We start from the raw sequence: 115,343 nt of genomic DNA on the forward strand, positions 1-115,343 counted from the left end.
TGAGCCATTGATTTTACGTGAAGGTGATCGACCTGATCTCAACGCCAAACCTACTTACAAGGAAAGAGACGGCGGAGATCGTAAAGGGCGTGACCGTGGACCTCGTGATGATCGACGTGGCGGAAAAGGGCGCACTCGTAGCAGCAAGCCAGATGAAGGTAAACGACGTTACCGTCTGGATGTTGGTCATACGCATGGTGCCAAACCAGGAAATATCGTTGGGGCGATAGCCAATGAAGCCAACATCAGTAGCAAACATATTGGGGCAATCGAAATCTACGATAATTACAGTACAGTAGATTTGCCTGATGGTATGCCGCCGGAAACCTTCGGCGTGCTACAAAAAACTCGAGTGGCTGGACAACGGCTAGCCATTCGAGAATGGCGGGATGAACCGCCAAAACGTAAACCTAAGAAAGCAGACAAATCTTAATTCTAAACCCGCCATCACCATTGGCGGGTTTTTTAATTGTAGAAACTTTCAAAAAAATTAAGAACTAGAATGCATATAATTTAAGTTTTAATACTTTTATTTTATAAACAGCATGAAGCAAAATTAGTTTTTAGTTAGGGTAATATCGAGGTTAAATAGCCATGCGCTACTTCCCAATATTTATTGATACCAAAGAACTACACTGCCTTGTTGTAGGTGCTGGGGAAGTTGCTGCGCGTAAAATAGAGTTACTGTTGAAATCAGATGCGCGAATAACAGTGGTTGCCCCCTGGGCCTGCGATACGGTGCTCGGATTTGTACAGCAACAACAAATCACACTAATCAATCGTAAATTCCAAGACAGCGATCTGAACAATAAAGACATGGTATTTGTCGCCACCGACGATGGACACATCAATGCTGAGATCCATGCCCTGGCAACTCAACAAAAGATATTAGTGAATGTCGTAGACAATACGCCACTGTGCAAATTTATCACCCCTTCAATTATTGACCGCTCCCCCATTGTGATTGCTATGAGCAGCGGAGGGGTAGCGCCTGTTTTACTGCGCTATCTGCGACAAAAATTAGAATCTGTCATCCCAAAAAAGGTAGCACGTCTGGGTAAATTCTCTGAGAAATTCCGCGAAACGGTTAAACAACGATTATCCTCCGTTACTGCCAGGCGTTATTTCTGGGAGGACGTTTTAGATGGTCCGGTGGCAGAACAAATATACAATGACAATCCAGACCAAGCTGAAGCGATGTTCGAGACATTGTTGGACAGCCATGGCGAACAAAAAACTCAAGGAGAGGTGTACCTTGTCGGGGCAGGCCCTGGTGATCCTGACCTACTGACTTTCAAAGCGCTTCGCCTAATGCAAAAAGCAGACGTGGTGGTGTATGACCGCTTGGTCTCCAAAGACATCCTTGAGTTAGTGCGCAGAGATGCTGAAAAAATATACGTTGGCAAGGCAAAAAGTAAACATACTCTGCCGCAACATGAAATCAATGACTTATTGGCAAGAGAGGCATTGAAAGGCAATCGAGTAGTGCGCTTAAAAGGCGGTGATCCCTTTATTTTTGGGCGCGGCGGTGAAGAGATTGAAACATTGGTCAAACACAATGTTCGCTTTCAAGTTGTACCAGGTGTCACGGCTGCAGCGGGTGCTGCCAGCTACGCAGGTATTCCGTTGACGCATAGAGACCACGCCCAGTCCGTCGTTTTCGCTACGGGTCACCTAAAGGATGAGAGTATCGATTTGGATTGGCCTGCGCTGGTGCAAAACAACCAAACTATCGTGTTTTATATGGGGTTAACGGGTTTGCCCATTATTTGTAAAAAGCTGATTGAACACGGTATGCCTTCGGACATGCCAATCGCTATGGTCGAGTCGGCCACAATGGAACACCAACGTGTGGTAACAGGCACATTGTCAACGATTGAAAGCATTGCCAGCGCGGCGAATATTAAGCCACCTGCGTTGATCATTGTTGGCACGGTGGTATCGCTGCGAGACACCTTAAATTGGTACCAACAAGAGCACTCGCCTTCGGTGTAAGGAGTCCTTAGGCTGCCTGCATTAATAGGTTATGACGGCAAAATTTAACAAATTCGCCAATAATCGTTAATATAGTATTAACACAATAAGTGTTGCAGGTTTTTGGCGGACCCTTTGCGCTATCTTTACTTTACAACTTTATGGTTATTTGGCGTCATACTCACTACCAACGTATTGGCGCAGCAAACACGTTTTCAAAAAAATGACGCTGCTGATTTTATTGGGCTCAGATACGAATGGCTTGATCACCAAGAACAAACACGTGAGCTGACATTTTCGTTAAGTAAAGAAATTACCCAAAATCAGTACCGTAACCAAACCGACTATAAGCCAGAAATCGCTCAGCGCTATGTCTATGTTGAGCTGATGAGGCAAGTTCAACAAATTAACCCCATGGAAGCTAGAGTAAAACTTGTTCATCGTGGGGAGAGGATTGAAGTTAGTGTTACAAGCCGATCACGCGATATGATCTCAAAATGGCAAAACCTCATGGCAGAAAAGCAGGAATCCGCCTTTGACCAATATTTAGACGACAATCACTATGCTCGATTCACCAACCACGCCGGTCAAGAAGGGGTGTTACCCGACCATATACGCTACGTTCGCGAAAGCAGAGATATCGTATTACCCGTCGCACAAGCCATTTATGATGAGCTACAAGAAGGCAGTGACACCCGCGATTACATAAACCTGTTATTGAGTTGGCTCCAGAGCATTCCTTATGACACTTTGGAGAATCGCATTGGTACCAGTGGTTCGGGGTTCTTTTCACCGGTCGAAGTGCTAGTGAATAACAAAGGCGATTGTGATAGTAAAGCGACCTTAGCGGCAGCGCTAATGCGTGCCCTGCTGCCTAATCTAAGTATGGCTATTGTATATTTACCCAATCATGCACTATTAGCTGTCAATTTAGGCTACAGAAATGACGAGCAATGGCTTGATATTCGCGGTGCACCTCATGTGCTAATCGAACCTACAGGCCCTGCTAAAATGACCATCGGCAAAACATCAGATGAAACCGCCCGACACCTTGCCAATGGTTCTTATACTTATGTGTTGGTGCCTTAAGCTAAAGGTATTTGTATAGTTTTAATCTCCGGTTTCTTCTCTGCCCCATATTTTAAGCAGCCAACGGTTAAAAACGAGTTACCCATTGTTACCATAAAGTGATTTCCAGAAAGTGTGATTCTTAGCTATTTAGTCCTGCCAATGATAGCGAAGAATAATGTGGTATTTTTAGCGGAAAATTATTCACTACTATCCTGTAAATGTTTCACAAAAAGAGTTACTCAGAAAATTTCAAAATAATAAAAAACCAATTTATTTCAATAATTTCAATAACATACGAAATAAATTTAGCTTTGGCACATTTAAAGCATTGATACTCGTGAAAAAAATTAAACGGGAGAAGAATATGTTAAGTTGGGCATTGTTGTTTTTAATCATTGCAGTTATAGCAGCTGTTTTAGGTTTCGGCGGTATTGCCGGAGCAGCGACGGGAATAGCGAAAATTATATTTTTTGTTTTTCTAGTATTGTTAGTAGTTTCGCTTATCGCAAATGCAGTTCGCGGAAAATCACCGAAAGTTTAGGAGATAAACATGACTACCACTAAAAAACTTTGCACTACACTTATTGCTCTGGTCGCTATATTTGGACTTTCCGCTTGCGGAGACGATAAGGCTGAAGAAGTCGGTGAGAACATAGACGAAGTTGTTACCGATGCAGGTAACGCAATAGAAGATGCATGCGAAGAAGTAAAAGAGGGTGTTAAAGCTGAGGACAAAGACTGCTAACCCTTGAGCTTACCGATACCGAAAAGGCCGTATTAGGCCTTTTTTGGTTTATGACCTTCTAAACACTTTTTATTAAAAGTGATAGAACAATCGGAGACACATTATGAAATGGCAAATTATTGTACTTGTTTTGGTTGTATCCATGGGCGTGATCTTCGCGGCAACGGATTTAGGATCTGGTGGATTTTTAAGCTCGTTTTTAGGCGCTTTTGGGTTGATCACCATTTTCATCGTCGTTGCACTAGTAATGTATGCGAGCAAAGTAAGAAAGCGAAATGATGACTAACAAAGGAACATTTGAAGAAGTTGGCTTACTTTGCTTGGGTCGTAACGGACCCGCAGACGCAGCTTGGCAGTTGAACATTAGCTTAGACCTTAAACTTCGTCTACGTTGACCGATTCATTGTCAATCGACATTTGGATTATGATCGTTTGTTGTAGACTGCGAGCAAACCGAAGAAGATTCTGGCTGACGACTTTAGTGGCTAAACTTAAAAGCTTAATGACCTAAATTCAGTGTGATAGCCTTTTTCCTTTAGCCACTTAATGCTTTTGCTTATATGAGTCAAAAAACGCCAGTTCTACGTTGATTGGTACGATTTAGTGTATCATCCATTTCGAAACTGAATATTCGCTCCCAAAAACAGCAATGTGCTGCAACCCCCTTGTTACCAATTTTTCAACAACCTCAGTGCGCATTTTAATTTCGTCGGGTGGCTTAATCGGCCAGTTGGAAATGTCATCGATAATCGTCCATGGCTTATCACAAAACTGTTCGGTGTAAGCAAGGATAGACTTGCCGAACCGCTCGATGTAAAGCTGGTGATCCCACTTTCCATCGTAGCTAAGAAGCAAAGCGTCATTAGACTGCGTGATGTTGTAGCCTTTGTTATACATGCTGTTTTTCCGTTCATAGCAGATGAGCGAAGCGTGGCTCGTAAACTATCGTGCATAAAAAATATTTATATTAGCCTTCATTAGAATGGAATAATTTTTTGACTTGTTTTTGATTACGATATTCACACATTGGCAAACACGATTGCATAGATAAGCGTCGAAATTTATACCGCAAACATAATCAAACCTCCTCCAATGCTAATAAACATAATAAGTATCTAATCAGTGGGAAAAAATTACATACTGCCATGTAAATTGAGCAAAAAAAGGTGACTCCAGACCTCATAAAAATTTAATTTCCATAACAATATCAACAACATAAGCTTTGGCATTAAAATGGCAACGAGGTAAGTGACTTTTTAAAAGGAGATAATTATGAAACGTTCTATTTGTTCTTTATTTGTAATTGCAGCTTTGGGTAGTGTGTCGACTTCAGCTTTAGCAAACAATACATGGCAAGACTCTGCTAAAGACGCTTGGATAGACGGCAAAGCAGAAACAACGTTGTTATTAAATGGAAACTTGAACTCTTTCGACATCAATACAGATGTTAGTGATGGCACTATAACCTTAACAGGTAAAGTTGACAGCGAAGTCGACAAAGCCCTAGCTGAAGAGCTACTTGCTAGTCTGGATGGTGTTAAAGGTGTAGAAAATGAGCTGACTGTCGTGAACAACGATAAGAAGTCAGACAGCGAAATGATGCAATCGTTAACGGATACCAAGGTAGAAACCGTAGTGAAGACGAGATTGCTTCTAGAATCTGAAGTTCGTGGCACAGCCATAGAGGTTGAAGTAGACAAAGGGGTTGTGACGTTGAGCGGAAAAGTCGATTCAGATGCAGCAAAAGATTTGGCCATTGCAATCGCGAGAAACACTGACGATGTTGATAGTGTGGTCGACAAACTGACCATAGCCGAAAGCTAAAAGTCGACACATCAATGATTATAAAAAAAGCACCCTTTTCGGGTGCTTTTGCAGTTTAACTTTTAATCAATAATACAAAACGCGAAGCTGGGAACTATTATGTCCAAAATATCAGACTACAACCTTGACCAGAATCAGGCAGCCACTGAGATTATACATTTTAATTGGTTTGACCGATTTAACTCGAAAGACCAAGATACTAGCCAATTTGACTCTGCAAAAGCAGACTCTGCATTTAGCGAAGACGAACAGATCGCCAACAGCAATTTCAAAAATTAACCCTAGTCTGGCGATCGTCGCTACAAGATCTGTATCTGATAGTCAGACCATATTGCATAACAACAATGCGAAGCAATTTTGAACCTATTTGCGGTTTGATCAATTTCCAACACGAAATTGACGATCATTCAACAGGTATGGGTAGTTTAAGGCGCTACTCCTAGACGGTACATTGTCTAAAGAGTAAGGCGAACGCCGTGAGCTTGTCATCAGATTCAGAAATTAAATCTTATCATAGGGTAGGAAAGCATCTGAAACGACTGACCGTTAAACCACTTATATAGACCCCTTACTACTTTCAAAGTCCCCACTAATAAACAAGCATGAAGCAGGTTTCATACTAATGCTTCTCTGATAATAATAATCTTAACAGTTCACACTGATTGAAATCGGATGTTCCATACATTTAGACAATACAACGCCAGTGGGCACCATCTGGATTGCCTCAGTCCAGGAAAGGACGTCGCTTGACACATCGGTTTTGATATAGAAAAAATAAGAAGAGGGGAAGATTTAAGATTAATTCGGGGTAAAGATACAAGAAAACTTGGGTGACTCAATAGACAGCGTAAAACGCGTACATTGTTGACGAGGCACTCCAAGCTTTCCAACGTTTCAGTGGGTAATTAAAAGGTAAAGACTTCTAACCATCGGCGGCGTCTTGAACCGCTTCTCCAGCGCTTTCTATGTCCTCACCAGCACCCTCTAGAGTTGCACAGCCACCGAGTGCTGCAGATAACACCAGTAACAATAAGACTAATTTAGCGTGCTTAAAATGTGTTTTTAATTGCATAGCTTCTTCCTCTTTTTGATAGATTAATGGTCGACATAGACCGTACACTCTCTTGCTAACGCCATTTCCGTGCCAAAGCGTAACTAATTGAAATAATAAAACTTATTAGTTAGCTGATTTATTCTGATTGGGTAAGTTAGTAGTATTTGCTTAACGATGTGAAATATTTACTCGATTTTTTTCACATAGTAACGTCAAATTACTCCTGCCCATTGTCGTCCAATTCTCCATTATCATCACTATTATTTCCCTTCTTCCCTTCCTGACTAGTTTGATCAGACTCAGATGGTGATTTTTTACTTAACATGGTGTTGAGTTTCTCACCTCCCTTTGCGCCGAAGTCCAGGGTGCGTATTGGGAACGGTATCAAGATATCTGCGTTTTCGAGAGACTGCTTGATTTTTACCACAGCCTCATGCCTGGCTTGCATGAAACCGGTTTCGCCGGGATATTTAATCCAAAACCAGACAAGAAGATTAATGCTGCTATCGCCAAAGCTTTCAGCGAATACTGCGGTCTCGTCTTGCTTGATAACAAACTCACAGCGATTGATTTCTTCCACTATGACACTTGCTGCCTTTTCGGGATCATCTGCATAGGAGATGCCTACAGGCACTTCTATTCTTCTAACTCCAGTGCTACTGAAGTTAGTGAGAATGTTTCGAAACAAAATTTTATTAGGAACAATTTCAAGCTGACCAAAAAAGGTTTCTACAAGAGTATTACGAAGGTTTATTGTCTTGACGGTGCCAAATACACCATCAGCTTCTATTACATCTCCTATTTGAAACGGCTTCCTTATACCCATTGCGATTCCCGCAATCAGGTTTTCCGTCATATCTTGGAAAGCGAAACCAATAGCAAGACCTATAATCCCTGCACCAGCAAGCAGGGAGGTAACCGTTCCTTTGAGGCCCAGAAAATCCAAGGCCACAAAAATGCCTGCAAGCATCACGCATACTTTAAAAATTGATGCTAATAGATCGGCTATTTGTGTTGATTCTAGTGCCCGTCGCAAAACTTTCTTAATTGCCTTACCCGCGAATCGAGCGGCAAGTGAAAACGCGATGGTTATTAAAATAGCGACAACAAGGTTTGGTAGATGCTTAATACCTGTCTCTAACCAAGACTGGAGCTTTTCGTTAATCAAGCTCCAAAATTTTTCTAGTTCAATCAATTCCATCTCTATGTAAGCTCGTGGTTTTGGTTAAAAAAGCGAGGAGTGGAAAAGTCACACTCCTACAAAGTTTTACTTCTTCAGTTTGTCAAACTCCTTCTTGGCCTCGTCTTTCCCCATTCCGTATTTTTCCTGCATTAAGCCTTGAAATTTCTCAAGCTTTCCTTCGACTTGTTGAATATCATCGTCGGTCAATTTACCCCAATTTTCTTTGACAGAGCCAGTCATTTTTTTCCAGTTGCCTTCGATAATGTCTTTGTTCATTTGATCTTCCTTTTAGTTAATATTACTTTGCGATTTGTTGCCACAACCAAGAGGTATTGGCTCTATTTTAAGTAGCGCTTTGCATATGCTGACCACAATAATTGTGACCGAGCTTGGACCCCCGAAGAGATATCAGCAACAATTTTTAGAATGCTAGAGTCGGAGATAGTATCAGCAAATCGATTTATTGAGCGTGATACCTTGTTCTCGTGTTGGTTAAGTTTACTGAGCAACAATTGAGGAGATTCATGATGCAACCCTGATAGCAATGTGTAAGACCATTGTGCTAATGGGTGAACTTGAACAAATTCGAAATCCTCGATATCCGTACTTTCAAAAACAACGGGATGTGTTGCGATGCCTATGTCTGATTTCGAAATTTCCTGAAACAAGCTTTTGAGCTCAATGTCAATGCATGTAGCAGCCGCTTTCGTATAAAAAGCACGGCTTGCTTGACAGATTTCGCACACTTCCGAAATCGATGCTATCTCTATAGCCGAATTGTCTAACTCTTGTGGATGAGGACGGTCGTTACCGTTCATCACTCCTCCCATTGGCTGCTTTGTATTTCTACGACTTCTAAGATGTACTCAAGAGCTGTGCCAACAACGTATACATTTGATTGTTATAGATTTTAATCGTCATGCCGGAAAGAAGAGAGTATAAACATGTAACTATTACACGGTTTAATGTCAGCCTTTCCCAATGGAAAAGGCAAGGGGAAATCAATTAGTCAGTGTGAAAGGAAAATAGGAATTTTGGCCTCTTGCATCAACGCCCTAGTGACACTGCCTAACATAGTTTCTTTTACATTTGTGTGGTCATACGCACCTATCACGGCTAAATCGTGTTCTGCTTCACTAATTCGCTTCAAGAGGTGTGCGCTATAGTTGTCTTCTCTCAACTCAGTAGTAATGATTTCGTGCGAGACATCGTGACGGGTTAAATATTCGCTCAATTTTAACAATCCGCTGCGCCGTCTCTCTGAATCATTACTACTGCTAGAATCGCAATAAACCGTGACCTTTTTAGCCTCCTTCAAAAAAGGTAGTCCGTCACTGATTGCTCGAGCGACAGCGCGACCTGAATTCCAGACAATTACTGGATTGCAAAACGAGGGTAAAGTGCAAAATTCTGATGGGATGACGAAAATTGGACATCCCGACTCTGAAGCCACTGACGCGATTGTGCTATTCAATCGTTCAAGCAAACTGCCGAGGTTCAAAGTGCTACTTAAAATCATCAAATCGTGATATCGACAGTTAGCAATAAGTCTATGTCCATCGTCCCCGATGAAGGTTTCCCAACTAGGCAGGAAATCTGTGCTAAAGATTTTATCTAGCTTCCTTTGTACCGCTGCTTTTTCGCTCAAAACTTTTTTTTGCCTGGTGTTCAATACCAAGGCGTTTATATCTGTCACATTGTTAACATCTAGGTTTTGTGGAACAGATTGATTTTCTAAGGCGAAAGTTGTTGCTGAAAAATGAATTCCTGAAATCTTTGCATTAAACTTTTCAGACAGATGTTTCGCTAGTCGCAATCTGGTCTCGCAAGAAGCACTGTCATTGAGGTGAACCAAAATGCTTTTCATCAAGAAATTTTTTACTCCGCTCGATAAGTAAGGTTGTAAAATAAATTCACGTTAACTTCTATTGAGCACGATACATGCCAGTATTCGCATTTAACTCAATTAACCTTATTCCCAGAATAACTAGGCCCGCACCACTACCATTGCCTCCTGTAAATGCATTATTCCTTGAGCATTTAGAACAACTAAATAACATTACTATCGCCTTGATAGGGAAATAATTCCCTTCACGTCCCTATCAAAAAAATATCAAAACGACAGGAACTCCTATCTTTTTGATAAAGCTTTAAAAACTAAGCTATGTCGACATTTCTTATCTAGGATTAAGGTTTTGGGGTGAAGTGGGTGCTGATGGTTCGTTTGTATTAGTTTATTCAAGCGAAAATCGAGTGTGAACAGTATATTGAGCTAAACTTTCAATCCCATGACATTGCGATCACCTGATAGATAATACATAAACAATAAAAGTACACTTCAGCCAAGGTAAGTTTAAACGAACGTTTTTCCTGAAGAGATCAGTGCAGGCAAGTTTTTCCTACAAATTGTAAATTGTACTAGAAATTTCTATGCTCAGGCTGCTTTTAGGATGGCGCATTGTGGTCAGGAATGCCCCAGACTGCCACAAAGTAGGATGCCTGGACCAGGTGTTAACATACAACCTGCCTGCGCACAGATTTGAATGAGATGATTCATCCTCTAGGCCGTCGTTTTTAAAGAATACTTTTGTATTCGATAACGAATAGTTTCTCGTGTTGTCTTGAGTGCTCTGGCGGTCTCAGCAATATTGAAACCATTTTTTTCTAAGGCGGTTTGAATGATTTGTCCGTCCATTTCATCAAGAGCCATGCTACCGTCCAAGGGCAGAGTGACACGATTGGAACGGCTACTAATATCCTCGACAGACGCACTAGGAGAACACGCAGTAGACAACTGAAGCCATTCGATGGGAAATTCTTCATCTTTAGACATCAACACACAACGCTCGATAACATTTCTCAATTCTCGGACGTTTCCGGGCCAATCGTAGTCCAATAGCTCTTTCCACACCTTGTCACTTACAGTTTCCACATGACGCCCCGCAATTGCATTGAATTCAGCGATAATTCGTGGGACCAGATCAACTAAGTCTGACTTGCGAGATCGTAGTGGGGGTAAAGAAACACAAAAAACACTGAGTCGATGGTATAGATCTTCCCTAAATAATTTTTGTTTGTACGCCTTTTCCAAATCTTTGGCTGTCGCAGTAATAATTTGCACATCAATTTCAATTTCTCTCTGGCCACCAAGTCGACGGACTTTTTTATCTTCGATGGCTTTGAGTACTTTGGCTTGTAAATCGATATCCATGTCACCGATTTCATCTAGGAACAAAGTGCCATTGTCCGCTTGTTCAAATAAACCTCTATACCTTCCTTTCGCACCAGTAAAGGCTCCAGCTTCGTGCCCAAAAAGCTGGGACTCAAGTAGGTCTCTGGGCAGCGCAGCACAGTTTAGTTCTACCATAGGGCCGTCTTTTCTAGTGCCGGTATGGTGTAATATCCGTGCGACAAGTCCCTTTCCAGTACCCGTTTCGCCGGTGATTATCATTGTACTAATAGGTACTTCAGTCAGCTTTGCGAGCATCTCTTTGAGCTCAGTAACGGACTCACTTTGCCCAACAAATGCGTCAAGACGATTTTGATCAAATTGTTGTGAGGAGTATGCGTCGAGTCTTCTTGCGGTCAGAGATGAGCGCAATGCTCGTTTAATCGCAATGTCTATCTGTTTATTTTTGAATGGTTTTTCAACCGAGTGGTACGGAATGTCATCAAGTAACTCTGTTTCCAGCCGTTCTTCTTTATCCACTAAAAATACCCATTCAGAATGGGCCAACTCATCTATTGTCTCGTTGACAAACGAAAAAATCGCTTCTGCATTATTGTGCGCTGCCGCGCAAATAACATGGGGGTTAAAGTCGCTTTTTGCGATCATCTTCTTCGCACCCTCTAACGATGATGCGATATCTACTTGCCAGTGATTCTTTTTGAAACGACTCGCTATCTCGTCACACTCGACCAGGTCATTTTCAATTATTAGTAGCCTATTAGCCATAATGGTGCCTCGGAAAAAATTCATTAAAGACATGCCACATTGAAACTAATGACAGGGCAAAAAGCGCTTTGTGAAGTAGTTAAAGACCATACTACATTAAGTTTGATAATCACAACAAATTGCAATCCATTGGGGTGATTATGGAATAGTTTTTTTTAGTGTTTGAATGCATACAGCGTCGACAAATCTCTCGATGATTCCATTAAATGAAGATAAATTAGCGCTTCCAATCTGATTTTAAAGGTTTGGGTATTTCGCAGGAAACGCTCTTAGCAAAGCGAAAAAATGATTGGTAAGCAGATTTAGTGCCACAATATTTGTCGCGGTTTTACGTGATATCCGAGCCACTTTAGAATCAAATTGCGTGTAATCCACCTTTCACCATTGTTGATATAACCCAAACAACTCTCCCAATATGAATAAATCAAAAATTATCTTCAAAAATTGAAACCTTAGATTGAAATTCAGTCACTACAACATAAAAGGATAAAAATAGATTCTGACCTACAGCGCGCGGAAACCCTAGGTTTTCTGCATATCGGTGTGGAAAACCTGAGTTTACTACTGATGAGTTACAACATTAGGCGCAGTTCTTGCTCTCTATTGGTGATTACACTGTTCGACAAGATTCTTTGTCAGATGCTTCTTATTGGTTTTATTGCAATAAACTTTATTTGATTTGCTTACTTTAACCTGGAGTGCTTTATGCCTCACCCAAGCATTTTTACTTATCTACCTGAACACCTGGAACATGAAATTTTAAGCTTGAGTGAAACTGCTGAAGCCTTTCGCTTCATTGAAAGTAGCGCGCAAGACTGCTGGATGAAACAGCTTGCAAAATCTGGCTGCAACATTGCGATAATTTATATTAGCCAATTTAAACAAGATGAATTGGACACTTTTAATTCTCTGTCTTTTAACAAAACAACGATGTTCATTTTGCTCGATGACGGCGAGCCAAACGAATACCTTGATAGGCTAAAATTGACCTATCACTGCTATCATTTCCGCCCCCCAATTGACTACGATATGCTTCGGGAAGCAATTTTAGAACTCAGTACTAGTTTTTCTTTATACTCAAAGAAACACAAGGTTTCAGCACGATTGGGCATCAATCAATTTGGTCTTTTGCTCGGCTCATCGAACGTTATGAAGACGATGTACAGGACCATCCGTAAAGTTGCGGCCACAGAATCGAGTGTTTTGATTGACGGCGAGAGCGGAACAGGCAAAGAGTTGGTTGCAAACACGATCCACTTAGCCAGCGGTCGAACTGGACCAATGGTTTCAATAAACTGCGCGGCTTTATCTTCGGAGCTTGTCGAAAGTGAGTTGTTTGGTCATGCAAAAGGTGCATTCACTGGTGCCGTAAAATATCATGAAGGCGTTTTTGAACAAGCTCGCGAAGGCACACTGTTTCTTGATGAGATTGGGGAGATGCCCCTTACAACACAAGCCAAGCTGTTGAGAGTACTGGAGAGTGGTGAATTTCGTCCTGTTGGAAGTTCGACCTCAAAAAGCGCAGATGTCAGAATTATCACTGCTACCAATCGCTGTCTATTGTCCGCGATTAAAGAGAAGTTATTTAGAGAAGATTTGTATTTCAGACTTGCTCACTTCCCAATATCAGTGCCCCCACTGCGTCAGCGAGAAGACGATATATTGGATCTAGCCAAATATTTTTTGGCCTACAGAAACGCTAAAAACGCGACAAATAAGATTTTGTCGGTTGCTGCGCAAACCGTTCTTCAAAATTATGAATGGCCGGGTAACGTGAGGCAATTGAGACATGCGATAGAGCGAGCGTTCATCCTGTCAGATATCGTGATTAAACCTGAACATTTCAAGTTAGAGCAGCCTAAGTTTGATGATGAAGAAAGCAATTCAGTGCCAGAGCTGATGACGCTCGGTCACATAGAGAGACTAGCAATCGAACAATCAATGCGCTATCACAATGGCAATAAATTGGAAGTGGCTAAACAGCTGGGGATCAGTGTTAAAACACTGTACAACAAACTGGAAAAATACCAATCAACTAACGAGTTAACAGATGACAACCGGTTTGCCGGAAAAGCATGATTAAGTAATGGTACACGAAGCAATTTTACACGTTTAATCCGTCAACTAAATCTACCCCCCATGAGTATAGCTATCAAGAGGGCTTTCGGTAATAAGCGAGTTTGCTATACAAAGGAAAGTGGTCAGAGTCTATGGATGATAGTCTTTTTAGCTCGACCAAGGAAAAGTGTGAAGAATGAAAAATATGGTCTAAAGGCCATCGCATAAAAGGATACTTTGTGTGGAACGTGTTAAAAAATCCTCGCCCTAACCTAGGGTCCATCAACCCACTCGTTTCTAAAAATGCTTTAGTTGTTGGAGACCATGCTACATCGTTGAGATCGCCGGTAACAATTGTGGGTTCATTTTGTTCTTTTCGTTGCTGTATTTGTTTGGCAACAAGTAATAACTCTTTGTCACGAGCCTTGGCTTTTGTGTTCTCTGTCGGGCTAGGTGGCGCTGGGTGCAAAAAGTGGCACCTAATTTTAAGACTTTCGTTTATTTTCAAATAACAATGTACTGAAGGTACATTGCTTTCAATCAAATCCAATACCTGTGCATCAATCATCTCAAATTTGCTAAACACATGCATGCCATAGAGATTGTCCAGAGGTTTACTAACCCTGAATGGGTATTCGTTATGTATTGGCCTCAGTGCTTCTTCCCACCATGTATCGGTTTCGAGGGTTACTAACACATCAGGCTGATATTCTTCTACTCGCTCAATCAGTTTGTGAGCAGAGTGATTGGTCATTAAAACATTGCACGTCAGAACCGTAATTGTAGTATTGGTTTCCTGATCGGCTACCGTTTTAACCTGCTTTTTGCATAGAATCGTGTAGGGCAATATCCACCACATTTGATACAAGGTCGCGAGACTCGTTAAAATAGCTAGCAGAAACAACGTATAGCCATTTAACAGGCTGATGGTAAAAAGAAGATTAATTGCTAGTAGGCACCCTATCTGTACGCGAGGAAATTCCCAGACACGACATACCCAGTGATCACTAGGAAAAAGTGGGAGTATGGTAAGCAGGGCCAGCAACAATGTTGTAACTGTTAGAGTTAATTCAATCATTTTTTAAAGGAGCCAAACATTATTAGCAGTAAAAGTACAATGCACTAGCGTCCATCTCCTGTCATCATTTAAAATTTGTTGTGAAACCGCCATAACGCAATAACGCAATAACGCAATAACCACACCACTTGAACAATATGCTCGCAAATTTTCAACTAAAGAGCGAGCAACAATCAAGTCTAGTATTTTCAATGGCGACAGGCACTGAACTTGCAATCATCGGTTAGCAATGAGAAGTTTCTGAATAAAGTACATGAGGCCAAAAGCGATGACAAACACACAATTCGTAGACGATTTAACCTCTCTGATGGAACTTATCATGGCAAAGTTACCCGTCCTGGCAGTTGGATTAGCGCTATTTGCTCTGCTTTTTTGGCTTGCAAAGCCAATAGCAAGACTGGTTATCCGTCCATTGGAGCGAACCTCTACGAGCGTTTTGATTCAGCTGGTTCTGCGTCGCACCGTCACTTTATTATTGATTTTGATCGGATTTTATATTTTTTTACGTCTGGCGGGATTAACCCAATTTGCTGTAGCACTAATTAGCGGGACAGGTGTTCTGGGGCTGATTGTAGGTTTTGCGTTTAAAGACATTGCTGAAAACTTCTTGTCTAGTCTGCTATTAAGTATGCAAAGACCTTTTAAATTGGGTGACATAATTGAGGTGAGCGGTTTTCTGGGAGTAGTGAAGAAAATGACGTCCAGAGCAACAACTTTAGTCGACTTCAACGGAGACCATATTCAGATCCCCAACGCGACAATATACAAAAACGCTATACGTAATTTAACCGCAAACCCAAACATGAGGGGCTTTTTCAACCTTGGTATAGGTTATGACGCTGATGCCGATCATGCGCAAGCCTTGGCACTAAATATTGTTCGAGACTTAGATGCAGTGCTCTTTGAACCTGAGCCCCAAGTGTTGATTGAATCTTTAGGTGCATCCAGCCTAAATTTGAAGATATATTTTTGGGTTAATAATGAAAAAAATAGCAAATTAAAAGTCGCGTCTGTATTGATGAAAAGAATAGTGAATACCTTCATTGATGAAAACATTTCTATGCCAGATGATGCTAGAGAGCGGATTATTATTGACCAAAGCCAATCTGAACGCCCGCCAAAGAAAGAGGCGGTTTCAGATGTTGCAACGCACAAAAAAGGAAATAGAGACTTTAAAGAGGGTGAAGATGTCTCCAGCGACAACGATGAAATACGAAAACAAGCAGCGGAAGCCAGAGATCCCGAAGAAGGTGAAAATATTTTGTGACGAATTTAACTAAATAATGCCTGTTTGCTACGCAAATTTTTCACCTAAATATGAAAAAATTACAGTAATAACGACATTATAATTCACCCACGAATAGCTTGTGGTCACGTAGTTAAATTTGAAATGCATGAAAACAGCACAATGAGGGCATAAGTTATTTGAGTTTCGAGAATTCGTTTTCTGAGGTTTTAACATAGAAACTTGACACTCGACCAAAACTCAGTCGTTAAGAAAATCACAATCCAGCGATCGATAATTTAGGTTTTCTAAACCAACGATTTTAATATCGCCAAATTGACAGGTTTCATAATCGACCTGCTAATCCCTGATTTGTCTAGTGCAGTCTGATCCATTTCAGCGCCACTGATCAGAATAATTTCCATGTCAGGGAATTCTTCTTTGATATCCCGAGACAACAATAATCCATTTTGATCGGGGAGATGAAAATCCAGTAAAATTTTATGCCAATGAGAATCTTCTTTTAGTATTTCAATACACTGTTGAGCTGAAGCCGCGATCTTCACCTCTACCCCTAAAGATTCCATAAGTAGCTTGGTCACTTCAGCAGCATCGTTATCATCCTCGACAAGCAAAATCCGTCTTAATTGATTGGGAGACTCTGCCTTGCTGTTTATCTTGGCTGGGGTATTAAGCTGTGTGGCTAATTTCGCATACAGGATGTTTCTATCAATTGGCTTATCAATCACATCGCTAAAGCCAATATTCTTGAGTTCTTCCTTCACGCCCTTCATTGTAGCAGCGGTAATAGCGAAGATTGGGTTGCTAAAACCCAGATTACGCAATTCGACAATCGCTTTTCTACCGTCAAGTTTTGGCATGTGGATGTCCATCAAAATAACGTCGAAAGGCTGGTTTTCCATGTGCGCAAGTTTTTGTCGCTCTATAGCCTCCAAACCATTTTCTGCATACTCCACTTGCAGACCAAAACTAAGACAAAAGTGCCCAATAAGTGTTCTAATGTCTTCGATATCATCAACAACTAACGCCCGTCCAGTTAACGATGCGAGGCCATTCGAGTCTTTGCTATCCAATTGCTGATTTAGATCCAACATACTTCGTTGTTGTTTTTTCAGATCGCCGGGATCAACGTAAAATGAAAAGCGGCTTCCGCTGTTAAGTTTTGATTCAACGCAAACGTCGCCGCCCATTCGTTTAACCAGTTCCGAACAGATAGCTAGCCCCAAGCCAGCCCCTTCTTCTTTTCGGGATACAATGTCTTCAACCTGCTCAAAAGGTTTAAATATGTTATCCAGCATATCTGCTGGGATCCCCTGCCCTGTGTCAGTCACATCGAAACTCAGCATCTCTTTGCCGTTGACGAAATCGGTACTCACATTAATTGAAATTATGCCTTTGTCGGTAAATTTTACGGCATTGTAGACAAGGTTTATTAGTATCTGGCGCAATTTGGTTGCGTCAACAAATACCCACTCGGGGAGAGCCTCTGTACTTTCGACTTTGAGCTGCAGTCCTTTGTTGTCTGCATGCACATGCATTAGGCTAAAAATCTCTGCCACTAAACTATTCAATTTGACTTTGGTAATATTAAAATCAAGTTTCCCGACAGCGATTTTTGACAAATCTAGTACATTATTAAGCAGCCCCAGCAAGTGTTGACCATTATTTAGGATAACGTTCAGCTCAGTCTTTGCCAGAGCCCCTTTTTCACTACTTAGAAGAACTTCTGTGTAGCCCAAGATTGAAGTGAGAGGGGTGCGCAGTTCGTGACTCAGATGGGCAAGGAATCGATCTTTAGATCGGTTCCTGGTTTCGGCTTTAACTCTTTCAAATCGTTCATTCTCTATCTCTTTTCTCGCCAGCGCGTAGCGTATCGCTCGGTCAAATCTTGAAGTACTAATGTCAGATTTTACTATGTAATCAACCGCGCCAGCTGAAAGGGCTAGTTGGTCAAGTTGCTCATCGGATTGTCCAGTCAACATAATGATTGGGATAAGACTTCCTTGTTCAGAAGCTTTTTCCAATACGGTCAGGCCATTGTACGCGCCTAATTGATAATCGAGCAGGCATATGTCATGCACATTGTGCTTCAAGTGTTCAAGTGCTTCGGTGGGGGTTGTCACCCAATCCACTTTAAACTTGTATGAAGTAAGTTGATGAAGATAATCGCTAGTAAGGATGTAATCGTCTTCGTCATCTTCAACAAGCAATACTCTGGCGATTTTTTCAGACATATTATTCCCAAAAAGTGTCTTTGTCGTTAAGACTCAAAAGGCAATTCAACAAACTCCACCCAGTATTTCCCTAATGTTTTCATTAATTCCACCAATCCTTCAAAATTTACGGGCTTGGCAATGTATGAAGCAGCGCCAAGATTATAACCTTTGAGCATATCCTCTTCTTGTACCGAGGTTGTGAGTATCACAACAGGAATATTACGTAGTTCTGGGTCTGCTTTTATTTCCTCAAGGGCTTCTCTTCCATCTTTTCTCGGCATATTCAAATCGAGTAATATTAAACCCGGCCTCGGAGATAGACTTTTATCTTGATACTTGCCCTCTCTGCGAAGATACTCGAGTAATTCAACACCATCCTCTACACAATTCAACGTGTTTCTGACCCGACTTTCTTTCAATGCATCTTCGGTAAGTAATCGGTCATCCTCATCATCATCTGCCATAAGAATAGTGAAAGGTCTTGCGCTATTTCGAGTCATTTGTATTCGCTCCATTACCATGTAAAAGAATATTTTCAAAAGGCAGTTCAATCTTAAAAACTGTGCCGTTGCCCGGATTACTTACCGCAGATATACGTCCACCATGTCTTTCCACTATTCGTCTGCAAACTGCCAAGCCAATCCCGGTCCCCTTGTATTCAGTCCTGCTGTGGAGGCGTTGAAAAGGAATAAATATTTTGTCTGCAAATTCTTGTTCAAACCCTATGCCGTTGTCTTCGACGCTAATGACATGCCATTTTTCATTTTCGATTACTTGTTCCAAGTAAGCTAATTTTATAATTGGTAATACATCTGTTTTTCTGAATTTAATCGCATTGGAAATAAGATTCAGAAACAATTGGTGCATTTGACTCTCATCAGCCTTGATTTTAGGTAGTGCGCTGATCTCTAGCTTTGCCTCGCTCTCCTGTATGCTAATTTCAAGATCATCAATAATCTCAGCCAGCAGTTTATCAAGAGAGACCTCAAGAAATTCTTTTCCCCGAGTCGTAATCCGAGAGAACTCCAATAAATCGTTGATAAGATTAGACATACGTTCAGCAGCATTGCGCATTCGTTTCACATAATCGGCACCCGTATCATCAAGTGATTTTGAGTAGCTCGTTTCCAATCTATCGCCGAACGCGCGAATTTTACGTAAGGGCTCTTGCAAGTCATGGGATGCTACAAATGCGAAGTCTTCCAGCTCCCTATTACTTCGAGCCAATTCGTCAGAATAAAGAGTTAATTCTTTGGTCCGTAAGGTAACTTTGTCGGCAAGCTCATTGTTCTGTTTTTCAAGCTCAAGTCGGTAACTCAACTCATTTCGAGTATTCAAACGAGCCACTGTAAATAAGCCTATAAGCAACAAAATACTCGTCACACCGGAGATGGCGAAGGTCACTTTAGCTTCATTTTCTGCCTCTGAAAGAGCATCATATAGTGCCTGCCGATGCTGAACTTCCGCGGATTTTATCGTTGCAAATTCGGTTTGAATTTCTTTGTACAGATCCCGCCCGGTTCCTGACATGACTAATCTTAACGCTTGCTTCTCTTTATCAGCCTGAGCAAGCCCAACCGTTTGCTTTAGCTCACTCAACTTTTGGTCAACTAACAGCAGCAATTCATTGATCCTGATCGCTTGCTCCGGTAAATCAGACTGCAAGTTTTGCAATCTATCGCGTTGCTCAGTCACTCTTTGCAGTGCTCTTTCATAAGGAGTCAGATACTCTTCAATCTCCGTAAGTAAATAGCCACGCTGTCCAGACTCCGCTGATAACACGACAAGATGCAGATTATCTAAAGCGACTATGACCTCGCCTGTATTGTAGAGTCCTTTTTGAACCGCAGACAAATCACTGATGGTTTTGATGGCCAGAAATCCATTGCCTATAATTACCACACCCGCAATGCTGGCAATCAGATTCCAGCTAAATATGGCATCTCCAAATAGCTTTTTAATTTTCATAGGCTCTTATTCATCACTTGGGAATTTCAACTTGAGCTAACACATTGTGTGAACCATTCTGCGTTTTAACGCGATCTTCTACTTCTGGCTTTTTACAAAATCAGAAATGTGTTGGAGATCTCTGCTGCAATCCTGGCAAGCTGCTATGATCTTGTTCACAGCCTCAATTGCTTTTTCTTTTGGCATATCAGCTTCAAGTGCAAGTTTAACCATTTCTGCTTGCATTGATATCCTATTGAGCGGCCCACGGGCATCATGAATCAACTTATTTAAATCAGCCAAACTCTGCTGTGGTTGAGAAATGTCATTGCCCATAAGTGTCCTCATCAAGATATATTGTTAAACGGAAGCCGTTACTAAGAATCAAATACTTCACCGTAAGCATGCAAACGGTTATACAAAGTCTTGGTACTGATCCCTAACATCTCTGCTGCTAGTGTTTTGTTACCATCAACTTTCGCAAGCGTAATTTGGATAAGTTCCCGCTCGACATCATCAATGGTTTGACCCGCTGTTAAACTATTCGTTTTTTTAGAAACTGAAGAAAAAGGCGACAAAAATGTTTTTGGTAATTCAATCGTCGTTTGTGTCGGGTCACTCATGATTACAGCTCGATGAATAGCGTGCCTGAGCTCCCTTACATTGCCCGGCCAATCGTGTTGTTTCAGCTTTTCTAACTGCTCCGGTTGAAAAACAAATGCACTGGCGTTTTCGTTGTTTAGTTCTTCCAGAAATGCCTGCGCAAGAAGTGGTATATCGCTTCTCCGCTCACGCAATGCTGGTATATCAATAGGGAAAACAGCTAGCCTGAAATAGATATCTTCTCTGAGTACATTACCCTCTGCAAGTTCTTCTACACTACGATTGGTCGCTGATACGACACGACAGTTCACCGCAATCTCTCGAGTACCTCCGACGGGTACAACACGTTTACTTTCTAATACCCGCAACAGATTGGGTTGCATATCAAGCGGCATTTCAGTGACTTCATCTAAAAACAGCGTACCGTTACCCGCTTGCTCAAACACACCTTGTTTACGTGCAACAGCACCAGTAAATGCACCTTTTTCATGGCCAAATAACTCGCTGCCAATCAACTCTTTTGACAAAGCACCACAATTCGTTGCGACGATTGGTTCTTCTGAATTTGTTGCATGATGGATTGCACGTGCAACGACTTCTTTACCTACACCACTCTCCCCCATTAACATGACGTTAGCTGAGGTTTTCGCTACACGCTCAATCATTGTATATAGCTCTTGCATCTGTTCGGACTCACCTACTAAGCAACCAAAATAGCGTTTTGGTGAGGTCGCTGATACTTTTCTTGCAGATTTTGGCTTGCGATTAAGAGCGTTTTCTAAATCCTCACGCTGCAATGGTTTAACGATATAGTCTATTTTTGGCCCACAAAGACCTGCTAACATGCCCTTAACGGCCGGATGACCGGTTATCATTGTTACAAATGGAGTTAAGTCATTTTTGCTGATGTAATCAATCAAGTGCAAACCACTACCGTCTGGCAACATAAAATCTAGAAACACATGGTCAAATTTCTGTTGCTGCAACCATTCAGTCGCCTCTTTGAGATTGGCGGCTATGGATACCTGATGTCCAAGAAACTCAATGATTTGGCAGGCGACGTTTGTGAACTCTTCATCATCATCTACCAATAGAACCTCTAACATATCAACTCTCCATAAATTTTAATTGAATCTTGTGCTTATTCAGCGATGCTCAAACATAGGTTAGCATTATAAAGTAAGCGATTTAGTACTAACTATCTAGATTACCAAACATGACATTGTTTCAGCGATTTTCCAATCGGTTGAAATCGAGATAGCCAAAATCTCTTGGGTATTTCTGTCTAAAGTCGTTGTGCATGCTATCGGCAAATTGCCAAAAATCTTGGTGAGTTCGGCGCACACCGTAATCGTCCATAAGGTTCTCGTAATCTTTCGCAGATGAGAGGTTATTGATTGCGTTTGCAAACGCAGGGGCCTCTCGCGTTGATAGCTGCATAAAGGTATTTGGGTGAGAAGTCATGAATCCACTTGCCACCGTCACAGTGTCTTCGCCCGGTAATCTTCTATCGTCCTCGCCAAACAAATGCGAGATATTGGTGTGTGCGCTGTGTCGAAGCATGGTGTAAAAATGTGCTTTGCCGTTTTCTTCGTTAACGACTCTAATAATTGCAGATTCAGGTAAAAAACTTACATTGGCGCCTTGCATTGCATTGATCTGGTGAAAAGAAGAAAGAACTTCTTTGGAGGAGGAGCCATTTTCTAGGTTGTGGACTTGGCTCAACGCACTACCAAGATAACCTTCCATTGCTTGGAAAAGCTCTGAGAGGTGATCGTCAGTGTCGAATTCGATAGCCGTTTTGACTGTCGCTTCGTTCGCTTCGTACACATATTTCTCCACTTCACTAACAGAGCCTCGATACCATTTTTGTCTGACTTGCTCGCGGGTGGCTTCAGGTAAAAAAGATAAAAAATTAAACTCGCCTTCCATGCGCAAAAAATCCATGTACATTCTGCTATTGAGCTGATGACCGATATTGCCGAATACATCGTATCCCGCCACCAGCAAATAGTGTATTCGTTCGAAAAGAGGGTAAGTTAGAACCCATGCAGTTTGTGGTGAATTTCCCACTAACCCTTTGACGACAGATGCGGCGTCTTTGTGGCGAAAAACGGTCAACGCTGCATTAGTATTATTACCATCTCCGTCCCATAAAAGATCCAGTGTGATGGGTATTTTGTTGGCGATATTCTGCTCAATAAATTCTGATTTTGCCTTGAGATATTCTCGCTCCATCGATGCATAAGTCAGCCAAGAAGTTGGCAGTGCATTACTTTGTTTTTCAGCAGGCAATGCAATTTTTTGACGAGCTCTTTGCATAAACCCTTCATCGTTTTCTAAAAAATCCAACTCTGGCTCAGCAAACAATACCCAAAAATGGTCGTTGATCACATTGAGCGCCATTTGACCTCTACAAACTGGTCCCTTAATAAACTGCATAATGGTATTTTGTGATTCATCGAGCATATATTTGTATCGGGATTGAACAGGTATTTGAGCAAAGGTGACAAATGGATTGGATGCTTCCTTGGGCTCAAAAGAAGGCAGTGAGGTCACTTGATAATCAGCTTCAATAAATAGTTTCTTCCAACGTGCCATTCTGTCATCTGACAAGCCCATTGGCATATGAGACTTATGTACGATAGTTTCTTTTACCTGTTGTATTCGATAGTAGACTCTCTCAACATTGGGATCATCAAAAGGTCTGCGGGTAAAAATTCCTTGTATAGATTCGCCCGGAGGAGTCGACGAGCGCACCAATCTAAAATACTGTGTTGGTTTGTTTTGTGAAAAATGAAGATTAACCAAAAACAAATGTTCAAAGAGATACCGGCTCATTAGCTGTGCTTTTAAGCTATTTTGATTAAAAAACACCTCCCATTTTTCAATTTCGTTTTTGACATCAGCGTCGATAGCCACTTCATCTGTACCAACAGCGCCTTTTTCTATCCACTTAATAAGTATGTCATGCTCTTTGTTACTAATAGCAGGTAAACCATAGGGCATTCCCCACAGTGCATAGTCTTGTTTGTAAGACTCAAAATTATCGATAGTTTCGCATTGATGTTGACGGTTTAAGTCAAGATCAAACTCCTCAGTTAATAGCTTGTTCTGAGGCAGTGGATTTTGCTTTTTTAAAGTAAGCATTTGCGCAAATAAACTGCTTTCTAAGTTCTCACTTGCTGTACCTTGCTTCTCATTTAAGACTGGGAAAAAGCCTTTTTCACGCCAAGCTTCCGTAGAGTGTGCATCTTCGAACAACCGAGTTAAATTTGCTTCTAACAATCTCTCTCCATCATAGACTCTCTCTTCACTGGCGCCTCTAGAAAGTCCCTCGAAAGAACCTAACTTCAATTGGCAAGGTGCGTCGTAACAGGCGTGACAAACGACACATCGTGTTTCGATGATGGGCTTAATGGATGATTGATAATCAAGTTCACCTTGGTTGCTAGATGCAGATTGTTCAGTCACTACTGACGTCTCTGGCGTTGTATAGGTGAAATAAATCATTCCACCAACAGCAGTGACTAAAATAAAAATAACGATGCTTGAGACTCGATTGTTCATACTTGCTCTATTGCGTGAAGGGTTATTTGCGGATGTAATCTAACGTAGTTCATTCATTTCAGAATAATTTTCCATTCTTCGGCCTTTGAAACGTGTCTATTCTAATTATTCTTTATCCAATCCATCGACGATTATTGCCCCTAAAGAAGCAGGCATAGCAACGATGACAAGTCGTTTTAAACTTAGTAAAGGTTCTGCCAAAATTGGCAGCTTATCAATAGCAAACAATACGCAGGCAACAACTACCAACGTAATACAATAAGCCATAATGATTCGAACAATATAACTAGCAAGCCTGCGTTCAACGTCACCTTGAAACAAACTGTAATAGGTATATAACGTTAAAAATGCCAACGACAGGAAAAATAAGAACGTCAAATTAATCAATGGTATGGATTCGGCCATTCTCCATGCTTCTTGAGTAAAAGCAATAGGCATTGCCATGGCAAACGCACCAACCGCGATTTGGCATGCGTCTTCGTAGTTAAAATACAATTTCATTTAATTCATTGTTTCCATACTGACCCTACGCTCAGAATAAGTCTTTTAGTGTGTTTAACAAAGAAATGCTTTTCTAACTAGGGAAGACAATTTCGACCTGATTTCTGACACGCCGCATCAATAGATTGAACTCACCGGGACAACAAACGTCATCTTCAGTAAACCATCGGATGCAACTGCCCTATTCCACGCCAAGGTTCTAATGCTTATGCAATAGAACCTTAATTATGTGCAGTTAGCAGTCTTAGCTCGCCTCACAACTCTTTTTCAGCAAACTCCGCGAGTCGGCTTCGCACCACGCCATCTAAATTTAAGGTTGCGCTACCAGAGAAGTTTTTGAATTTCTCAACCAAATAAGTTAGCCCTGACGTTACGGCACTTAGATAGTTGCTGTCGATTTGTGCCAAGTTACCCCCGCAAATCAATTTAGTACCTTCACCACAGCGGGTGATGATGGTTTTGAGTTGAGAGGCCGTTAAATTTTGTGATTCATCAAGAATAACGATGGCGTTTTGAATGCTTCGGCCACGCATAAAGTTTACTGATTTAAACTGAATGTTAGCTTTTTCCATAATGTAATTCATCGAGCCTTTTACATTCTCGTCATTTTTATGCAGCACTTCTAGTGAGTCAGTGATCGCTGCTAACCATGGGGCCATCTTTTCTTCTTCGGTTCCTGGCAAGAAACCTATGGATTCGGCAATTTCTGGGGTACTGCGGGTGACAATGATTTTATCGTACATGTTTTTCTCGACCACCATCTCCAATGCTGCAGCAAGCGCTAAAAGCGTTTTACCGCTGCCTGCAGGGCCGGTGAGAATAACTAAATCAATATGCGGGTCGAGCAGAGAATGCAACGCCATGCCCTGACCAATGTTTTTTGGCGTAATTCCCCAAGCACTGCGTCCCATCAGTCTGTCATAGCCTAAATCCAGCACTTCAATGGTGTCATTGGTCATCGATTCAACTAAACCTGCGAAGCTACCCTCTTCATCAATCAAAAACTCATTAATATACGCCTCAGGAAGCACTTTTTTATCAATAGTGTGAATGGTGTCTCGCCCTTCGCTACGACTATCAACTGTCTTTACGTTTTGCCAAAACTCTCCGTCAAAGGTGTGGTATCCCTTGGATAAGTATTTGATGTCGCTAATCAATTGGTCAGTGCGATAATCTTCTACATGGGCCAGACCAGCACCTTTGGCTTTAAGCCGCATGTTGATATCTTTGGTAACTAAAACAACTTGTCGTGGATGTTTGATTTTTTGCAAGTGCAACGCTGCATTAATAATACGATTGTCATTTTCATTGCTAGTAAACACTTGTTGGTCAATGCTTAGTCCATGGTCGGCAAATATTGACAATGCACCTGAAGGCGCGGCAAAACCCGAGCCCATTCCGTTCATAGTAACACCTTCAATCATTTCTTCTGGTGTTGCTTCGTGCAATAAATCTTCCATTGCGCGTATCGATACTCGCGCATCGCGGGCGACATCTTTTTTGCTGTCTTTAATGTAATCAAGTTCTTCTAGAACCGTCATGGGGACCACGACATCATGTTCTTTGAAAGATAAAAAGGCTAGAGGTTCGTGAAGCAGGATATTGGTATCTAAAACATAAAGTTTGGTTGGCTCTGCTTTTTTTTTCGGCATCCGTTACTCCGTTGTGACTACCCATAGAAATCAGTCAATTTTGACTGGAGCTCAAGACTACCTTAAACCACTTTAATGGCAGTTTCACCTACTTTTCTCAGCCTTTTAATAACGTCTTTTTTTACAGTCTGTTAACTGCATATCCTTGAGAATCAGTTTATAATTAAGGATTACTTATTCATCGCGACTGTCAGATTTGGACATCACTTTCCATTGACAAAAAGCGCGCTTCTTGGACCATTTTATGTCACAACCTCACGACTTTGCCGTTGGGCAACGTTGGTTAAGCAACACAGAATCAGAACTAGGTTTAGGTACGATCATTACTGTTAATCAAAGGACAGTTGAAATTCTTTTTCCCGCGATCGGCGAAACCCGAACTTACGCTCCAGCTAGCGCACCGCTTACCCGAGTCACCTTTGACGTAGGTGAAACCGTTAGCTGCCATGCTGGGTGGAAAATGCTGGTTGAGCGCACAAGTCATCATCAAGGAATGCTAACTTATCACGGCAAGCGCGAAGATAATGGTGAATCTGTCGAGTTAAAAGAAACCTTTGTTGATCACCACTTTCAACTCAATCAACCTCAGCAAAGGCTACTTGCTGGCCAAGTTGATGAGCCCAAATGGTTTGAAATACGTGAAAAGTGCATCAATCACCAATATCAGCATGCAACCTCTGATTTATTAGGCTTTGTGGGCGCCCGAGTCGACATCATTCCGCATCAGTTGCATATAGCCTCAGAGGTGGGCAGACGCCATGCTCCACGGGTGTTACTTGCAGACGAAGTGGGGCTGGGGAAAACCATCGAAGCGGCGTTAATCATTCATCAACAACTCCTGACAAACCGCGCTCAACGTGTCTTGGTTGTTGTACCAAACAGCTTAGTTCACCAATGGTTGGTTGAGATGTTGCGTCGCGTAAATTTAGCTTTCTCAATTTTTGATGAAGAACGCTGTCAAGCTATGGCAGAAGAGGCCAGCAATCCGTTTGAAGCCGAACAATTAGTGCTTTGCAGCCTGGATTTTCTCACCCATAACAGCCGCTATTTTCAGCTTGCGTGCGAAGCTCCCTGGGATTTGCTGGTTGTCGATGAGGCTCATCATCTGACCTGGTCTCCTGGACAACCCTCTCAAGAGTATGAGGTAGTGGAGCAATTGGCTGAAGTGACCAAAGGCGTATTGTTGCTCACTGCGACGCCTGAACAATTAGGTCATGAAAGTCACTTTGCCCGTTTGAGGTTGCTTGATCCGGCGCGTTTTCATGATTACCACAGTTTTGTTGAAGAAGAGCAGGCTTATAGTGAGCTAGCTAAAGCTATTGCACCATTATTATCGGAGAATAAAAATAGTGAACTAGATGACGTGGCACTCAGTGCCATAGCGAATTTCGCTGGTGAAGAAACCGTTAAACATGTTGATTTTAAAAAACCAGAACAGCGGAACAGGCTGTTAAAAGAATTGTTAGATCGACATGGTACGGGCAGGTTATTGTTTAGAAACAGTCGTTCAGGTGTCAGTGGTTTCCCATCCCGAGAACTGTTGTCTTATCCACTGGCGATGCCCTCACAATATGAGCAAGCGCTAAAAAAGGAGCTTGACCCGTCTAAACTGCTTAGTCCTGATCGGATACCCGAGTGTGTTGATGACTGGTTCAACTTTGACCCAAGAGTCGACTGGTTTATATCCCACTTGCAAGCGCTTAAAGGCGAAAAGGTTCTGACCATATGCGCAAAGGCTTCAACTGCATTAATGTTGGCAGAGGCCATTCGGCGAAAAAGCGGTATCCGTGCAGGCGTGTTTCACGAGGGCTTGAGTATTGTCGAGCGAGATCGTATCGCCAATTATTTTGCGCAGTCTGAAGACGGCGCACAAGTGTTGATTTGCAGTGAAATTGGCAGTGAAGGACGAAATTTTCAGTTTGCTCATCACCTAGTGTTGTTCGATCTGCCCTGTGTACCCGATTTATTGGAACAGCGAATTGGTCGTCTGGACCGAATAGGTCAGAAACACGACGTGAAGATCCATGTGCCTTTTTTCATTCATTCAGCACGGCACACCATGCTCGATTGGTATCATGACGGCCTGAATGCATTTGAACTGACCTGTCCTGCCGGTACCAGCGTTTATGAAGAAGTAGAAGAAAGTTTACTTAACGCATTGCAAAACCCGCACGATGAGCCAGCAAAGCGCAGCTTAATTGACACGACGCATACGATTTATCAAACCTTAAAAAGCCGGTTAGAACAAGGGCGCGACAAATTACTTGAAATTAACTCTTCAGGCAAAGGTCAAATCGAACCATTGTTGACTGCTATCCAAGATGCAGAAGATTCTCCGGTGCTTGAACGATTCATGACACAACTGTTTGATACCATTGGCGTGTTGCAAGAAGAAAAAGATGATAATTGTTATTTGCTGCGCCAAACCGAATCCATGCATACCCAATTGCCTGGTCTTGAAGAAGACGGCATGACCATCACCTACGAAAGGCCAACGGCTACGGCCATGGAACATGTGCATTTCTTTAGCTGGGATCATCCAATGGTGCAACATGCCATGGATACAATCATTACCGATGTCCAGGGAAAAAGCGCAATAGGCATGCATCGAGATAAAAGCCTGCCTGCCGGATTCTATTGGTTGGAATGTCTATTTGTCTTATCTACGATGGCTGAAAAGCATCTCCAGGTCGAACGTTTCCTTCCGGCAACCCCAATCAAAGTCATCATTGATGCTAAAGGGCAGCAGGCGGATAAAGCCTTTTATCAATTGGAAAGCGTCAACAGCAAGATGTCTAATCAACTTGTCAGTGCGCTGCAATCACATATCGAAAAAGCCCTGGATTCAGCCACCACCTTAGCAGTAAGTGCCGCACACCAACTGCGCTTGGACTGCTCTGAAAAAATGACTCAATTGTTGACTGGTGAACTGCATCGTTTAGCAAGCTTAAAGCAGGTAAACCCTTCTATACGCCAAGATGAACTAGATTTTTTACGCAATCAAATTGCTGCTTTAGATGAGGCCATTGGCAATGCGGATGTTCATCTTGAAGCGGTAAGACTCATTGTGAACAATCATTAAGTAGGGAAACACATTGGCCATATTGAACTACGCTCCAGCATTAAACCCAAGCTTTGATATCCTCTACCAGGATGAAGACATGTTAGTTTTGAATAAACCCAGTGGTTTGTTGAGTGTACCGGGCAAAGCATTGGAACATAAAGACAGCTTGCAACTGCGTGTGCAACGGGTTTTTCCCACCGCAACCATCGTGCATCGACTGGATATGGCCACATCGGGAATAATGGTGATGGCCCTCAATATTGATAGCCACCGAGCGATATCCAAAGCTTTTGAATTGCGGCAAACCAGCAAAACTTACCTTGCCAGAGTCTATGGAAGAATGAAAACAAACTCTGGTGTTGTCGATCTACCACTTATTTGTGATTGGCCTAATCGGCCTAAACAAATGGTTGATCATCAACGGGGAAAACATGCTCTAACACATTACCGCTGTCTTGGTGCCGACGAGGATGAAAGCTTGGTTGAATTAAAGCCTGTTACAGGGCGCTCTCACCAGCTCAGAGTGCATATGCTCAGCCTTGGACATCCAATTTTAGGTGATCGCTTGTACGCACACAATAAAGCTCTTAACGCCGCGGATCGATTGCAATTGCACGCGCAATCTTTACATTTTCTGCACCCCACAACACAAAAGCCGCTAGCATTTGAATGTCCGGCACCATTTTCATTCAAGAGTACGGGCAATTAAACCGATAACCTTAGTTGTGAATAAACTAATCGCCATTTCCTTGCCAATTCTGTTATGCGTCCACGTGTTCTATTGTGACGTAGCATTGGCAATGCAGGATCCTGACACCCAACTCAGTGATATCCGTCAGCGAGAGTTCAATGATAGTTTTGATGTGTTATTAGCAGGTGAACAAGAAATTCCCATCGTTATACAAGAATCCAACACCCCCATCACTCGTGGTGTAGCCGTATTGATAAGTGAAGCTGGCCATAATCCCTTTAGCCATCATGGGCTGTTGCAACTTAGCACGTCACTCAATAGTGTGGGTTGGGTCACTATGATCATGCCCGCACCGGTTACGGGTTTTACTGTGGAATCGGAACCTCTGACTGATTCTCCTGCCGAGTCTAATGCTTCTCAGGACCTAGCGACCTCAGAAACAGACAATCAAGAGATGCATGCCCGAACAGGTCTTTCGAGGATCGCGCAAGATGCATTTGACACACATCAGCAGGATTTAATATTACGCATGCAAGCGATAACCAGCAGAACCAGTCAATATCCGGGATTCTTTTTAGTGATTGCACAAGGAACCTCTGCCGCTTGGTTAACTAAAATTTATGCTGAGAACTTACTCGGTTCGCCAGATGGCATGGTGGCGCTGAGCCCTCATTGGCCCGCACGAGAGTACAACAATCAACTTCCAATGTGGGTGTCACAAACTGAAATGCCTTATCTAGATATCTACACTCCATGGGATAATAAATGGGCGCAAGACACCGTTGCTCAGCGACACATCCAATCGGTCAAGGCACTAAAAATGATTTACCGACAACGAGAATTAATTGGCCAACAACTCGATCAACAACAATTTGCTCGACTTGGTAAAGAGATCTATGGCTGGCTAACCCATATGGGCTGGTAGCAAGACTTTAATTTCCTCAGTTTTCAAACGATTATTAATTTTGTCTTCTGCCAACGCTGCAAGGACGCAATTGGCGTCTATACTTTGATTACGTTTAAGTAATATGCAGCCTAGATTTGATAGTGGATATTCCGAATTTTATTGATTTAAAAGCCAAACAACTGGCGTATTTCGTTAGAGGCTTTTGGTCGTATAAAATCCCGTATTTAGAAGTGGATCTGTACTTTTGGGATACGCTTGAAGAGTGGTCGCAGATTAAAAAGCGCGAAGACGAACCCTACTCTCAAAAAGAACGAGTGTTTTGGCATATGTTGCATCAATTGCATTTTTGGCCTGAACAAAAACTCATGCAAGATCCTTATCTTCGTTCTGAATTGGAAACCTGTCTGAATTATCTTGAAGGGGCAGGACAATATCCTCTCGATTGCATCGGAATTCGTCCTTAAACTCAAAATATTTGCCCTTCATACAATTAGTCGTTGCACCCTTTTGCTATACATGATCCAATGGTTTTTTTTAGTTGTTGTATTGAGTTCTGGTGAAGCAAACCTTTAAATCAACCTTACTAACCTACAAAGATAAACGTTTGCTATTCGTTTTTTTATTTGGCATTGCAAGCGGTTTTCCTTGGGTGATGATCAGCTCAGGTTTGTCTGCCTGGTTACAGGAATCCGGTGTCAGCCGAACTTCAATTGGACTGCTGGGTTCAATTTACGTGGCCTACTCAATTAATTTTTTGTGGTCACCGCTACTAGACAGAGTTCGTCCCCCATTTTTGGGTCAGCGTCGCGGCTGGATAGTTATGGCACAGGCAATGATCATATTGTCCTGTATTGGAATGGCTATTGTTCCGGTGCAACAGCAATTATTTTTAGCGGGTCTGATTGGATTGTCTATCGCAATATTCTCAGCCACACAAGACATTGCCATTGATGCCTACCGAATCGATATCATCAAACCTCATGAAAAAGAAAAGCTAGCTGCGGCTTCGGCGATGGCTACCGCTGGGTGGTGGACTGGTTTTGGTGGTTTAGGCGCTATTCCGTTTTTTATCGCTGACATACCAGGTTGGCAATGGTCTGAAATTTATTTTGTATTGGCAGGCATAATGGCAGTCTTGATGATTGTGGTGGTGCTGAGCAAGGAACCCGTCACCAATCGAGCTGAAATGCAAGCGGCTGCCAGTGCAAGATATGCCAGTATGCTGTCGGGTGATCAGCCAATGACATTTATTCAAAAAATACTGAATTGGCTTTTGGTTACTGTTGTTGAACCATTCAGAGACTTCTTTAGTCGCAATACCTTCAAATTGGCTTTGTCTATTCTCCTGTTTATTTTTCTATTTAAGATTGGCGAAGCGTTTTTAGGCAGAATGAGTATTGTTTTCTACAAAGAGCTCGGATTCACCAATAGTGATATTGGTAGCTATTCAAAATTGTTGAATTGGTGGGTAACGATTGTTTTTGCTGTGATCGGTGGCATGGTAAATATTCGATATGGCATTTATCGCGGATTAATGACAGGCGGCATCGCTATGGCCGCCAGCAATTTGATGTTTGCTTTGATGGCAGAAGTAGGTCCAGATAAAACGCTTTTTGCCGCAACAATTTTTGTTGACGGGTTTACCGCAGCCTGGAGTTCTGTTGCCTTGGTCGCATTTATCTCTTTGTTGTGCAACCAAGCATTTTCTGCATCTCAGTACGCATTAATGGCTTCTTTGGGCGTATTAGGCCGCACAGCAATGGCATCTGGTAGTGGCTTTCTCGTAGATTGGATGGATGGAAATTGGTCTGTATTCTTTATACTGACCGCGGTGATGGTATTGCCTAGCTTAGTGTTTTTATGGTCGATTCGAGAGCATATTCACAGATTGGAGGCAAGGGCGTCAAACACGCTGGAATAGTCATTTTGAATCAATAACAAGTAACGCGGTTTCGGCCACCTTCTTTGGATTTGTAAAGCGCCTGGTCGGCTTTTTCTAGCCACACCATGTGATCTTTGTATTTTTTGTCGAAGTCGGCAATGCCAAGACTGACAGTGAACCTAATCTCGGTGCCTTCATAAACTGGCACCATCTTTTCACAAACAGTTCTAATACGTTCAGCAACCACCATGGCATTTTCTGCTGTGGTCTCGGGTAATAAAATCGCAAACTCTTCACCACCATAGCGGCCACAAACGTCTGTCTCTCGAACCGATTTTTTGACAATTTCTGCGAGGGTCTTGATGATGTAATCGCCTGCGGGATGGCCGTAGGTATCATTGACCTTTTTAAAGTGGTCGATGTCCAACATGATGACCGCTCCAGGTTGGCCATTTCTTATAATACGCTTGTGTTCCAGCGCAAAGGTTTCTTCCCAATACCTACGGTTAAATACGCCGGTTAATCCATCGACACGACTTATTTGCTGGAGCTGTTTATTAAGCGACTGTATACCTTTTTTATTTAAGGCTTCATCAGTCACATCGTAGACCACGATACAAATTTGCTCGACGTCGCCTTTAAGTGAAGCCAATGGAAACAAGGTGACGTTTTGATACATAAAGTCCGAAGCTGAGGTGATTGGTCGACTTGTATCGAATTTGAACAAGAAAGGACGTTGCTCCCAGATAATAAATGCTGGGCTTTTTAAATTAAAAACCGGTTCAGTTTTAACTAAAAACCATTCTTTGTCGATTTCTGGAAAATACTCGAAAATATTTTTGTTCTTAATTTTGCTTGGTAATATACCACTGTTGTTTTCCATGAATTGGTTCCAAACCAATACATTGAAATTCTTATCCAGCACCGCCAAACCAATTTCAATGGAACCTAGCAAATCAAACTGCCAGTGCATTGAATTTATGTCAGTAAATTCATCGCTCATGATTTATCCATCCACCTTAGTCAATTTTTCAAACATCAAATCGATAGATTTGTCGGGAAACAATAGCAATAAATCAAAGGCAATAGATTCACTCTTTATGGCATAACCTATTTCAATCGCTAATACACGATTCCAACGTGACAAATTGTCATTAAGTAACTCGTCCAACCCACAATGTTGTCCCAATACGATAGGATGATTATGGGTAAACTTCACATTTAGCTGATCAGACAGTGCCGTTAAACATGCACTAACCATGATGTTAGTGACGTCCATCAGCGCTTCAAGTTCAAGCTGAGCACTAAGTTTTGTTTGTTTATAATTGAGCAGCTTAACCATATTGGCGAAGTTGGAGTCATTAAAAATCAATAGTGCTTCACCACTGATCCCGGCACTGATAAACCCCTGAGAAATCGCTGAAACGCTTTCATTATGACTGATTTCTGCAATAGCCATATGCAATTCGGTGGTTTCAATAAGGTTCACATTAGGTATGGGTAAATCAATGAATTGATTAAGCATCTGCGCCAATTTTTCCCCAGCTTGCCCCATGGCAACATTTGCCATTTCTCGATAGGCATCTAGCTTTTCACTGAGAGGATCGGCTTTTGTGCTCTTTTGCTCTTGTTGCACGGCGGCAGATCGTTGAGTTGCCGCTTTGTCGCCGCTATACAGACCGAACTGGCTTAAAATAGTGCTGAGTTTATCGTTGTCGACAGGTTTTCGAATGAAATCAATAGCACCGAGTTTTAACATTCGGGTACGCGCTTCTGGTTGCACGTCGCCCGATACGACAATCACCAATGTCGGTAGATCTTCGTTTTTGATCACCTCCATCGTTTGATAGCCGTCCATAACCGGCATGTTCAAGTCGAGAAACATGACATCGGCTTTGCCTCGCTTTATTTGCTCAATTGCAAGCTGCCCATTTTCAGCGAAACTGATTTCCACATCCCAACCATCGGGAATCGATCTTGCCATTTGTTTTCTGGCAAATCCCGAATCGTCACAAATGAGCACTTTTGTTGGCATGTTCTAATCTCGTTTATCAGTCACTAAATCGCTACAGGCGCCTTTATATGCGGATGAGCCTGATAATTGACAAGTTCAAAGTCGTCAATGTTAAAATCAAATAGGTTTTTAATCTCTGGGTTTAACTTCATCTGAGGCAAGGGGAAAGGCTTTCTGCTTAACTGCAATTTAGTCTGTTCCAAATGATTTGTATACAAATGCGCATCACCAAAAGTATGCACAAAATCGCCTAGCTCTAGATCACAGACTTGAGCAATCATCATAGTTAATAAGGCATAACTGGCAATATTAAATGGAACACCAAGGAAAATGTCGCCGCTGCGCTGATAAAGCTGACAGGATAATTTATTGTCGATGACATAAAACTGAAACATGGTGTGGCAGGGAGGTAACGCTTGTCGGCCATTTTGGGCGTTTTCTTTAGGTGAGACAGAAGTATCTGGCAAGACAGTAGGGTTCCAGGCGCTCAATAGCAGTCTGCGGGAATCGGGATTATGTTTGATTTGCTCAAGCAAATCACTCAACTGATCGACCACTTCACCATTGGCCCCTTCCCAGCTGCGCCATTGTTTGCCATAAACCGGTCCAAGTTCACCGTCATCGGTCGCCCATTCGTCCCAAATACTCACACCATTGTCTTTTAAGTAAGCGATATTCGTCTCGCCTTTGATAAACCAAAGCAATTCGTGAATGATTGAGCGTAAGTGGCACTTTTTGGTGGTCACCAGTGGAAAGCCTTTAGCTAAATCAAAGCGCATCTGATAACCAAAAATGCTTAGGGTACCCGTTCCGGTTCTGTCTTCTTTTTTACAGCCATTTTCCAGTACATGGCGCATTAAATCTAAGTATTGCTGCATTTAGGCTTTTTTACCCTTTTTACCATTTGTCGGTTTTGGTTGATGAATTTGCTTGTGTCGCATTGCCCATACAATTAAGCCGATACCGCCAATAATCATCGGCAATGACAACATTTGTCCACGACTGAAGAGTCCAAGATAGAGATCTAAATGACCGTCCCATTGTCGGAAGAACTCCACAAAAAATCGGAAACTGCCATAACCTAACAAAAATGCACCGCTAATTGCACCTATCGGTCGAGGTTTTTTCGAGTATATCCATAAAATAAAGAACAGAACTACGCCTTCCAAGGCAAATTCATACAGCTGCGAAGGATGTCGAGGCTCTGGTCCGGCATTGGGAAATATAATCGCCCAAGGCACATCAGTGGGTCGCCCCCATAGTTCTGAGTTGATAAAATTACCGATTCTGCCAGCGCCCAAGCCTATGGGCACTAGTGGCGCGATAAAATCACCTACCACCAAAAATGGAACCTTAAGACGACGAGCGCTCAACCATAACGCAAACACTACGCCTAGCAAACCACCATGGAATGACATTCCCCCTTCATTAATTCGGAACAAATAAATGGGATCAGCTAAAAACTGCTCAAACTGGTAAAAGAAAACGTAACCGATACGGCCACCTAAAATGACACCCAAAAATCCCCAAAACAACATGTCACTAAGTTGATCTTTGCTCCAGCCGGTACGTGACAGGCGTTTGTTCGCCAACCACCAGGCGGCAACAAACCCAACCAGATACATCATCCCGTACCATTTGGGGCTAAGCACGCCCAAATTAAAAATAGCCGGGTCAATCTCCGGTAATGTGTAGTAATGATTAGACATAGTCGCTTTTATCCTAACAGCATGCGAAAACTGACTATCAATAGAAAGACAGCAAATATTTGTTTTAAACGTTGCGTATTTAATCGGTGGCTTATTTTAGCGCCTAGTCTTGCAGTAAATACAGAAGTAATCACAATTCCAATGGCTGCCGGTAAGTATACGTACCCAAATGCACCCGTTGGAAGATTTTCTAGCTGCCAACCAGCATGAATAAAACTCGCCGTGCCAAACAATGCGATAATCAATCCGCAAAATGCGGCGCAACCAATCGCCTGTTTAATATCAATCCTAAACCAAACCAAAGCCGGGACCATTAGTGCTCCGCCGCCTATTCCCATAAATGACGAAACAATGCCCGTTACAATACCGATGAGAAATAACACAGGCATAGAAATCGGATTGTCTGATTTTTTTGGCCTGATAAAGACCATTTGCGCTGCAATAGCCAATACCAGCACAGCAAAGACGGTTTTCAATTGATTCACATCGATGCTAGTCGCGATTTGAGGCCCGATTATAGCACCTACGGCGATCCCTAGTGCGCAATACAAAACAACGTCGAAATGAATATGGCCTAATTTGAAATGAGCTCGAGCCGAAGAATACCCGGTCAATATGATGGTCGACAATGAGGTGGCAATTGCCATGGGCATAGCCAATTCCAAAGGGATGGCAAGAGATGTTGTAAAAACATATAGCAATGCAGGAACAATGATCAACCCACCGCCGATCCCCAACATTCCTGCTAAAACACCAACGACCGCCCCGAGCAACAGGTAAACCACCAATAGGAAAGATAGCTCAAACAAATTAGCTACCTGCCCTTACCAGACCGCCAAGACCAATTGATTCCAGGTAGATATTGATATTTTCTTTAACCTGCGAAGGGTGGCTGCAATCAAGAATCGTCTCCAACAATTCTTCGACACGGTCTTTTGTGACGCTTCTTATCACCCATTTGACTTTGAGTAAGTTATGACTGTTCATGCTCAGTTTACTGTAACCCATTGCCATGAGCAAAATCGCCCCGCCGGGTTCACCCGCCATTTCACCGCATACAGTAATAGGGACTTTATGTTCATCGGCCTGATGCACAATCGCTTGCAGGGCGCGCAGCACAGCAGGGTGATAACTATCGTATAGTTCTGAAACTCGCGCATTGTTGCGATCCACCGCGAGTAAATACTGAGTTAAATCGTTGCTTCCAACCGAAAAGAAATCGACTTTTTTCGCGAGTTGGGGAATTTGGTATATCACTGCTGGAACTTCGAGCATCACGCCAACTTTGGGCATTTTAAGCACGTGGTCAGAATCTTCAATTTCCTCGGATATTTCGTGAAACGCTTGTCTGATAAGACGCTTACTTTCATCAACTTCCGACACTGAGGTGATCATAGGAAGCATTATTTGCAGATTTCCCAAGCCCACATTAGCCCGCAACATTGCACGGATCTGTACCAGGAATATTTCCGGATGATCCAAGGTCAATCGGATCCCTCGCCAACCCAAAAAAGGATTTTCTTCCGAGATTGGGAAATAAGGCAAAGGTTTGTCTCCGCCAACATCCAAAGTACGCATTGTGATGGGTTTATTTGGCGCGGTTTCGAGCATCTGTCGATACAATTTTGACTGTTCATGTTCAGACGGAAATCGTTCGCGCAACATAAACGGTACTTCGGTTCTGTACAATCCAACGCCTTCACCATGGGTGAAATGGCTATTTTCCATTTCAGCTGACAACCCTGCATTAATCATCAGTGAAATCGGATGTTTGTCTTTTGTCACACTGGGTAAATGGGCTTGTTCAAGGATCCGGTCGGATAGTTCTTGTTCTTCATTAACCAGAATTTGAAATTCTTTGCGCACAGATTGCGAAGGAGAAACGATGACCTCGCCAGAATAACCATCAACAAGAATTTCTTTGCCGTCTAGCAAAGACAAAGGAGCATCAGACAACCCCATGACTGCCGGCAAACCCATTGCCCTGGCCAAAATCGCGGCATGAGAATTATTCGAGCCTCGAACAGAAATAATTCCACGCAGTTTAGTCGTTGCGTATTCTGCCAACATGGATGCGGTGACTTCTTCGGCAACCAAAATCGCCGCTTTACCCGGATCCACAACTCGCATCGAAGGGCTTTGCGCACCTAAAATATTGGCCAAGATACGACTCGAGAGATCTTCAATATCAACAGCCCTTTCTTGCATGTAAGGGTCGCTCATATTTCGAAATTGCTGAATGTAGTTTTCGACCACGAACTTCAAACTACTGGCAGCATCCCATCCTTCTTTGATGCGTGCTTCCACTTCATGGCCAAGACTATTGGCGTCTAGTAGATGACTGTAAATTTGAAAGATGGCTTGAACATCTGAAGGTACCTGACCTTCAATTCGGTGAGACAGCTCGTCTACTTGAGAACGGGTGACACCAACTGCTTCGCGATAACGACTAATTTCCTCTGAAACGTTGCTGGAACGTCGTGCAACATGTCCCGCCAAAGTCACTTTATAATCAGGAATAAAACCAATGCCAATTCCCAGCCCAGGAGAACCCGGTACACCCGAAATTTTAGACTGCCATTTGCTTCGACTAGTCTCGTCATTAAACGACAGATATCCGCGGGTCTCAGCATGGACAATTTCAAGTGCCATCTGAGTGGATAGAGTCACTAAAAAAGCTTCCTCATCCTCACTAAACCGGCGCTTTTTCTTTTGTTGCAAAGTCAAAACGCCAAGCACTTTACGCTGATGAATAATAGGCGCACCAAGAAACGCGTGATACTTCTCTTCTTTAACTTCTGGGTATTGCTTAAAACGGGGATGAGACTGCGCATCAACGATGTTTAGAGGTTCTTCTCGCTGACCAATAAGTCCAATTAACCCCTCTGAAAAGCCGATGGAAACACTCCCCACAGCACTGGATTCAAGCCCGTGGGTAGCGCTTAGTAAAAAGTGTTGTTTTTCGTGATCAGCAAGATAAATAGAACAAGAATCCACCTTCAATGCACTGGTTAATCGTTTAGTCAGGTGCGCCAACGCCTCCTCCAAAACGGGGATTTTACTGACCTCCTGAACAATACCTTTAAGGGTTGTAAGCATGGACTATTGAGATTGCCTTTTACGCTTTCGATTACGTTGTGGCTGTGAATGTTTGTTGTAAGCTGGCATAGCAAATGACACAAACTCTTTCATCACTCTGCGGTAAACATCGCGTTTAAATGACACAACATTCCGAACCGGATACCAATAACTCACCCAGCGCCAATCGTCGAATTCCGGGTGACCAGAATTCAAAACATCGACGTCAGCCTCATTACATTCGAGTTGTAACAAAAACCATTTTTGCTTTTGACCGATACAGACAGGGTTGCTACCTTGACGGATGAGCCGTTTAGGTAACTTGTATCGCATCCAATTTTTGGTCACACCAATGACTTTAACTTGTTCTGGTTTTAATCCAACTTCCTCATGTAATTCTCTAAACATTGCCTGTTCAGCAGTTTCACCTTGATCTATTCCGCCTTGTGGAAACTGCCATGAATGTTGCCCATAGCGTTTTGCCCAAAATACCTGCCCCATCCTATTGCAAATCACTATACCGACATTCGCGCGGAAACCTTCGGCATCAATCACTTTGACTCCTGGGGGATTGATTTCTTTAATATTTTGCCATTCTTCCATAAACTAGGGGGCAATCAAAGCAATAATATTTTTAACGCAACAGCTTGTTTTCCTTTTGTTGCCAGAGAAAAGAACATGAACCCCACTAGCCCCTCACGCAGCCTAGCCTTGCTGCCCTTTTTATTTTGGGTATTGGCCCTAAGTTATTTGGCAATGATGCATTTAGAGCAATATCCATTGCATTACATCCACAAAGCTTCGCCTATACTGCTTTTGCTTTTTTTCGCCAGCAAACATGTGTTGTTTAATTATCAACTGGTTGGCTTGGCAATTGTTTTTTCGGTCTTTGGTGACATCTTGCTAGCGCTGCAGATAGAACAAGGGTTCGTTATGGGCTTAAGTGCCTTTCTCATCGCCCAATGCTGTTACGGCTTGGCATTCCAACGTTGGCGACATTGGCAAAAGCACAAAGCGTTTATGATTGCGGCATTGCTGTTATCAATCATTGTAGTAGCACTATTTGTTGTTCCTGCCTCTGACAACCTATATGTGCCAGTTGTCGTCTACATGCTGGCTATATGTTTTATGGCATGCAGCGCTATTCTGGTCAAAACAGATGATTATTTGATTTTAATCGGAGCGATATTTTTTGTGATTTCCGACGCTTTGATAGCCGTAAACAAGTTTGTTGTACCGCTGCCTTTTGAAGGGTATTGGGTGATGTCTACGTACTACTTGGCCCAATACCTAATTGTTTTAGGTTGTTTAAAAAGGATAAACGATGCCCAGCGTAGCTACTAGCGAGCCTGTCAATATTGAACAGCTTTTTCAACGAGCCTCGGCATTAGCAGGTCTGTCTTTGGGTGAATTAGCAAAAGCGGCTAAAATCAAAGTCCCGCAAAATTTCAAACGGGAAAAAGGCTGGACCGGACAGCTTCTGGAAACCTATCTTGGTGCAGTGGCAGGATCAAAACCAACTCAAGACTTTCCGGAGTTAGGTGTTGAATTGAAGACAATCCCCATTGATCCAACTGGTATGCCTTTGGAAACCACATACGTATGCTACGCACCACTGACGGGCATTGCCGGCATTACGTGGGAAACCAGCAATGTGCGCAACAAACTCAATTGCGTGTTGTGGGTGCCTGTGGAAGGAAGTCGAGACATTCCGCCTAAAGATAGACGAGTGGCATCACCTGTATTGTGGCAACCAGATCCAACTCAACTCGACCTGCTCAAACAAGACTGGGAAGAGCTAATGGATATCATAGCGCTAGGGGAAATAGAAAATGTCACTGCGCGCCATGGCCAAGTCTTGCAACTGCGCCCGAAAGCCGCTGATGGTAGCGCGCTAACCGAAGCCATAGGCAGCGACGGAATGATCGTTAAAACCCGACCTAGAGGTTTTTATTTGCGCAAAACCTTTACTGCGTCCATATTGCGCAATGCGTTTTGGGATGAGTAACAAAAAAGGAAGCGACTTACGCTTCCTTCATAAACTACCTGTTTGTAGGTTGTGACAATAGACTACTTTTGACGTCTAAATGCTGCCAAACCGCCTACTAAAAGCAATGCGAGCACGCCAGGTTCAGAAACTTGAGTCAAGGTTAGGTTACCTGTGTTATTGGCAATACCTGCTGAACCTTGTCCACCATTAACAGTGCGCGTGGTCTCAAGTCTCACCAAGTAATCGTCACCACTTCCGCCCATACCCATAACATTGAAACCGTTAAAGGCAATATTAACTAGGGCATCTCCTGCAGAAATCATAAAATCGCCAATTTCAATACCGTTTAGCATCACTGACATGTCCTGCGTATCGCCGCTAAGCACGTTTGAAACGATACTTAGATCTAATGTAAATTCATTGACTTCTGACAAACCGGTACCACTAAATAGCTGCTCGATAAAATCACCGTCATTCCAAAAATTGCTACCAATTTGATTAAAACGAGTAGAGGAATCAGTGGGAAAATCTGTTGTAAAGATAGCAGTAGCGCTCGCTTTTCCAACTAACGCAAAGGTAGATACTAAGAAACATAGTATCGTGATACGACTAAATACTTTCATTTGATGTACTCCATAAACCGAAAAGTGCTTTGTTTAAGCAATGTTTTGTTTTAGCTTTATTTTATTAGATGAAGTGATTTCAGCAAAAAGCATACCAGAGATTTAATCTATTGATTTTATTGCATTTATTTACTGTATTAGCTTTTCAAACCCAAACAATGTAAGAAATCTCGACAATTAAACGACCATACGAATATCGTTTAGCAGTGCGACTCGTCAATTCAAACCATGCTTATCCAAACGATACAAAAACGCTTTGTAACTGAGGTTTAAAAACTTGGCTGCCTTGGTACGGTTACCGTGATGACGCGCCAGCGCTTGATCAAGACAGTCTCTTTCAAACGCTTCCCAATCAAGTCCCTCATCAGGAAGTTGAAATGTGTCGGATTTAGCGATGGCGATGGATTCTGGCTGTTCCTCCAACTCTTTCTCATCGCCTAATAACACAAAGCGTTCAATTCGATTAGCCAACTCTCTGACATTGCCAGGCCATGTGTGATTCAACAAAGCTTTCATAGCCTCTCGACTGACTTTAGGTTGTTCAATCTTGTAGCGATGGCAGCTCTTGTGCAGAAAAAAGGAGATTAGTGGGCCTATGTCTTCCTGTCTTTCTCTTAACGCAGGCATTTCGATGGGGACGATGTTGAGACGATAAAATAAATCTTCTCGGAATGTTCCATCCGAAACCATTTGAGCGAGATTTCTGTGGGTGGCGGCAATGACCCGCACATCCAGCTCAATATCCTGGCTGCTTCCTAGTGGGGTTACGCTACCTTCTTGTAAAAAACGTAGCAGCTTGGCTTGCAAGGATAATGGTAATTCACCTATTTCATCCAGGAACAAGGTGCCATGGTGAGCACTTTCCAACTTGCCTATTTTGTCTTCATTCGCCCCCGTGTAGGCACCTTTTCGCGCACCAAACAATTCTGCTTCTGCCAGCGATTCTGGGATCGCACCGCAATTCACTGCAACAAATGCGTTGTTCTGGCGAGACGAGAGTTTATGCAACGCCCTTGCGGCGAGCTCTTTGCCCGTGCCGCTTTCACCGGTAACCAAAACCGTGGCGTCAGTATTGGAAACGCGCTTAATTCGTTCATACACTTTTTGCATACAAGGCGCGTTACCTACCAACTCGACTAATTGCTGTTGCTCACCCAAGGCCTCGTTGAGCTGCTTATTTTGTGACCTTAGGCGGGTTGCTTTAAGGATTTTTTCAACGCATAACAACAGCTCCTGACGCTGGAAGGGTTTGGCCAGGTAATCATCAGCCCCAGCATTCATGGCTTCAACTGCGTGATTAATCGTGCCGTAAGCAGTGGCAATAGCGAAGCCCAATTCAGGCTGATTTCGACGAACGTAGTTAAGCAGTTCGATACCACTTAATTCACCAAGTTTCCAATCACTGAAAACCGCGTCAAACTGGTTTACTTTTACTGCCAGCACAGCCTCTTCGACGCTAGCGGCTGTGATCACATCAAATCCTTCTGTACAAAGAATATCGTTGATAAGTTGTTGCTGGCGTAAATCGTCTTCCACTAACAATATTTTTTGACCACTGCTCATTAAATACTTCCTGACTCTGGTGAACCTAGTGTGAGTGTCGCGATGCAGCCTCCCTCAGGGGTATTTTGCAAGGTGACATCTCCTTGATAATGAGATTGGGCAATACGCTTGGTAATGTACAATCCCATTCCAGCACCTTCTGATTTGCTGCTCACATGTGGCTTAAAAAGATTTTCCTGGATTGTTTTGGACAGTCCTGGGCCTTGATCAATCACGCGCACGACAACGTTTTGGACTGATCTTTCAGCAAAAACACTGACTTGATCATTTGCGCCAGATGCATCGCATGCATTGACCAACAAGGTATGTAACATAGAACGTATTTCTATATCAGAACCAATGAGTTGAATATCCTGAGATGGTGTGTAAATAACAGGAGGCGACCCAGCCATACTTAATTCCATAATAATGTCTTGGATCACTGTGTTTAATCGAACTGACTGATTGCGATCCACGCCAGTTGCGGTGAGGCTCAAAAGCGCTTTGATAGTATTGTCGATATGATTGATTTTTTGTCTGGCTTGATGAGCCAAGTCAATACGCTGATGTTCTGTCAAATCAGGCTGACTAATTTGTTCGATTGCTAAACCAATGGTATTGATAGGATTTCGCAAGGTGTGCGCTAACCCACGGGATATATCGCCTAGTTCGGCAAGTTGATGTTGCTGCTGGAAACGTTTTTCCATTTGATTGAGTTTTTCCAACCGCGAACTCATATGATTAAAACGCTCAAGTGTCGCTTTAACTTCCTGAACACCAGACGCCTCGATTTGTTTGCCCAACTTCCCTCTTTCCAAATCTAAGAAGCCGCTGGATAAGTCGGCCAATGGACGACTTATATGATTTGCCAACCAGTAGGCAAACAGCAATCCCGCTGAGCAAATTCCAATAGTCAGCCAAATCAGATAATCCAAATATTGATCGACAGCAGAACCCTGCTCATTAAACTGAACAACTTGTTGATGAATTTCATCATCGTTATTAAACCCTACCGAAAACGCATAATTGTTGCTAAAGGTGCCAAATTCCATTTGATCTAGTCGACGTCTTAATTGCTGTCTAACCATTCCCGTGTGCGCCGCTGAAACTCGCTGGACAGTCACTGTTTGGCTTTGGTCACCGGTGACAAATTGATAACCATCACCTAAATCTACTACTTCAGCAGGCGTTTTCTTGATATTTATCACGACACTTGAGTTATTCTCCCAAACAATAGGTTCGTCGGGTTGCAACGGCAGCGTCTTAACTAATAAATCCACCGCCTGCTCAGACAGCGTGCGGCTCTTGCTCTCTACCTCAGACGCCATTTGCTCCTGAACATAAGAGATCATAAATAGCTGCAACCCCGCGAGAAGCACCACAAATAAAGCGATGAGAATAAACAAATAACGCTGCAATGACATGGAATAAATAGACTGATTCATAAATAATGGACTAACAAATTAATATCAAGAATTGAGCCATTCTGCTTAGTTTCTAAGCGCATGATTTTATTGGAAATATGATATTAAGCTTAGCGTACTTTTGGCATTTATTCCCCATATGGGGATATTTGATCCCCATATGCAGAAATTAAACTAGGAGATTCGTTGTCATTCACCCAAAAAAACAAGTAACCAACTGTAATATATAGATAATTTAATACTGGCATAAGGATTGTTTATCACTTTATTGAGTGAATGATTGTGGTGGCCTAAATCCACGCAATCCAATAAAACAATTTTTTGGAGAAATAATATGAACCTTTTAGTGAAAAATCTGATTGCAGGAATGGTCGTGGGCTCGCTGACCTTGGCAGGTGCGGTAATTGCTCAAGACAACGAAAAGGCGCTACACAAATTTGTCGAAGTTAAAGCTAAAAAAGATGAAAATGTGGTTATCAAAGTGGACAACGATGGCAATACTGAATCGGTAATCTTTACTGCTGATGAGTTAAGTAATGATGATCTTATTGATACAAAATTAGCTCACCTTGACGAAGACACGAAAGAAACGGTTCTACAAGCACTGAATAGTGTTAAACAGGTAGTCTCAGAAGGATTTGATGTTGACGATTTAGCATCAGGTATGGAGAGAAAAGTGGTTGTCATGCACAAAGGTGACGGCGCGCTTGTAAATGTCACCGGTGACGTTGACTATGATTTTGACGTCGTTCATGAAGACGGACACAAGTCTATTCGCAAGCATATTATTATTGGTGATGAAACCAAGGTACTCAAAGGTCACACAGACGCCATCGTTAAACTGATCGAGCGCGGTGAGTTTAGTTATGAAGAGCTAGATAAAATTCAGGTGGCTTTGGATGCAAAACGATAGTCTGCGTCCGACCAGCGTCTCATCTGGCGAAACGTTCGACTTCGCTCGAAGCGCTCTGTGATTTATTCCCCTATCAAGGCGAGAATTATACCAATCCACATAATGAACAGCGAAGAGAGGGGGATAAATAGCGGTGTTTACGGGCGTTGTTTATCCGGGATTGGAGTTATTTAGCCTCAGGTATTGTTAACCTGGGGCGAATTTGAATAACGATCACAAAGCGCTTTTTCAATTGCAAAAACATGTTCGTCTACTTCATTGTTCGCCCTGAGTGCATCAGCCAATTGAAACAGGTAGTCTTTATTCTCTCCACTTGGTCCCGACGAGTTGAGAATTTGTTTGGCGATATCTTCGATGCTTGCATGTCCAAGATAGGCAGCATTGTCCGGACTGGCGATATAAACCAACCCCTGAACGATACGATTACTGGATAAGTGAATATCAATAGAGTGCCGAAGATAGCCGTTTTTTTCACGATGATCCAAATGATCAAATACCTGGTGTTCCACCTTGAAGGCTTTACCAAAACATGTTGCTCCCTCAACTGGCGTTAGGGTTAATACTCGACCTGGCTTTTCAGGTGTACCACGGTGATCATGACTGCCCTGCCAAAAGCGTCGCTCAAAGCCATGAATATGGGCGTTCTCACAAGCAATGTGGTCAAAGTCCACTTTGTAAATCAAGGACCCATAACCGAATACCCAAGTATCATCAAAATCAGTCAGGTTTTGCCTTTGTTTATTTAATGCTTGGGTGTCAAAAACCACGCCTGTTGTTCTCCGCAATTTAATGTTAATTAAAAAGGCCGCAATACAATGCGGCCTGTTACTACATGGATAAACTGCTGGAGCTATTTTTTCTTAAACAACAAGGTCATGCGATCCGATTCACCTATAGCCGTCATCGCCGCACGTTTCGCTTCGTCTTCTCCCACACCGTTGTATGAAGGAGGCAAGCGCCAAACTATATCACTGTCGCTTGGCTTGTCCTTTGGGTTGGCATTAATTTCAGACGTTGCAACCAGTTCAAAACCCGCGTTTTCAAACGATGTAATCACTTCTGACTGTTTAAGATAACCTCTTTGCCCTTGTGTCGCGGTAGTAGATGCTTCAGGTAATCTATGCTGTACAACGCCTACCATGCCGCCTTTTTTGAGTAGTTTATGCATGACCTGTAGTGCTTGTGTCATGGTGCCCGCGTCTTCTTCGAAGCGATTCAAATTGTGAAGCGCTCGAATCGCTAGAACTCGATCGACCGTTCCTTCTAACTCTTCGGGCATGGTAGCAAACGTAAAACCTTTGGTCGCAATGCCATTGTCGGTAAATTCAGCCACCATGGATGGAAATTTGTCTGTTCTGGATACAAAATCATCGATGCGTTCCTGGCTAAAAAAGCCAAATCTCGGCCACATGTCGTCCGCATAATTTATCCCATAAAGCTTACCTTCTGAGCCAAGGTAGTTCGCCACAATATTGGAGTACCAGCCGCCGCCGGGTAGTGCTTCAGCCACTGTCATACCGGGCTCTACTCTAAAAAACGCTAATGTTTTAGCAGGGTTTCGATAGACGTCCCGTTCCTTAGCTTCGGCACTACGCGCATCTACGGCGGCTTTAATTTCTTGCACGTAAGAGCTTTTTTTCTCAGCTGTGGCACAACCAGATAGCGCAATAGCCGATGCGATAAGCGCGACTTTAAAAATAGATTTCTTCATCGTAGATCCCTGTAACTGTTATTAGGTTTAGCTCAATCAGATTAGGGTACCCTAAACCCAGTCCGAGTATTTTCGATTAAGCCTAAAAAACCAACCATTCATCGTCTTATAAGAATTTATGGGCATACTATGCCCACATTGTTTTCTATTTTGGTGTTCTTATTACCATGAGACGAATTTCGGTCATGTCTTCAATGGCAAAACGAATACCTTCTCGACCTAAACCCGACTCCTTGACACCACCGTAGGGCATATTGTCAACGCGCCAGCTTGGCACGTCACCAATCACAACGCCCCCTACATCCAACACATCCCAAGCTTTGTGTGCTTTGTAAAGGTCGCGAGTAAATACTCCTGCCTGCAAACCAAACTGGCTGTTGTTAACCTCTTCCAACGCTTGATCAAAATCTGCAAAGGGCGCGATTGTCGATACTGGCCCAAAGGCCTCTTCAGTATTTATATTGGCATCACTGGGTACATTCTCCAAAATAGTCGCCCGGAGCATTGCGCCATCACGTTTGCCACCGCACAGCACGTCAGCCCCTACTTGCCGAGCTTCGTCAATCCATTTATCCAGTCGGGTCGCTTCGGATTCGGAGATCATCGGCCCTATAAAGGTTTTTTCGTCAAGCGGGTCGCCGTGAACTAGGTTTGCAACTTTTTCAACGTAGCGCTGTTTAAAATCGTCATAAATAGATTGATGAATCAAAATGCGCTGAACACTGATACAGCTTTGTCCAGATTGATAATAGGCGCCGAACACAATTCGCTCAACGGCATCATCCAAGTCGGTGTCTTCGTCAACAATACAACCCGCGTTACCACCTAACTCAAGGATCACGGGCTTTTTGCCTGCACGAGCCTTGAGGTCCCAACCGACATCAGGCGACCCGGTAAAGCTCAACAACTTGAATCGGTCATCGGTTGTGAATAAATCCGCGCCATCACGAGAACAAGGTAAAATAGAAAATGCCCCTTCCGGTAAATCTGTTTCCGCAAGCACCTCGCCCATAATTAGAGCGCCAAGAGGTGTGCGGCTTGCTGGTTTTAATACAAAGGCACAACCTACTGCCAGCGCCGGTGCAACTTTGTGCGCTGCCAGATTAAGCGGGAAATTAAACGGTGAAATAAATGAACAAGGCCCAATAGGAACCTTTTTATACATGCCTTGATAACCATCAGCACGAGGGGTCACTTCGAGATTCATCACTTCCCCACTAATACGCACCGACTCTTCAGCAGCAATTCTGAACGTATCAATCAGTCGAGTCACTTCGCCTCTCGCATCCTTGATGGGTTTACCCGCCTCAATACACAACGCGTAGGCCAATTCTTCAAAGCGTTCTTCGAACCGTTTGACGCAATGATTCAACACGTTTTGCCTTTCGTAAGGCTTCATTGCATTAAGCGCTTCCTGGCTTTTTTCTGCCGCGGCAATCGCTTTGTCGATGACGTCGGCCTGAGCCATGGCCACTGTTGTTGCAGCGTCACCAGTGTATTTGTTGGTCACTACCAAATCTTGATTCGCGTAAACCGCTTTGTTGGCTAAGTAATATGGATAGGCTTTTTTTAACATGTTAGTCAGCTCCTACAATTTCTGGCTTAGTTCGCGGATCGTTTTGTTTAAGGTTTCGTCGTTTAACGAATAATCAACGGGAACGTCAATCAGGTGCACAGCCGGTTCATTTAAACATGCCTGTACTCTAGGCAACAATTCTTCTGCAGAGTGTATTCTCCAGCCTTTTGCACCGTAACTTTCTGCATATTTAACGAAATCTGGATTGCCATAATCCAGACCAAAATTCTCAAATTCCATGTTGGCTTGTTTCCACTTGATCATGCCGTATGCGTCGTCTCGCAAAATTATCACAACAATATGCAGATTCAGTCTTACAGAGGTTTCCATTTCCTGACTGTTCATCATAAAACCACCGTCTCCGCACACCGTTATCACCGCTTTTTCTGGATAAACGATTTTGGCTGCCATCGCCGATGGCAAGCCAGCGCCCATCGTGGCCAAGGCATTGTCGAGTAACAGGGTGTTGGGCAAGTACGCCGGATAGTTGCGCGCAAACCAAATCTTGTAGACACCGTTGTCTAAGGTAACAATGCCGTCTTTGGGCATCGCTTTGCGAATGTCTCGCACAAAACGTTCAGGAAGAATCGGAAATCTGTCGTCATTTTCTGATGCACTGCGATGGGCGATGTACGCGTCGTGCACATCACAATAAAAATCTAACTTCCAGTGGGATTGAGGTTTGATGTCTTGCTTCATGCGCCAAATACTGTTGGCAATATCTCCTACTACCTCAAGTTGCGGGAAGTAAACGGGATCAACCGCAGCGGAATCAAAATTCACATGAATCACTTGCTTACCATCGTCGCTCATGAAAAAGGGTGGTTTTTCCACGACATCATGGCCAACATTTATGATCAGATCGGCTCTGGAAATAACTCTATGCACAAAATCGCCGTCAGACAGCGCAGTGTTGCCCATAAATAAATCGCCACTTTCGTCCAAAACACCTTTACCCATTTGTGTGGTGATATAAGGAATACCGGTTTTCTCGACAAACTCTTTGAGCATTTTAGCTGTCAGTTTTCGGTTCGCACCTGCGCCAATCACCAACACTGGTGATGTGGCATTTTCGACCATGTCGATGGCTCGAGCGATGGATTTGTCTTCTGCAATGGGTCTGCGTACTGTACTGGCTTCAAGTAGCTTGGTGGTTGTTTGTTCCGCCGCAATATCTTCAGGAAGTTCGATGTGTACGGCACCTGGACGTTCTTCATGAGCCAAACGAAATGCTTCTCTTACCACTGAGGGTATTCTGTCGCCACTGACCACTTGTGCAGTGTATTTTGTGATAGGACGCATCATGTCTACGGCATCAATCACCTGGAAGCGCCCTTGTTTGCTGGTCTTAATTGGCTTCTGACCGGTTATCATCAACATTGGCATTGCTCCAAGCTGAGCATATGCTGCTGGGGTAACCAAGTTGGTTGCACCGGGCCCTAACGTTGATAAACAAACCCCCACTTTTCCGGTCAATCTACCGTAGGTAGCGGCCATAAACCCTGCGCCTTGTTCGTGTCGGGTTAAGATCAGCTTGATAGACGAGTTACGAAGTGATTCCAGTAAATCGAGGTTTTCCTCGCCGGGGATACCAAATACATATTCTACCCCTTCTGCTTCTAACGCTTTTACAAATAGATCTGATGCCTTCATGTCTTCCCCTAAACCGTTGTCTCGACCAGTGCGAAGTCTTTCTGCACTGATGACTGCTTGCGCATTAAATAACTGATGTATGACTAAAAAATGGGTCTGTTATTCTTCGTTAGTAAAGATAGACCAATTCGACACAAACGTGATGAATTGTAAGTAGTTAGCCACGATTACTTTTACAAAGAACAGTCTATCGACAAATAAAATTCAAATTAAGTGATTAAATTTGATTGATTTAATCGGTTATAAGAATTAGAAACTCATTTTTGTTCAATCTTTTCACGATAAAAACTTTGCCTGAGCGGCTTGATAGTACTGTCCAAACTTGCGACTTAACTTAGCCATTTGGGATTTGGGTAGCGTGTAACTTGAAAATAGATGAAATTGATTGGGAAAATACTCCACGCCAAATCGGATATCTCTAGCATGGTTTTTTGACACTAATTTTTCAAGTAGGTAAAACGCCATATCAATGCCCGCAGACACACCTGAAGCTGTCACGTACTTACCACTTTGCACAAAGCGTTTGCGCTGCGGTTTAACACCCAGTTCAGCGAGTTGTTTCAAGCAAGCCCAATGGGTACAGGCTCTATGTCCATTTAGGATTTGCGCTTTGGCTAAAATTAGCGACCCTGTGCATACCGACGTCGTCAGCAAAGTGCTACGGTCAAGTTCTTTAATCCAATCCAGAATCGCTTGATTTTCCATTACAGCTTTGTCGCCGGGTCCCCCTGGAATTAACAAAATATCCGTTGTTTTCACGCTGTCATATATAGGCAAACTGTGCAAATCAAAACTACTTAAGTCGTTGGTTATTGGTGAAGCTTGTGTAGCAACCCAAGTCACGTCAAAATTCGGGCTATTGGCAAGCACTTCGTTTGGCCCTACTGCGTCAAGCATTGTCATACCTGGGTATGCAAGAATTGTAACGGAGAGCTTAGTTTTGCCTTGCATAGATTATTCCTCCGCAAGTGAATATTGGATAAGTGTGCTGATTTGAGTCATGAAGATCTTGTCTGCATTTTCAGAACCAATGAGGTTCCTATTGATATTGTGTGAGAGGTAATAGCCGTAGCTTGTCAGGCTAAAGTGTTGTGGATCAACGTCTGCAGAAAATATTCCAGCATCTATGTTTTTTTGCACTAAAGAGGCAATAAACTTCAAGTTCCGTTTTTGCTGATCAACAATACACCGCCTTACCTTACAATCATCACGATCTTGAAACTCTGAAATGGCTTTAACAAATGGACAGGTCATTTTCGGCTGATTTTTGTATTTGAACACCCAATTCTTCCAGTTTTGAAAGTAGTTTAATAAATGTTGCAACGGATCAGATGACACAGACGGCATTATCACCTGCGATTTAAATACCTGCTCACAATGTCTCAAAATGGCGATTTGCATATCAGCTTTATTGGCAAAATGCGATATAACACCTGTACGCGACATCGACATACGGCTTGCGATTTTGCCGATAGATATTTGCGCAAAGCCATGCTGTGCAACAAACCCCATCGCTTCTTCTAGTATACGTAGCTTAGTGTTTGAGCCTTTATCCACGCACGCACCCAAAAATAAATAAGAACAATTGTACTATTTTAACCTGAATAAAAAATAGTACAATTGTTCTTTTAATGAAAGCTGATTTTATATTCGAAATAATGTACACAAAAGAAACAATATAATGCGGGGAAAAGAAAACACTTAGTTTGTGTTTCGAGTAGTCTATGAGCATAATCAAGGAGTTATTGAACAAAGCAAAAGAAGTTGTGTCCTTAAGCCCCGGCTTCATATCAAAACGAATGAAGCGAAACAGGCACAATTTAAAATCGGCCAATTGGCCACACAATCGGTTAGGTTTTTATTGATGATTTTCACTCGGTTTAACACAAATATGCGCCACTTTGCCCTGCTATTCGCTGCCGCCAACATAGTCGCTTGTCAGACTACGGGAACCGCGACACAACAACAAACGCTCGACACCATAACCCAATCTGAGCAAAGGATTATCGAACGACTTGCTCAATTGGATGCCCGAGGAGAACAGAACGATGGCAATATCCAATCTTTACGAGATGAATTAAGTGCTTTAAAGCAACAAGTCGCCAAAAGTCAGGTAATGCTGGCTGACTACCTTTCCAAGAAAGAAAATAATGCGCCTACCCAAGCAGAATCTGCCAATCAAACTGTGGTGAACAATAACGGTGATTTTGTATTGGGCGCGCTCGAACACATCACCATTGAAGCGGTCAATCTTAGCTTTGATGCCCGAATTGATACCGGCGCTGCGACGTCCTCGATCAATGCTGTTGATATCGAAGTCTTCGAGAGAAACGGTGACGATTGGGTACGATTTCATGTACTAGACGATTCGAAAAAAGCCACAGATGAAAATTGGATAGAAGCGCCCGTGGTGCGCTTTGTCAATATCCGTCAAGCATCCAGTGAAGAGCCTGAACGACGCGCAGTAGTGAAACTTTGGACGCGATTAGGGGAGATGCGTGACAACAGCGAATTTACGCTTGCTGATCGCTCACATATGACACACCCCGTATTGTTGGGCCGTGAGTTTATTCGCGACGTTGCTGTTGTCGATGTGAGTAAAGAGTTTGTGCAATCAGACCCAAAATAATAATGATTAGCAAAGGATTTTTATGACCTCGAAAGTGCCCTTTTACATTGCTGTGATCGCGCTGGTGATCATAGGTATCGCAATGAGTATCATTCGACATCAAACCTACAATGTGCCCTGGGTGCCAGGTGAAACGCGTCAAATATGGGACATTGAAGCACGGATTGAATTTACTGCTAGAGGAAAAGAAGTCAAAGCCTCTCTGGCGGCGCCAAGCACCCAATCTGGATATACGTTAATTAACGAGTCGGCATCTTCACCTGGCTATGGGATATCTTACAACAGTACCAGCTCAGGGCGGCGTATAGAGTGGACGATCAGGGAAGCCAGCGGCCCACAAACCATTTACTACCGCTCACAATTTTTGGTTGATGAAAATACCAAACGCGATGTGACACCTCCCTCGCAGCCCATGCCTGAACCGAAACTCCCTAGCCTTGAATTATCAGCTGGAAAAGCCTTAGTTGAACTGGCGCGACAACGTTCAGCAGATAACTCGTCATTTACCAGAGAATTAATCAAAGCATTAAATGAACCCGAGAGCCAAAATGCCTCATTGTTGTTGCACACTAATAATAAAACGAATGCTTTGTATGCGCTGTTATCGATTGCCGAAATTCCGAGTAGAATTGTCGGAGTCATTGAGCTTGAAGACGGTCGCAGGCGACAGAATGTGCAGCAAATGATAGAGGTTTGGACCGGGGAAGATTGGCAATTGTTTTCGATCTCTGCGACACAAGACGGCAAGCAGCATCCGCTATTGATCTGGGACCAATCAAACGTATCTTTGCTCGATTTAATGGGCGGTAGTAATAGCAGAGTGGCATTCTCAATGATTGCCAGAAATATTTCTCCTACCGAGGCCACTGAAAGCAAGGCGGAAGCCGACGGGCTGCTCAACTTTTCTATTCATAGCCTGCCGCTTGAAGAACAGGCGATGTTCAAAACCATCATGATGATCCCGATTGGCGCCTTGATTGTCGTATTTTTACGGATCATTGTCGGGCTGAAAACCTCAGGAACCTTCATGCCCGTGCTGATAGCCGTAGCATTCGTGCAAACTCAATTGGTCACTGGTATCGTTGGATTTTTGCTGATTGTTGGCGTTGGACTGATTATTCGCAGCTACTTATCACGCCTAAATTTGCTGCTGGTAGCAAGGATTTCTGCAGTCATTATCACCGTCATTTTGATCATTTCGATTTTTACTGTCGTCGCGTTTAAAGTGGGTCTTACCGAAGGGCTTTCTATCACTTTTTTCCCTATGATCATTTTGTCATGGACAATCGAACGCATGTCAATTCTATGGGAAGAAGAAGGCGGTAAAGAAGTCATGTTACAAGGTGGAGGTTCCTTGATCACTGCGATTCTTGTTTACATCGCCATGACCAACGAATATTTGCAGCACCTGACTTTCAATTTTGTTGGATTGCAACTCATTGTTTTAGCAGGGATTCTCGTGCTGGGTACTTACACAGGTTATCGCCTGACCGAGCTACGAAGATTTAAACCACTGGTAAAGGACTGATCAATGTTGTCGACCCTGATAGATTTGGCAAAAATCCCATCACGTCTGAAAAGTAAAGGTGTGTTGGGCATGAATCAGCGCAACCATGCTTTCATAGGTCGCTACAATGACAGGGCCAAATATCCGTTGGTTGATGACAAACTCAAAACTAAGATTATCGCCCAACGTCATGGCGCCACAACGCCAGAAATGATTGGTGTGATACGTAATCAAGCCGAAGTAAAGTTGATCCATGACATGGTCAAAGACTGGCCGGGTTTTGTTATCAAACCAGCACAGGGAAGCGGTGGTAAAGGGATTTTAGTGATTGTTGATCATGATCAGCAGCGCTATAAAAAACCCTCGGGTAACGAAACCAGCCGACAAGAAGTGGAAAGACATGTTAGCAACGTATTATCCGGGCTATTTTCGTTAGGTGGTAAAACAGACGTAGCGATCGTTGAAAACTTAATATTGTTTGACGATTGCTTTGACGGTTTTACCTACGAAGGGGTACCAGATGTGCGGATTATCGTTTTCAAAGGTTATCCGGTTATGGCAATGATGCGCTGTTCAACTGCCGCATCAGATGGCAAAGCGAATTTGCACCAAGGTGCCGTAGGGGTAGGCTTGGATATCGCCAGTGGTAAAGCTATCAGAGCCGTTCAGTTTGAAAAGCCACTTACCCACCACCCTGATACTAAGGTTGACTTATCAACATTGGTGGTTCCCGACTGGCGGCGCCTACTTGAATTAGCCTGTAGCGCATGGGAAATGACAGGGCTAGGCTATATGGGCACCGACATGGTGCTAGACAGAACCAAAGGCCCCATGGTTTTAGAATTAAATGCACGTCCGGGACTGTCGATTCAAATTGCCAATGGAACAGGATTGATCCCTAGATTACGACATATCGAAAACCTTGAGGTCCCCATCAAATACCCAACACCTGAGCAACGGGTTGAATATTGCGTGCAACAATTTAGCACTGAAACTAAATTCAACTACATGTAATACCAATCCACACAAGCAGTATGTTGTCTACGCGATCTCAGTTTGAATTGTTTTCTTCTGGGTCTTGTTTGCCCATGATTTGGATGTATTTAATAAACATATTGCTCAAATATTTTTCTGAATTAAACCCGAGTCTCTTAGCGACACTGGTGACCTTTTGGTCGGTACGCATCAGGACTTTTTTGGCATATTCCAAGCGATAATGATAAATAAATGCGCGAAAGTTGCGTTTGAGGATCTTTCGTGTTGCCAGTGCAAGTGCGGCAGGTTCTACATCAGCAGCGTCAGCAAGTATCCTTAATCTTAGCCCCTTTCGCTTGTAGGCTTTGTGTTCAATAATCGCTAACTCGGCTTGTTTCAAAGCATAACTAAGATAATCTTCTGAATAGCCTTTACCGCTGAACTGGTTGTCTGTAAAAGGTGTCGGGGAATATCGCTGTTTCTGCAATAACAGTAAGAGTACAAACAATAAACTTGCCGCATTTAACATATTGAGGAACGTCTGCCATTGTGTAAATGGAAGTAAATCAAACACCACAATACCTATCATCGCGATATTGATAAATGCGACAGACATCATTACCAAGCAGCCGTTTGCGGTAATTTTCATCTCAAACATATCAACATCGACAACCTGGTCCGACAAATAAAAATGATAATTGCTGAAATACTCTGCTGCGTGAACAGCATAACTGAGTATGACAAAGGCACTGAATAAATATGTAGCGTAATATGGCCAATGATTAAGTACGTCGCCCATTGGCGGCGAAAACAACATGAGCTCTTTGGCTTCCACAGGTAACAACATAAATGGGATCTGCCCAGCGATCATGAGGATTGCAGGTATAAAAAACAGAATATGATTTTTAGCTATATGTTCGCTAGTGATTTTACGCACACTTAGCACAATTGTGGCGGCGATAACTGCAGGAACAAATTGAAATGCGCCTGCGATAAAGTGAAATACTTGAGAATAACCCGCTAACTTTAGCCACTCATCAGTTAAAATGAAGGGCCATAGAACGATTCCTGTCAGTACAAAGTTACCGTGAGGCAAGCGTTCGTACCTGACCCAAACGAGCATTAAAGCCACAAACCAACCCACCAGCATTGCACTGATTGAAAGTTGATAAAGGCTCATATCGTTCATTGTTGGTTTACCAAAAGTTTTCGACGTTCGACGCAAACGCTCTGCTTTGTTCTATAACGGTCAAAAGGTTGTTTTTCTTAACTTCACTCCAGGATAGCAATTCAGATTTGTCCTCAACATCGGTGCCCTGAAGTTTATTCTGTAACACATTGAGGGTTTTCAGTTCTTTGATCCCGAGAAAGATATCCTTCCACGGCGCAGTAAACTCTTCCCTTCGTGAAGCGGAGAAGCATTGCCCTAACAACACGTTGTAATTCAACGCGGTTTTTAAACGGCGGTACATCGCCATATAATCTGATTCACTAAAAGATATTTCCGATAATTTATCAATTAGGTTATACCACTGATTTTCAAGCTTTTTTTCTGCAAAGGCGCGAATATCCTTTTGAAAACGGCCTTTCTCGTTTCGCCATGGTTTATCCGTTAACATTTTTGAAAGTTTAATTTGCAGTATGGTGTTATCTTTTTCAGTGATCAAAAATTGCGGGCGAGACAAATTAAGGGTGCCGTCCTTGAGGCCACGAAGATAATTAAACAATGCGTCATGCTGAGCCAATTTTTTGCTGAACATTCCACGCTTAGAACTCAGTGCCTTAATACTTTCTAGTTGCTCAACCCATGCCCACTTGCGTAAACGAATAGACAAAGCGTTCTTCACGTCTAGCAACTCATCAGCATGGATCACGTCAGAGAATAACCGAAGACATTCTGACAATAAGTTCATGCCAGTATACACATCAACCAAATCGCTGATCTTTTGTGTTCGCATGTAACGATATTCAGCTTCCTGCCAGTATTTCATGCTATATTCCAAGCCTTTAACAAAAGCATCTTCGCAGCTGTCACCTCGCGTCAAGTCTACAGCTTTAAGAGAACGACGCTTTGGTGCGACTTGATGTTTAGCCAGCAAATAACCTCTAGCGGCTTTACTCAAATTGCCCAATTGACTGGGACAAACCTTGGCGATTTTTTCCGCCAGCTCAAAGAGTATTTTGACATTTCCACGCTTCAGCTCCAATTCGATTTCGGAAATGGAATCTTTACTTTCAGCTGTGCTAATGGTGCCTTGATCAAATGCAATCTCAACGTCAGTGTCGTTTGCCAAGCGCATTAAGAAAGTTTTTCTTTTAAAATCCGTATGAAAAACCTGAATAACAGAATCTTGCAACTCCTCGATATCGACTTTTTCAGGCCAGATGCTCGAGTCAAACAATGCCAAGTTGGGCTCAAGTGAGTCAATGGCCACATTGTACTCCGGCCTTTGATGCAGCCCGGCAACACTTTTTCCTGAGGTTTTAACCGTTTGCTCAATCCCTCTTTCACTACTACGCACCCGCAGCCCCATTTTTTGTTTACTCAGCAGCCAATCGGGGGTGTCAAAGTACTGATTGAACAATGTGTATTCTGATATCTCAATATTTGCCGAAAACTGACTTAACACCGTTGTCAGTTCCGAATCATCTATGCCTTCGGGTAACAGCAATTTTAACTCTATCTCATGTTCCATTAATGTAAGTAATTTCAGCCAATTAAGTGATGAGAACACGATACTCTTAAGCGCCGCGCAAGGCAATCCATCAAACACTGACTTGCCTTTGCACATCTGAAGCCATACCATTCGTGTATATTTTTATTCCGAACAGATGAGTTATGGGCAAGCTACAAATACTAGGTTTTATTATTTTATGTTGTTTAACGGCAAACACGACCGCACAGCAAGAGCCCAACGATGCGACGGGCGACATTCGTTATATCTCTGATGACTTGCAAACCTTTATGCATTCTGGCCCAGGGAGAAACTATCGCATTTTAGGCTCTGTGGTGGCAGGTACTCGAGTTACCGTTTTACAAGAAGACCAGGAAAAAGGTTTCATCGAAATCATCGACAACAACCAACGTACCGGTTGGGTTGAGACCCAATACATAATGAATCAACCGAGTATTCGCGCAGTGCTTCCGGGGTTGCAACAAGACTTAAGTGAAGTAAAACAAGAGCTGGTAGAAGAGCAACAAAGCAATGAGTTGCTCAATCAACAAGTTATGGATTTGACGAATCGAAACGAGCGTTTGATCAAAGATTTTGAAGCAGTAAAAAAAGACAACGAACGTCTGCAGAGAACTTTGGATACGCAAGATCAAACTGCGCAGATGCAATGGTTAACCCGAGGCGGCATCATTGCGCTGGTCAGCATTATCTTGGGTGTCATTATCGCCTACCTTCCGAAAAAACGTCGTCGCAACGACCAGTGGATGTAATGCCCATTCGTTAAGACTAGAGACTCGCGCAGTAAGTGCAGTGGGGGAATGATTAGAGCGTGTTTACCTTCACTGCACCATAGCGTAAATAATTCCTAACACATTTGCTAGTTACCCTGATTAACTAAATCCTGTTTTTTGATTGGTTCCGATGGATTTTTATTGTCGGATTAGCGATCGACTATTACACTCGCGCTGCATTAATAAAGTTCCTGTGCTAACGGAGGATGTCCATGCTATTTGAAGGTAATTTGGTTTCTGTTTGTCCTATTCGACAAAAAATTCGCGATTTCTATCGTATCGACGAAAACCTTGCTGTCGACCACATTTTGCCCGAAGCAGAAGTGTCCGTTAGCGCGAGAAGCCGAGCATGGGAAAGAGCACGAAAAATGGTGTTGCGCATTCGCCGTGAACAAGAAGGTCATGGAGGAGTAGACGCGCTACTTAACGAATACTCTCTATCTTCTGCCGAAGGTGTCGTGTTGATGTGTTTGGCTGAAGCATTATTGCGCATCCCTGACAAGAAAACCCAAGACGCCCTGATCCGCGACAAATTATCCAAAGGCGTTTGGACATCTCATTTAGGCAACAGTGATTCGCTATTTGTTAACGCTTCATCCTGGGGCTTATTGCTCACCGGTAACATGGTGTCGTACACCGATCATCGCAAGCGCGACAGCATTGGTTTATTGAAAAAAACCCTAGGAAAAATGGGTGAGCCGGTTATCCGAAAGGCGATGAATATCGCCATGAAAGTCATGGGTAAACAGTTTGTCATGGGCGAAAACATTAACGATGCATTAAATCGTGCTGAGGAAAAAGAACAACAGGGCTACGTTTATTCCTATGACATGTTGGGTGAAGGCGCACGGACTGCCAATGATGCACAACGTTATTTTGATGCCTATGTGGACGCTATTCATGCGATTGGTAAAGCCGCCAATGGAAAAGGTCCAAAACGCAGCCCAGGAATTTCCGTCAAATTATCTGCTATTCATCCGCGATATGAGTTTCTCAATCGTGACGAAGTGCTCAATGACATTCCCGCCAAACTGATGGAGCTGTGTTTGCTGTGCAAGCAGTATGATATTGGCCTCACCGTTGACGCTGAGGAAGCCGATCGGTTGGATATCTCTTTGGATATCATCGAAATCGTATTCAGTGATGAGCGATTGGGTGACTGGACGGGGTTCGGCTTAGCTGTACAAGCCTATCAAAAACGTGCGCTGTATGTGGTGGATTGGTTGCGTGATTTAACCCTAAAAACCAACCGCAAAATGATGACGCGTTTGGTCAAAGGTGCTTATTGGGATACCGAGATTAAAAACGCGCAAAAAGATGGTATGGAACATTTCCCAGTGTTCACACGCAAGTCATCAACGGACGTTTCTTATCATGCCTGCGCAAATCGTTTACTAGCCTACCGTGATACAATTTATCCGCAATTTGCTACCCACAACGCCTACACCGCTTCGGTTATTCTGGAATTGGCAGGGTCAGACAAAGAAGGTTTCGAGTTCCAATGTCTGCACGGCATGGGAGACAGTTTATACGACCAAATAGTAACCGAAGAAAGAGTGCAGTGCCGTGTTTATGCGCCTGTTGGTGAACATGAAGACCTGTTGGCGTATTTGGTTAGAAGACTGTTAGAAAACGGTGCAAACTCTTCGTTTGTTAATGCCATTGTTGATGACTCCAAACCAGTAGAGGATCTGCTTGAGGATCCTGTTGAAAAAACCCAACGATTGCAATTCAAATATAACGCACAAATCACCAAGCCTATCGATCTTTATGGTGATGAAAGGCCCAACTCTAAGGGATTGGACTTAACTGATATTAACAAAATCTCACCGCTTAAAATGGCCTTAGACAGATGGCAACAGAGTAATATCATTGAAGAAAATGCGGCAACAAGCAGCCACCTAACCAGGAACCCTGCAAATTTAGAAGAGATTGTCGGTCAGCTCGAATTTGATCAGCCGCAGAACATGCTACAAAAACTTACACAGGCTGAAACTGCTTTTGAAAGCTGGTCTGCTCTTCCGGTTAAAGAGCGCGCAGATATACTTAGACGTTCTGCGGACAGTCTGGAGCGACACTCTGATGAGCTGATCGCACTATGTATCAAAGAAGCCGGAAAAATAGCCCAAGATGCAGTCGACGAAATCCGAGAAGCTGTCGATTTTTGTCGATATTACGCAGCCAAGGCAGAAGAACTTGTGCAAGACGAACGTCTTTCTCCCCGCGGCGTGGTGTTGTGTATTAGCCCTTGGAATTTCCCTCTGGCTATTTTCCTTGGTCAAGTTGTCGCCGCACTGGTAACAGGAAATACCGTATTAGCCAAACCTGCTGAACAAACCAGTCTAATTGCCCTTCGCGCCGTGCAATTGATGGAGAATGTCGGGCTCCCCAAACACGTATTGCAGACACTGATCAATGTTGGGTCCGTAGTTGGCGACACGCTACTTTCTGATGAAAGAATCAAAGCGATAATCTTTACTGGTTCAACTCAGACAGGCAGTTTAATTTCTCGAGAACTTGCTAAACGAGGCACTGAACAAGTGCCACTGATTGCAGAAACCGGTGGCCAAAATTGTATGATCGTTGACTCTACAGCACTTCCAGAGCAAGTGATTGACGATGTGATTGCTTCCGGGTTCCAAAGCGCAGGACAACGGTGTTCCGCGCTGAGAGTGTTATTTTTGCAAGAAGATATTGCCGATACCATCATTGAGATGCTAATCGGTGCTATGCAAGAACTACGTATTGGTGACCCTGCATTGTTGTCAACCGATATTGGCCCCGTTATCGACACTAAGGCATTAACAAATCTCAATGCACATGCTGAGCAAATGAAATCATCAGCTAAACTCTTGTATCAATGTCCATTGTCCAAGGAAACAGAAAACGGCCACTTTTTTGCACCGAGACTATATGAAATTGATGACATAAGTGTATTGCAACGGGAAGTGTTTGGTCCTTGTGTTCATGTAGTGCGATTCAAAGAGAAGCACGTACTTGAAGTGATGGAACAAATCAACTCAACAGGCTTTGGCCTGACAATGGGTATCCACACACGGATCGACGAGAAGGCTGAAGAGCTGGCTCGTTTGTCAAAAGCCGGTAATGTTTACATAAACCGTAATATGATTGGTGCCATTGTTGGTGTTCAACCTTTTGGTGGAAGAGGCTTGTCAGGCACTGGCCCAAAAGCTGGCGGCCCTCACTATCTGTCTCGCTTGATGCTCGAAAAAGCCACACCAAAATTCGAAGAGGTTGTCATTCAGGATAATTTTGTGGAGGCTTTGGATGACTCACAAGAATATGATGCTGAAGCTGAGAAAATCGTTAACTGCGCCATGCATGTTGAACAACAATGGCGCTTAACAAATCTCACCTCTAGAATTTCGTGGGTACGACAACTTTTGGCCAAAATCGCCACCGTAGACATGATAGACGAGCTCGCAGACAACTTGGATCAAACCCTTGCAGAATCGAGAAATCAGCTGATCAAAATTGAAAAAATGCTGAAAAAGCCTACCTATCTGCCGGGCCCTACAGGGGAGTCGAACATCCTGTTTCTGGAACCACGGGGGATTTTACTCTGCTATGCAGATGAACAAGTAACCTTTGAATATTGGACTTTGTCATTGGTAACTGCCTTGGCAACAGGCAATGTAGCAATAGCCGTAGTGTCCGATCTGTTTTTTGATGAAGCAGTGGCCTTTGCTGAAAAATGGCGTTCTTTAGGCGCGCCAGACTCAGTCTTACAAGTTGCCAAGCAATCACAGTTGGAAACTTTGCTTAAAAACAAACATTTAGCCGGTGTTGTGCTGGACAGTCAAAGTCAGAGCAAGGCTTATATGACTCAAAAACTTGCTCAACGAGAGGGAGCAATTTTGCCCGTCATTACCGCTGAATATGCCGATAATTTGATTCAACGTCTTTTAACTGAGAAGACTGTGAGCATCGATACAACCGCCTCTGGTGGCAACACTCAGTTGATGACACTTGAAGAAAGTGAAGAATAAAAATGGGGTTGAATTAGAAGTTATCAGACGACACTCTCAGTAATTTGGTCTACGCTTTTTAGTAGAATAAAAATAACAATGAGTGTGCTAGTTTGAGCTACAGGATTACGGTAAAAGACAATCTGCTTCACTTGCAGTACATAGGTTATGTAAATGGCTTGCAGGTCATGCAAGTCATTAACGACCCAGGTTTTTTACCAAATTTAAAAAAGGTCGACAGAGCCATTTTTGATTTTTCTAACACTGACGAAGTAGATTTGTCTTTTGAAGAAGTCAAAAGCTTTGGCACCTTAGGTATGGTCGAATCTAACTTTATAGATTCATTGCATATCATCATTATTTTGAGCTCAGAAGCGGGCAGAGCCCGAGCACAGCATTACGTTGATGCCACAGGAACCGGAAAATGGAAATTTGATTTGGTGCTCACCATGCAAGAAGCCATGCAATGCTTCGAAAAATAAATATCTGCTAGCATTGCAACTTTTAGTCTAAACAATAACTCTATATTGCAACACAAACGAGTTACTTTCTTCAGAACGCCATCGATAGTCAACACATTAGATTACAAGGAGTTACAAAATGATTGTGCTAGCAAAACTGCTAAAGGCGCTGCATTCTGATGCAGGCCCCTGGTCGTTAGCCTTTGGGATTATGTTGGGAATGATTTTTGGTCTTACCCCGCTTATCAAATTTCATAATCTGATAATTCTTTTTGTCGTGCTAGTCTTTCGAGTAAATTTGTCGACCTTTCTATTATCGTGGGGTGTTTTTTCTGTTATAGCGCTGATGCTGGATCCTTTAATGATGAACATCGGCGAAGCCATTTTGACAAGTCAGAGTTTACAGGGCTCGTTCACCGCATTTTACAACACAGGATTAGGTCGGATTAGTCAGTTTTACAATACATTAACGATGGGGAGTTTAGCAGTAAGTCTCGTCTTAGCGCCAGTTGTCTTGTTGCTAAGTAAAGTACTGGTCATTAAATATCGGATTCATATCATGGAATGGGTTGACCAATGGAACATCGTTCAGCTCATTAAAGGTAGTAAGGTGTATCAGATTTACCAAGGGATGGGAGAATAAAGAATGCAAAAGATAATACGCTGGCCTGGTTTAGTTGGATTTGTTGCAATTGTCGGTCTGATAGCGGCTGTTTTGATCCTTTTTCTCGATACCTGGATAAAGCTCGCTGCAACAAATGGCCTAGAGCAAGCCACGGGTGCTGAAGTCAATATTGCTTCGGTATCTCACACCTTCTCACCATTTGGTGTTACCTTTAATCAGGTGCAGCTAACTGATCCCAAAAAACCAACCCACAATCAGGCTCAAGCCAATATAATTACCGCGCAAATCGAGTTAGCACCTTTGTTCCTCAACAAAATAATCGTCGATCAACTAACCATTGATGGCGTGGCGTTTAGCCAGTTGAGAGAATCTGAAGGAAAGGTATATAGAAAACCCGGGCTAGAAAGCAAGTTAGAGCAAGCCCTTGATCCAAAAAACCTTCCCTCGGTGGATGAAATTATTGCTCGGACACCACTGAAAACTACCAAGGCCATCCAAGACGCACAATCAGCTTATGAACGCCATAGCGAATCCCTAAAAGCTCAATATGAGACGCTACCGAATAAGGCTAAACTTGAAGAATATAAAACGCGAATTAAAGCGCTAACCGAAACGGACTATAAAAACCCTGTTGAGCTAGCGGCCGCCAAAAAAGAGTTTGAGCAACTCCGCGAATCACTCAAAAAAGATAAGTTAGCCATTGAAACCTTTAAGCAGTCGGCGTCCGAGGCACGCGACGATTTATCACCCAAACTTGCTGCACTTCGCAGTGCCCCAGGACAAGATTATGATCAAATACAAGGCCTGATTGCAGGTGATCAGGCGGCAATAAAAGACGTCACGCGTATGGTGCTTGGCGATAAAGCCGCAGTATGGAGCGATTACCTGCTCAGTGCATACAAAATCGCAGCACCATTAATGACCGGCGACAAAAAATCAGAAGCAGCCAGGGAAGAAGGGCAATGGATCGCATTTTCAGATGACGTCTCTTTGCCTGACATCTGGATAAAAAATGCGGATATTTCTCTGCGTTGGCAACAAGAGGATATTGCATCCTCTTGGCAAGACATTACTCACCAGCATGAAAAAATCGGAAAACCGACCACATTCAAAATAGATTCATCGGCAAGCGCACTTTGGCAATCGTTAAAGGTAGATGGCAACTTTTCCATTTTAGATTCAGGGATTGAAGCGATACAAAGCTGGGATCTTAAAGGGGTTAAACTTAACGAATTAGCGTTGATCAACGAGCAAAAACTATCTACATCAATCACCTCTGCTTTGTTGGCGAGCAGTGGTCAATTGGGCATCAAACAAGGACAGATGGATGGTACTGGCGCAATCGATTTTAGCCAGTTGGTTATGCAAGCCAGTGGCACCAACAATTTTACAAAGATCGTTGCAGAAACGCTTAATAATTTGAATGCGCTGAAAATCAATACTCAGCTTGCCGGTAGTATTGAAGACCCAAAACTGTCATTTAGTTCAGATTTGGATAAACGCTTAGCACAATCGGTTGTCGCAAATTTAACTGGCGATCAACAAAGTAAACTCAAGTCACTAAAACAGAAGTTAGACTCTCAAGTGCAAAGTGTCTTGGGCGAAAAAAACGCTCAACTCAGTCAATGGATAAATTGGCAAGATCTTGCTGAAGGTGACTTAGGTAGCGTCGAAGACATGCTTAGCGCGCAATTTAATGATGTGCTTGATGACAAAAAAGATAAGTTAAAAGACAAGCTAAAAGATAAATTGAAAGACAAATTGTTTGGCAATTAATCTCACTGTCGTCCTTTGAGACTAGCGAATTCACCAAGTTGTCGGCATAATGCATGGCATGAGAGGTAAGCCCGGAGCAGAAATACTATGAAGTGGATCACGTTGATCTTGGTCAGCTTGTGTTTAATGCTGCAATATCGGCTATGGTTTGGCAAAAATAGTATTCCGGACTACGTAGAAATTAAACAGCAAGTTGCCGACCAAGCACAATCAAATGCCAACCTCAAACAAAGAAATAGTCTGCTCATAGCAGATATCGAAGATCTCGAAACGGGTGTGGAAGCTATGGAAGAACGCGCCCGCAATGAACTGGGTTTAATAAAAGAAGGTGAAACCTTCTACCGAATCCTACCATCTCAAGAGTAAATTAAACCATGTCGTTCTCTTCTTCCTTTAGTGCAGTCGTGCCCGCAGCCGGTGTTGGTAAAAGAATGCAAGCCGACCGTCCTAAACAATACCTGCTCATTCAAGGCAAAACTGTCTTGGAGCACACCTTGGAAAAGCTTATCAGCCATCCACACATTCAACATATTGTTGTGGCAGTGCACCCACAGGATCCTTATTTTGACGAACTGGAGTGCAGTCAAGCACCTTGGTTATCTCGCGTGGAAGGTGGTAAAGAGCGGGCAGATTCGGTGTTAAACGGACTCAATTATCTTGCGTCTACCTCTCCTGACTCTGATTGGGTGTTAGTCCACGACGCCGCTAGGCCCTGCATTGGTTATCAGGACTTGGATAAGCTGATCGCCTTGCACTCCTCTGGACAAGGTGGAATTCTTGCCGCCCCTGTTCGAGACACCATGAAACGTAGTACTCAAAACGACCCATCGGTTGTCTTGCAAACTGTCGACAGAGCGGGTTTATGGCATGCCTTAACGCCGCAGTTTTTCCCGTTAAAAGCCCTGCAAAAATCGCTACATGAAGCGCTCGCGGAAAATGTTGCTATCACTGATGAAGCCTCGGCAATGGAATGGGCTGGCCATAAAGTACAACTTGTTGAAGGTAGCGATAGAAACATCAAGATAACCCGTCCTGACGACTTATCGTTGGCCTCTTTTTATCTTTCACAGGAAATCTAAACTATGCGTATAGGTCATGGATACGATGTTCACAAATTTGGCGGAGACGGTCCGATTACACTATGCGGAGAGCAAATTGAATATGAACAAGGGTTGCTTGCTCATTCTGATGGTGATGTCGGTCTTCATGCACTTTGCGATGCCCTGTTAGGTGCGGTAGCACTGGGTGACATCGGCAAACACTTTCCCGATACTGACGCACAATACCAAGGTGCTAACAGCCGAGAATTGCTCAAGCACGTTTATGCTTTAGTACGTCAAAAGGGGTTTGTATTGAGCAACCTGGATCTCACAATCGTTGCGCAGGCACCCAAAATGGCGCCCCATATCGACGCCATGCGCAAGAACATAGCAGAAGATTTGTCGGTGGACATCAATCAAGTCAATGTCAAAGCAACGACCACTGAAAAACTCGGATTTGCTGGCAGAAAAGAAGGCATCGCTTGCCATGCCGTGGTGCTGATTGTTGCAGAAAATAATGTCTGAACTTCGCACCGACCAATGGCAGTTTTTATATGGTCAACCTTCTGTCTCAGGTTCAGTTAAAAGCCAGCCGTCGGATTTTATTGTTATCGAGGAGCTGGGTTACGAGCTCACGGGTGACGGCGAACACATTTACCTTTGGGTAGAAAAGACAGGACTCAACACTGCATTTGTTGCGGAGCAGATAGCTTCGTTTTGCCAATTGCCATTGCGAGCCATTAGCTATGCCGGACGTAAAGACAAACATGCCGTGACGCGACAATGGTTTGGTGTCCACCAGCCGGGTAAAAAGGAATTTGATTGGTCCCAAATGAAGCTTGATGGTTTAAAAATCCTCAACAATCAACGTCACAATAAAAAGTTAAAAATTGGCCACCTCAAAGGCAATCGTTTTGAGTTAACAGTGCGCGATTTGTCCGCTACTGAGGGGCTAGAAGAGCGTTTACAAGAAATCATTACCTCTGGTGTCCCCAATTATTATGGCTCACAACGATTTGGTGATACTCGCCACCACGTTATGGGCGGAAACTTAGCTTTGGCGCAAAATATGATTGCCGGTGAAGCGATTAGAAACCGTAATAAACGCTCGATGGCTATTTCTGCGCTACGTTCATGGTTGTTTAATCAATATGTGAGTCAAAGACTTGCATTAAAACATTACGAAGTGCCTTTGACTGGCGATATTTGCATGCTCGCTGGGAGCAACAGCTTCTTTCGCGCAGAGCAAATTGATGATGAAATTAGTCAAAGGTTATCAAAACAAGATATACATTTGTCAGCGCCATTATGGGGTAAAGGTGAACTTGCCAGCAGTGATGATGCTTTGCGTTTTGAATCTGAGCTAGGCATAGCATACTCTGACGTGTGCAATACACTTGAATCCGTTGGCTTGAGGCAGGAAAGACGCGCGATTTCATTATTTCCTAAGCAGTTGCAATGGCAGATTCAGTCCAATATCCTTAACCTTCAATTTAGTCTCCCTTCAGGTTGTTTTGCTACGTCAGTGCTACGTGAAGTGGTCTGTGAGAAGGATTGATCCATGCATATTTTATTGAGTAACGATGATGGCGTATTCGCTGAAGGCCTTGGTGCTTTGTACGCTCGACTCAGTGAAGTTTATGAGATCACAGTTGTCGCACCACAGAGCAATTGCAGCGCGCTAAGCAATGCGCTGTCAATTCGTAAACCACTACGCATAGAAAAAAAAGACAATGGCTTCTACGCCGTAGACGGTACTCCATCAGATTGTGTCCATTTAGCGATTAATCAATTCTTACAAACCGACCCAGCACTGGTGATATCCGGCATTAATCATGGACCCAATCTTGGTGACGATGTAATTTATTCAGGCACAGTCGCCGCGGCGACAGAAGGCCGATATATGGGACTACCAGCGATAGCTGTCTCTCTGGCTGGTGAAAAGTGTGTGAATTTTGATACCGCCGCTAGAGTGGTGGTTGAAATTGTGCAACATTTGCAGTCACATCCTTTACCTGCAGACCAGATCTTGAATATCAACGTGCCTGATGTGCCCTATGAACAGCTAAAGGGCATTGAGGCAACGCGTCAGGGCCGTAGACATCGTGCCGAAACCATGATTAAAGATACCGATTCTGATGGGAACCCAGTATATTTGTATGGCCCTGTCGGACAAGAACAAGATGCAGGCCCCGGCACCGATTTCTATGCGATTGCGAATAATCGTTGCTCGGTCACGCCGCTAAGCGTGGATATGACAGCGTATCGAAGCCTGGAAGAGATGCACTCCTGGTTAGACAAGAAAAAATAATAACGATAACGCCAAAGGTTTTAACATGAAGTACAAGGAACTCTATGACACGCTCAACTAGAAAAGGAGATGCGCTGGCGCAATTGCTGCATTCTGAGGGTATTGCCAACCAAAACGTGTTAAATGCAATAGCAGCAACACCTAGAGAGCTATTTTTACCCGATGCATTGCATCACAAAGCCTACCAAAACACTGCACTGCCAATTGGTCAGGGGCAAACCATTTCTCAGCCCTACATCGTAGCCCGAATGACCGAGCTACTGCTAGATTCGGCTGCGCCGAATAATAAAGTGCTGGAAATTGGTACGGGATCTGGCTATCAAACTGCGATTTTAGCGCAATTGTTTGAAAAGGTGTTTAGTGTCGAAAGAATTAAAGCACTGCAATTCCAAGCAAAAAGACGAATGAATCAATTAGACCTGCACAACGTTGCCATGAAACACGGTGATGGCTGGAAAGGCTGGGCCAACAAAGGCCCTTTTGATGGCATTATTGTCACTGCTGCGGCCGCGCATATGCCAACAGATTTATACCAACAGTTAAACGACGGTGGCATGTTGGTCATCCCTGTAGGTACTGAAGAGCAAAAGCTCCATTGCGTGGTCCGCGATGGTGAGGAATTTCATTCCAGTATCGTTGAGTCGGTACGTTTTGTGCCGTTAGTTGCTGGCGATATTATTTAATAAGGAAAAACATGGAACCTGTGGTAAGAGACACCAAAGGATACATTGGATTAGGCTTAAGAGGCATGTTGATGGGCGCCGCAGACGCGGTGCCTGGTGTATCTGGTGGCACTATTGCGTTCATGACCGGGATTTACGAAGAACTTATTTATTCGCTAAAACAATGTGGTCCATTGGCACTTAGTATCCTGTTCAAGCGAGGAATTGGCGCGGCCTGGCAACATATTAACGGCACCTTTTTACTTTGCGTGTTTGGTGGAATTATTGCGAGTATTATTTCCATTTCACATGTCATGGTTTTCTTACTGGACAATTACCCAGACTTATTGTGGTCATTTTTCTTTGGACTGATATTGGCGGCCGTATGGAGCGTGGTTCAACATATTCCAAAATGGCACGCGGGAGTGGTCGTCTCATTTGTTTTGGGTGCCGCCATCGCATTTTACATTACGACCATCACGCCAACTAGCATTGAATCAACACCGCTTATCGTGTTGCTGTCGGGCATGATTGCCATCACAGCGATGATATTACCTGGTATTTCGGGTAGCTTTATACTGTTGCTATTAGGTATGTACGCGCCAATGCTTAATGCTGTTAAGTCACTGCAATTTGGTACTTTGGCAATATTTGCTGGAGGCTGTGCATTAGGATTATTGCTGTTTTCTCGTGTTTTGAACTGGATGTTCGAAAAACATAAGATCCTAACCTTGGCGTTATTAGGTGGATTTATGTTGGGGTCCTTGAACAAAGTATGGCCCTGGAAACTGACACTGGAATCTATTGTTGACCGGCATGGCAAAGTCATTCCACTAGTGGAGCAAAATGTTTTGCCCAGTACCTTTGAAGCAGCTACCAATCAGTCTTCGCACCTAACCTTGTCAATCTCATTGATGCTTGTCGGGGTATTCATGGTTTTTCTGTTAGAAAAGCTCGGTAATAAAACCGGTAACTAACCCCGAATATGTTTTAAAGCGAGAATAGATTTGCACAAAAATACACTGATAAAATGCAAACTTCTCGCCGCATCAATCGTAGCCATACTATTGCTGGCTTCCTGCTCATCTAGGGATACACCTGCCCCTGTTATTGAATTGTATCAAGGCAAAGATTTTAGAGACTTTGAGCAGGATAGTTTTTCCGGTGACAAATATCTCGTTCAGAAGGGAGATACGCTGTTCTCGATTGCCTGGTATTCGGGTAATGATTATCGTGATTTAGCCCGTGCAAACAACATCTCGGCACCTTATCCTATATACCCTGGGCAAGAAATAGTGCTGAATTTTTCGCCACTTAGTGAAAAGCCTCGTGAAAAAGATACTCCTGGTCAGACCACAAAAACAAATGCAAATAGGACAGTTGACCGACCCGCAAAGCAGGCGTATGGTGAAAGTAACAAAGATGTTAACAAACGAAACAATCGTTCAAAAAGCGAAGCATTTCCAAGTAAAGTAGAACGTTGGTTGTGGCCCTCTAAAGGCCAATTAATATCAAAATTTTCACTCTCAGAACAAGGCAGTAAAGGAATTGAAATCAAAGGTAAGCGAGGCGATAACGTCCTAGCTGCTGCTGATGGCAAGGTTGTATACACTGGCAACGCGCTGAGAGGTTATGGTCAATTGATCATAATAAAGCACTCTGAATCGTATTTGAGTGCTTATGCACACAACGATAGTGTTCTTGTTAAAGAACAACAATGGATTAAAGCGGGGCAAAAAATCGCCTCGATGGGAAGTACAGGTACCGACCAGATAAAGCTTCGTTTTGAAGTTAGGTACAGGGGCAAGTCTGTTGACCCACTGAAGTACTTACCCAGCAGATAATAACAATAAACAATAATTATAAATCTGAGGAGAATTAGGCACGTAACAAATCCATGCAGGAGAAGCAGTTATGGGTGATACAAATACAGTTGTGGTTGATCTAGCGGATCCAGCCGTTAACGAAAAAAATATCGAAGCAGAGCTTTCTGAAATTGAAGCTGACGCTGAGGTAGATCCCATGGAAGAAATTCTGGCAGGTCAAGAAGAGCTGCATAAAAACCTTGATGCAACCCAACTTTATCTAGGGGAAATTGGTTTCTCCCCGCTCTTATCAGCCGAAGAAGAAGTTTATTTTGCTCGTCGAGCCCTCAAGGGTGACGAAGCATCCCGCAAACGCATGATCGTCAGTAATCTGCGCTTAGTTGTAAAAATCGCCAGACGTTATAACAACCGAGGATTAGCACTTCTAGATTTGATAGAAGAAGGTAATCTTGGTCTTATTCGAGCGGTTGAAAAATTTGATCCCGAACGCGGCTTCCGTTTTTCGACCTATGCCACCTGGTGGATAAGACAAACCATTGAACGCGCTATCATGAACCAGACTCGCACTATTCGATTGCCTATTCATGTTGTCAAAGAGCTCAACGTATATTTACGTGCATCCCGAGAGTTAGCGCAAAAACTCGATCACGAACCCACCGCTGAAGAAATTGCAGAGTCACTTGATCGTCCCGTCGAAGATGTAACCAAGATGCTGCGCCTAAATGAACGGATCACCTCAGTTGACACGCCTATTGGCAGTGAAAACGACAAGGCCTTGTTAGATATCATTGCAGACGAAAAAGGCCATGGCCCTGAGGAAGATCTGCAAGACAAAGACATCAAGTGCAGCATTGTTAAGTGGCTTGAAGAGCTCAACCCAAAACAACGAGAAGTGCTTGCAAGACGCTTTGGATTAATGGGTTACGAACCGTCTACCCTAGAAGATGTAGGTGCAGAGATTGGACTTACTCGCGAAAGAGTCAGACAAATTCAAGTAGAAGCACTACGACGCCTCAGAGACATGTTAGGCCATCAAGGATTGAATCTTGAAGCCCTGTTTAATAAAGCGCTCTAAAGTCAAAAATAGCAGACTTTCCGGCTTTAAATTAGCATATTGAAAGCGCCTCCAAATGGAGGCGCATTTTGTTGTTATGTTTCACAAAAAATTTAAACATAGGCTTTTGTGTAGAGTTTAATTTGTATTTGTAATTGCATCGTTCTGTCGAACTCACAACGTGGCATTGCCAGAGCTAAGGCGCTTGTTTGAAATTCTGAATTATGTAAAACAGTGAATTTGGATTGGTGATTTGGATTGGTCACCATTTAATCTGACATGTTCAATAACAGAGCGTAATCAATCCTGACAGTCTCTTGTGTACGTAAAGCGGCCGTTCAAAAATTCTATCCATATAAGTTTACAAACAAAAAAATAATTTAGACTAAAACAAATTAACATTATCGAAGCAAAGGTTTCTTAAGCTTTGGATCCATTGAACGAAAGTAATTCCCAAGCCCCTTCACAAGCTAACCTGATCATCTCTTCATTTTGGGATACTCTCGTCAATACATACCCTCCCTGAATAGCCGAAACTATTAAAGTAGCAATTTTTGATATATTTACTGAACTTGATATTTCATCCATTTCAATGGCTTTGTTAAGACACTTTTCGATCAATGCAAGCATTCTCTCGAAATATTTTTGTAGCGGTGCAATGAGCCGCTCATCAGTTAAAATGGAGTGCTCATTTGCGAGTCGTCCTAATTTACAACCTTTCAATGCTTGCCTGTCTTTTAACAGAAAGCTTTTGATTTCAAATAGAGATGCTTCAGGCTCACCAAGATAAGATTCAGCATCTAAAATTAAATCTTCAGAAATTTGTTCAAGAACACTTACACCTAGCTCAACCTTGCCGTCGAAATGATGGTACAAGCTGCCTTTACCCGCCCCACTTCGTTTTAGAACATCGTTAGGGCTAGTTGATTCATATCCTTTTTCCCAAAACAATTTGCTTGCAGCAGAGATAATCGCATCTCTCTTAGATTCATTTTTTTTCATAATTAGTTTGCAATTGTACCTACTGGTATGTATCTTTTTTGTTGTACCTACTAGTACGCATTTTGCTCAGAATGAACAAATTTGTAAATGACAAAATTTACTCTGACGTCTAGATGTGAAAATTGAACTCAGCAATTGAAATAATTGTGCAAACTATTTGATGAGAGAGAACTAGAATGAAACTGATTTATTCACCCACTTCACCTTATGCTAGAAAAACTCGCATCGTATCGCGGCTTCAATCTTTAGATAATCAAATTACAGAAGTTGCAATGTGCCCCTTCAATGATAAAGACACTTTGAGTAAGACCAACCCGCTGGGCAAGTTGCCAGCATTGGTTATCAGTGATAATCAGGTGCTTTACGACAGTAATGTTATTTGTGATTATTTGGATGAAATAGGCAGCCAACCCTCTCTGTGGCCCCACCATGAAATTCGTGGTACCGAAAGCAATCAGTTTTGGAAAGTCAGAACGTTAGTCGAAATGGCAAATGGAATCATGGATGCTGCTTTTGCATTAGTAATGGAAAAAAAGCGTTCAGACAATGAACAGTCTGCAAGTTGGATACAAAATTATACTAATGGGATAATGAGGGCGACTGTTGCGGCTAATACTGAAGTAGATTTCTTCGTCAATAAAACTCGAATGGATAACATAGCGTTAGGCTGCGCCTTAGGATATTTAGACTTTCGCCTTTCAGAGCTAGATTGGCGAAAAGATAATGAAAAACTCGCCGAGTGGTATATGGAATTTGCTTCCCAGCAAGTTATGTTAGTTACTGCTCCACCTCAAGCTTAGCCTTAAGAATGGCTGATAAAAGGAGAGCGATGATGCCCCAATCTTGGCTGTTTATCTTAATGCTGTTCGCTGGAGTGGGTATTCCAATAATGGCCGCATTAAATGCTGGACTTGGCGAACACATAAATAACCCGATTGCTGCTGTGACTCTATTGGCAACAGTTGCTTTGGTCAGTTCAATAACTATATTAGTTGTTGCTGGAAAACCGATAGATTGGAAGCAATTCATATCAGCTCCCCCATTATTTTTCGTTGCTGGCATTTTGTTTGTATTCTACATTGGAAGCATTACTCACAGCGCACCTAAAATAGGTTTAGGGAATGCCGTATTGATGGTCTTAATTGGTCAATTGGTGTGCTCGGTCATTATTGATCATTATGGTTTATTAGGTGTTCAGCAACTTTCCATAACACTGCGTAGATTGGCTGGATTAGGTTCCTTGGCGATTGGTTTTTGGCTGGTAGTCATCAAATGATTCCACATCTTTGTTTTCTTTTTTATTTAATGAGAACTAACGTATCAATTCTCTAAGGAATTAAATTGCGTTCATGTATAGCTTTCGACAGTTACTTAAATTGATGTCTAACGTCTCTTATTTGTCTAATGCCGCCTGTCAGCTTAAGTAGAAACCTTCTGCTAAAAGTGTCAGATTAGATTTGAGCCACTACAGTGAATTTACGAATAAACAACCAACCTCATTCCCTCAAGAAATTAAAAGAAAGGTCAGTATTGAATTAGTGAAGCATCATGTATTTTAATTTATCTATGCTTTTAAGATACCAAAAGCTCTCTAGGTTGTTTTTTAATGTTCGCCAATCTGCTTCTGCCAAGCCATTGCTGCGCGATACTTGTATAACGGTTTGGCCCACGTAATATCACTTCTTTATTTTTAGTCGCTCCTGAAAAATCGCTCCAGCCCATGTAAAGTTTAGTTAGGTTTCTTGTGGTTGCTACTATTTGCACATCCACTTCAAAATTATGGTCAATAATACACAGATCTACCTCATCATCCTTGAACACTAACCATGCATTTTGATTCTCTTTAGATTGCTCTGAAAGATAAATATGCACCACAAATGGGTTGGGTAATGCTGGATGTGGTTTTGCACTTCTGCGCAAGCTCCAAAAAAGATGGTCCGCATCGATGTTATCAAGTGAAGGTTCAATTTGCAGCCACTCTTGACTCCAATCAGCCATACCGAATACAACACTCCTTAGTGCCTCCCCAGCTTTGGTAAGTTGGTACTGTGGGTGACGACTTTTGCCTGTCAGTTGTTTAGTTATCAAACCTCTATCAGTCAACTCCTTAAGACGATCAGACAATAAGGTTCTAGACATTCTAGCGACCCCTTTACTGATATCGTTGAATGAGCGGGAGCCAAGCAATAACTCCCTAAAAATAAGAATTGTCCAACGGCTACATAAAAATTCTGCGGCCATAGCGAGTGGGCAAAACTGACCATAAATTGTTTTAGAACTCATGCGTTTTCTCTAAGCTGGCTGTAAATAATCCTAAACCTAGCATAAGCAAGAGCAACCATTTAGTACAGATTTTGTACTACATAAGCCTTAGTAAGTTGTGTTCAGGTAGTACAGAATGTGGACTATCAAGGACGATATGAAAGTGAAATACTCGAAGACGTAAACAAATACCCATAAGGATAAACGGTTATGAACGTGCTTACTAAATTTCTAAGAGTGCAATTTTGGATCTTTTCATCGGTCGTATTTTCGATTGGTCATCCAGCTCAAGCAGATGTCATTACAGACTGGAATATTACTGCTCGTAATATTGTTGTCGAATCAAAGTTATACGCGCCGCCGGCGAATCGCGTTATGGCGATAGTGCATACCGCTGTATATAAGTCAGTCAATTCAATTACCCAGGAATTCCCAAAAAAAAATTCCGCCCTGCAAGCAAACCAAGAAGCATCGGTGGAAGCGGCTGTTGCCGCTGCGAATTATACTAGTTTAATAAAACTACTTCCCGACCAACACCTGAAAATTAAAGAAGCCTATGTAACCGCACTGGAATTGATCCCAGATGGAGCGGCTAAAGAATCTGGGATTTCAATAGGTGTAATCGCAGCTGAAACAGTGTTGGCCGAACGTTCAAAGGATGGTAGTGAACTTGCTGAAGTTTACCGGCCACATTCAGCTGCAGGGAAATATGTACCTACTGTCATTCCAGCCGTTCCACAATGGCCCAACCGTCGACCTTGGTTATTAAGCAGTGCGTCACAATTTAGGCCAATTCCACCACCTACGTTAGACAGTCAAGAGTGGGCTAAAGACTTCAATGAAGTAAAGGAGATTGGCGAAGCTGAAAGTACAGTTAGAAACCAGCAACAAACTGAAATAGCCAAATTTTGGGAGGCAACATCGCCGGCCATTTATCATGGAATAGTGCATTCAGTGGCAAAACAAACAGGGCGAACGGCTACGCAAAACGCTCGACTTTTTGCCATCGTGACTCAAGCAATAGACGATGCCATGATTGCCGTATTTGAAGCCAAGTATTATTACGCGTTTTGGCGACCCATTACGGCGATTAGAAATGCCGACATTGATAACAACGACGCCACCGAGAGAGATGCAAGTTGGAAGTCTTATATTCCTACGCCTATGCACCCAGAATACCCGTGTGCACACTGCGTAGTAGCTGGCACTGTTGGCGCCATTCTAAAAGCAGAAGTGGGCGAAAACCCTATGCCATTACTGACCACTCGCAGCGATACCGCAAACAATGCGATGCGCAGTTGGCCTGACATTGAAAGTTTTGTACAAGAGGTATCTGAAGCCCGTATTTATGATGGCGTGCATTACCGCTCTTCAACTGTGGTGGGTAGTCTTATGGGGGAAAAGATAGGTGAACTTGCTGTCAGAAAACACCAAGGGAATTAGATTTGTAGGAGGAAGTAGCCTTTGATGAGGGCCGGAATTATTTAGAGTGAAAATAACTCCGACCTCTTTAAACCGGAACTCTTCAAACCGAATAGTTTGTTTAGCCCTATATTGTCTGAATATAACGATTTAATCGCTCAAAATGGCAAAGCCCACCCCAATCATCTTTTAGTCAAACTTTCAAAACAAAATAATTGTTTGCTCCGATATATTTATCCTCGATAAGCAACTTGTTTTGATTCGTTAATTGTGTGCCTATCTATGTTATTGTAGTTAATAGAAAAAGGAAAAAAGGAGTATTGTTTGTTTAAATTCAATTTGTGCATTCTCGCTTTGGTTTTGGCATTTCCTATTCATGCCGTAACAAATTCAAAAACTTTGGAAAAAGAGGTTTTAGAATCCTTCCGTAGTCTTACCGATGCATCGCAAGCGTTGGATGCAAGGAGCTACTTTCAGCACTTCGACCAGGATAAATTTGTCGGCTTAAACAGTGATGGCACAAACTGGAATTCAATTGATGATTTGGCTCCGCTCATCAATATCGCCTTTGATTCTATACAAGAAGTTATTTCACTCGAATTCCTAAATGTGAAAGTGTCCATAATTGATAGTTACACGGCAATACTGGTAAATGAGTTTTCACAATCAATGCTGTTAAAAAATGGCGAGACAATAAATGTCTCTGGTGGCGGAACACAAGTATGGTCAAAACGAAGCGGTAAATGGAAGTTAGTCAGTGTGTCCGCAAGCAATAAACCTTAAACATCTTTTTGCAGTGGTGGCATATAAAAACGGTCGAGGGTACCGACTTTTTGATATCTCTGGAAAGCAAACTTATTACTAATTGAGCCTCTCGATGCAAGAAATCGGTTTGCCTGCACTCGCAGCAGTCCCTTGACCTCGGTTACAACAAGGACTAACGAGCGGATAGCAGACCTAACTCCACACGCGTCGAACAATTGAATTAAAGGCTTCATAGCGAGCAGGAAGCTCTCTATTTTTCTTGCGCACCAGATATAGGTTTTCAACCACTGGCTGTCGAGGCGTCAAAACGTTTAAAAGCTCAGGGGTGTGAAAACTCTCAACTGCGCTTTTAGGTAAAACTGTGAATCCTATCCCGTGAGCTACAGGCTCTAAGATTTGACTGATTTGATTAATTGACCCTATGGTTGGGAATTTGTCTATATCTATTAGCTTGAATTCTTGTTCTTCACTTTGCCTAAAATATAATGATAGATAGTGTTCTGCATCGGGATGAGAAATCAGCCCTAAGGCTGAGAGCGTGTGCTTCCAGCCTTTATCCACATTCGTATTTCGAGGCGTTACTAGGCAAAGTTCTTCTTGCCCCAGTTCTTCAAAATCAAAGAAGCTTTCATTTGGTTCGTCTGTCACTATCCCTTGATCAACCTTTCCATTTTTAACATCTGTCAAAATTTGATGATTTGGCGCTGCTTCAATATTTAAATGAATTTTTGGATACTTGTTCTGGAGTTTCAACAACTTTGGATAAAGTAGTAACGCAACTGAGCCTGAACATGAGAGGGAACATTTACCTGACAATGGGTCATCAAAGTTCAGTTGCTCAAAGAGACGTTTTTCACTTTTAATAAAGTCTTTTGTGTAGTGATAAACTAAATGACCACGTTCAGTAATGACAAATGACTTCTTGTTTCTTTTGATTAAAATATGACCACAAGCATCTTCAAGTTTGTTTATATGCTGACTAACACCGGGTTGAGTCATAAACAACTTCTCTGCTGTTTGTGTAAAGTGCCCCGTATCAACGAGCGTAATGAAAGTTTTTAACCAAACCGGATTCAGCATAAGCGTAAATAATAATTTTATGTTATCAATTCAATAATATTTGATAATTTTAATTAATCAATAGATCTGCCTATAATTTACTCATCAATTAAATTTAAAGCTTTAAACGAAGCGAGGAGTAAATGATGAAGATGAATCATGTTGGTATTATGGTAGGGGACATGGACAAAGCCGTTGAGTTCTACACCAAAGCTTTAGGTCTTCGCGTTGTAATGAACAATACAAAAGTTTTAGAAGAGCGCGAATCTGCCATAGGACGCATGTGTATAGCCGTATTTGGAGAGGGCTTTAAAGGGTTCAATATTGCTCACCTTGTAACGACTGATGGTATTGGCGTAGAGCTATTTGAAATGAATGACCGCGAAGAGCGTCATAAAGTTGACTTCGCTCGTCTTGGTATCTTTCATTTCTGTTTACAGCTACCAAAAGAGCAGTTTGATACTGCAATTAAACGTGTTGAAGAGTTTGGTGGAAAAGTAAGAATGGATATTCACCGTTATCATCCAGAAGATGATCTAAAACAAGCGCAAATGGTGTATTTAGAAGACCCATTCGGGAACCTTTTTGAGTTTTATTCACACTCTTATGAGGATACTTACGCTTCAAACTATGAATAAACCAAAAGGGTAGAATAATCTTCGACTTATTTAAGACAGCCTATGAATTAAAGGTGAACGTGGACTTTTTATCGCTCTTTAATGTTAAGCAAAATAAGTAACTGGCTGGGTGTTATCTACCCAGCCCAGCATGACGCGCTAACTTGTCAGCGCCACACTATTATTTGGCTTCAACCGTCTCTGCGACCTTCTATAAAAAGGGGACTAAGACTTTTTCCGTTAATTTTCTGATGGCGATCCAGATATAAGCTTAAGCGGCTCTTTAAACGTCATTGTCCTGTACGGAAAGGGTATTTCTATGCCAGCATCATCCAAGGCTCGTTTCACCTTGCTGACAACTTCACCTCTTGACCGACGGTGATCTAAAGGCGTGGGTTTTGTCCACCAAGTCATCTCAATATCAATGCTGCTATCTCCAAATCCGGAAGGAAAAACTTCTACATTTTTGTTGATATCGACAGTTTCGCAAGATTTCAATGTTTTCTGAATAAGGGACACTGCTTCGTCTACGTCTTCGTCATAGGCGACACCAGTCATGACGGTAATTCGTCTCAAATCCAGATCCGTCAGGACCTTCACCGGGTTTTTGAACAAAAAGGCATTAGGCGTGGCGACGAGCTCTCCATTCGTTTTTCGAATTGTTGTCATTCTAACGGAGATATTCTCAACCTTTCCCATTATTGACTCACATTCAATAAAATCACCACTTTCAAACGGGTACTTCCAAAGAAGTAAAATACCAGCAAAAAAGTTTTCAAAAATTTCCTTGAATGCAAAGCCTATCGCCACGGAAACCAGTCCTAGTCCCCCAAGAGCCTTAGCTGGGGTCAAACCAGGGAACAAAATAAGTGCTGCGAGTAAAGTGCCAATTGTCCACACCACGATTTTTGTTAGCCTTACAAATAAATCAACCAGACTTTGACGAGTATGTCTCGAATGACTTACTTTTCTTACTGCTTTACTCAACAAAGTTGACGCGAACCATGTTAAAAAAAGCACCACCAGCGCAACACCAATATAAGGTAAGTGAGCGATAAAATTCTGAATTAATTCAATAACTGTTTGTTTGATCGTTTCTATAGGCGAGATTGAAGCGAAATCAGTAGTTGATTGAATGTTGCTTTCTGAGTCCGTTTGAATTAGGTCCCAAAGCGGAAATTTGAAAATAGAGAGAGCTTGCATAAACGTGCTTCCTAACTGCATATGACGTAGTAAATCAAAAGTAATGATTTAGAGCTGCAATTTTCTTGCCGCAAAAAATCCTCTTTAAATTCAATATATTAATTTTTTTTCGTATCAATTCGTGCAATTAAAATACGGACAAGTTGTAAAATATTCCTATACTTGTCGCTATTACCGAGCAATCGAATATAACACTCTCCTGATTTTAGTTGTAAGGCATGACATGAGTATTCCATTTATTAACGATAGCGATTTGCTTTCGAAAGAAAGCCTGCGAGATGCTCTTCGCTTAGGCCTTCAGTCGTCCATTGCAGCCGCTGCAACATACGCAATAATGCAAACCCTTTCGTTAAGTGAATTGTTTGTCGGTGTTTTATCTGCGGTATTAGTTATAGAGAAGAGCATGGGAGAATCTCTTGGCGCATCAGGTCAACGTTTTTTAGCAACAATTGCCGGATGTGTCATTGGGGGAGTCTGTCTGTATTTGGTCCCGGGCGGTTACAGTGTTGTTGCCGGACTAACAATCTCTATGTTTGTTATGAACTTTGTGGCTGGATTGAAACCTGCTTGGCGTTACGGTGTGGTCGCAACTGTAGCTATGTCTATTAATACCTCTGAGAATATCTGGGATGTTGCGACGCAACGGACAATTGCGATTGGGTTAGGTGTAGTAATTGGTTCTTTAGTAACTGTTGTCGTTTGGCCAGACAAGGCCTCCACTAGAGCGCAAAGACATGTCAATATAGTGCTGTCGCTGATCGCAGAGTACATTAATGAGTCTGTCTCTCATTCTGTAGATGAAAACGATAGTAACGACGACAGCACAACTGAGAAGCTTGAAGAGCTATCAAATGACTACACCACCCATATTTCTGCGGCAAGAACCTTAGCCTCCAACATGAAATTTGGAGATGATAAGTCATCTATTATCTGCAACATAGAAGCGGCCGAACGGATTGAAAATTGTGGCAGAGTCATGCGTTCTTTATCAGATACAACGAGTGATATGCACGGTGGCAGCGAGGCCGTGAAGGAGGCTTTATCAAACGTTAAGGAGAAACTGACTGATGTTTTGCACAAAGCATCGAAGCAAGAGAAAATTGATAAATACACGTTCGAAGACTTACAAACAAATCTAGATATAATCAGCGACAAGCTTGCCACCGATCACGAAGACGAAAAATATAGAATGCTCGTTGGCGCTTTTACATTTGCCGTGACGCAAGCTTTGAAAAGCTTACAAACGATAAACGATAAGTTGGACGAACAGTAATCACTCAATCAGTGCGTTAGCTGAACCCAGTTTAGAGTCTAGGCCGTTGATTAAGTATGCAAATTATCCCACCGAAGTTTACGCGTCTGTATCACTGCTTGAATCAACCAAATGAGATCCTATTCACCTCGCCATTGGTCAGCAACCGTGGCACCGCGTTCCCCCATAGGTTCACTAGGTCCTGTTGTAGAGTCTGTTCGTGTTTGCAGTTCACAGCACGCATTTAACTCTGCACCCAGCAAAACTGTGTAGGCTGTAATATAAAACCACATTAGAAGCGCGATAACGCCGCCAATAGAACCATATGTTTCGTTGTAGGAAGCAAACTTTTCTAGGTATAGTGAGAACCCAATTGACGCAGCAATCCAAAGCATCGCGGCAAGTAAAGCCCCTGGCATCACCCATCTAAAGTTGGGCGGTTCTCGATGAGGAGCATAGCGGTAAAGCAGCGCAAGACTGCCGATAAAAAAAAGAATTAGCACCGGCCAACGTATAAAACCGACCAGAGATTGTCTACCTGACGAACCAATAGTTGCGTCTAATGCTAAAGGCAGCAGTGTCATAATAGACATGAATAAACATATGATAATAACCACAGATAACGTAAGCGCTATGCGAGCAATTGTGGCACTGATAAAACCTCGACTTTTGTCTTCCTTATAAGTGACATTTGAAGCGGTAATTAGCGCTTTGGCTCCTTTGCTACCACTCCAAATTGAAAGTAGAAAACCAACTACCATACCAACACCTAATGTGCCTTGATTTTGACTTGCAATATCTGTAATCCGATCCAGCAACTCTTCTTGGCCACTCTGTGGCATAGACTGCAGAAGTGATTGTAATTGCATGGCAGCAGTTTCTGGGCTCACGATAAGCCCATATAATGAAACTAAGCTGGCAAGCAAAGGAAAAACAGCAAGCAAAAAATAAAACGCTACTCCGGCAGAAATTAGCGAGAGTTTTTCTCCTCCAATATTCTTATACGTTCGCAAAACAATTTGCTTCCAATCTGATATTGAAAAATCTGCAGGACTTTTTTTGTATTGAGAAGCTTTGCTCATACTGTAATCTCTATGGCGGTGGTTATTTGGAGTGAGGTCGCTCAATTAATGCTACCAAGAAAATGTCTGCACAGCTTGTAGACAAGCTAGGAATGTTGTCTGAATATCTGCAATCTAAAGAAAGCCCTACGCTACCTGCTTGTCGATAAGGAAACTTTATTAACTAGACTTTGGACTGGACGTATGTTCCAGCCCAAGTGCATTTACCGGGTGAACTATAGAACAGCTAACGCCGCATCATAATCGGGTTCATCGGCGGTTTCGGCAACTTGCTCCGTATAAACAACCTTGCCATTTTCGTCTATCACCACAACGCTCCGTGACAACAACCCTGTGAGCGGTCCCGTACTAAAAGAAACGCTATAGTCGTCGCCGAAGCTTGAACGAAAACTCGAACCGGTCTCGACGTTGTCAATCCCCTCAGCACCACAAAATCTTGCCGCGGCGAAAGGCAGATCGGCCGACACGCAAAGCACTTTGGTATTCTCAAGAGAGCTGGCCTTTTCGTTGAACTTTCTTACCGACGTTGCACATGTACCTGTGTCTACCGAAGGGAATATATTCAGCACTAATTTGCTCCCTGAGTAATCACTCAATGATGTCGTAGATAAGTCAACTTTAACCAGTGAAAAGTCTGGAGCAGTAGAGCCCACCGCTGGAAGTTCGCCAACGGTTTCGATTGGATTGCCTTGTAATGTGACTGTTGCCATGTTCCTCGCCTAAATTGATGAATGAATTAACTTAAAAATACAGTATAGTCATTAATGGCGACAAAAGATCAGCAAAACTGAAAGGGATCTCAGACCATACTGGTCTAAGAGTCTGTTGCTCTAATTATCTCTGCGCATTATTTGTATAAGGAACCAGCATGTCATCACATCTACGTTTGTTTATGTCAGCGGCGGTGTCGTTTGCGTTTTATTTTGCCTGGACATACTGGGCGAACAATATGGTATCGGATGATATGGATTTGGTGCTTCGTTCTGCCATAGTGCAAGGAACACTTAGCGCAACCATCACTTTACTGTTTACCTTCGCCTTGGAAAAAGTCGTCGCGCGATTTGGCCAGAATTGTTATTCCCTGGTGTTTGTTGTGCCGATACTCTGTTCGGTGCATTCTAAAACTCTACAAAACATTGCGATCTTTCGTACTTTCAATTCGGCGTTAGATCTTTCTGCACAAAAAGCAGGGGGGACTTTTGTTCCAGGAACAGTTTTCGCTCCCCTTCTACCGTTGCTCGTTCAAGCGTCAATTGCAATTATAGTGAATGTCATCAACCAGACACCCAACTTATGGTTAACCGTAGCACCTAGTATCTTTTTCACTGGAATTTATGGTTATGTGTATACCTTTACATTGTTAAAGCAAAGAGATGCAAATGCGTAATTTAGACAAATTTTGGCGAATCATTGGGGCTTATAACAATGAATCGTAATATTAATTGTTGCATTTTTATACAACCTGACGTAAGGTAGGCCAATGCAAACGATGAACCCCACAAAAATAGCCTTATTGGATCTGGCAGAAGATATATTGCAGACCAAGTCTTTTGCCAATGTTTCATTTCAAACATTAGCAAAGGGTGTGGGGATCAAAAAAGGTAGTGTTTATTACCATTTTGAAAGCAAAGAAGAGTTAGGTGAAGCGATTTTAGATAGAGCAATGGCACTTCTTAAACAAAGTCTCAAAGACATAGAAAGTGAACCTATTGCTAAGCAATTACACGTTTACACAAACTGGTTCGCTAAGCATATTGGTGCTGCCGAGAAACTCTGCCCAGGCGCCAGTTTTGCAGCAAGTTGGGATGCAGTTACGCCTTCAACGCGCAAAAAAGTGGAACAACTATACGAACTACACAAAATGTCTCTTTCAAAAATCATTCAACGTGGTCGAAATGAAGGGGCTTTTGCTGTGACAGACAAATCACCAGAAAGTTTATCAACACTGGTATTTGCGTTGTTACAAGGGGGCTTATTAGCCTCAAGAGTTTCACAAGACAAAGAAGAATTTGCTCAATGTAAAGCATTGGCGTTGCAGCTGGTCAAAACAGGTTAAAAAGTTAATATTTTTTAAGCACCCAGCCTACCTTACGTAAGGTTGCTAAAAGCAATAGGCTGATGAAAATCTAATTGGAGAAAACAATGAATATTGGTTTACAACTATTTCGTGCACAAAATCGGCTGTTGAGTATGATCAACCCAAGCGAGGCAATCGAACGAGCCAACGCACTCTTTTTTACTCCGAAGCGCCATGATCCAAAATCTTGGGAAGAACAGGCAGAATCAGCAGGGCAACGCGTCCGATTAAAAAATGGTGTTAGTGCCATTGTATGGGGGCAAGGCACACCGATATTGTTGATGCATGGCTGGGAAGGCAGAGCAACACAAATGGCCGGATTTATTGAACCTTTGACCCGGCAGGGATTTCAATTGATTGCGCTAGATGCTCCTGCACACGGTCGCTCTCTGGGAAACCAATCTCACCCCATGCGATTTGTTGAATCAATGCGTCTGGCCGAAGAAACTTATGGACCATTTTATGCGGTCATTGGACATTCAATGGGAGGAGGCTGCAGCATCTATTGTGCATTAGAGGGTATGCAGGTTGAGAAGGTCATTTCCATCGCTGGGCCAGCAAACTTTAAACGGGTATCTCGACGGTTCGCCAATTTTATTGGTATGTCACAAAGTGTCATTAAACGCTTTGTCGAGGGTGTTGAAAAAACCGTAGGTATCCCATTTGCTCAAATTGATCTGGTCGCTCGGGCGGCTGAATTAAAACAGCCACTGCTATTGGTGCATGATTCTGATGACAAAGAAATTCCGATTTCCGACGCTCAACAGCTCGCCCACGCGGTGGAAAATTCTACATTGGTTTGCATGCAAGGACTTGGACACCGGAAGATCATGCGTGATAGTGTCATGATCGATACCGTCGTTAATTTTATTGTTCATGACACAGATCGGTTTTTAATTGAGGCGATATAAAAGATGTATTGTTCGTCTTTTATGGTGAAAAACTAAACACACACGATCGGCCATATACGATTCGACTTGCGATCTAGGCACAAGGGAGTAATCTAGAGCGTGTTTACCTTTGCTGGATGATTTTGCAGCAAAGGTAAACACGCTCTAGATCTAAGCACAAAGTTTTTGGTGGATCATGGTGTTGACGGCAAAATGCGCTTAAGTATTAATAGTTTACTACTCATTTCTAGTTGCCTGTTAGGTATTTCAACTGCAACTCAATCTGAAGAGCGTCTAACAATCTATATCGAAGAGTTTCCACCCTATAACTACACCGAGGGTGAAAGCAAAGTAGGGATCAATACTGACATTGTCAGACTGATCTGTTTCGCAAGTAAAATTCAATGCACCTTTGTTTCTGCTCCATGGAATAGAGCTTTTCAAAACACACTTAATGGTGTCAATACCGGACTCATTTCCACTTCACGTAACGACGAGAGAGAAAACCAGTTCCAGTGGGTGGGTCCATTGGTTTTCGCAACGACTTATCTGTATAAATTAAGTTCTAGAGACGATATTCATGTCAGCTCACTTGAAGAAGCCTTAAAGTATTCGGTCGGCGTACCTAGGAACGATATTTACGAAAAAGTACTAATAGACAAAGGATTCAGAAAGGGACATAACTTATTAGGTTTTTCATATAAGGAAGATACCGATGATGTCTTTTTTAAAGGAAAGTTAGATCTAATTCTTGCCTCTGATATTACCCTTCCCTATCAATTGCATAAATCCAACCACCCATCTTGGTCGGTTGAAAAAGTATTGCAACTCCCTTTACCTGAGCTCAAAGGTAACTATCTTGCACTGAATAAAAATGTGGATCGTTCTATCGTTGCCACTCTCCAAAGTAAACTAGACGAATTACTTACGGAGAATCGAAAACAAAATATCATCAACAAATATATCGAGCAGATTAAATGACAGTCATGCTCGGCTGGTAAATTTCTGCTCGGCAGTATTTATCTTTATTTTTTCGCCAGTAGATATATATTCAGGAACTTGTACAACCAGCCCCGTCGACAAGGTTGCAGGTTTGGTTCTGGCACTGGCCGATGCACCTTTAATAGACGGGTCAGTTTCGGTAATGACCAGTTCTACCGATGGCGGTAATTCAATCCCCACAGGCTTCCCATCAACAATAAGCACTTGCAAGCCTTGGGTTTCTTCGTCGATAAACAACAGCTCTTCTGCAATGGATTCTTTGTCTAACGAATAGGGTGTGTAATCTTCATTGTCCATAAACACGTATTCAGTGCCATCAACGTAAGAAAACGTCACCTTACGTCGGTAAAATTCTGCCAGATTGATCACCTCATCTGCTTTGAAGCTTTCGTCAGCTTTTACACCTGTTGCGACTTCGTAGAGGCGCATTCGATAAAGACTTGCACCTGCTCGGCCGCTAGGAGTCAACTTGTTAATGTCCTTTACCAGATACACTTTTGAATTGTGTTCGATAGCTGCATTCTTTTTTATTTCACTGGCTTTAGGCATTGTTTGGCTCTTTGTTACAGATGATTTAGGAAAGCTAGCGTATCACGCTCGCCAATTCGAAAGAAAGTGTATTGTTGGCTAAGCAACACTTCAAATATCACGCGTTAAAAACATTCAGTTGTTGAGTTGCTGTGGTTTCAACGCGTAGCTCTACCAAGCCTATTTTTAACTAGTCTTTTCTAAGGTAATAAACTGATAATTATAACGATTTTTCTGATCAGCAACGTGAGACTCTGTAGCTAAAACATGCCACTGAGCCTCCGCCGTATAATCTGGAAAATAGGTGTCGCCTTCAACATTCAAATCAATTTCTGTTAGGTATAGTCGGTGACACAAAGGTAAAAAGAACTCGTAAATCGTTCCGCCACCAATGACCATTAACTCCCCAACATCCCCCGCTGCCTGAATTGCTTTCTCGCAATTCTCGACCACGATAGCATCGGCTAACTTTAATTGTGGGTCGCGACTAATCACAATATTTACCCGACCAGGAAGGGCTTTACCTATCGATTGATAGGTCTTTCTTCCCATTACAACCGGTTTGCCCAAAGTAATGCGCTTAAAGTGGGCCAAATCAGCGGGCAAATGCCAAGGCATGCTGTTGTCGGCACCAATAACACGGTTTTTCGCCATAGCGGCGATCATAGAGATTTGCATAGTATTCTTTTTTGTTTGTGCTTAATTAGCAGTGGCGCAGCAAAAATTACTCGCGGGTATAAACGACTTCTACATCATAGTCGTCATCATCGTCGTCTTCATCATCCCAATCGTCAACCTGATCGTTCTGAGTACTGCTATGATAAGTGTCCCATTTGAAATCTACTTCTTCTGTGGAATCACCCGCTTCATCCATTTCATTTGGTAATGTTTCAATAAAGTCCATTACCTCTCGGCAAAGCTCATCAGTATTTTGCTTTTGAAATGCCGAAATCTGGAAGTGTGGGCCCTGCCAATCAAGAGCTTCAAGGATACGTTGACAAACTTCTTCAGCTTCATCCTCAAGCAATAAATCCATTTTATTGAAAACTAACCAACGAGGCTTTTCTGCAAGTTTAGGGCTGTATTTTTCAAGCTCTGAAATAATCGCTTTTGCATTCTCAACAGGATCGGATTCGTCAACAGGTAATAAATCGATCATGTGCAAAAGAATACGACAGCGCTCCAAATGCTTGAGGAATTGAATCCCTAGCCCTGCGCCTTCGGCTGCACCTTCAATCAAGCCCGGAATATCGGCAATTACAAAGCTTCGCTGAGAATCCTGCCTAACAACGCCAAGATTAGGGACAAGCGTGGTAAAAGGATAATCTGCCACTTTAGGTTTTGCTGAGGAAACGCTGCGAATAAAGGTCGATTTACCGGCATTGGGAAGGCCCAACAAACCCACATCAGCAAGGAGCATCAGTTCCAGATGTAACCAGCGAATTTCACCTGGTGTACCATCAGACTTTTGTCGAGGCGCGCGATTGGTGCTGCTCTTAAAACGTGCATTGCCCAAGCCGTGGAATCCACCCTGCGCAACTTTTAATCGCTCACCATGCTTGGTTAGATCACCTAGCACTTCCCCGGTATCCTTGTCGGTAGCGCGCGTCCCAACTGGCACCTTCACGTCTAAATCTTCACCAGCTCGACCAGTTCTGTCACTACCTTGACCATTTTTACCACGTTCGGCTCGATGAAAACGCTCAAAGCGGTAGTCAATGAGGGTATTCAGATTTTCATCCGCTACCAGATAAACGCTACCGCCATCGCCGCCATCACCGCCATCAGGTCCACCCCTAGGTACGTATTTTTCGCGGCGAAAGCCAACTACGCCATTACCGCCGTCACCAGCTTCAACGCGTATTTCAGCTTCATCTACAAATTTCATTTTCTACCCCATCGCAACTCGACTGTAACAGTCGTGGAATCAGATTTGATTTTACTCTGACCCAGATAATTTCTCTAGCAATAAAAAACCCCGCAAGAGCGGGGTTTTTTGAATGCGTTCTAAGCTCTTATTACTCAGCAACGATGCTCACGTATTTGCGGTTTTTAGGACCTTTCACGTCAAATTGTACTTTTCCATCGGAAAGTGCAAAAAGAGTGTGGTCTTTACCAATACCCATGTTGTCTCCAGGGTGGAAACGCGTTCCACGCTGACGAACAATGATATTACCAGCTAATACAGACTCACCACCAAAACGCTTAACACCTAAACGTTTGCTTTCTGAGTCACGACCGTTACGAGTACTACCACCCGCCTTTTTATGTGCCATTAGTTCGTACTCCTATTAAGCGCTGATACCAGTGATTTTCACTTCTGTGAACCACTGACGGTGACCTTGCGTTTTACGAGAATGCTTACGACGACGGAACTTGACGATTTTAATTTTTTCGCCACGGCCATGAGTCACTACTTCTGCAGTTACTTTGCCGCCATCAACATAAGGCATACCGATTTTAACATCATCACCATTACTAACCATCAAGACGTTATCGAATTCAACTGCATCACCAGGTGCAACTTCGATTTTTTCTAGACGAACGGTTTGGCCTTCGGCCACACGGTGTTGTTTACCACCACTTTGGAAAACCGCGTACATATTTAACTCCGCTCTGCGCTCATTAGCGCTACAATTCAAAAACAGGGCGCGAATTGTACGTGAACTGACCTGTTCTAGCAACCCCAAAAAGCGATTTTTTCATGTTAAATTGCAAACTTAAAAAAGCGCCTTTATTTTATCGGGTGTTGATTGGCACCTACTCGTGTTTTATGTAGAATCTGCGGCATGATAATTACCCGTATACGAGTCTGTATCTTAACATGGAATTAGACCAAATCCGCCAGCTTGCTGAAAATGATATGCAAGCCGTGAACGCTTTGATTCAACAACAGGTTAATTCCGATGTCGCGCTAATCAACCAGCTTGGTTTTTATATTGTAAACAGTGGGGGCAAACGCATTCGCCCACTAATTACTGTATTAGCAGCTAGGGCTGTTGGCATTAATAGCCAAGAACACCATACGCTGGCAGCCATTATCGAATTTATTCACACGGCTACATTGTTGCATGATGATGTGGTTGATGAATCAACCATGAGACGTGGGCGGGAAACCGCTAATGCGGTTTTTGGAAATCAAGCCAGTGTTTTGGTTGGTGACTTTTTATATACGCGCTCGTTTCAGATGATGGTTAGCTTAAAGCGAATGCGGGTCATGGAAATTTTGTCCGATGCAACCAATGTTATCGCTGAAGGTGAAGTATTGCAGCTGATGAACTGCAACGACCCAGACACCTCTGAAGAAAGTTACATGGAAGTTATTTATAGTAAAACGGCCCGTTTATTTGAAGCCGCAACCTTGCTAGCCGCAGTATTAACTGACCAAACACCTGACATTGAATTGGCAATGCAAGACTATGGACGTTATTTAGGCACTGCATTCCAATTGGTGGATGATATAATGGATTATGCTGCTGACAGCGATGAAATGGGTAAGAATGTCGGCGATGATTTGGCCGAAGGGAAACCCACATTACCGCTATTGTATGCGATGTGGCATGGTAATGAGCAGCAACAAGTTTTAATAAAGGACGCCATTGAGCATAACAATGGCATGGACAATCTAGACGCTATTCTTGAAGCAATGATGCAAACCGGATCGCTGACTTATACCAAAAAGCAAGCACTGAAAGCCGCAGACCAAGCCATTGAGGCGCTTTCTCCATTGCCTGAATCTGAGTTCAAACAGGCATTGATAGGATTAGCACACATCTCTGTGGAGCGTGCAGCTTAAAATATTGTGGATCTCAGTCCACTATAAGTTCATGCAACTCCATGACAACCCAACCGTTAACAAATATATTCTCAGGGCGCGCAATGTCATAAATGATGTCCTGTTCGGCCATGGATTGCAGTTGTTGTCTGCTAAGCTGAAGCTTCTCAAGTCGATAAAAATTACGATGCATCGCTGCATCCAATTTTACATGTTTTGTAATCGACACTTTTTCCGAATGACCGATATTGCCAACTTTAAATGTTACTTGTTGCCCTTCAATCGACATTACCCGAATCGGCAAGTAACGAAACTGATGATCGGACTTAGGATCGATTTGATAGTAATCAACAAAATAAAAATCATTAACAGCCGGTTCACTAATCAAAGCCATGCGCTGATCATGTTGATAGTCGATATAAACGGTATAAATAAAAACAAAGGCTATGGTGAGAAGGAGCTCGTAGAAGTTTCTAAAAAAAACTTTTGCACTGGATAACCAGCCCGGCATATCTAGATTTGTAAAACCATGGGAATGAGTAAAACTTGCAACCATCTGACCTTTCCTTTTGTTAACAGTTACTAATAAGTCTAGCTCAATAGGGTCTAGTGGAAAAGGTCTCTTATCAATTCATATTTCGCAGTATTTTCAAGTCACTTTCACTGATATCTAACCTTAGACTCGAGTTTTCGGCATCTTTCATACCTGATAATACTGGCAGTTCACTCGATAATTTAGCTGGTGATGTGTCATTACTATCAGAATTTGCTGGCTTGGAATGGAAACCAAATGATTGTTCAAGCATAGAACCCCCTTAAAACCTCGTCAGGGTATCGGCCAGCAATGAATTTACTTGAACAAAATTCAAACGATTTTTAACAGAAGAACTATTGCGTTCATATATCTAACCCAAATCAGTCACGAAATAACCCCAATCTTAGATTTAGGTCAACTATGGATCACAACTTTATTTCGTCCGCTTCTTTTTGCTTTGTACAAAGCTCTATCTGCGGATCTAAATGCGGATTCAGTGTCTAAGCCATCGTTCAAATCGGCTACGCCCATACTGATTGTGACATCTTGTACATGAGGAAATGTTTCATGCTCAACGGCCCGGCGGACCCTTTCTGCTAAAATTGTGACGTCTTCGCCTAGCGCATCTTGGGTTAAGATCATGAATTCTTCGCCCCCCCATCGACCGATTACATCTGAGGGCCTGAGGTTCTTCTTGATACACTCAACCAAGGTTAACAGCACTTCATCGCCAGCTTGATGACCATAGGTATCGTTAATTTGTTTAAAATTATCAATATCTATTAATAACAGAGTGACCGCTTGTTGATTCGACTCATAGCTATCCATAAGTTGCTGAAGATGTCGCCTATTGGCAATTTTCAACATCGAATCGAAATTAACGGCTTTTTCGAGATCCCTGGCGATGACGGTCTGTTTTTTGGAATCTCGTTTTAATCTAACCACCGCAAACATACATACGATGTATAAACCATGCGAAAGACTCATGTTGACCATCAGTAAACGCAGCTCGTGGTTTTGAACCGGAAATAACCCAGAAAAGGTGAGCAGTAACATAGCGACCAAGATCAAATAGACCGATATCGCAGCTATGATGGCCAAGCGTTTACTTAGAAATAAGAATGCCAAAATGTAAATAATAGGGATCCATTGCAATGACGTCGCAATAGAGTAGAGGTTGCCGTCTTCTGCTGCACTGAGAAAACCTAGCACCGCTAACATTAATAAATAAATGGCGGCGTGAACAAATACTAATGTTTTGGCAAGGGTGTTTCGATTGAAAATGCGACTCAAAGCATATGAGATCAGGATCACAATAATTGTGAGTCCGTAGCCAAAGCTATCGAAATAACGAACTAAGCCTGCTTGGTATTCAATAATCCAAACGGCAAACACAACCAAGATCCCAACTCGAAGAACGTTGAGAAAAATGACATCCTTCTCAGGCTTGGGTTTTCCATTCGTCGCTTTATCTTGGTGGTTATTCAAAATAGAACAGGAATTAAACTACATTAATCTTATCGTTTCATTCTAGCCGTAAATACGAAAAACGCCGTAATAATTGTGTTTCAAAAAAAACCTGTTCGAATTTAATTATTTTAACCCTAATTCTCGCGACATATTCTCATTACGCTCTCGATGAACAATGATATTGTCCTCAATGCGAATGCCACCAAAAGATGCAAGGGCTTGGATCTCATTCCAATTAATATATTTAGATTGTGGCGAACTTCTTAATTCTTCAAGCAGACTTGGGATGAAGTAAAGGCCAGGTTCAATGGTAAAGACTTGCTTGGCTTCGACAGTTCGAGTCAAACGTAAAAACGGGTGTGCCTCAGGGGGAGGGTTTGGTGTACCTCGGTCGTCTGCAACATGCCCACCTACATCATGGACTTGTAAACCCAGGAAATGTCCTATCCCGTGGGGAAAGAAAGTTTTGGTGATCCCTTCTTTTACGATATCTTCAGCGTGTAAATTAACAATCCCAAACTCATTGAGTAATCGACCAATGTGCTGGTGTGCCGCCAAATGAATATCAGCATAAGGTACACCTGGTTTCAATTGATCAACCAAGCTAAGTGTTACCTGATCCATTGCGGCGATCATTTCAGCAAACTTGTTTTCGGTATGACAATAAGTGCGTGTGATATCTGCTGCATAGCCGTGAAAACTCGCCCCAGCATCGATTAAAAACGAGCGATGCTCCTCAGGCGTGGCGGTATCAGTCACCATATAGTGCAGTATGGCTGCGTTTTGGTTGAGTGCCACAATATTGGTATAAGGCACTTGATTGTCACCTTGGCGTACGGCTTTCAAATACGCCTGATTGATATCAAATTCACTTTGTTTGTTACGAAACGCCTCTGCTGCGGATTTATGACCGGCTACTGCCAAAGTGTTGGCTTCGCGCATGCAGGCCATTTCGTAGTCGGTTTTATAGGCTCGATAATAATGTAAAAAGTGTAGCGCCCTGTCTGGATTCACAAGTTCAAATCCAAGTGCTTTGGCAACTTCGACATACTCTCCAACGTAGGCAAAATTCGCCTTATCATAGGGTAGATGCTTTTCTACTGCATCGGCTTGGGTCAGCAACACGATATCAAATTGCTCTACCCAAAAGTCATTTGGCTCTGGCGGGACTTTGTGCCAAAAATCTTTAGGTCGATAAAAAATCAGTTTAGGTTTATCCACACCGTTAACTACTAGCCAGCAGTTGGGATTATCAATAACCGGCACCCAGGCTTTAAACTGAGGATTAACATGAAAAGGATAATGGTTGTCATCAAGAAACATTCTTTTACTCTGACCTGAGTGGATGACAAGCCCTTCAAGTCCGTCACGTAGAAGTGCTTCCTTAGTACGTTTTTGCATTTCCTGAATATGTTGTGGATATAATTTGGAAATTTGGGACATGATGTGTGGTTAACCTAAACAATGACCTTTGATTGGCCGCTACACTAACATAGAAGATAGGGGCTGGGTCAATATCCAGCTGCCCAGTTCAAACTACTTTTGAACCCGAAAATTTGTTGAAACTTGGCTCAATTCAGCTCTATAAGTTGCTCATTGCCACCCAATTGCATTTTTGCCAACTCTGTAAACAACGTACTGGGCTGGCCAAGCTGCTGTGCATAGATCTGACGATAGGCCAATACTGCCTTAACGTAATTTCTGGTTTCTTTGAAAGGGATCGTTTCGATCCATACATCCATTGGCATTGCGTTATCTTTGGGTATCCACTTTTGTACTCTGCGCCACCCAGCGTTGTATGAAGCTGTTGCCAAAACCGGGTTGTTATCCATTTTATCAAGCAAATAACGCAAATACTGTGTACCAAACTCTGCATTCGTGTCGGGATTGTACAACACGTTTGAGCGGATCCTTTTCTTTGCAAGATATCGTGCTGTACCAGGTAACAATTGCATTAAACCACGAGCGCCAGCACTACTGTTGGCATCCGTCATAAACGAACTTTCTCGGCGGGCGATAGCGAATGCCCATGCTGGATCCACTTGATTTGCTTCAGAATGGTTTTGCAATTCAGTTCGGTATGCCATAGGAAAGCGGCGCTTGATATCATCCAGGTATCCGGTAGTTGAAAATCCGTATATCGCCCTGTCATGCCATTGCCAACTATCGGCAAGCACCGCAGAAGCCAGCTTTTGCTCTTCAGTCAATTGTGATTGTAAATAGAACCACTCTCGTCTTGCTTGGGTAAATCGTTCGAGTTGAAGAAACTCATAAGCACGTTTTGCCGCTGGCATATTGGCAATTTGTGCAAGAGTTTGGGGATCAAACTCCAGCGGTCTATCAACAATGGTTGGCGATTTAGACAACTTGCCGCTTGCTAAAAAACCATAGTAGTGGCGTTGTTTAGAGAGCAAATCATAACCTGCCTGAGCATTGTCAACTGCATTCAACTGTTCAAAAGCTCTGGCCTGCCAATAACGAAAACTCAAATCTTGCGAGGCTTTTTTAGGTATCGCGTCAATTACATCTAACGCATGTTGCCAGTCGCCAGATTTTAAAACATGAGCTAGGTGCCAGCGGAATATTTGATCGTCTGCCTGTTGATGATTGGCCTTTTCGAGCCATTCTTCAGCTTTAGGATGCTCATCAATGGTAAGTGCAATGGCAAACTTGGATGCCATTTCTCGCTGTCGAAGCGGATTCACTTGATAACGCTTTAGTACGCCTTGCCAAGTTTTCAGTGCTAACTCTTCATCACGCCAAACAAGCCTGCCCAGGCCATACTGGAGAATATCCATTTCGTGTTCTGGGTATTTTTGTGGAAACCGCGACAAACGACTGACAAAGCTCGGAGAGCGCCTTACGCTCAGCCACAAATCAGCTAAGTATTGCTTAGATTTTGGCAGCAAGGTTTTGAGATAAGGAAGTAACGTCTGATTGCCACCGTTTCCCGCTAATTGCATGCGCGCGAGAACTTTATCTTCAGTGCGATAACCCGCTTTTTGCCATGCATCAAAGACTGGATCACATTCATTTGGTTGAGAACGGCCGACTACCCACAACTTACTTGCCTGCTCAAATACTTGTTGTTGATTACTCTCACCTTGTAATTGATAAGCCAGATACTGACAGGTTAATTCCACGTTAGCCGTAGGGGAAAAGTATTCAAGGTATAACTCAGGTAAATCTTTTTTCTTTAGGTATTCCAACCATTTGTGGCGCAATGGCCGATCCAAAGGTGTACCTTCGTACTTGGTTAGGAAATCATCGATTTTCTGTTGATTAGCCAGATACGGGTAGCGTTTCAGTGTGATTTGTTCGATGTAAGGCTCAAGAGCATAGCCATGCAATTGCTCCCTGAGTCTGCGGTATTCGGCAGAATTTGGCTTTGCGACCATGTTCTCCAATGCTTTATACACGTTGCGTTGGTGGGCCAATTCGTCACTGTTTCCATCAGGCATGACGGCCAATGTCGCAAAAGAGTGTGCAACGAAAGTAAAGGTGATAAATACCACTTTGGAGAATCTTAACAAGAGTAGATGCTTCCAGTAACAAAACACATTGGCCTTAGGCTTAAACCTAAAGTTATCCGGCTAAATTTGCAAGAGAATACGGCTTGATATTGCAGAATTTAGCCTTATGTAAATGGAACGTTGAAATTAGGTTGCGCTTTCAAATCTGTTCAACAATATTTGTACGAATGCATGAATAAACCTCGTGCACACAAAAACCCTACACTAAGCTGCGCATAACACGAAAAAATGATTTTTTGATCTGTTTTCGAATGCAGCGAAATCCTTACTAAGATGAAGGAGACAACAATGATTTTTGAAGGCAAAAGCCTTTGTGCAAAATTGCTAGACAACGGCATTGCAGAGTTGGTGTTTGACGCCCAAGGCTCTGTCAATAAGTTCGACCAGCAAACCGTTTCAGAATTAGATCAGGCTACCCAAGCATTGGCTAGCAACGATCAAGTCAAAGGCGTTTTCGTCCGTTCCGCGAAGTCAACCTTCATAGTAGGTGCAGACATCACAGAGTTTACCGGTTTGTTTGCCTTAGCTGAAGAAGAGGTATTAAGCTGGGTAGCAAAAACATCTCATGTATTTGACCGATTCGAAGACTTACCTTTTCCAACCGTTGCAGCAGTGAATGGTTTTGCTCTTGGCGGTGGTTGTGAAATGACCTTAGCCTGTGACATGCGTGTTGCAGACACGACCGCAAGTATTGGGTTGCCAGAAGTTAAATTGGGTTTGATGCCAGGTTTTGGTGGTACAGTTCGCTTACCTCGTTTGATTGGTTCTGATAATGCACTTGAGTGGATGACGACTGGCAGAGATCGCAAAGCTGCTAAGGCACTAGCTGAAGGTGCAGTAGACAGCGTGGTAGCACCAGAGAACTTAATCGAAGCTGCTATCAGTGTTTTAACTGATGCTATCGATGGCAAATTTGATTGGCAAAGCCGCCGAGCCCAGAAGAAAGCACCGCTTTCATTGAGCCCAAATGAAGCGATGATGAGCTTCTCCACCGCTAAGGCCATGGTCGCTGCGCAGGCAGGCAAGCATTATCCTGCACCTCATATGATGGTAGACACTGTATCAAAAGCTGCCGGAATGGATCGTGACGGTGCATTGGCATTAGAAAACCAAGGTTTTGTCACTTTAGCAAAATCTGATGCAGCTAAAGCACAAGTAGGCATCTTCCTTGCTGATCAACTAGTAAAAAGTAAAGGTAAAAAACAAACTAAAGTCGCAACCAAAGCCGTTAAACAAACAGCAGTGCTTGGCGCAGGTATCATGGGTGGCGGAATTGCTTACCAATCTGCGGTGAAAGGTACGCCAGTCATCATGAAAGATATCGCGCAACCTGCGTTGGATTTAGGGCTCAATGAAGCTGCCAAGATCCTGGGTAAAGGTATGAAGCGCGGCAAAGTTGACCCCGCTAAAATGGCTGCAACACTTAATAGTATCGTGCCTACTTTGGAATACTCGGCAATGAAAGATGCCGACTTGGTGATTGAAGCAGTAGTTGAAAATCCAAAAGTAAAAGGCATTGTATTGAAAGAAACGGAACAAACGGTTGCTGACGATGCCATTATTTGTTCCAACACTTCGACGATTTCCATCAATCAACTTGCGGAAAATCTAGACAAACCAGAGCGGTTCTGCGGAATGCACTTCTTCAACCCAGTGCATAAAATGCCGTTAGTAGAAATTATTCGTGGCGAAAAAACCACTGACGAAACAATTTCTGCAGTAGTCGCCGCTACGTTGAAAATGGGTAAGACCCCTATTGTTGTTAACGACTGCCCAGGCTTTTTGGTGAATCGCGTATTGTTCCCTTATTTTGCTGGATTCAGCAAATTGGTGCTTGATGGGGCAGATTTTGTTGCTGTCGACAAAGTCATGGAAAAAGTATTTGGCTGGCCTATGGGTCCGGCTTACTTGCTCGACGTTGTAGGTATGGACACGGCTGATCACGCTTCAGGTGTAATGGCTGATGGCATTCCAGAGCGCATGCAAAAAATCGATAATGACCCGGTGACTTGTCTGTATCGTGCGGAACGCTTAGGTCAGAAAAACGGCAAAGGCTTCTATAACTTTGGTTTAGACAAACGTGGACGCCCAACAAAAGTTGCTGCGGACGAAGCATACGCATTATTTAAACCACACTGCGCTGATTCGAAAGACTTTGATGCAGAGGAAATTATTGCCCGAGTTATGGTGCCTATGGCCAACGAAGCAATTCGTTGTCTTGAAGAAGGAATTGTAGGCAGTGCAGCTGAAGCTGACATGGCACTACTTTACGGATTAGGCTTCCCTCCATTTAGAGGCGGTATTTTCCGTTACATCGAAACCATGGGTTTAAGCAATTTTGTCGCACTGGCTGACAAATACGCGCACCTTGGACCGATTTACCAAATTTCAGACGGTGTTCGCGAAATGGCGGCATCAGGTAAATCTTACTTTGCACAAACCGCTTAATCGACCCAAGGAGAATAAACATGAAAGACGTAGTCGTTATTGATTGCATTCGTACCCCAATGGGTCGTTCAAAAGGCGGTGTATTCCGCAACGTCAGAGCTGAAACCCTTTCAGCACATTTGATGAGCAAGTTGCTTGAACGTAATCCAAACGTTGATCCCGCTGAAATCGAAGACATTATCTGGGGTTGTGTACAACAAACCAAAGAACAAGGTTTCAACGTTGCTCGCAACGCACAATTGCTAACCAGCATTCCGCGCACCACAGCAGCAGTAACCGTCAATCGCTTATGTGGCTCGTCCATGCAAGCGCTGCACGATGCGGCCAAAGGCATCATGCTCGGACAAGGTGATGTGTACATGATCGGTGGTGTTGAGCACATGGGCCATGTACCCATGAACTTCAACTTGGATTTCCACCCTGGCTTGGCCAAGTACACAGCCAAGGCATCAGGCAACATGGGCATGACAGCAGAATTGCTTGGTCGTCAAAACGGTATTACCCGTGAGATGCAAGACGCCTTTGGCGCACGCTCACATCAAAAAGCTCATCAAGCGCACCTTGACGGTCGTTGGAATAACGAAATCGTGCCTGTTGAAGGCCATGATGCTAAGGGTGTACTTAAGTTAATTGATGCTGACGAAGTGATCCGCCCTGATTCAACCGTTGAAACCATGGCCGCTTTGCGTCCGGTATTTGATCCGGTCAATGGCACCGTCACCGCGGGAACATCGTCTGCGATATCTGACGGTGCTGCTGCTATGTTATTAATGTCTGCAGAGCGTGCAAAAGCACTAGGCTTGACGCCGAGAGCGAAAATCCGCTCTATGGCCGTAGCAGGGTGTGACGCAGCAATTATGGGCTTTGGCCCAGTTCCGGCAACCAAAAAAGCCTTGCAGCGTGCGGGCATGACCATGGACGATATTGAATTGGCAGAGTTTAACGAAGCCTTTGCCGCGCAAGCATTGTCTTGTATCAAACAACTTGGCTGGATTGATAGCTATGAAGATAAAGTGAACTTAAACGGTGGTGCCATTGCCCTTGGACATCCATTAGGTTGTTCAGGTGCACGTATCTCTACGACCTTGCTTAATTTGATGGAAGCGAATGACAAGTCTATTGGCTTAGCCACCATGTGTATTGGTTTGGGTCAGGGGATCGCTACGGTATTTGAGCGCGTGTAGTTTCTCGCACTCATTCACAAAAGCATTTTAATAAGACGCGCAATAGCGCGTCTTTTTTTGTTTAATTGATTAAATTGTATTGTTGAGTTGCAGTATCGCTCTGCAGACCAAAATGACCTAATGTATAAGTATAGCTCGCTGACTCATTCCAAATGCGACTGCTGTGAACACCACCAACAGAGCAGACTCCTGTTGCACAGACCACTTGATCAATGTTGCTCTTTATTGAGTAGACTTTGTCTCCCAAAGGTTCGCCAAATAGACTATCCAGAAATGGACTTTGAATGGACAGCCCATAATACCCACAAGTCGAACTCCATACGTTAAATGGGTACGCACCACAAGTCCACAAACCACGAAAAGCACCAGCGATGCCTACAAAAGTATCGACACTAGAAGCGACACCCAATTTAGAAATTTGCTGTGCAGCCAAGGTTGCCCCCATTGAGTGACCGATGACGTCTATTTTACCCGTACATGAGTTGGCTAATGCGCTAACAATTGCCTGTCTGACAGGCGTTTCTTCGCTGCCATTGTGGTTGTTGCACGCCGCACAGGATTTCGATCCCCAATTAGGCCGGTAGATCTCAGAACTTGAATAGCCATTGCTCAGTAAAAGGTTATAAGTGTTATTCCAACTACTTGGTGATGCTGTATTCCCATGTACAAGTACAACGACATCTCGACAAACGTTTGCAAATGTATTGTACGACACAAGTACACACGCGATTAAACAGAGCATTGAACGTTTTTTCATTTTATTTTTCTCTCGATGATAGGTTCTGAATAGGTTTAGTAGACAACCAATGAAATCAACATAGAACTTTAGTGCTACGGGATTTAGGAACCCTGGGTAACGCAATGATTCAAACTCAACTACCCAAGAGAAAATATCTAGTAAACCAAACTTTATGTAAAACAGACTTGACATTGAATATTTTGTCGCTTAACCTTCACATTAAGTAAAGTATTATTTACTTTTTATCAAAGGAGATAGACAAATGAATGCAATGTCAACAAAACCTGAAAAACTGGCCCAGCGGATGAAACGTTCATCAAAACAATTGATGATTTGGACCTTTGGCTGGGTGTTCAGCCTCGCCATTGTTGCGTTTGGTCCAAAGTTTATATGGGACTTCGGCTCAACCTTTACCTTGATAGCCGTCACAGTCAACCTGATCATGGGATACAAAATGATCATCGCTAACAAAAATCACTTGGAAGATATGGATGAAATGCAGCGCAAAATACAGTTTAACGCTATGGCGATTTCTTTAGGTGTAAGCATGGTCTTTGGCGCCCTGTACGGACTGGTTGAGGCGGTCAAGCTATTTGAGCACGAACCGAACCCTTCAAACATCTTGTTTGTCATGGGTATCAGCTATGGTATCGCGATTTTCTTCGGATACCGGAGATATGCATGAAAAATCGTTTAAAAGTATTGCGCGCTGAACGGGACTGGACCCAAGCTGATCTAGCCGAAGCCCTAGACGTCAGTCGTCAAACCATCAACGCCATCGAAAAAGGTAAATTCGACCCTAGTTTACCCCTGGCCTTCAAAGCCGCACGGTTGTTTGCCATGCCCATTGAAGAGATATTTGATGATGAGTATGAAGAGGGGTGAATACTTAAGCGAGTAAAAGAGAGGCCTATGCCTCTTTTTTGGCTACGAAAGCCGTTGTATTTTGTTTTTCACTGTGTAATCTGGGCCTTCAGATAAATATATCAAGAATAAACAAATTTAATGAATTCAATTTACCGTTTCGTTGGAAACATCATAATCTTCGTTTTACTATTGTCGAATAGCCTCATCCAATCACTGCAAGCGAGCCAACTTCATCACGTAAAGACTCCTGGCTCTCAATATATAGAATCATTGTTTCAAGATAGCCGCGGTTTTTTTTGGATCGGCACGCAAGATGGAGTATTCAAATATGATGGTGTCAATTTCGAAGATTATTCGACAAATGAAAACCCTAACAAGCGCTTACCAGGAAAATGGATTTTTGACATTGCAGAAGACAAAATGGGAAATGTTTGGATTGCAACGAATGCAAGCTTGGGCAAATATGATTTCAAAACCGATAAATTCAAAATCTTTTCCAGTAATAAATTGTTCAAAGCTAAAGGAACTACTGGTTACCCAAAAACCCTATTCCTTGATAAAGAATTTACGTTTTGGGTTGGTACTACACATGGCCTATTTGAATACCTTCCAGATGAAGATGATTTTTCCTTAAAGGAGCATGATGGTTTTGAGACGACACCAGAGATTTTGTCGATTGAGGATGGAACCGAAGAAACTTTATGGGTAGGCACACGAAGAGATAAACTCGCTAAATACGATAAAAAGACTGGGCTGCTTCAAAATCACAGTATACGAGTTATTGGCAATTCAGAACCTCTATCGATCGGTACAAATAAACAAATTTTAGTAAAAAACGTCCTATTCTCGAGATTCGCAGGGCATATAGCTTATCAGCAAGAAGGCGAGAGCGAATTAACAGTGCTATTGGAAAGCAAAGATGCGCCTGATATGTATTACCTGGGTGACAATCGTTTATTGGTGGTTGCGAATGGGACAGAGTTTGAATACCAATTGTTTTTTTCTACCAGCGGAAATTTAGAGGATATCAAACTCATCAGGCAAAAAAACTTGAGGCTGATACGTTATGTATCAACACTGGCAAAAACTGCTGACAACACGCTTTGGTATGGTTCCAATGATGGTCTTTACAAGCGTAATTTGAGCTACGAGGGGTTGTTGACTGTCAATATAGATCATGACATTCGTGACTTCGAGGTTATAAATGCTATAGCTTATGCAAACGAATCGAGTATTTATGTTGCATCAAGGCACAAGCTTTACAAATACAGTATTGAAACAGATCAATTAACTGCCTTGGAGGGCTTGAATTGCTTTGAGAATGATACGCCTTTTCTCACCGCTTTGCTTTTTGAAAATCAAAATAGGCTATGGATTGGCACACAACAAGATGGTCTTTGTTTACATGACCCAATTAACAAATCATCAAGACTTTTCACAAAGCAAACGGGCCTTTTTTCTAATGCAGTGGCAAAACTAGTTTTAAACGAAAACAATCAATTACTTATAGGATCTATGTTTGCCGGAATAAGCGTTTATGATTCGCATAATGATTCTTTTCACTTAATTTCAGGTATTTCAGGTGACTCTCAAGTTCTTACCTCCAAATTCCCAGTAGGTATTGCTTTAGATTCAAGCGGCATCATGTGGGTTGCACACTATCAAAAAGGCGCAGACCGGGTTGACATAGAATCGATGCAAGTCACCAATTTCATTCACAGTGATGAAGATAAAGATTCACTCAGTGGAAACAAAACCTCCTTTACGAAAATAGATAGCCGCGGCAATCTTTGGATCGGAACGTTTGGCTCGGGGCTTAACTATTTGAATGAGGAGGAAAAACGCAACAAAAATTTTAAATTTAAACATATCAATACAAGTACAGGTTTGAGTAGCGATTCAATATATGACCTGCAAGAAGATCAAAGTGGAGTTATTTGGGTAAGCACGGCGAACGGGATATCGAAATTATCCCAAAATGGTGAGGTGCTCGATATATTTGGAAAAGAACATGGGTTGCAAGGGACAGAATTTCAGCATAATTCATCGTATATTGATCCGACGGGTAGACTCTATTTTGGCGGTGTTAATGGATTTAACGCGTTTTACCCTGAAGACCTCAAAAAGAACAACTACATCCCGCCGATTCAACTGACAAACTTCTTAAGACTCAATCAAACAACACCATTATCTGACGTTGAAAATGCAAATGGCGCCATCCAACTAAACCACAAAGACTATTTCTTCGCTTTTGAATATGCCGCCATGGATTTTACTGCACCTGAGAAAAACCAATACCGCTACAAGTTGGAAGGTTTTGACGAGAACTGGATTGAAGCGGGGAATGATAATCGTGCGACCTACACTAATGTACCTGCAGGCAATTACCAGTTTAGGGTGCAAGGCTCTAACAATGATGGGGTTTGGAATCGTGAGGGCTTAACGGTTCCCATGACTATTTTACCACCGTTATGGAAAACCTGGTGGGCGTATACAATTTATCTAATTTTATCCATTACACTTCTTGCCTGGATCTTAACCTTCCGTACCCGACAGTTGCAGAAAGTCAATGTAACATTAGAAAAGGCCGTTTATGAACGCACAACCGAGTTGCAACGACAAACCGAAGCATTAAACAAAAGCAATCAACAAATTCGTGGTTTGCTAGAACAACAAAAAACCCTCTTTGCCAATGTCTCCCATGAATTCCGTACGCCATTGACTCTGATCATTTCACCTTTACAAAAACTGGCTACAGAAATCAAAGATCCCAAATCTGGACGCATGATGGAGTTAATTTATCGCAATGCTAAACGACTGAATCGAATGGTCGATCAGATACTGGAACTGGCCAAGCTCGAGACCGATCAAGAAATCCAATACAAGTCTTATGATGCAAGAAAATCTCTGCAAGAAATTGTGGAATCCTTTAAACCTCTGGTCGACTTGCGCTCTCAAACCCTCACCCTCGATGTAAAAGGTGATGCATCAATGGAGCTGATCAAAGATTCGTTTGAAAAAATCTTGTCGAACCTTATTTCCAATGCCGTTAAATATTGTCCATTTGGCGCCAATATCGACATTACATGCAAAATTAAAAATCAGCAGGTTGAGATTAATGTCATCGACAATGGGCCTGGCATTAGTTCTGAATTGTTGCCCAGAATATTCGAGCGATTTGTGAGAGTGGAAAACGATGACAATATTGTCGGTTCGGGGCTAGGGTTAGCCTATGTGAAGGAATTGGTTGAAGCAAATAATGGCGGTATTGCCGTTGCCAGTGAAATAGGACATGGCACGCAGTTTACACTTAAACTCCCTGCAAGTTTGACCGCAGCCAATACGCTATCCGATGGCATCTCTACGCCTATTCTCTACCAATTTTCACCGTTAACCGATGCGAAATTTAATCCCACAGAAATTCCGGAAGACTCAACAGCAGAAAATACAATTCTCGTTGTAGAGGATAACCCAGAAATGCGCGAATTTATCGTTGAATGTCTTGCATCAGTAGGCCAGTGTTTAGTCGCTCCAGATGGTGCTAAAGGGCTGGAAATTGCCACTGAGATGTTGCCAGACTTAATTATTACCGATTTGATGATGCCAAAGCTCAACGGTCACGAACTGGTTGCAGCGATTCGTGAAAACGATATTACTGCACATATCCCGGTGGTGATGCTGACCGCCAAAGGTGATGATCAAAGCCGCATTCAAGGCTTGAAACTGAATGTGGATGATTACATGAGCAAGCCTTTTTCAACAGAAGAGCTACAAATTCGTGTTACCCGCTTGCTATCAATCCGTAAAATGATCCAACGAAGATTCGGGCGCAACGCTTTAGATGCCTTGGTCCTAGCAACGAACGAAGAAGGCAAGGACACGCAGAAAATCAATGTCGAATTTGATAATGAACGAGACAGGGTATTCTATGACAACTTTGTTCAAGTTGTTGAAGAGCATTATCAAGATGATGATTTTAGTCGGGCGTTGGCGGCACAAAAGTTGTTTGTTAGCGAACGGCAATTAAATCGCAAACTCTCGGCATTGATCGACTACAACTTCACCGATTATTTGCGCAAATATCGTTTAGAGAAAGCCAAAAAACTCTTATCAAAAGGTATTGCGGTTGGAGATGTGTCTTATCAGGTAGGGTTTTCTTCCCAATCTTATTTTAGCACCTGCTTCAAAGCAGAATTTGGCGTAACACCCAGTGCGTTTATTGAGCACTAAAAACTAAGCAATTCCGACATTGCTTTTCCAAGATTGGGGTTAAATATCTAGCTGCCCTTCAAAGCTAAACTCTGAAGGGCAATTAGACTATCATCCGTGATACAACTACATCCTTTTGCTATCTCAATCGAACAACGTGTCAGCGTAATCTACTCTTCCATTGAGCAAAGAATATTCGATTGATTTTGCAATTAGCTTCCTTTCAGCTTTTCGCTGGATACTCTCCAGTGGTTTTCCTTAATTCAAACAGCATTTCATACAACTTATAACTGAAATCTGTCTGTTTCCTCTAAAGTGCCTTTTCAATTCCCTGACCTCTGTCTTTTCCTTGAAGTCTCCGTATCCTTTGGCTGAGTTAAATGCGTCCTTGCCCATGCCACATCAAATCGGTTTTATGCATTGAACTTGAAAAAGTCTTCATATGCTTACCTTTGTTAAAACCGCTGTGTTCAGCTGGTGACAAGTATGTGAGAAAAGACCGAACAGTGGTTACTAAAAATGAGACGGTTTTTTTTAAAATTGAGACAACATGCTACAAAGGCCATTAAAACTGCGGGTAGCAGAGGCTGAGTTATTAAAATCGGGACATCGATTTATAAAAATGGGACATTAAATAACTTGGACTAAACAATCTACAACCTATTTCGCAAACAATTGCTCTAGATCTTTAAAAGCTTTGAATTCTAGCGCATTGCCACTGGGATCAAGGAAAAACAGAGTCGCCTGTTCGCCAGGTTGGCCGGCAAAACGCACATAGGGGTCGATGATAAAGTTGGTATGATTGGCCTGCAGCCTTTCTGACAAGGCCTGCCAATCTGACATACTCAATACCACACCAAAATGTGGCACAGGTACCGCTTTGTTGTCGACGTCATTGGGCTCTGGCTGATTGGGCATATTTGCCACCAAGTGCGTTACCAACTGATGGCCAAAAAAGTCCCAATCGATCCAGTGATCAGACTGGCGCCCTTTTTCACAACCCAGTAAGCCGCCATAAAAAGCTTCGGCCTCTTTTAAACAAGTAACCGGAATGGCTAGATGAAATGGACGAAGCGCACTGGAATTCATTATAGAAGCTTCTTCAGGATCGCCAATTTCATGGTGCTAAAGGGCGGATAACGAAGACTTACATCAAATTTGAAACTTCGTTTCATTACCGTTTTGAGATGGCTGAAGGTATCAAAGCCGAACTTTCCGTGATAGTTACCCATTCCACTGTTACCTACCCCGCCAAAGGGCAAATCTGGGTTGACCATAAACATAAACCCATCGTTAACACAGGTGTTTCCAGCGGACGTTTGGGTAAGAACCTTCTCTTCATAATTTGAATCATTGGTATACACATAAAGAGCAAGTGGTTTGGGTCGTTTATTCACAAAAGGAATCGCTTCTTTGATGGAATCCAAAGTGATGACGGGCAAAATCGGACCAAAAATTTCCTGCTGCATAAGCGGGCTTTGCAAATCTGGGTCTAAAACAATAGTCGGTGACAGGAAGCGACTCTCTTTATCTTTTTCTCCACCGACAATCACGTTTTGATCTTCAAGGTAACTCACTAACCGATCGAAATGTCGGCCATTAATAATTCGCCCATAATCCGGATTAGCCTGAATATTTTCACCATAGAATGTCTTAAGCTTGGCTTGAATGGCGGCAATCAATTCACTCGACATTGATTTTTCAACCAAGATGTAATCCGGAGCGACACAGGTTTGACCGGCATTCATCCATTTGCTCCACACTATCCTTGCGGCGGTTACGTCAATGTCCGCACTGTTCTCAACGATACAGGGGCTTTTTCCACCGAGTTCAAGGGTGACAGGAGTCAAATGCTCAGATGCGGCACGCATAACAATTTTGCCCACAACCTCGCCACCGGTATAAAAAATATGATCAAACTGCTGATTTAATAATTCTGTTGTTTCATCCACCGCACCTTCGACCACGGCAATTGCATTGCTGTCTAAATATTGCGGAACAATGTCAGCAATAAGTTTAGAAACTTCAGGTGCTAACTCAGAGGGTTTTAATACGGCACAATTTCCCGCAGCCACCGCGGCAATAAGAGGAGCAAAAACAAGTTGAAAGGGATAATTCCAGGCGCCAATGATCAAAGCTGTACCTAGAGGCTCGGGGAGCTGATAGCTTTTACCTGGTTGTGCTGCGACAGGTGTTGAAACCTTACGTGGCTTCATCCATTTTTTCAGGTACTTTAGTGTGTGTTTGGCATCGCCAATAATAAACCCAATTTCGGATGTCCAAGACTCTGATTTGCATTTTCCCAAATCGGCTTTTAACGCAGCAATGATCTTATCCTGCTGCTCCTCGGTCATTTGAATGATCTTTTTTAGCTGCTCAACCCGCCAACCATAGTCTTTGGTATAACCGGTTGAAAAAGAATCTCTTAAGTCATTAACAATGACGGCAATTGGTGATGCTGTTTGTGATTCGGAAACGGGTATACTGACAACGCTCATAAACACCTCTCAAACTGGTACTACCTGTATTATTACACAGGTTGGCTGTATCCAGCCACTTCTGTCTGTTTTGACAGATATGGGGGCAAAACGCGCAAAAAAAAGCCGCACAATGACGCGCGGCTTTCATTCATTTTTTGAGCTTATCAGGCATCAAATGGGTGACGCAGCACGATAGTTTCGTTGCGGTCTGGCCCAGTAGAAATAATATCAATAGGCACACCAGTAAGTTCTTCCAAACGCTTGATATAGTTTTTTGCCGCTTGAGGAAGTCCATCAAAGGTTGTTACACCAAATGTTGTGTCACTCCACCCTGGCATCGACTCATACACAGGCTCGACTAAATCGTAACCATCGGCCGCCATAGGTGGAACATCTTTCACTGTGCCGTCTTGGTGCTTATATCCGGTGCAAATGCGCAATTCTTTCAAACCGTCGAGCACGTCTAACTTCGTTAGGCAGAATCCGGTGATAGAGTTGATCTGAACGGCGCGCTTCATAGCAACGGCGTCAAACCAACCTGTGCGGCGTTTGCGGCCCGTTGTTGCACCAAACTCGTGTCCTTTAACACCCAAGTGTTGACCCACTTCACATTCCAACTCTGTCGGGAATGGACCTGAGCCAACGCGGGTCGTGTAAGCTTTTACAATACCCAATACATAATCTAAATTAAGTGGACCGAATCCTGCACCTGTTGCGACTCCACCAACGGTGGTATTAGACGAGGTGACATAAGGATAAGTACCATGATCAATATCCAAAAGTGTACCCTGAGCACCTTCAAACATTATTGCGTCACCGCGCTTACGGGCTTGATCCAGCTCGTCAGTCACATCAACTACCATGGCTTTAAGCATGTCTGCCACCGCAAGGGCTTCTTTCAACACCTTGTCAAAATCTACGGGCGCAGCTTTATAGTAATTAGTTAACACAAAATTGTGATATTCAAGAATTTCTTTCAGCTTGACGGCAAAGTCTTCAGCATTGAACAGGTCGCCCACACGCAAACCACGACGGGAAACTTTGTCTTCATACGCTGGACCAATACCACGTCCAGTCGTACCTATTGCCTTCGCGCCTCTCGCTTCTTCGCGTGCGACATCTAGTGCGATATGGTAAGGCAAAATTAGCGGGCAAGCTTCGCTGATAACCAGACGTTCTTTAACTGGCACACCACGCTCTTCGAGCATTTTCATTTCTTTGATAAGTGCTTCTGGACTCAATACCACACCGTTACCAATAACACAGGTAACGTTGTCGCGAAGAATGCCTGAAGGAATGAGATGAAGTACGGTTTTTTCGCCGTCAATTACCAGTGTATGACCTGCATTGTGGCCGCCTTGATAACGAACAACATAGGTTGCTTGGTCTGTGAGAAGGTCAACGACCTTACCTTTTCCCTCGTCACCCCATTGGGTTCCGAGTACTACTACATTTTTAGCCATGAAAGAAAACTGTCAGAAAATTAGGCGGGGATTCTATCAAAAATATGTTGTCTAGATCATCCGTTTTTTGAACGGATTTTACACTTTTGAAGATATTTGCGTTTTTTTGGAGAGACTCACCGTTTCGAAAACGTCGTTTTATAACATAAGGGTAATTATTCTGCGCTAGTTTTGCACAAAGTTAATTAACCCCAATTCTGGATAAGAAATGTCGATATAGCTTAGTTTTTAAAGCTTTATCAATGATATAGAAGCTATCGTCATTTTGATATTGGTTATTAATAGGTAAGTGCCGTGATTTATTCCCTTATCAAGGCGAGAATTATGTTGTCTAGTCGCTCTAAACGCATAATGAACAACGAAGATAGGGGGATAAATAGCGATGCTTACAGGCGTTGCTTATCCGGGATTGGGGTTAATTAACCAGAAATATTAACGATACTAGACCAATCGTCACCATCACACCGCCGATGGTGCGCAATTGCTCAGTGGGCTGCGATGAAATTTGCAGAATATAATTTTTCCATCGCTTCGGAAAAAGCATTGGCCCCAAACCTTCTATGACCAAAACGATAGCAAATGCAATCAGTAGTGCTCCACTCACCCTTCCATTCCTCTGCGCAAATAAGAAACAATGTTACGAATTAGCGACAGAGTATGACGGATCTCGAGGCAAAATAAATTCTTTATCTGCCTGTGAAAAAGAACAAAAACGCATTAAAACAGCGGTTAATATAATTCTCATGCTTAAACGTTTAATTATTAAGCGTTTTAAGAAAACTGACTTGCTTTAACTTCACCCAGAAACACCAGCTGGATTGAATTTGTAACCAACACCCCAAACCGTCTGAACAATACTGGGAGACGTAGCGTCGTGCTCAATTTTGGCGCGCAGCCGATTAATGTGTGAGTTTACTGTGTGTTCGTAGCCACTATGGTGATAGCCCCAAACAGATTCCAATAATTGACTGCGGCTAAATACCTGATTAGGGTGGCTGGCCAAATGCAGCAACAACTCGAATTCAGTTGCCGTTAAATCTAGCGTATTGTTCTCAAAAATAACGTTGTGATTTTTTTGATTGATCACTAAGGAACCAATGGTCAGCGGCTTTTCACTCTCTTCAGGTTTAGATTGAATGGCCTGCTTAAGTATTTCCACTTTACGCAGTTGTGATCGCACTCTAGCTTGGAGTTCTCGGACACTGAATGGTTTGGTCATGTAATCATCAGCTCCAAGCTCCAACCCGAGTACACGGTCTGTCTCAGAGTTTTTTGCCGTTAACATAATAATTGCCTGCTGGGGCTTTTTATCTCTCACTTGTCGGCAAATATCTAAGCCACTGACATGAGGAAGCATGACGTCCAAGATCATTAATGAGTAGTCATTTTCCAACGCCAACTGCATGGCTTGTTCACCGTCATCACAATGGGTGATGTCGATACCTAATTCAGACAAATTCACACGAATCAGCTGTGCAATGTCTAAATCATCTTCAACTACGAGTACTTTTTCTGTCATTTTCTTGCCTCAAAACCAAAATTGCCGGTTCAAAGTTTGCAGTCCCATATAAGGATTGTCTCTGAACCGGCCCATGTCAGTCTGCCCGTTACTCTGTGCGAGTAACGCTAATACTGATCACTGGGTTGTCAAACTTATGTTGAGAATCCAATATCGAAGTGGGTAAATTATCCGAAGACGTTACCACACCTGGATGCGCAGCCACAAAGTCCACATCATCCCTAGCCATAGCGAATCCTGTTCCACCATCAGCAGGCCCTGGTATGGTGCCAGCTGCTTCAGAATTTTGTTCGGTACCCGAATCATAAGCCCTAGCGCGGGTTGACCAGGTGTCTCCAACTTCTAGTTGACCGAGATCCCAAGCATTAAGACCGGTAAAGGCGTCATTTGTATTCACCAACATCGTTGCGACAGACAAACGAGCGTTTGTAACGTCCTGAATGGTCACACTAATCGTCTCGCTAGCACCTGGGCCTATTGGCGCCGCTCCAGAAGCGGACGCTTCAACAACAGACAAACCAAGAAGTGCTGAGTTGTCGCCGCCTTCTGCCATGGTTTCCAATTCAACCGATGCTGATTCACCAATCATCCACAAGTTACCTTGTTGATGAAGGATCACCGCAACGGGTGACAAAGGTTGAGCATTAGTTAGATTTGTAACCGTCACTTCATAACTCACATCCACTGGAGGTGGAGGTGGCGGCGGGGTTGGTGGAGTAGGAAGATCATTGTTGTCGCTGCCACAGGCAGTTAACAACAAAGTCAGAGCACTTATTGTTGCTAGGTGCAAAGGTTTTAAATTTGATTTAAGCATGCTAACAGTCTCCTAGTTTACGGTTACTGTTACTTTCGCCACAGGGTTCAACCAACGATGTACGCTGTTTACCATGTCACTTGTACCCGCCGCGGCATCTGCATCACCAATATTACCGCGGTGAATATGCACGGTCGCATTAGTTTCAGTAGTTGTCACACCTGAACCACCTGCCCCCAACACTGGATCTAATGGCGGAGGAACTGGCATGCTCGTACGCAACTCATCATTAGCTTCTGTACCAGCATCATAGGCATTAAGATAAATAGTATAAGTGCCTGCTTCGGTAGGGATAGTCCAATTATCGAGTCCCACAAATCCATCGTTTGAAGGCAGTATCATGCCGACAATCGATAACACCGTATTGGTATCATCATTTGTAAGCATCGCGGTTGTAGAAGCCGAAGGTGCAAGTAGCCCACCAGCGGGGTTAGCAACCGCGTTTGCGTTAATGGAAGTCCCTATGGTTATCAATCCATCCAACGCACCGCCCTCGGCCATTGCTTCAATTTCAGCTGAAGCGGCCTCACCCACACCAAATAAACTCGCATCAGGAACGTGCGCTGCAACGAGAAGAGGCGTGAAATAAATGCCTTGAGTAAGATTCTGAATTTCAATTGTCAGATCTGCAGCAGAAGCCTGGCCAGAAGCGGCAGCTAACACACTTGCCGAGACGATTTTAGATAGTTTTTTCATTTTGTTCCTCGCTTGGAATATTTGTTGTGACCTTCAGTTAAATCTGAAGAAGTTAGACAGCGAGGTTAAGTTTGCGAGGTAAATGTCTCAAAAGTATCACAGAAGATAGACGAATTTATCAATCTATTAAGATAACCCCAATCCCGGATAAGCACCGCTATTTATCCCCCTGTCTTCGTTGTTCATTATGCGTTTAGAGCGACTAGACAACATAATTCTCGCCTCTATAAGGGAATAAATCACGGCACTTACCTATTGAAAACCAATATATAAATGACAATAGCTTCTATGTCATTGATAAAGCTTTAAAAACTAAGCAGTTCCGACATTTCTTATCCAGAATTGGGGTTAAGATAAACAGGCACCAATATGGTGAATAGAATTGAACCATTTACCGATACAACATTTCTTTTCTAGTAGGAGCAAGAACTTTGAGTAATTTATTTTGAGATCTATGAGGTATGTCAGCGGCATCCATTGCACGAATAAGCAAATCAACCGTGCGATTAAAATCAGCCTCAGTAATATTCATTCCAGCATGAACGTGTTCCATTGTGTCACCCGAATAAACACATCCTCCTCCCGTCAGTGCACAAATTTGTTCACTCAATTTCTCAACAAATCTGTCTATATCAGAACCTTCGAAATAGGGCAGAATGGTCGGATCTGTTTCAA

The 115,343-nt window shown here is 42.8% G+C and carries 110 protein-coding genes (2 of these 110 running past the window's edge); 51 read left to right on the forward strand and 59 right to left on the reverse strand.

Features of this window, described 5'->3' with window-relative positions; translation table 11 throughout:
- From FM019_RS02730 to FM019_RS02755, 6 genes are all read left to right on the forward strand, one after another.
- Positions 1-433: the final stretch of a DEAD/DEAH box helicase gene (locus FM019_RS02730; RefSeq protein ID WP_143834375.1), read on the forward strand. It extends 1,298 nt beyond the left edge of the window; only the last 433 of its 1,731 coding nucleotides appear in the window; its start codon lies off the left edge, out of view; it ends in the stop codon at positions 431-433.
- Positions 434-594: 161 nt separating this feature from the next.
- The gene (gene cysG, locus FM019_RS02735; protein WP_143834376.1) at positions 595-1,995 is read left to right on the forward strand and encodes a siroheme synthase CysG; all 1,401 of its coding nucleotides are present in this window, start codon (positions 595-597) and stop codon (positions 1,993-1,995) included.
- A gap of 114 nt (positions 1,996-2,109) precedes the next feature.
- Complete coding sequence (locus tag FM019_RS02740; protein WP_143834377.1) at positions 2,110-3,063, forward strand: hypothetical protein; 954 nt, start codon at positions 2,110-2,112, stop codon at positions 3,061-3,063.
- Positions 3,064-3,409: 346 nt separating this feature from the next.
- The gene (locus tag FM019_RS02745) at positions 3,410-3,586 is read left to right on the forward strand and encodes a DUF1328 domain-containing protein (RefSeq protein WP_143834378.1); all 177 of its coding nucleotides are present in this window, start codon (positions 3,410-3,412) and stop codon (positions 3,584-3,586) included.
- A 9-nt stretch (positions 3,587-3,595) separates the two neighbouring features.
- Positions 3,596-3,790 carry a hypothetical protein gene (locus tag FM019_RS02750; RefSeq protein WP_143834379.1) on the forward strand — a complete coding sequence of 65 codons (195 nt, stop codon included), beginning with the start codon at positions 3,596-3,598 and terminating at the stop codon, positions 3,788-3,790.
- 103 nt (positions 3,791-3,893) lie between these two features.
- Positions 3,894-4,076 (forward strand): hypothetical protein, encoded by a 183-nt coding sequence (locus FM019_RS02755; protein ID WP_143834380.1) that lies wholly within the window; start codon positions 3,894-3,896, stop codon positions 4,074-4,076.
- A gap of 314 nt (positions 4,077-4,390) precedes the next feature.
- On the opposite strand, the gene FM019_RS02760 is transcribed toward FM019_RS02755, so the two are convergent.
- Positions 4,391-4,687 (reverse strand): hypothetical protein, encoded by a 297-nt coding sequence (locus tag FM019_RS02760; protein ID WP_143834381.1) that lies wholly within the window; start codon positions 4,685-4,687, stop codon positions 4,391-4,393.
- A 375-nt stretch (positions 4,688-5,062) separates the two neighbouring features.
- Here FM019_RS02760 and FM019_RS02765 point away from each other — a divergent pair, with 375 nt between their 5' ends.
- Both FM019_RS02765 and FM019_RS02770 read left to right on the forward strand, forming a co-directional pair.
- Positions 5,063-5,614 (forward strand): BON domain-containing protein, encoded by a 552-nt coding sequence (locus FM019_RS02765; RefSeq protein ID WP_143834382.1) that lies wholly within the window; start codon positions 5,063-5,065, stop codon positions 5,612-5,614.
- 99 nt (positions 5,615-5,713) lie between these two features.
- Positions 5,714-5,893, forward strand: a complete 180-nt coding sequence (locus FM019_RS02770) for a hypothetical protein (RefSeq protein WP_143834383.1) — start codon at positions 5,714-5,716, stop codon at positions 5,891-5,893.
- A gap of 643 nt (positions 5,894-6,536) precedes the next feature.
- On the opposite strand, the gene FM019_RS02775 is transcribed toward FM019_RS02770, so the two are convergent.
- From FM019_RS02775 to FM019_RS02800, 6 genes are all read right to left on the reverse strand, one after another.
- Positions 6,537-6,686, reverse strand: coding sequence for an entericidin A/B family lipoprotein (locus FM019_RS02775; RefSeq protein ID WP_143834384.1), 150 nt, complete (start codon positions 6,684-6,686; stop codon positions 6,537-6,539).
- Positions 6,687-6,885: 199 nt separating this feature from the next.
- Entirely contained in the window at positions 6,886-7,869 is a 984-nt protein-coding gene (locus FM019_RS02780) for a mechanosensitive ion channel family protein (RefSeq protein WP_143834385.1), read from the reverse strand.
- 66 nt (positions 7,870-7,935) lie between these two features.
- A complete protein-coding gene (locus FM019_RS02785; RefSeq protein WP_143834386.1) occupies positions 7,936-8,127 on the reverse strand; it encodes a CsbD family protein in 192 nt (63 codons plus the stop codon).
- Positions 8,128-8,189: 62 nt separating this feature from the next.
- Complete coding sequence (locus tag FM019_RS02790) at positions 8,190-8,669, reverse strand: hypothetical protein (RefSeq protein ID WP_143834387.1); 480 nt, start codon at positions 8,667-8,669, stop codon at positions 8,190-8,192.
- 191 nt (positions 8,670-8,860) lie between these two features.
- Positions 8,861-9,718, reverse strand: coding sequence for a universal stress protein (locus tag FM019_RS02795; RefSeq protein ID WP_260681535.1), 858 nt, complete (start codon positions 9,716-9,718; stop codon positions 8,861-8,863).
- Positions 9,719-10,411: 693 nt separating this feature from the next.
- A complete protein-coding gene (locus FM019_RS02800) occupies positions 10,412-11,806 on the reverse strand; it encodes a sigma-54 interaction domain-containing protein (protein ID WP_143834389.1) in 1,395 nt (464 codons plus the stop codon).
- Between the two features lie 705 nt (positions 11,807-12,511).
- Here FM019_RS02800 and FM019_RS02805 point away from each other — a divergent pair.
- A complete protein-coding gene (locus FM019_RS02805; RefSeq protein WP_143834390.1) occupies positions 12,512-13,885 on the forward strand; it encodes a sigma-54 interaction domain-containing protein in 1,374 nt (457 codons plus the stop codon).
- Positions 13,886-13,958: 73 nt separating this feature from the next.
- Here FM019_RS02805 and FM019_RS02810 read toward each other — a convergent pair whose 3' ends face one another.
- Complete coding sequence (locus tag FM019_RS02810; RefSeq protein ID WP_143834391.1) at positions 13,959-14,942, reverse strand: endonuclease/exonuclease/phosphatase family protein; 984 nt, start codon at positions 14,940-14,942, stop codon at positions 13,959-13,961.
- Between the two features lie 268 nt (positions 14,943-15,210).
- Between FM019_RS02810 and FM019_RS02815 the strand changes: the two genes are divergently transcribed.
- The gene (locus FM019_RS02815) at positions 15,211-16,209 is read left to right on the forward strand and encodes a mechanosensitive ion channel family protein (RefSeq protein WP_260681507.1); all 999 of its coding nucleotides are present in this window, start codon (positions 15,211-15,213) and stop codon (positions 16,207-16,209) included.
- Positions 16,210-16,475: 266 nt separating this feature from the next.
- Here FM019_RS02815 and FM019_RS02820 read toward each other — a convergent pair whose 3' ends face one another.
- The 8 genes from FM019_RS02820 to FM019_RS02855 all read right to left on the reverse strand — a co-directional run bounded on the left by FM019_RS02820 (position 16,476) and on the right by FM019_RS02855 (position 26,677).
- Positions 16,476-18,422: a response regulator gene (locus FM019_RS02820; protein WP_143834393.1), complete on the reverse strand. Its 1,947-nt coding sequence runs from the start codon at positions 18,420-18,422 to the stop codon at positions 16,476-16,478.
- 26 nt (positions 18,423-18,448) lie between these two features.
- Entirely contained in the window at positions 18,449-18,904 is a 456-nt protein-coding gene (locus FM019_RS02825; RefSeq protein WP_143834394.1) for a response regulator, read from the reverse strand.
- The gene (locus FM019_RS02830) at positions 18,891-20,372 is read right to left on the reverse strand and encodes a sensor histidine kinase (RefSeq protein ID WP_143834395.1); all 1,482 of its coding nucleotides are present in this window, start codon (positions 20,370-20,372) and stop codon (positions 18,891-18,893) included. The genes FM019_RS02825 and FM019_RS02830 overlap by 14 nt, the downstream gene beginning before the upstream one ends.
- Before the next feature lie 78 nt (positions 20,373-20,450).
- Positions 20,451-20,687 (reverse strand): histidine kinase, encoded by a 237-nt coding sequence (locus FM019_RS02835; RefSeq protein WP_143834396.1) that lies wholly within the window; start codon positions 20,685-20,687, stop codon positions 20,451-20,453.
- Positions 20,688-20,728: 41 nt separating this feature from the next.
- Entirely contained in the window at positions 20,729-22,060 is a 1,332-nt protein-coding gene (locus tag FM019_RS02840) for a sigma-54-dependent transcriptional regulator (protein WP_143834397.1), read from the reverse strand.
- Between the two features lie 121 nt (positions 22,061-22,181).
- A complete protein-coding gene (locus FM019_RS02845) occupies positions 22,182-24,524 on the reverse strand; it encodes a fatty acid cis/trans isomerase (protein ID WP_143834398.1) in 2,343 nt (780 codons plus the stop codon).
- Positions 24,525-24,629: 105 nt separating this feature from the next.
- Positions 24,630-25,025 carry a DUF2391 family protein gene (locus FM019_RS02850; protein WP_143834399.1) on the reverse strand — a complete coding sequence of 132 codons (396 nt, stop codon included), beginning with the start codon at positions 25,023-25,025 and terminating at the stop codon, positions 24,630-24,632.
- A gap of 254 nt (positions 25,026-25,279) precedes the next feature.
- Positions 25,280-26,677: a PhoH family protein gene (locus FM019_RS02855; RefSeq protein ID WP_143834400.1), complete on the reverse strand. Its 1,398-nt coding sequence runs from the start codon at positions 26,675-26,677 to the stop codon at positions 25,280-25,282.
- 244 nt (positions 26,678-26,921) lie between these two features.
- Here FM019_RS02855 and rapA point away from each other — a divergent pair, with 244 nt between their 5' ends.
- The 5 genes from rapA to FM019_RS02880 all read left to right on the forward strand — a co-directional run bounded on the left by rapA (position 26,922) and on the right by FM019_RS02880 (position 33,260).
- The gene (gene rapA, locus FM019_RS02860; RefSeq protein WP_143834401.1) at positions 26,922-29,759 is read left to right on the forward strand and encodes an RNA polymerase-associated protein RapA; all 2,838 of its coding nucleotides are present in this window, start codon (positions 26,922-26,924) and stop codon (positions 29,757-29,759) included.
- A 13-nt stretch (positions 29,760-29,772) separates the two neighbouring features.
- Positions 29,773-30,450: an RluA family pseudouridine synthase gene (locus tag FM019_RS02865; RefSeq protein ID WP_143834402.1), complete on the forward strand. Its 678-nt coding sequence runs from the start codon at positions 29,773-29,775 to the stop codon at positions 30,448-30,450.
- A 16-nt stretch (positions 30,451-30,466) separates the two neighbouring features.
- Positions 30,467-31,357, forward strand: coding sequence for a DUF3530 family protein (locus tag FM019_RS02870; protein WP_143834403.1), 891 nt, complete (start codon positions 30,467-30,469; stop codon positions 31,355-31,357).
- Positions 31,358-31,479: 122 nt separating this feature from the next.
- The gene (locus FM019_RS02875) at positions 31,480-31,803 is read left to right on the forward strand and encodes a hypothetical protein (protein ID WP_143834404.1); all 324 of its coding nucleotides are present in this window, start codon (positions 31,480-31,482) and stop codon (positions 31,801-31,803) included.
- 92 nt (positions 31,804-31,895) lie between these two features.
- A complete protein-coding gene (locus FM019_RS02880; protein ID WP_260681508.1) occupies positions 31,896-33,260 on the forward strand; it encodes an AmpG family muropeptide MFS transporter in 1,365 nt (454 codons plus the stop codon).
- Between the two features lie 10 nt (positions 33,261-33,270).
- Here FM019_RS02880 and FM019_RS02885 read toward each other — a convergent pair whose 3' ends face one another.
- Genes FM019_RS02885 through rppH form a run of 7 tightly spaced genes read right to left on the reverse strand, consistent with a single transcriptional unit; the run spans position 33,271 to position 40,577 of the window.
- Positions 33,271-34,224, reverse strand: coding sequence for a GGDEF domain-containing protein (locus FM019_RS02885; protein WP_143834405.1), 954 nt, complete (start codon positions 34,222-34,224; stop codon positions 33,271-33,273).
- A gap of 3 nt (positions 34,225-34,227) precedes the next feature.
- A complete protein-coding gene (locus tag FM019_RS02890; protein WP_143834406.1) occupies positions 34,228-35,256 on the reverse strand; it encodes a response regulator in 1,029 nt (342 codons plus the stop codon).
- A 23-nt stretch (positions 35,257-35,279) separates the two neighbouring features.
- Positions 35,280-36,113 (reverse strand): thymidylate synthase, encoded by an 834-nt coding sequence (locus tag FM019_RS02895; RefSeq protein WP_143834407.1) that lies wholly within the window; start codon positions 36,111-36,113, stop codon positions 35,280-35,282.
- Positions 36,114-36,944, reverse strand: a complete 831-nt coding sequence (lgt, locus tag FM019_RS02900; protein ID WP_143834408.1) for a prolipoprotein diacylglyceryl transferase — start codon at positions 36,942-36,944, stop codon at positions 36,114-36,116.
- Between the two features lie 8 nt (positions 36,945-36,952).
- The gene (locus FM019_RS02905) at positions 36,953-37,753 is read right to left on the reverse strand and encodes a sulfite exporter TauE/SafE family protein (RefSeq protein WP_143834409.1); all 801 of its coding nucleotides are present in this window, start codon (positions 37,751-37,753) and stop codon (positions 36,953-36,955) included.
- Between the two features lies 1 nt (position 37,754).
- Positions 37,755-40,043: a phosphoenolpyruvate--protein phosphotransferase gene (ptsP, locus tag FM019_RS02910; RefSeq protein WP_143834410.1), complete on the reverse strand. Its 2,289-nt coding sequence runs from the start codon at positions 40,041-40,043 to the stop codon at positions 37,755-37,757.
- A gap of 3 nt (positions 40,044-40,046) precedes the next feature.
- Complete coding sequence (gene rppH, locus FM019_RS02915; RefSeq protein WP_143834923.1) at positions 40,047-40,577, reverse strand: RNA pyrophosphohydrolase; 531 nt, start codon at positions 40,575-40,577, stop codon at positions 40,047-40,049.
- A gap of 123 nt (positions 40,578-40,700) precedes the next feature.
- Between rppH and FM019_RS02920 the strand changes: the two genes are divergently transcribed.
- A complete protein-coding gene (locus FM019_RS02920) occupies positions 40,701-41,366 on the forward strand; it encodes a lysoplasmalogenase (RefSeq protein WP_143834411.1) in 666 nt (221 codons plus the stop codon).
- Positions 41,347-42,030, forward strand: coding sequence for a DNA mismatch repair endonuclease MutH (gene mutH / locus FM019_RS02925; RefSeq protein WP_143834412.1), 684 nt, complete (start codon positions 41,347-41,349; stop codon positions 42,028-42,030). Before FM019_RS02920 ends, mutH begins: the two co-directional genes overlap by 20 nt.
- A 62-nt stretch (positions 42,031-42,092) precedes the next feature.
- On the opposite strand, the gene FM019_RS02930 is transcribed toward mutH, so the two are convergent.
- The 3 genes from FM019_RS02930 to FM019_RS02940 form a co-directional block, all read right to left on the reverse strand.
- Entirely contained in the window at positions 42,093-42,635 is a 543-nt protein-coding gene (locus FM019_RS02930; RefSeq protein WP_143834413.1) for a hypothetical protein, read from the reverse strand.
- A gap of 216 nt (positions 42,636-42,851) precedes the next feature.
- Positions 42,852-44,198, reverse strand: coding sequence for a sigma-54-dependent transcriptional regulator (locus tag FM019_RS02935; protein ID WP_143834414.1), 1,347 nt, complete (start codon positions 44,196-44,198; stop codon positions 42,852-42,854).
- The gene (locus FM019_RS02940) at positions 44,198-45,622 is read right to left on the reverse strand and encodes a sensor histidine kinase (RefSeq protein WP_143834415.1); all 1,425 of its coding nucleotides are present in this window, start codon (positions 45,620-45,622) and stop codon (positions 44,198-44,200) included. Before FM019_RS02940 ends, FM019_RS02935 begins: the two co-directional genes overlap by 1 nt.
- Before the next feature lie 313 nt (positions 45,623-45,935).
- Here FM019_RS02940 and FM019_RS02945 point away from each other — a divergent pair, with 313 nt between their 5' ends.
- Positions 45,936-46,514 (forward strand): hypothetical protein, encoded by a 579-nt coding sequence (locus FM019_RS02945; protein WP_143834416.1) that lies wholly within the window; start codon positions 45,936-45,938, stop codon positions 46,512-46,514.
- A gap of 176 nt (positions 46,515-46,690) precedes the next feature.
- On the opposite strand, the gene FM019_RS02950 is transcribed toward FM019_RS02945, so the two are convergent.
- From FM019_RS02950 to FM019_RS02975, 6 genes are all read right to left on the reverse strand, one after another.
- On the reverse strand, positions 46,691-47,281 hold the full coding sequence (locus FM019_RS02950; protein ID WP_143834417.1) for a gamma-glutamylcyclotransferase: 591 nt from the start codon (positions 47,279-47,281) through the stop codon (positions 46,691-46,693).
- A gap of 83 nt (positions 47,282-47,364) precedes the next feature.
- Positions 47,365-48,225 (reverse strand): class I SAM-dependent methyltransferase, encoded by an 861-nt coding sequence (locus FM019_RS02955; protein ID WP_143834418.1) that lies wholly within the window; start codon positions 48,223-48,225, stop codon positions 47,365-47,367.
- 145 nt (positions 48,226-48,370) lie between these two features.
- Positions 48,371-49,801, reverse strand: coding sequence for an aldehyde dehydrogenase family protein (locus tag FM019_RS02960; protein WP_143834419.1), 1,431 nt, complete (start codon positions 49,799-49,801; stop codon positions 48,371-48,373).
- Between the two features lie 12 nt (positions 49,802-49,813).
- Positions 49,814-51,454 (reverse strand): acetolactate synthase large subunit, encoded by a 1,641-nt coding sequence (locus FM019_RS02965; protein ID WP_143834420.1) that lies wholly within the window; start codon positions 51,452-51,454, stop codon positions 49,814-49,816.
- A 276-nt stretch (positions 51,455-51,730) separates the two neighbouring features.
- Positions 51,731-52,405, reverse strand: coding sequence for a DJ-1/PfpI family protein (locus FM019_RS02970; protein WP_143834421.1), 675 nt, complete (start codon positions 52,403-52,405; stop codon positions 51,731-51,733).
- Positions 52,406-52,408: 3 nt separating this feature from the next.
- Positions 52,409-53,011 carry a TetR/AcrR family transcriptional regulator gene (locus tag FM019_RS02975; protein ID WP_143834422.1) on the reverse strand — a complete coding sequence of 201 codons (603 nt, stop codon included), beginning with the start codon at positions 53,009-53,011 and terminating at the stop codon, positions 52,409-52,411.
- 151 nt (positions 53,012-53,162) lie between these two features.
- Between FM019_RS02975 and FM019_RS02980 the strand changes: the two genes are divergently transcribed.
- From FM019_RS02980 to FM019_RS02990, 3 genes are read left to right on the forward strand one after another with little or no spacing between them, the layout of a single operon-like run.
- The gene (locus FM019_RS02980) at positions 53,163-54,083 is read left to right on the forward strand and encodes an ATP-dependent zinc protease (protein ID WP_221934350.1); all 921 of its coding nucleotides are present in this window, start codon (positions 53,163-53,165) and stop codon (positions 54,081-54,083) included.
- 22 nt (positions 54,084-54,105) lie between these two features.
- Positions 54,106-55,611, forward strand: a complete 1,506-nt coding sequence (locus tag FM019_RS02985) for an inactive transglutaminase family protein (RefSeq protein WP_143834423.1) — start codon at positions 54,106-54,108, stop codon at positions 55,609-55,611.
- 3 nt (positions 55,612-55,614) lie between these two features.
- Positions 55,615-56,604 (forward strand): alpha-L-glutamate ligase-like protein, encoded by a 990-nt coding sequence (locus tag FM019_RS02990; protein ID WP_143834424.1) that lies wholly within the window; start codon positions 55,615-55,617, stop codon positions 56,602-56,604.
- A 37-nt stretch (positions 56,605-56,641) separates the two neighbouring features.
- Here FM019_RS02990 and FM019_RS02995 read toward each other — a convergent pair whose 3' ends face one another.
- Positions 56,642-57,754 (reverse strand): helix-turn-helix domain-containing protein, encoded by a 1,113-nt coding sequence (locus tag FM019_RS02995; protein ID WP_143834425.1) that lies wholly within the window; start codon positions 57,752-57,754, stop codon positions 56,642-56,644.
- A gap of 7 nt (positions 57,755-57,761) precedes the next feature.
- The gene (locus FM019_RS03000) at positions 57,762-59,339 is read right to left on the reverse strand and encodes an inorganic triphosphatase (RefSeq protein ID WP_221934351.1); all 1,578 of its coding nucleotides are present in this window, start codon (positions 59,337-59,339) and stop codon (positions 57,762-57,764) included.
- 65 nt (positions 59,340-59,404) lie between these two features.
- On the opposite strand from FM019_RS03000, the gene FM019_RS03005 reads away from it, so the two are divergent.
- The 14 genes from FM019_RS03005 to rpoS all read left to right on the forward strand — a co-directional run bounded on the left by FM019_RS03005 (position 59,405) and on the right by rpoS (position 73,796).
- Positions 59,405-60,010, forward strand: coding sequence for a TIGR04211 family SH3 domain-containing protein (locus tag FM019_RS03005; RefSeq protein WP_143834427.1), 606 nt, complete (start codon positions 59,405-59,407; stop codon positions 60,008-60,010).
- A gap of 233 nt (positions 60,011-60,243) precedes the next feature.
- The gene (gene putA / locus FM019_RS03010; protein WP_143834428.1) at positions 60,244-64,041 is read left to right on the forward strand and encodes a bifunctional proline dehydrogenase/L-glutamate gamma-semialdehyde dehydrogenase PutA; all 3,798 of its coding nucleotides are present in this window, start codon (positions 60,244-60,246) and stop codon (positions 64,039-64,041) included.
- A gap of 92 nt (positions 64,042-64,133) precedes the next feature.
- Entirely contained in the window at positions 64,134-64,502 is a 369-nt protein-coding gene (locus tag FM019_RS03015; protein WP_143834429.1) for a hypothetical protein, read from the forward strand.
- Between the two features lie 118 nt (positions 64,503-64,620).
- Positions 64,621-65,124, forward strand: coding sequence for a TIGR03546 family protein (locus FM019_RS03020; RefSeq protein ID WP_143834430.1), 504 nt, complete (start codon positions 64,621-64,623; stop codon positions 65,122-65,124).
- A gap of 3 nt (positions 65,125-65,127) precedes the next feature.
- A complete protein-coding gene (locus tag FM019_RS03025) occupies positions 65,128-66,882 on the forward strand; it encodes a TIGR03545 family protein (RefSeq protein ID WP_143834431.1) in 1,755 nt (584 codons plus the stop codon).
- Positions 66,883-66,969: 87 nt separating this feature from the next.
- Positions 66,970-67,248 (forward strand): cell division protein FtsB, encoded by a 279-nt coding sequence (gene ftsB, locus FM019_RS03030; protein WP_143834432.1) that lies wholly within the window; start codon positions 66,970-66,972, stop codon positions 67,246-67,248.
- A gap of 8 nt (positions 67,249-67,256) precedes the next feature.
- Positions 67,257-67,961, forward strand: a complete 705-nt coding sequence (gene ispD / locus FM019_RS03035) for a 2-C-methyl-D-erythritol 4-phosphate cytidylyltransferase (protein WP_143834433.1) — start codon at positions 67,257-67,259, stop codon at positions 67,959-67,961.
- 3 nt (positions 67,962-67,964) lie between these two features.
- Positions 67,965-68,447 carry a 2-C-methyl-D-erythritol 2,4-cyclodiphosphate synthase gene (ispF, locus tag FM019_RS03040; protein WP_143834434.1) on the forward strand — a complete coding sequence of 161 codons (483 nt, stop codon included), beginning with the start codon at positions 67,965-67,967 and terminating at the stop codon, positions 68,445-68,447.
- On the forward strand, positions 68,440-69,480 hold the full coding sequence (gene truD, locus FM019_RS03045; RefSeq protein ID WP_143834435.1) for a tRNA pseudouridine(13) synthase TruD: 1,041 nt from the start codon (positions 68,440-68,442) through the stop codon (positions 69,478-69,480). The genes ispF and truD overlap by 8 nt, the downstream gene beginning before the upstream one ends.
- A 3-nt stretch (positions 69,481-69,483) precedes the next feature.
- Positions 69,484-70,233 (forward strand): 5'/3'-nucleotidase SurE, encoded by a 750-nt coding sequence (gene surE / locus FM019_RS03050; protein ID WP_143834436.1) that lies wholly within the window; start codon positions 69,484-69,486, stop codon positions 70,231-70,233.
- A 44-nt stretch (positions 70,234-70,277) separates the two neighbouring features.
- Positions 70,278-70,916 carry a protein-L-isoaspartate(D-aspartate) O-methyltransferase gene (locus FM019_RS03055; RefSeq protein ID WP_143834437.1) on the forward strand — a complete coding sequence of 213 codons (639 nt, stop codon included), beginning with the start codon at positions 70,278-70,280 and terminating at the stop codon, positions 70,914-70,916.
- Positions 70,917-70,927: 11 nt separating this feature from the next.
- Positions 70,928-71,872 carry a DUF368 domain-containing protein gene (locus FM019_RS03060; protein WP_313901676.1) on the forward strand — a complete coding sequence of 315 codons (945 nt, stop codon included), beginning with the start codon at positions 70,928-70,930 and terminating at the stop codon, positions 71,870-71,872.
- Between the two features lie 30 nt (positions 71,873-71,902).
- The gene (locus FM019_RS03065) at positions 71,903-72,739 is read left to right on the forward strand and encodes a peptidoglycan DD-metalloendopeptidase family protein (protein WP_260681509.1); all 837 of its coding nucleotides are present in this window, start codon (positions 71,903-71,905) and stop codon (positions 72,737-72,739) included.
- A 70-nt stretch (positions 72,740-72,809) separates the two neighbouring features.
- Positions 72,810-73,796, forward strand: coding sequence for an RNA polymerase sigma factor RpoS (rpoS, locus tag FM019_RS03070; RefSeq protein WP_143834438.1), 987 nt, complete (start codon positions 72,810-72,812; stop codon positions 73,794-73,796).
- A gap of 399 nt (positions 73,797-74,195) precedes the next feature.
- Here rpoS and FM019_RS03075 read toward each other — a convergent pair whose 3' ends face one another.
- Entirely contained in the window at positions 74,196-74,777 is a 582-nt protein-coding gene (locus FM019_RS03075) for a TetR/AcrR family transcriptional regulator (RefSeq protein WP_143834439.1), read from the reverse strand.
- A gap of 176 nt (positions 74,778-74,953) precedes the next feature.
- Here FM019_RS03075 and FM019_RS03080 point away from each other — a divergent pair, with 176 nt between their 5' ends.
- Together FM019_RS03080 and FM019_RS03085 are read left to right on the forward strand one after the other, a co-directional pair.
- Positions 74,954-75,577 carry a glutathione S-transferase N-terminal domain-containing protein gene (locus FM019_RS03080; RefSeq protein ID WP_143834440.1) on the forward strand — a complete coding sequence of 208 codons (624 nt, stop codon included), beginning with the start codon at positions 74,954-74,956 and terminating at the stop codon, positions 75,575-75,577.
- Positions 75,578-75,606: 29 nt separating this feature from the next.
- A complete protein-coding gene (locus FM019_RS03085) occupies positions 75,607-76,053 on the forward strand; it encodes a DMT family transporter (protein ID WP_185969165.1) in 447 nt (148 codons plus the stop codon).
- Positions 76,054-76,349: 296 nt separating this feature from the next.
- Here the strand turns inward: FM019_RS03085 and FM019_RS03090 are convergent, their stop codons facing one another.
- Positions 76,350-77,060, reverse strand: a complete 711-nt coding sequence (locus FM019_RS03090) for a helix-turn-helix domain-containing protein (RefSeq protein WP_221934352.1) — start codon at positions 77,058-77,060, stop codon at positions 76,350-76,352.
- Positions 77,061-77,249: 189 nt separating this feature from the next.
- Between FM019_RS03090 and FM019_RS03095 the strand changes: the two genes are divergently transcribed.
- Positions 77,250-78,482 (forward strand): vanadium-dependent haloperoxidase, encoded by a 1,233-nt coding sequence (locus FM019_RS03095; RefSeq protein WP_143834442.1) that lies wholly within the window; start codon positions 77,250-77,252, stop codon positions 78,480-78,482.
- 303 nt (positions 78,483-78,785) lie between these two features.
- On the forward strand, positions 78,786-79,244 hold the full coding sequence (locus FM019_RS03100; RefSeq protein WP_185969166.1) for a YybH family protein: 459 nt from the start codon (positions 78,786-78,788) through the stop codon (positions 79,242-79,244).
- Positions 79,245-79,418: 174 nt separating this feature from the next.
- Here the strand turns inward: FM019_RS03100 and FM019_RS03105 are convergent, their stop codons facing one another.
- The gene (locus tag FM019_RS03105; RefSeq protein WP_143834444.1) at positions 79,419-80,306 is read right to left on the reverse strand and encodes a LysR family transcriptional regulator; all 888 of its coding nucleotides are present in this window, start codon (positions 80,304-80,306) and stop codon (positions 79,419-79,421) included.
- Positions 80,307-80,431: 125 nt separating this feature from the next.
- On the opposite strand from FM019_RS03105, the gene FM019_RS03110 reads away from it, so the two are divergent.
- Positions 80,432-80,923, forward strand: coding sequence for a VOC family protein (locus FM019_RS03110; protein WP_143834445.1), 492 nt, complete (start codon positions 80,432-80,434; stop codon positions 80,921-80,923).
- Between the two features lie 219 nt (positions 80,924-81,142).
- Here FM019_RS03110 and FM019_RS03115 read toward each other — a convergent pair whose 3' ends face one another.
- Entirely contained in the window at positions 81,143-82,105 is a 963-nt protein-coding gene (locus FM019_RS03115; RefSeq protein WP_143834446.1) for a mechanosensitive ion channel family protein, read from the reverse strand.
- A gap of 223 nt (positions 82,106-82,328) precedes the next feature.
- Here FM019_RS03115 and FM019_RS03120 point away from each other — a divergent pair, with 223 nt between their 5' ends.
- Positions 82,329-83,378 carry an FUSC family protein gene (locus FM019_RS03120; protein ID WP_143834447.1) on the forward strand — a complete coding sequence of 350 codons (1,050 nt, stop codon included), beginning with the start codon at positions 82,329-82,331 and terminating at the stop codon, positions 83,376-83,378.
- Between the two features lie 119 nt (positions 83,379-83,497).
- Here the strand turns inward: FM019_RS03120 and FM019_RS03125 are convergent, their stop codons facing one another.
- Together FM019_RS03125 and tpx are read right to left on the reverse strand one after the other, a co-directional pair.
- A complete protein-coding gene (locus FM019_RS03125; protein WP_143834448.1) occupies positions 83,498-84,439 on the reverse strand; it encodes a YihY/virulence factor BrkB family protein in 942 nt (313 codons plus the stop codon).
- Between the two features lie 215 nt (positions 84,440-84,654).
- On the reverse strand, positions 84,655-85,149 hold the full coding sequence (gene tpx, locus FM019_RS03130) for a thiol peroxidase (RefSeq protein ID WP_143834449.1): 495 nt from the start codon (positions 85,147-85,149) through the stop codon (positions 84,655-84,657).
- Positions 85,150-85,307: 158 nt separating this feature from the next.
- Between tpx and FM019_RS03135 the strand changes: the two genes are divergently transcribed.
- From FM019_RS03135 to FM019_RS03150, 4 genes are all read left to right on the forward strand, one after another.
- Entirely contained in the window at positions 85,308-85,826 is a 519-nt protein-coding gene (locus tag FM019_RS03135; protein WP_185969167.1) for a hypothetical protein, read from the forward strand.
- Positions 85,827-85,919: 93 nt separating this feature from the next.
- On the forward strand, positions 85,920-86,495 hold the full coding sequence (locus FM019_RS03140; RefSeq protein ID WP_260681510.1) for a TetR/AcrR family transcriptional regulator: 576 nt from the start codon (positions 85,920-85,922) through the stop codon (positions 86,493-86,495).
- An 86-nt stretch (positions 86,496-86,581) separates the two neighbouring features.
- Positions 86,582-87,427 carry an alpha/beta hydrolase gene (locus FM019_RS03145; RefSeq protein WP_143834450.1) on the forward strand — a complete coding sequence of 282 codons (846 nt, stop codon included), beginning with the start codon at positions 86,582-86,584 and terminating at the stop codon, positions 87,425-87,427.
- A 168-nt stretch (positions 87,428-87,595) separates the two neighbouring features.
- Positions 87,596-88,387 (forward strand): substrate-binding periplasmic protein, encoded by a 792-nt coding sequence (locus FM019_RS03150; protein ID WP_185969168.1) that lies wholly within the window; start codon positions 87,596-87,598, stop codon positions 88,385-88,387.
- A gap of 3 nt (positions 88,388-88,390) precedes the next feature.
- On the opposite strand, the gene yeiP is transcribed toward FM019_RS03150, so the two are convergent.
- The 5 genes from yeiP to rplU all read right to left on the reverse strand — a co-directional run bounded on the left by yeiP (position 88,391) and on the right by rplU (position 91,539).
- Entirely contained in the window at positions 88,391-88,957 is a 567-nt protein-coding gene (gene yeiP / locus FM019_RS03155) for an elongation factor P-like protein YeiP (protein WP_143834452.1), read from the reverse strand.
- A gap of 165 nt (positions 88,958-89,122) precedes the next feature.
- Positions 89,123-89,614 (reverse strand): type 3 dihydrofolate reductase, encoded by a 492-nt coding sequence (folA, locus tag FM019_RS03160; protein ID WP_409553330.1) that lies wholly within the window; start codon positions 89,612-89,614, stop codon positions 89,123-89,125.
- A gap of 46 nt (positions 89,615-89,660) precedes the next feature.
- The gene (gene cgtA / locus FM019_RS03165) at positions 89,661-90,824 is read right to left on the reverse strand and encodes an Obg family GTPase CgtA (RefSeq protein ID WP_143834453.1); all 1,164 of its coding nucleotides are present in this window, start codon (positions 90,822-90,824) and stop codon (positions 89,661-89,663) included.
- A 130-nt stretch (positions 90,825-90,954) separates the two neighbouring features.
- On the reverse strand, positions 90,955-91,212 hold the full coding sequence (rpmA, locus tag FM019_RS03170) for a 50S ribosomal protein L27 (RefSeq protein WP_143834454.1): 258 nt from the start codon (positions 91,210-91,212) through the stop codon (positions 90,955-90,957).
- 15 nt (positions 91,213-91,227) lie between these two features.
- Complete coding sequence (gene rplU, locus FM019_RS03175; protein ID WP_143834455.1) at positions 91,228-91,539, reverse strand: 50S ribosomal protein L21; 312 nt, start codon at positions 91,537-91,539, stop codon at positions 91,228-91,230.
- Positions 91,540-91,760: 221 nt separating this feature from the next.
- On the opposite strand from rplU, the gene ispB reads away from it, so the two are divergent.
- On the forward strand, positions 91,761-92,732 hold the full coding sequence (gene ispB, locus FM019_RS03180) for an octaprenyl diphosphate synthase (RefSeq protein WP_143834456.1): 972 nt from the start codon (positions 91,761-91,763) through the stop codon (positions 92,730-92,732).
- Positions 92,733-92,745: 13 nt separating this feature from the next.
- Here the strand turns inward: ispB and FM019_RS03185 are convergent, their stop codons facing one another.
- The 5 genes from FM019_RS03185 to FM019_RS03205 all read right to left on the reverse strand — a co-directional run bounded on the left by FM019_RS03185 (position 92,746) and on the right by FM019_RS03205 (position 98,249).
- Positions 92,746-93,267, reverse strand: a complete 522-nt coding sequence (locus FM019_RS03185; RefSeq protein ID WP_143834457.1) for a hypothetical protein — start codon at positions 93,265-93,267, stop codon at positions 92,746-92,748.
- A 70-nt stretch (positions 93,268-93,337) separates the two neighbouring features.
- Positions 93,338-93,517 (reverse strand): hypothetical protein, encoded by a 180-nt coding sequence (locus FM019_RS03190; protein WP_143834458.1) that lies wholly within the window; start codon positions 93,515-93,517, stop codon positions 93,338-93,340.
- A gap of 143 nt (positions 93,518-93,660) precedes the next feature.
- On the reverse strand, positions 93,661-94,734 hold the full coding sequence (locus tag FM019_RS03195) for a GGDEF domain-containing protein (protein ID WP_143834459.1): 1,074 nt from the start codon (positions 94,732-94,734) through the stop codon (positions 93,661-93,663).
- Positions 94,735-94,839: 105 nt separating this feature from the next.
- Positions 94,840-96,159: a Xaa-Pro dipeptidase gene (gene pepQ / locus FM019_RS03200; protein ID WP_143834460.1), complete on the reverse strand. Its 1,320-nt coding sequence runs from the start codon at positions 96,157-96,159 to the stop codon at positions 94,840-94,842.
- 128 nt (positions 96,160-96,287) lie between these two features.
- Entirely contained in the window at positions 96,288-98,249 is a 1,962-nt protein-coding gene (locus FM019_RS03205; RefSeq protein WP_260681511.1) for a transglycosylase SLT domain-containing protein, read from the reverse strand.
- Between the two features lie 288 nt (positions 98,250-98,537).
- Here FM019_RS03205 and fadB point away from each other — a divergent pair, with 288 nt between their 5' ends.
- Both fadB and fadA read left to right on the forward strand, forming a co-directional pair.
- Positions 98,538-100,697, forward strand: coding sequence for a fatty acid oxidation complex subunit alpha FadB (fadB, locus tag FM019_RS03210; protein ID WP_143834461.1), 2,160 nt, complete (start codon positions 98,538-98,540; stop codon positions 100,695-100,697).
- Positions 100,698-100,717: 20 nt separating this feature from the next.
- The gene (gene fadA / locus FM019_RS03215; protein ID WP_143834462.1) at positions 100,718-101,881 is read left to right on the forward strand and encodes an acetyl-CoA C-acyltransferase FadA; all 1,164 of its coding nucleotides are present in this window, start codon (positions 100,718-100,720) and stop codon (positions 101,879-101,881) included.
- Between the two features lie 61 nt (positions 101,882-101,942).
- On the opposite strand, the gene FM019_RS03220 is transcribed toward fadA, so the two are convergent.
- Positions 101,943-102,623 (reverse strand): lipase family protein, encoded by a 681-nt coding sequence (locus FM019_RS03220; RefSeq protein ID WP_260681536.1) that lies wholly within the window; start codon positions 102,621-102,623, stop codon positions 101,943-101,945.
- Between the two features lie 259 nt (positions 102,624-102,882).
- Between FM019_RS03220 and FM019_RS03225 the strand changes: the two genes are divergently transcribed.
- The 3 genes from FM019_RS03225 (at position 102,883) to FM019_RS03235 (ending at position 107,717) form a co-directional block, all read left to right on the forward strand.
- A complete protein-coding gene (locus FM019_RS03225; RefSeq protein WP_143834464.1) occupies positions 102,883-103,305 on the forward strand; it encodes a hypothetical protein in 423 nt (140 codons plus the stop codon).
- Positions 103,302-103,505: a helix-turn-helix transcriptional regulator gene (locus FM019_RS03230; RefSeq protein WP_143834465.1), complete on the forward strand. Its 204-nt coding sequence runs from the start codon at positions 103,302-103,304 to the stop codon at positions 103,503-103,505. The genes FM019_RS03225 and FM019_RS03230 overlap by 4 nt, the downstream gene beginning before the upstream one ends.
- A gap of 120 nt (positions 103,506-103,625) precedes the next feature.
- Complete coding sequence (locus FM019_RS03235; protein ID WP_143834466.1) at positions 103,626-107,717, forward strand: hybrid sensor histidine kinase/response regulator transcription factor; 4,092 nt, start codon at positions 103,626-103,628, stop codon at positions 107,715-107,717.
- Between the two features lie 639 nt (positions 107,718-108,356).
- On the opposite strand, the gene FM019_RS03240 is transcribed toward FM019_RS03235, so the two are convergent.
- The 8 genes from FM019_RS03240 to FM019_RS03275 form a co-directional block, all read right to left on the reverse strand.
- On the reverse strand, positions 108,357-108,785 hold the full coding sequence (locus FM019_RS03240) for a VOC family protein (protein WP_143834467.1): 429 nt from the start codon (positions 108,783-108,785) through the stop codon (positions 108,357-108,359).
- Complete coding sequence (locus tag FM019_RS03245; RefSeq protein WP_143834468.1) at positions 108,785-110,194, reverse strand: aldehyde dehydrogenase family protein; 1,410 nt, start codon at positions 110,192-110,194, stop codon at positions 108,785-108,787. The genes FM019_RS03240 and FM019_RS03245 overlap by 1 nt, the downstream gene beginning before the upstream one ends.
- Positions 110,195-110,340: 146 nt before the next feature.
- Entirely contained in the window at positions 110,341-111,639 is a 1,299-nt protein-coding gene (locus tag FM019_RS03250) for an adenylosuccinate synthase (RefSeq protein WP_143834469.1), read from the reverse strand.
- Positions 111,640-112,054: 415 nt separating this feature from the next.
- Positions 112,055-112,243 (reverse strand): DUF2065 domain-containing protein, encoded by a 189-nt coding sequence (locus FM019_RS03255; RefSeq protein WP_185969169.1) that lies wholly within the window; start codon positions 112,241-112,243, stop codon positions 112,055-112,057.
- Positions 112,244-112,435: 192 nt separating this feature from the next.
- Positions 112,436-113,158 (reverse strand): response regulator transcription factor, encoded by a 723-nt coding sequence (locus FM019_RS03260; RefSeq protein ID WP_143834470.1) that lies wholly within the window; start codon positions 113,156-113,158, stop codon positions 112,436-112,438.
- Between the two features lie 88 nt (positions 113,159-113,246).
- Entirely contained in the window at positions 113,247-113,972 is a 726-nt protein-coding gene (locus FM019_RS03265) for a spondin domain-containing protein (RefSeq protein WP_143834471.1), read from the reverse strand.
- A gap of 12 nt (positions 113,973-113,984) precedes the next feature.
- On the reverse strand, positions 113,985-114,668 hold the full coding sequence (locus tag FM019_RS03270) for a spondin domain-containing protein (RefSeq protein ID WP_143834472.1): 684 nt from the start codon (positions 114,666-114,668) through the stop codon (positions 113,985-113,987).
- 391 nt (positions 114,669-115,059) lie between these two features.
- Positions 115,060-115,343, reverse strand: the 3' portion of a protein-coding gene (locus FM019_RS03275; protein WP_185969170.1) for a group 1 truncated hemoglobin. Its footprint extends 136 nt past the window's final position; only the last 284 of its 420 coding nucleotides appear in the window; its start codon lies beyond the right edge, outside the window; its stop codon occupies positions 115,060-115,062.

Source organism: Aliiglaciecola sp. M165 (assembly GCF_007197995.1).
In the GTDB taxonomy this organism is placed as follows: domain Bacteria; phylum Pseudomonadota; class Gammaproteobacteria; order Enterobacterales; family Alteromonadaceae; genus Aliiglaciecola.

Excerpts from the sequence above, each read along its gene's own strand:
- cysG (WP_143834376.1), top strand. The coding sequence starts at position 595 with ATGCGCTACTTCCCAATATTTATTGATACCAAAGAACTACACTGCCTT.
- FM019_RS02970 (WP_143834421.1), bottom strand. The coding sequence starts at position 52,405 with ATGCAAGGCAAAACTAAGCTCTCCGTTACAATTCTTGCATACCCAGGT.
- FM019_RS02770 (WP_143834383.1), top strand. The coding sequence starts at position 5,714 with ATGTCCAAAATATCAGACTACAACCTTGACCAGAATCAGGCAGCCACT.
- FM019_RS02805 (WP_143834390.1), top strand. The coding sequence starts at position 12,512 with ATGCCTCACCCAAGCATTTTTACTTATCTACCTGAACACCTGGAACAT.
- FM019_RS03120 (WP_143834447.1), top strand. The coding sequence starts at position 82,329 with ATGAGTATTCCATTTATTAACGATAGCGATTTGCTTTCGAAAGAAAGC.
- FM019_RS02955 (WP_143834418.1), bottom strand. The coding sequence starts at position 48,225 with ATGAAGAAATCTATTTTTAAAGTCGCGCTTATCGCATCGGCTATTGCG.
- FM019_RS03105 (WP_143834444.1), bottom strand. The coding sequence starts at position 80,306 with ATGCTGAATCCGGTTTGGTTAAAAACTTTCATTACGCTCGTTGATACG.
- fadB (WP_143834461.1), top strand. The coding sequence starts at position 98,538 with ATGATTTTTGAAGGCAAAAGCCTTTGTGCAAAATTGCTAGACAACGGC.
- FM019_RS02830 (WP_143834395.1), bottom strand. The coding sequence starts at position 20,372 with ATGAAAATTAAAAAGCTATTTGGAGATGCCATATTTAGCTGGAATCTG.
- cgtA (WP_143834453.1), bottom strand. The coding sequence starts at position 90,824 with ATGAAATTTGTAGATGAAGCTGAAATACGCGTTGAAGCTGGTGACGGC.
- FM019_RS02825 (WP_143834394.1), bottom strand. The coding sequence starts at position 18,904 with ATGACTCGAAATAGCGCAAGACCTTTCACTATTCTTATGGCAGATGAT.
- FM019_RS02945 (WP_143834416.1), top strand. The coding sequence starts at position 45,936 with ATGAACCTTTTAGTGAAAAATCTGATTGCAGGAATGGTCGTGGGCTCG.
- FM019_RS03110 (WP_143834445.1), top strand. The coding sequence starts at position 80,432 with ATGAAGATGAATCATGTTGGTATTATGGTAGGGGACATGGACAAAGCC.
- FM019_RS03250 (WP_143834469.1), bottom strand. The coding sequence starts at position 111,639 with ATGGCTAAAAATGTAGTAGTACTCGGAACCCAATGGGGTGACGAGGGA.
- FM019_RS03260 (WP_143834470.1), bottom strand. The coding sequence starts at position 113,158 with ATGACAGAAAAAGTACTCGTAGTTGAAGATGATTTAGACATTGCACAG.
- FM019_RS02760 (WP_143834381.1), bottom strand. The coding sequence starts at position 4,687 with ATGTATAACAAAGGCTACAACATCACGCAGTCTAATGACGCTTTGCTT.
- FM019_RS03225 (WP_143834464.1), top strand. The coding sequence starts at position 102,883 with ATGAATGCAATGTCAACAAAACCTGAAAAACTGGCCCAGCGGATGAAA.
- ispB (WP_143834456.1), top strand. The coding sequence starts at position 91,761 with ATGGAATTAGACCAAATCCGCCAGCTTGCTGAAAATGATATGCAAGCC.
- FM019_RS02960 (WP_143834419.1), bottom strand. The coding sequence starts at position 49,801 with ATGTTAAAAAAAGCCTATCCATATTACTTAGCCAACAAAGCGGTTTAC.
- pepQ (WP_143834460.1), bottom strand. The coding sequence starts at position 96,159 with ATGTCCCAAATTTCCAAATTATATCCACAACATATTCAGGAAATGCAA.
- FM019_RS02810 (WP_143834391.1), bottom strand. The coding sequence starts at position 14,942 with ATGATTGAATTAACTCTAACAGTTACAACATTGTTGCTGGCCCTGCTT.
- FM019_RS03115 (WP_143834446.1), bottom strand. The coding sequence starts at position 82,105 with ATGCAAGCTCTCTCTATTTTCAAATTTCCGCTTTGGGACCTAATTCAA.
- surE (WP_143834436.1), top strand. The coding sequence starts at position 69,484 with ATGCATATTTTATTGAGTAACGATGATGGCGTATTCGCTGAAGGCCTT.
- FM019_RS02800 (WP_143834389.1), bottom strand. The coding sequence starts at position 11,806 with ATGGCTAATAGGCTACTAATAATTGAAAATGACCTGGTCGAGTGTGAC.
- FM019_RS02920 (WP_143834411.1), top strand. The coding sequence starts at position 40,701 with ATGAACCCCACTAGCCCCTCACGCAGCCTAGCCTTGCTGCCCTTTTTA.
- FM019_RS02935 (WP_143834414.1), bottom strand. The coding sequence starts at position 44,198 with ATGAGCAGTGGTCAAAAAATATTGTTAGTGGAAGACGATTTACGCCAG.
- FM019_RS03075 (WP_143834439.1), bottom strand. The coding sequence starts at position 74,777 with ATGAAAAAAAATGAATCTAAGAGAGATGCGATTATCTCTGCTGCAAGC.
- FM019_RS03060 (WP_313901676.1), top strand. The coding sequence starts at position 70,928 with ATGGAACCTGTGGTAAGAGACACCAAAGGATACATTGGATTAGGCTTA.
- rapA (WP_143834401.1), top strand. The coding sequence starts at position 26,922 with ATGTCACAACCTCACGACTTTGCCGTTGGGCAACGTTGGTTAAGCAAC.
- FM019_RS02795 (WP_260681535.1), bottom strand. The coding sequence starts at position 9,718 with ATGAAAAGCATTTTGGTTCACCTCAATGACAGTGCTTCTTGCGAGACC.
- FM019_RS03140 (WP_260681510.1), top strand. The coding sequence starts at position 85,920 with ATGCAAACGATGAACCCCACAAAAATAGCCTTATTGGATCTGGCAGAA.
- FM019_RS02990 (WP_143834424.1), top strand. The coding sequence starts at position 55,615 with ATGTTGTCGACCCTGATAGATTTGGCAAAAATCCCATCACGTCTGAAA.
- tpx (WP_143834449.1), bottom strand. The coding sequence starts at position 85,149 with ATGGCAACAGTCACATTACAAGGCAATCCAATCGAAACCGTTGGCGAA.
- putA (WP_143834428.1), top strand. The coding sequence starts at position 60,244 with ATGCTATTTGAAGGTAATTTGGTTTCTGTTTGTCCTATTCGACAAAAA.
- ispD (WP_143834433.1), top strand. The coding sequence starts at position 67,257 with ATGTCGTTCTCTTCTTCCTTTAGTGCAGTCGTGCCCGCAGCCGGTGTT.
- FM019_RS03080 (WP_143834440.1), top strand. The coding sequence starts at position 74,954 with ATGAAACTGATTTATTCACCCACTTCACCTTATGCTAGAAAAACTCGC.
- FM019_RS02845 (WP_143834398.1), bottom strand. The coding sequence starts at position 24,524 with ATGAACAATCGAGTCTCAAGCATCGTTATTTTTATTTTAGTCACTGCT.
- FM019_RS02885 (WP_143834405.1), bottom strand. The coding sequence starts at position 34,224 with ATGAGCGATGAATTTACTGACATAAATTCAATGCACTGGCAGTTTGAT.
- FM019_RS03085 (WP_185969165.1), top strand. The coding sequence starts at position 75,607 with ATGATGCCCCAATCTTGGCTGTTTATCTTAATGCTGTTCGCTGGAGTG.
- FM019_RS03020 (WP_143834430.1), top strand. The coding sequence starts at position 64,621 with ATGATTGTGCTAGCAAAACTGCTAAAGGCGCTGCATTCTGATGCAGGC.
- FM019_RS02890 (WP_143834406.1), bottom strand. The coding sequence starts at position 35,256 with ATGCCAACAAAAGTGCTCATTTGTGACGATTCGGGATTTGCCAGAAAA.
- FM019_RS03090 (WP_221934352.1), bottom strand. The coding sequence starts at position 77,060 with ATGAGTTCTAAAACAATTTATGGTCAGTTTTGCCCACTCGCTATGGCC.
- folA (WP_409553330.1), bottom strand. The coding sequence starts at position 89,614 with ATGCAAATCTCTATGATCGCCGCTATGGCGAAAAACCGTGTTATTGGT.
- FM019_RS03055 (WP_143834437.1), top strand. The coding sequence starts at position 70,278 with ATGACACGCTCAACTAGAAAAGGAGATGCGCTGGCGCAATTGCTGCAT.
- FM019_RS02855 (WP_143834400.1), bottom strand. The coding sequence starts at position 26,677 with ATGCCGAAAAAAAAAGCAGAGCCAACCAAACTTTATGTTTTAGATACC.
- FM019_RS03135 (WP_185969167.1), top strand. The coding sequence starts at position 85,308 with ATGTCATCACATCTACGTTTGTTTATGTCAGCGGCGGTGTCGTTTGCG.
- rpmA (WP_143834454.1), bottom strand. The coding sequence starts at position 91,212 with ATGGCACATAAAAAGGCGGGTGGTAGTACTCGTAACGGTCGTGACTCA.
- FM019_RS03185 (WP_143834457.1), bottom strand. The coding sequence starts at position 93,267 with ATGGTTGCAAGTTTTACTCATTCCCATGGTTTTACAAATCTAGATATG.
- FM019_RS02780 (WP_143834385.1), bottom strand. The coding sequence starts at position 7,869 with ATGGAATTGATTGAACTAGAAAAATTTTGGAGCTTGATTAACGAAAAG.
- mutH (WP_143834412.1), top strand. The coding sequence starts at position 41,347 with ATGCCCAGCGTAGCTACTAGCGAGCCTGTCAATATTGAACAGCTTTTT.
- FM019_RS02790 (WP_143834387.1), bottom strand. The coding sequence starts at position 8,669 with ATGAACGGTAACGACCGTCCTCATCCACAAGAGTTAGACAATTCGGCT.
- FM019_RS03190 (WP_143834458.1), bottom strand. The coding sequence starts at position 93,517 with ATGCTTGAACAATCATTTGGTTTCCATTCCAAGCCAGCAAATTCTGAT.
- FM019_RS02750 (WP_143834379.1), top strand. The coding sequence starts at position 3,596 with ATGACTACCACTAAAAAACTTTGCACTACACTTATTGCTCTGGTCGCT.
- FM019_RS02755 (WP_143834380.1), top strand. The coding sequence starts at position 3,894 with ATGAAATGGCAAATTATTGTACTTGTTTTGGTTGTATCCATGGGCGTG.
- FM019_RS02840 (WP_143834397.1), bottom strand. The coding sequence starts at position 22,060 with ATGTTAGAGGTTCTATTGGTAGATGATGATGAAGAGTTCACAAACGTC.
- FM019_RS03025 (WP_143834431.1), top strand. The coding sequence starts at position 65,128 with ATGCAAAAGATAATACGCTGGCCTGGTTTAGTTGGATTTGTTGCAATT.
- lgt (WP_143834408.1), bottom strand. The coding sequence starts at position 36,944 with ATGTCTAATCATTACTACACATTACCGGAGATTGACCCGGCTATTTTT.
- rpoS (WP_143834438.1), top strand. The coding sequence starts at position 72,810 with ATGGGTGATACAAATACAGTTGTGGTTGATCTAGCGGATCCAGCCGTT.
- FM019_RS02815 (WP_260681507.1), top strand. The coding sequence starts at position 15,211 with ATGACAAACACACAATTCGTAGACGATTTAACCTCTCTGATGGAACTT.
- FM019_RS02850 (WP_143834399.1), bottom strand. The coding sequence starts at position 25,025 with ATGAAATTGTATTTTAACTACGAAGACGCATGCCAAATCGCGGTTGGT.
- FM019_RS03005 (WP_143834427.1), top strand. The coding sequence starts at position 59,405 with ATGGGCAAGCTACAAATACTAGGTTTTATTATTTTATGTTGTTTAACG.
- yeiP (WP_143834452.1), bottom strand. The coding sequence starts at position 88,957 with ATGCCTAAAGCCAGTGAAATAAAAAAGAATGCAGCTATCGAACACAAT.
- FM019_RS02785 (WP_143834386.1), bottom strand. The coding sequence starts at position 8,127 with ATGAACAAAGACATTATCGAAGGCAACTGGAAAAAAATGACTGGCTCT.
- FM019_RS02775 (WP_143834384.1), bottom strand. The coding sequence starts at position 6,686 with ATGCAATTAAAAACACATTTTAAGCACGCTAAATTAGTCTTATTGTTA.
- FM019_RS03145 (WP_143834450.1), top strand. The coding sequence starts at position 86,582 with ATGAATATTGGTTTACAACTATTTCGTGCACAAAATCGGCTGTTGAGT.
- FM019_RS03125 (WP_143834448.1), bottom strand. The coding sequence starts at position 84,439 with ATGAGCAAAGCTTCTCAATACAAAAAAAGTCCTGCAGATTTTTCAATA.
- ispF (WP_143834434.1), top strand. The coding sequence starts at position 67,965 with ATGCGTATAGGTCATGGATACGATGTTCACAAATTTGGCGGAGACGGT.
- FM019_RS02985 (WP_143834423.1), top strand. The coding sequence starts at position 54,106 with ATGACCTCGAAAGTGCCCTTTTACATTGCTGTGATCGCGCTGGTGATC.
- rplU (WP_143834455.1), bottom strand. The coding sequence starts at position 91,539 with ATGTACGCGGTTTTCCAAAGTGGTGGTAAACAACACCGTGTGGCCGAA.
- FM019_RS03265 (WP_143834471.1), bottom strand. The coding sequence starts at position 113,972 with ATGCTTAAATCAAATTTAAAACCTTTGCACCTAGCAACAATAAGTGCT.
- FM019_RS03240 (WP_143834467.1), bottom strand. The coding sequence starts at position 108,785 with ATGAATTCCAGTGCGCTTCGTCCATTTCATCTAGCCATTCCGGTTACT.
- ptsP (WP_143834410.1), bottom strand. The coding sequence starts at position 40,043 with ATGCTTACAACCCTTAAAGGTATTGTTCAGGAGGTCAGTAAAATCCCC.
- FM019_RS02965 (WP_143834420.1), bottom strand. The coding sequence starts at position 51,454 with ATGAAGGCATCAGATCTATTTGTAAAAGCGTTAGAAGCAGAAGGGGTA.
- FM019_RS03235 (WP_143834466.1), top strand. The coding sequence starts at position 103,626 with ATGAATTCAATTTACCGTTTCGTTGGAAACATCATAATCTTCGTTTTA.
- FM019_RS03245 (WP_143834468.1), bottom strand. The coding sequence starts at position 110,194 with ATGAGCGTTGTCAGTATACCCGTTTCCGAATCACAAACAGCATCACCA.
- FM019_RS02835 (WP_143834396.1), bottom strand. The coding sequence starts at position 20,687 with ATGGGCAATGACATTTCTCAACCACAGCAGAGTTTGGCTGATTTAAAT.
- FM019_RS02820 (WP_143834393.1), bottom strand. The coding sequence starts at position 18,422 with ATGTCTGAAAAAATCGCCAGAGTATTGCTTGTTGAAGATGACGAAGAC.
- FM019_RS03270 (WP_143834472.1), bottom strand. The coding sequence starts at position 114,668 with ATGAAAAAACTATCTAAAATCGTCTCGGCAAGTGTGTTAGCTGCCGCT.
- truD (WP_143834435.1), top strand. The coding sequence starts at position 68,440 with ATGTCTGAACTTCGCACCGACCAATGGCAGTTTTTATATGGTCAACCT.
- FM019_RS02940 (WP_143834415.1), bottom strand. The coding sequence starts at position 45,622 with ATGAATCAGTCTATTTATTCCATGTCATTGCAGCGTTATTTGTTTATT.
- ftsB (WP_143834432.1), top strand. The coding sequence starts at position 66,970 with ATGAAGTGGATCACGTTGATCTTGGTCAGCTTGTGTTTAATGCTGCAA.
- FM019_RS02745 (WP_143834378.1), top strand. The coding sequence starts at position 3,410 with ATGTTAAGTTGGGCATTGTTGTTTTTAATCATTGCAGTTATAGCAGCT.
- FM019_RS02895 (WP_143834407.1), bottom strand. The coding sequence starts at position 36,113 with ATGCAGCAATACTTAGATTTAATGCGCCATGTACTGGAAAATGGCTGT.
- FM019_RS03230 (WP_143834465.1), top strand. The coding sequence starts at position 103,302 with ATGAAAAATCGTTTAAAAGTATTGCGCGCTGAACGGGACTGGACCCAA.
- FM019_RS02930 (WP_143834413.1), bottom strand. The coding sequence starts at position 42,635 with ATGAAAGTATTTAGTCGTATCACGATACTATGTTTCTTAGTATCTACC.
- FM019_RS03220 (WP_260681536.1), bottom strand. The coding sequence starts at position 102,623 with ATGCTCTGTTTAATCGCGTGTGTACTTGTGTCGTACAATACATTTGCA.
- FM019_RS03095 (WP_143834442.1), top strand. The coding sequence starts at position 77,250 with ATGAACGTGCTTACTAAATTTCTAAGAGTGCAATTTTGGATCTTTTCA.
- FM019_RS02765 (WP_143834382.1), top strand. The coding sequence starts at position 5,063 with ATGAAACGTTCTATTTGTTCTTTATTTGTAATTGCAGCTTTGGGTAGT.
- FM019_RS02995 (WP_143834425.1), bottom strand. The coding sequence starts at position 57,754 with ATGAACGATATGAGCCTTTATCAACTTTCAATCAGTGCAATGCTGGTG.
- fadA (WP_143834462.1), top strand. The coding sequence starts at position 100,718 with ATGAAAGACGTAGTCGTTATTGATTGCATTCGTACCCCAATGGGTCGT.